The sequence below is a fragment of the Ideonella sp. sgz306126 genome (assembly GCF_056032705.1).
Genome location: NZ_JBVYWP010000001.1, coordinates 1 through 113151 on the forward strand (window position 1 = coordinate 1; position 113151 = coordinate 113151).

Genomic DNA, 113151 nt, shown 5'->3' on the forward strand with positions numbered 1-113151 from the left:
CATCAGGGTCCGTGGCACTCAACACGCCACACCAATGACCGTTTGTAGTTTGGCCAGTCCGCACCTTGTTGTCCTCCCCACCGCCTGATCTGCGCCCGGCTGGTTGGCTTTGAAGAAGGAAGAAAATCAGACCCGCTCCGCGGGTCCCAGGTCAACTATTGCTTGACGAACGGGGAAGCCCTTGTAGCCCAGGTTAACCGGCGCCGGAGCGCGAAGCGCGTAGAGCACCAACACTGGCCATGAAAATGGCGAAGCCATGGCCAGTGTTGGCGTCCGCGTTGAACCGACAGTTAGGCTGGGGTGCGTTGGAAAGGTTTGCCAAGTTCACTCCGGTTGCGTTAGCTTCGAGTTCCTACAAAGTCGAGTAAGCGTCATAGTTGAAATATTAGGTCCTGCTGCTATCGGTGCGGATGTAATATGCCTGATGCGGATTTTCTTAATTTATTTGGGAAAATGTTTTAAAAATATCTGCCGATAAAAACTGAGGAAATTCCTCAATAACTTGTAGCAGCCCAAGCTTCAGTCCTGAGCCGCCGTTTTTGCTTGATACGGCATTTAACTCCGGAATTTTTGTTAGTAGAAGCTTTTCCAAATCATGTCCGCGCATATTCAGAAATGCTTCCGGTAGCGCAATTGACCATCCATTTTGCAGATCGCATTTGATTGGATTTTTTAATTCTATTCCCGCGTTTGACAGTACTGTGTTTGAGATTTCTTGAGCATCATCCGCAGTGATTTTTATGATGTCAACATAAGTCGTTATATTGCTCACGGAGAAATCATTTGGTGTTCTCTTCCCGGTGCGAAAAAGCGCAAGTGCAACATAAAGTGGATCAAGCAAATAGTTTTCAATTGCGTACCTTTTGCCTTGCCCAAGAATATAAACAGGGTATTTCTCTTTTCTCGTGCCATCCCAATCTATGATGCCCCTTACAACATCATTGCCTGCTTCGTATAGTCGCGTGACAATTGATTCAACATCAGAACAATTCGACGTGCCGCTGTGGGGTTCCAGAAAAATTGGCTGATAGGCTATTGGGGTGGTTCTGTGGATGATCTGGAATAGGCGTTGGAAATATAAAACATCATATTTGCTTTCCACGAAAATTTGACGGCGACTATCGATCGAGACTTTAAGGTGAGGTATTCCTCCGGTCAGCACCTCAATGCCCCGATTAATGCTAATCATTTCAGGAAGCTTTGTCTCTCTGTTCATTTCAAACAGTGAATTATCGGGGCACATTGCCGCTGTGGAAGGCGAGTGCGTGGTTAAAATAACCCGAACCCCTGCCTTTTCGACGACCACCTCTCTCAGGGTGTCAATCAATAGTTTTGAGTACTGTGGGTGAAGCGGAGCGTCGGGCTCGTCCAAAATCAGCAAGTCCGGCTTTCCTGATGACTCCTGAGTGTTATAGATCGCTAGCGCTAGCGACATAAGAACTTTTTCTCCGGTGGATAAATCATTGGCGGATATGTCAGATCCATTTGACTTATCAACTAGGCGCAGCTTGTATGTTGAATCTGTGTCGATTGTTTCCGGGCTAACCACTTCGTAAGTGAGTCCCGCTTTAGTAAGTATTTCGTTTACTAAGCACCAAGGTTTTGGGCCATATTTCCCAAAGAACTCTTCGTCACTTAGTGTTGGATTGTTTGTTTTGTTCTTTGCATTTTGAAATATCTTGAACTCATTCTTGGTGTATCTGATGTGATAAGTTTTGAATATTAACGCAAGCTGCGTGGCGAAAAGTGTTCCTTGATTTGCATCCGTTAAATTCAAATTAAAGTAAACATCGTCTTCTCTCAAGTCCTCAAATGCCTTAGAGGACTTGCTCATGATTCCGTTGACTACATTTAATAAGACTGGGTTGTGCCCCCCATCTGGGTAGGAATTGCGTAATCGGATCGGAAATGTTTTCGCCATTAATCCTGGCTTGTTTTAAATTATTCTGGTGCCCTTCAATCTGGTTCCACCAATTTTTTGTATTTTGTGTGAGTTGCTGGGGGTCGCAAGACTCATCGATCTGGGGGTTAAGTCCACCAAAGCCAATTAGTTGAATTTTGCTGATTGGGAGATCAGAGTCTGTGATGGTGGAAATTTGACTGTTCACCATTGCCTCAAGCAGGTGGCTTTTCCCGCTCCCATTTTTCCCTGTAATTACGCAAAAATTTGGAAGATCGAAGGATATCCCTGCTGGAATAGATTTGTGTTTCTTATTGATTATGATTTTCATGTTTGTGTCGAAAACTATATGCTGGAGCTATGGTTTTGGTTCGAGGTTAAGCGAATTTTTCTGGATGCGACAGCCTGTGCAAAAAGCCTAACGCGTTATAGACGACAAGCTGACGCCGCTTTGCGCGACTGATGTCGCCTAAACGGACGATTACGTTCGATCGCAAGTGCTTGTCGCATTTGATTTTCCTTCCCGATTGACCGGACGTTGATCCAGTACTGAATCTGCCGCGCAAAGCGGCGTTAGCGCAAAGTCATTCTGTGCGTTGCCGATGATGGCCGCAAGGGAGGTTGACGTGGGGATCCGCAGACGCTTGGGCACCTTGCTGCTGCGTTCGCGGCCTTGATGCCGCGTTCATGGGCGCCCGCTCCTGCGGAGACCGAGCCGCGCGCGGCCCCGCCAGGCAATGGACTTCGGAGCCATGCCCATATGAGCGACGCTTGCGTCCAGCCGCATGTCGCGGCGGTCGACGCTGTGCGGCCCTGCACCGCTGCGAGGCCGCCTTCCCGGGAACAGTCATCCGCCGTGACGGCAACACCCGGCGGCGGAGTCGGGCGTGCTCAGCCCCGGGCCTTCGGCTTGACGAGATGCAGCACCTCGCCCCGCGCCAGCCTCTCGACCAGCTGCGCGATCCGCCTGGCGCGGGTCGGTGGCCTCGCCGCGGTCTGCACGCGCCAGAGCACCGCGTAGCGGTTGCCGGCGTCGAGGGTCGCAAAGAAGGCCTGCGCCGGCGGGCACTGGGCCAGCGCGGCCTGCAGGTCTTGCGGCACGGTGGCCGTGCGTGCGCCGTCGTAGGCGCGCTCCCAGCGGCCGTCGGCCTGGGCGGCATCGATCTGGGCCTGCCCGGCGGGCTGCATCCGCCCTGCCGCTATCAGCGCCGCGACCTTGGCCACGTTCGTCTTCGACCAGACGCTGCGCGGGCGGCGCGGGGTGAAGCGCTGCAGGAAGTGCTGGTCATCGAAGCCTTTCTTCTGGCCATCGATCCAGCCCCAGCACAGCGCGATCTCCACCGCTTCGAGGTAGGTGACGCTGGGGACACCGGCGCCTTTCTTCGCGATCTTGAGCCACAAGCCCTCGGAGCTCGCGTGATGCGTGCGCAGCCAGGCTTCGAAGGCCCGTGCGGACTCGAATGGCTTCACCTCGGGGAGGGCTTGAAGGGCGTCCATGCCGCACAGTCTGCCGCAACGCCGGCGGGCCACGGCCAGTCGAGCCCGGCGGCCCCACGTGTTTCCCCTCAGCCCCAGACCCCCTGGGTGCATCCCGCCGCTCCTAGAATCCGCCGACTCACCCCCTTTTCTTTCCGCCGACCCGCAGCCCACCCGGCGGCGCGCCGGCCTCCCGGAGCCAGACCATGGACACCCGCATCGCGCCCGCCCGCCTTCGCCTCGAACAACTGCGCGAGGCGATGGCCGCCGGCGGCACGCAGGCCGTGCTGCTGCCGTCCAGCGACCCTCACCTCAGCGAATACCTGCCCGAACGCTGGCAAGGGCGGGAATGGTTCTCCGGCTTCACCGGTTCGATGGGCACGCTGGTGGTCACCCTCGACCGCGCCGCGCTGTTCGCCGACATGCGCTACTGGGAGCAGGCCGCCGCCGAGCTGCAGGGCAGCGGCATCGAGCTGGTGAAGATCCCCACCGCCGCCGCCACCCACCACCTGGCCTGGATCACCGGCCAACTGGCCCCCGGCCAGACGCTGGCGGTGGATGGCCAGGTGCTGGGCCTGGCCGCCGCCCAGCAACTGCGCGCCACCTGCGCCCAGGCCGGCATCGTGCTGAAGACCGATGCCGACCCGCTGGCCGCCGCCTGGCAACCCCGGCCCGCGCTGCCGCAGGCGCCGGTCTACGAGCACCGTGCGCCGCAGGCCGTCCTGGATCGGCCGACCAAGCTGGCGCGCGTGCGCGCCGCGCTGGCCGAGCATGGCGCCAGCCACCACTTCGTCTCGACGCTGGACGACATCGCCTGGATCACCAACCTGCGCGGCGCCGACGTGGCCTACAACCCGATCTTCCTCGCCCACCTGCTGATCGCGCCGGACCGCGCGACGCTGTTCGTCGGCCAGGGCAAGGTCGGCCCCGAGCTGGCCCGCGTGCTGGCGGCCGACGCCGTCGTGCTGGCGGACTACGCCGACGCCGCCCAGGCGCTGGCGGCGCTGCCGGCCGGCGCCACGCTGCTGCTGGACCCCAAGCGCGTCACGCTGGGCCTGCGCGAGGCGGTGCCCGCCGCGGTCAAGGTGGTCGAGGCGATCAACCCCAGCACGCTGGCCAAGAGCTGCAAGAGCGCCGAGGAGGCGGCCTTCATCCGCGAGGCGATGGCCGAGGACGGCGCCGCGATGTGCGAGTTCTACGCCGGCTTCGAGGCCGCGCTGACCCGCGGCGAGCGCCTGACCGAGCTGACGGTGGACGAGCGGCTGAGCGCCGAGCGCGCCCGGCGCGCCGGCTTCGTGGGCCTGAGCTTCCCGACCATCGCCGGCTTCAACGCCAATGGTGCGATGCCGCACTACCGCGCCACGGCCGCATCGCACGCGGTGATCGAGGCGCCGGGCCTGCTGCTGATCGATTCCGGCGCCCAGTACGTGGGCGGCACCACCGACATCACGCGGGTCTGGGCGATCGGCGCGCTGAGCGCCGAGCAGCGCGAGGACTGCACCCGGGTGCTGCAGGGCACGCTGGCGCTGAGCCGGGCGCGCTTCCCCGAGGGCACCTTGAGCACCGCGCTCGATGCGCTGGCCCGCGCGCCGCTGTGGGCCCACAGCCGCGACTACGGCCACGGCACCGGCCACGGCGTGGGCTATTTCCTGAACGTGCACGAGGGGCCGCAGACCATCAGCCGCGCCGCGCCGGAGCCGCAGATGGCGATGCGCGCCGGCATGTTCACCTCGGTCGAGCCGGGCCTGTACCGGCCCGGGCGCTGGGGGGTGCGGATCGAGAACCTGGTGCTCGCGGTGCCGGCGCCGGCCAGCGAGTTCGGCGAGTTCCTCGAGTTCGAGACGCTGACGCTGTGCCCGATCGACGTGCGCTGCCTGGAGGTGGCGCTGCTGCGCGCCGACGAGATCGACTGGCTCAACCGCTACCACGCCCGGGTGCGCGAGGTGCTGGCGCCGCGCGTCGGCCCGGCGGCCCGCGACTGGCTGATCGCGCGCACCGAGCCGATCGCCGCCTGAGCCCGCCCGACGGGTGCGGGTGCGGGTGCGGACGCCCGCCGTCGCGATCCGCGCTCAGTCGAGCGCCATCATCCGCCGGCGCTTCTGGGTCTGGTCGATGTAGCGCTGCAGGCCGCGCTGGGCGTTGAGGTCCAGGCCGCGCAGCTCGCAGCCCAGGCGCACGCCGCGGGCCTGGGGCTGGATCGAGGTCACGTGGTGCACCACCAGGGTGGCGCGAAATTCGGTGTCGCCGTCGAGCTCGACGACCGCGCCGTTGATCGCCACGCCGGGCTGCACCGGCGGCACGTCCTGCGGCATGAACAGCGCGCAGCCGCCGATGCTCAGGTCCAGCACGCGCAGCGCCAGCGGCATGTCGGGCAGCTCGGGATGGCGAAAGCGCACCGTCGGCGCGCTGCGCTCCAGCGTGCGCACCCGGTAGGCATTGCGGCGCTGGAAGCGGTAGACCTCGCGCGGCAGCGCCGCCTGGAGCACGCAGCTCTGGCGGCCGTGCACCAGCAGCCGGTCCTGCACCTCGAACTGGACCTTGATCTGGTCGAGATAGGCCACCGCCATCGCGTCGTCGGCCTCCACCAGCTGGGCCACGGTGTGTGACTGCAGGTCGGCGGTGAAGGCGATCTTGCCCAGCTGGGCATCGACGCTCCACAGGGTGCTGGCGTAGAAGGCGCCGTCCGAGCCGTTCAGGTTGACGATCACCGCCCGGTCCATCAGCGCCTTCAGCAGCGCGCGCACCTCGATCGGGTCGGTGACCTTGAATTCGGCCAGGCGGTCGGGATCGCCGAGGCCGTCGAGCGAAGCGGGCTGGGTGTCCTGGTACATGGTGCGGCGTCCTGCGCGTGGGCGTCGGTTCAGTGCAGGATCTTGGGCCGGCCGCTCAGCATCTGGTCGAGTTCGTCCATCCAGGGTTCGGCCAGGTGGCGGATCTCGGCGTCGTTGAGCAGGATGCGCTGCATGATGCGCGACTTGGCCTTGGCCTCCTCCGCCCTCAGCTGCTCGCTCTGGGCGGCCAGCTTGAGCTGGGAGATCAGCACGGCGCACGCGCCTTCGAGCTTGACCACCTGGTCCCAGTCGCCGTGGCGGGCGGCCTCCAGCATGTCGGCGCTGGCACGCTCGATCGCTTCGTAGTAGTTCAGCAAAGTGTGGTTCATGGCGATGCCTTCGCGCAAGCACGTGGCCGCAAGGGTCTCGGGGGTCACTTCAGTGCGTCTCCACCTGAGGGCCGATGTCCTTCCAGGCCTGGCGCAGCGGCTCGATCAGCCGCGCGCATTCGTCCAGGATCTTCTCGTCGTTGCGCACGTTGGCCAGCACCAGGCGCAGCGCCACGTAGTCGTAGAGGTTGCGCAGGTCGGCGGCCAGCGCGCCGCCGGCTTCCAGGTTCAGGCAGGCCTTGAGGCCCTCGTCGACGATCTTCGCGGCACGGGAGATCGACTTGCCCTTGGCCTCGATCTGGCGCTCGCGCATCGCGCCGCGGGCCTGGTTGACCGCCTCCGCGTAGCCGTCGAAGAGCATCTCGATCAGGCGGTGCGGAGACGCCCCGTCGATGCTGGTCGCCACGCCGATCTGGCGGTAGGCCATCGCCAGGCCGCCGGTGCGCGCGAAGGGGGAAGAAGTGGCTGCGCTGTACATCATGTCAGTCCCGTGGGTTGCCGTTGAATGTTTATCGACCCGGTGGCGGTCGACTTGAGCGCTTGCGATCCGGTGATCTGGCGCGGTTTCCCGGTGCATCCATGAAACAGGGGCGCCGTGGCGCCCCTGCGGTCGATCCGGCGCATGCCGCCGTCAGGCCGAGCTGCTGCTGTTCGTGCTGCTGCTGCTGAACTGCTGGGTGATGTAGCTCGACAAGGCCTGCATCTGGGCCATCGTCGTGTCCAGCGCCTGGTATTGCTTGGTCATGTTGTCCTGCATCTGCTGCAGGCGCAGCTGCATGTCGGACTGCTGCTGCTCGTTCTGCTTGATGCTGGTCTGCAGGCCCTGCTGCCGCGTGGCGATGCTGCCGCTGACGTCCAGCAAGGACGTGGTCAAGGTGTTGAAGCGGGTCATGAAGCCCGAGGCCGCCGGCGTGGCGCCGTTGGCCATGAACAGCTTCTGCAGCTCGGGCAGGTTGTTCAGCGCCGCGGTCATCTTGGTCGAATTGACCGCCAGCGTGCCGTCCTTCTGCATCGAGATGCCGACGTCCGACAGCACCGAGAACGCGCTGGACGCGGTCGAGCTCTGGTTGATCACGCCGCGCAGCGCCCACTGGATGTTCATCATCGTGGTGTCGCCCTGCAGCGGCGCCGCGGTGTTGCTGGTCGGGTCGTAGGCCGTCTCGGTGCTCATGTACTTGGCCAGGCCGTTGAAGGCGTTGACGAAGCCCGTCACGGCCGTGTTGACCGAGGCGGTGTCCGGGCTGACGGTGATCTGGGTCGGGGTGGCGCTGACCTGCGACAGCGTCAGGTTCAGGCCGTTGGCCACGTTGTTGATGGTGTTGCTGGCCGACTCGATCGCGATCCCGTTCACCGTCGCCTTGGCATTGGCCGCCGACTGGTTGAGCTGCATCGGTGTGGCACTGTTCGTCGCGTCGAAGGCCAGCGACGACAAGCCGGTCGAAAGCGTGCCGCTGGGAACCGTCTCGGTGGCGGTGATCTTGAACGCGTTCGCCGCGCCGGTGGCGGTCGAGCTCATCGACAGCCGCGCGCCGTTCGCGTCATTGATCACGGTGGCGGTCACGCCGGCGCCCGCCGCATTGATCTGCTGGGCGATGCTGGCCAGGCTGGTATTGCCCGCCGTGATGTTGATGGTGGTGGGAGAACTGCCGGCCTGCGCCGTGAAGCCGGTGGCCGGCGGACCGCCGGTCCAGGTGCCCAGCTGGATCGTCAAGGTGCCCGTGTCCAGCGTGCTGGAGGAGGACGGCAGCGAGGTCGCGCTGGTGATCGTCTGCGTTCCCGCCAGCGCCTGCACCGCGACCGAGTACGATCCCGGCACCGCGCCGCTGGCGGTGGTCGCCGACACCACGGCGCTGTTGCTCGACGAGGCGGCCGTGCCGCTCCACAGGCCGGGGTTGATCAAGGCCTGCGCGGCGCCCTGCAGCGTCGCGGTCAGGCTCTGCATCTGGCCGAAGGCCGAGAGCTGGGTCTTCAGGCTGCTGTCGGCGCTCTGCAGGTTGGTCAACGGGATCGACTCGACCGCCATCAGCTTCGAGATGATCGTGGTCGCGTCGATGCCGCTGCCCACGCCCAGCGACGAGATCGCGCCGGTGACGGACGAGGTGGTGGCCGAGGTGGTGGTGGAAACGGTCATGATGCAGTCCCGATCTTGGGTGGCTTTACGGCCTATCGGCCGCCAGCGTCACAACTTAAGCGCTGGCGCCGAGATCGGCGTCGCCAGCCCTCAAGCAGGAACGCCGCCCGGCGGTCGCCGTGCTGTTTCCACAGCCCGGGTCCGCGGCGGCGCTCATCCCCTTGCGCCTGAACGGACCCAGGGGCGACCGTGGGGTGCGATCACTGCAGCAGCTTCAACACCTGCTGCGGCAGCTGGTTGGCCTGCGCCACCATCGCGGTGCCGGCCTGTTGCAGGATGTTGGCGCGGCTCATGTTCGCGGTTTCCGCGGCGTAGTCGGCGTCCATGATGCGGCTCTTGGCGGCGGACTGGTTCTCGACCGAGGTCTGCAGGTTCGAGATGATCGAATCGAAGCGGCTCTCGGTCGCACCCAGCGTGGCGCGGGTGTCGTTGATCGTGTTGAGCGCGGTGTCCAGGCTGTTGATCACCGTGTCGATCGAGCCGACGGTGGCGCCGCTGCCGATCGAGGCGGTGGAACCGGTGACCGCGCTGATGTTGGGATCGGTGCTCATGTTCGACAGCCCGATCGAGATCGTGTCGTTGCCGGTGGTGTTGGCGCCGATCTGGAAGGTCATCGACGAGGCGGCGCCGGCCAGGATGTTGATGCCGTTGAAGGTCGTCCCGCTGATCACGCGCGAGATCTCCGACTGCAGCTGCGCGAATTCCTTTTGCAGCGACGCCTGGTCGGACGAGGAATTGGTGCCGTTGGCCGACTGCACCGCCAGCTCGCGCATGCGCTGCAGCGCATTGCCGACCGAGGCCAGCGCGCCTTCCGCCGTCTGCGCCAGCGAAATGCCGTCGTTGGCATTGCGGATCGCGACGTTCATGCCCTTGACCTGCGCGTTCATGCGCTCGGCGATCGCCAGGCCGGCGGCGTCGTCCTTGGCCGAATTGACCCGCAGGCCCGACGACAGGCGCTGCATCGACGTCTGCAAGGAGGACTGCGACGCGTTCAGGTTGCGTTGCGCCTCCAGCGAGGCGATGTTGGTGTTGATGGTTTGCGGCATGTCTGCACCTCTCGAGAATCGACCACTTCCGGCAGCGGGCCGGCCAATCGGTCGGCAGGAGGTCGCTCCCGCCGTCCACCCAGCCCGGCAACCACTTGCCGCCCCCCGAATGCATTGCGTTCGGGACGTCTCGGCTTTGCCTGTCGGACCACGCCTTTCCAGCCGGAGAAGCGTTGGAGTGATTCTGAAGAGGTCGGCGCTGCGGCAAAGCGCCGAAATGAGCGTTCTTCCGCCGCCAGTTCGCCGCCGTCCCAAACGACAGCGCCCTGCACGGCTGGCCGTGCAGGGCGCTGCAAGCGGTGCAGGGCGCGGGCGCTTCGCCCGCGCTGCCGCGCTCCTATTACTGCAGCAGCTTCAGGACCATCTGCGGCTGCTGGTTGGCCTGCGCCACCATCGCGGTGCCGGCCTGTTGCAGGATGTTGGCGCGGCTCATGTTCGCGGTTTCCGCCGCGTAGTCCGCGTCGGTGATGCGGCTCGAAGCGGCGGCCTGGTTCTCGGACGAGGACTGCAGGTTCGAGATCACCGCGTCCAACCGGCTCTGGTCGGCACCCATCGTGGCGCGGGTGTCGTTGACGGTGTTGATCGCGGTGTCCAGGTTGTTGATCACCGTGTCGATCGCACCCAGCGTCGCGCCACTGCCGATCGACGCCGTGCTGCCGGTCACCGCGGTCAGCGTGGCGTCGGTGGTCATGTCGGAGATCGACATCGAGATCGAATCGTTCGACGTGGTGTTCGCGCCGACCTGGAAGGTCATGCTCGAGGCGCCGCCGCCCAGGATGTTGATGCCGTTGAACTTGGTGCCGCCGAGCACCCGCGAGATTTCCGACTGCAGCTGAGCGAATTCCTTTTGCAGCGACGCCTGGTCGGACGTGGAGTTCGTGCCGTTGGCCGACTGCACGGCCAGTTCACGCATGCGCTGCAGCGAGTTGCCGACCGAGGCCAGCGCGCCTTCCGCCGTCTGCGCCAGCGAGATGCCGTCGTTGGCGTTGCGGATCGCGACGTTCATGCCCTTGACCTGGGCCGTCATGCGCTGAGAGATCGCCAGACCGGCGGCATCGTCCTTGGCCGAGTTGATGCGCAGGCCCGAAGACAGGCGTTGCATCGAAGTGGCCAGCGACGATTGGCTGCTCGAGAGGTTGCGCTGGGCGTCCAGCGAGGCGATGTTGGTATTGATGGACATGGTCATGATGACACTCCTAAAAAGTTCCCAAAAGTCTCCGGTTAAAGCACCGGCGCCTTCGCACCCAGCGCCGGGTGCTCCTCCGGTCGGGCGGTGTCTTTCGACCCTGCCTGACCCTTGGCCATCTCACCGGACCGCAGAACCTGCCTGATTGCATGTCCTGTTGGTTGGGGTATCGGACAGGGCTTGCGCGAACTTGAGGCCTGCAGGATCAAAATTCTTCGGAGCCCGGGTCCGGCGTCCTGGGGGGGTCCCCAGGCAATTGCCGCCAGCCACCCCGGCTTATCGGCCGACCGGCGCAGCCGTTAAGCCCTAGAGTCCGGGCCATGTCCCGGCCGCCCGCCCCGCCCCGACTCCAGCGCATCGCGCTGGTGATGATCGCGCGCAACGAGGCGGCAGGCATCGCCCGCGCCCTGGCCAGCGCCCGGCCCTGGGTCGACAGCCTGCTGGTGCTGGACACCGGTTCGACCGACGACACGCCGCGCCTCGCGCGCGAGGCGGGCGCGCGCGTCGAACATTTCGACTGGGTGGACGACTTCGCCGCCGCGCGCAATGCGGCGCTGGAGCTGGCGGCGGCCGACTGGCATCTGGTGCTGGATGCCGACGAATGGATCGCCAGTGGCGGCGAGCACCTCGCCGCGCTGCGGCACACCGCACCGGATTTCGTCGCCCAGGTGCGGGTGGACAGCCCGCACGACGCCAACGGCCAGCGCAGCGTGGCGCCCAGCTGGATCAGCCGGGTGCTGCCCGGCGCGGTGCGCTATGCCGGACGCATCCACGAACAGGCGCTGCATGCGCTGCCGGTCCGGCGCCTGCCGCTGGTGCTGGGCCACGCCGGCTACCTGCCGGACGCGCTGGCCGTCAAGGCCGGGCGCAACGCGGCGCTGCTGACCCGGGCGCTGGCCGACCGCCCCGACGACGCCTACCTCTGGTACCAACTGGGCAAGGACCACGACGTCTACCAGCGCTGGCCCGACGCGCTGGAATGCTTCGAGCGGGCGCGGGCGCGCCTGCCGGCGCCCACGCCGGACTGGCACCACGACCTCAGCGCGCGCAGCCTGCACGCGCTCAAGCGCTGCAAGCGCCACGCCGAGGCGGTCGACCTGGCCCAGGCGGCGCTGGCCCGCTGGCCCGGTTCGCCGGACATCCCGTTCGCGCTGGGCGACCTGCTGCTCGACTGGGCGGCCGACGAGCCGGCGCGTGCGCCCGAACTGCTGCCGATGATCGAGGCCGCCTGGCTGCGCTGCCTGGAACTGGGCGAGCGGCCCGACCTGGAAGGCAGCGTGGCCGGCCGCGGCGGACCGCTCGCCGCCCACAACCTGGCGCTGTTGTACGACCTGCTCGGCCAGGCCCCGCAAGCCGCCCGCTACCGCGCGCTGGCGCAGGGCCGGTCCGGCGAGGCGGGTGCGGGCTAACCCACGGCAAGACCCCGAACAGCGGCGCTTCGGCGCGGTTTATCGGCCGGACCGGCCGGGCCGGCCGGCCTACAGTGGCCGACCATGAAGCCCAACCCGACGCGTGCCGAACATCACCGCCAGCGGGGCCACCAGGCGCTGCAGGCGCGCCAATGGACCCAGGCCATCGAAGCCTTCCAGCAGGCCACCCGCCTGGCGCCCCACGACACGCTGATGTGGCTGAACCTGAGCCGCGCGCTGCTGGCCTCGGGCCACCCCGCCGAGGCGGTCGACGCGGCCCGCCGCGCCCGCGACACCGACCCGCGCCACGCCCTGGCCTGCCGGCTGCTGGCCGACGGGCTGCTGCAGCAGAACCGCGGCCCGGAGGCGGCCCAGGTGTTCGACGCCTACCCGGCCGACGCCCCGCGCGACCTCGACTGGTACAACGAATACGGCAACGCGCTGTTCCAGGCGCAGCGGCTGCAGGATGCCGTCAACGCGTTCTTCCAGGCGCTGGCGCTGCGCCTCGACGTCGCGCTGGTGCACTACCGGCTGGGGCTGGCGCTGATGGGGCTGGACCTGCGCGACCAGGCGATGGAGTGCTTTCGCACCGCCGTCGCGCTGGACGACCGCCAGGTCAAGGGTTTGGCGCTGTCCTTCCTCGTGCATGAAGGGCGCCAGAACTGCGACTGGCAACGCGTGGACGCCGACACCGCGGCGCTGCTGGCGACGCTGGACGAGGCCGACGGCGGCGCCGGGCAACTGCTGTCGCCGTTCGCGCTGCTGGCGCTGGACGCCACGCCAGCGCAGCAGCGCCGCGTCGGCCGCCTGCGCACCCTGGGCCTGACGCGGCACCTCCAGCCGCTGCCGCCGGCCGGCCCCCGGCGGCCGGGCCGCGTGCGCATCGGCTACCTGTCCTGCGACTTCTACCAGCACGCCACCGCGATGCTGATGGCCGAGTTGCTGGAGCGCCGCGACACCGCCCGATTCGAGGTTCGCCTGTACTCGCACAGCCTGGACGACGGCAGCGCCCTCGGTGGCCGCATGCGCGCCGCCTGCGACGCCTTCATCGACGTCAGCCAGATGAGCAACGCCGAGGTCGCCCGCCGCATGCGCGACGACGGCATCGACATCGCGATCGACCTCAAGGGCCACACCCGGTTCAGCCGCTTCGAGCTGCTCGCCCACCGGCCGGCGCCAGTGCAGGTGGCCTACCTGGGCTACCCGGCCACGACCGGCGCCGACTTCATCGACTACCTGATCGGCGACCCGATCGTGACGCCGCTGGCGCATGGGCCGAACTACAGCGAGCAGATCGCCCAGCTGCCGCACAGCTACCAGCCCAACGACCGCCGGCGCGCGCTGCCGCCAGCCACCCCGCGGGCGGCGCTGGGCCTGCCCGACGACGCCGTGGTGCTGTGCTGCTTCAACCAGACCTACAAGCTCTCACCGCACCTGCTGGACCTGTGGGCGCGCCTGCTGGAAGGTGCCCCCCAGGCGCTGCTGTGGCTGCTGGCCTGGAACCCGCAGGGCCAGGCCCGGCTGGAGGCCGAACTGGCGCGGCGCGGCATCGGGCCGGAGCGCATCCGCTGGGCGCCCAAGCTGAACGCGGACGAGCACATCGCCCGGTTGCGCGCCGCCGACCTGTTCCTGGACACCTGGCCCTGCAACGCCCACACCACGGCCAGCGAGGCGCTGTGGGCCGGCGTGCCGGTGCTGACCGTGCCCGGCGCCACCTTCGCCTCGCGCGTCGCCGCCAGTCTGGTGCACGCCTGCGGCCTGCCGGACCTGGCCTGCGGCGACGAGCAGCAGTACGTCGAATTGGGCACCGCGCTGGCCAACGACCGGGGCCTGCTGGCCCACCTGAAGCAGCAGCTGGACCAGCACCGCCTGGCGTTGCCGCTGTTCGACACCGAGCGCTATGCGCGCGATTACGAAGCGCTGCTGCTGCGCATGCACGAACGCCAGCTCGCCGGCCTGCCGCCCGCCCCACTGCCGGCCGCTGCCCCGGCCGCCTGAGCCGCCGTCCCGCCGCACAACGCCGCCTTGCCCACCGTGCCCGCACCCACCCCCCTGCCGGCGGCCGCCGACCGCTGGTCCGACTGGCTGCTGCGCGGCCGCCATGCCGACGACGCGAGCTACCGGGCGCGGGTCGAGGCCCGCATCGACGGCCTGGTCGAGCGCCTGCTGGACGGCGCCCGCATCGAGCCCGGCATGACGCTGGTGGACATCGGCACCGGCGATGGCCGCGTCGCCTGGCATGCGTTCGCGCGCACCGGCGGCCGCCTGCAGGCGGTGCTGACCGACCTCTCAGAGCCTCTGCTGACCGAGGCCCGTGCCCGCGCCGAAGCCGCCGGCCATGCCGCGCAATGCCGCTTCGTCCACGGCAGCGCCGATTCCCTGGCCGGCGTGGCCGACGCCTGCGCCGACGCACTCACCAGCCGGGCCGTACTGGCCTACGTGGCCGACAAACCCGCGGCGCTGGCCGAAGCGCGGCGGGTGCTCAAGCCTGGCGGACGGCTGTCGCTGGCCGAGCCGATCTTTCAGGACGATGCCTTCGCCGCCTGCGCGCTGCAGCAAGCCGCAGCGGCGCTGCCAGCCGGATCGCCGGACCGCATCCTGCCGCTGCTGCACCGCTGGAAGGCGGCCCAGTTTCCCGACACGCTGCAGGCGCTGAGGCAGCACCCGATGACGGCCTGGTCCGAACGCGACCTGCTGCGCCTGGTGCAGGCCGCCGGCTTCACCGAGCCGCACCTGGAATTGCACGTCGACGTGAGGCCCAGCCTGGCGCCGTCGTGGCAGGCCTTCATCGACGAGGCGCCCCACCCCTGGGCGCCGCCGCTGTCGCGCGTGATGGCCGAGCAGTTCAGCGCCGAGGAGCGCGCCCTGTTCGAAGACCACCTGCGGCCCAGCTTCGAGGCGGGCCAGTGCTTCAGCACCGACCGCATCGCCTACCTCACCGCGCGCAAACCCGGCCCGCTGCCGGCCTGAGACACCGGCCCGGCCGGCTGCAGACCGGCGTCCAGCGGTCGAAATGGACCGTCAAAACCGCGGTCTTCGACGCATGGCGCGTGGGGCCGGCCTGCCAAGATCGATCCATCTGCGCAATGCTGCGCGCCGCCAGGATCGCCATGCCCAAGCCCCTCGTCCACCTCGCCATCATGCAGCCCTCGGGCTACGTGCATTCGCTGGGTCTGCTCGACCAGGCGCGCTACTTCCGCCATCAGTTCCGGCGGCTGGGCGCAGAGGTCAGCATCGGCAAGAACCGGCTGCGCGCCGATGCCCTGAACTTCGTATTCGGCGCGCATCTCGGCTTTCCTGCCGAATGGCAGAGCCGTCACGCCTGCGTGTTCGTCAACCTCGAACAACTGGGCAACGGGGGCGCCGCGCTGCCACCGGCCTACCTGGAGTTGCTGCGCCGCTCGGCGGTGGTGGATTACGACGCCGACAACGTCGCCGCCTACGGCCAGGACGGCGCCGAGGTGCCGCTGGTGAGCTTCCTACACGCACCGTACCTCGACGACGGCCTGGCGCCGGCGCTGGAGCAGCGCCCGATCGACCTGCTGTTCTTCGGCAGCATGAACCCGCGCCGCAAGGCCTGGATCGACCGCATCGAAGCCACCGGCGTGCAGGTCGCCGTCTTCGACCACCCGATCTACGGCCCCGAGCGCGACCATTTCATCCGCCAGTCCAAGGCGGTGCTGAACTGCCACTTCTACGAGACCAGCCGCTTCGAGCAGGCCCGCGCCTTTCATTGCCTGTCGCTGGGCACGCCGGTGATCTCCGAGCGCAGCGCCGCCACCCGCGCCCCGGCCGCGTTCGACGACGCGGTCTTCTGGCTGACCGACGACCGCCTGGAAGGCTTCTTCCAGAACAGCTTCGGGCGCGCCGACTTCTTCATCGGCGCCCGCGAGCGCCTGGCCACCTTCCGCCGCCGCGACGCGGTCGACGCCTACGCCCGGGTGCTGAACTTCGCGCGCCGCTACCACGAGGCCCGCAGCCGCGCCGGCCACCCTGCCCCCTGGCGCCCGACGCAGATCAACCTCGGCTCGGGCAAGGACTACAAGCCGGGCTGGCTGAACCTCGACATCCTGGCGCGCGCCGAGCCGGACCTGGTGCTGGACCTCGGCCAGCCGCAGACCTGGCCGCTGGAACAACCCGGCTGCCGGGGCGACCGGATCCGGCTGGACGCCGGCTCGGTCGACCTGGTCTATGCCAACAACGTGCTGGAGCACGTGCCGGACCTGCCGATGCTGATGGGCAACGTGCTGACCCTGCTGAAGGACGGCGGCGAGTTCCAGATCGAGGTGCCGTACGAGAAGGCCCCGACCGCCTGGCAGGACCCGACCCACCTGCGCGCGCTGAACGAGAACTCGTGGCTCTACTACACCGACTGGTTCTGGTACCTGGGCTGGTTCGACCACCGCTTCGAGATCGCCGCGTTCGACTGGCTGGACGCGCAGCTCAAGCCCTGCGAGAAGCCGCAGGCCGCGTTCATGAAGCTGACCCTGCGCAAGATCCCGACCACCTTGCGCGAGCGCGTCGTCGCCCGCACCATGCGGGCCGATTTCGGCGGCCTGCCGGACGACCTGCCCATCCCCGCTCGGCTCGCTGCCGACACCCTTGTCACTGCCTGAGGACGTCCCCATGCCACTCGATGACACCTCCGCCGCCACGGCCACGTCGATGAACACGCTGGCCATCGCGATGGTCAAGAACGAAGCGGACATCGTGGAGGCCTTCGTGCGCCACAACCTGGCGTTCGTCGACCTGATGGTGGTGATCGACAACGACTCCACCGACGGGACCCGCGACATCCTCAGCGCGCTGCAGCGCGAAGGCCTGCCGGTGCTGGTGTTCGACGATCCGATCTTCGGCTACTTCCAGTCCGAGAAGATGACGCACGTCTACCGCAAGGTCGTACCGATCTTCCAGCCCGAGCTGGTCTATCTGCTGGACGCCGACGAATTCCTCCACGCCTCCGGGCGCGCCCCGCTCGAACGCGTGCTGGGCCAGCTGGAGCCCGGCAGCATCGCGCTGCTGCCCTGGTCCACCCACGTGCCGACCGCCGACACCCGCCCGGATCAGCTGCTGAGCGACCCGCTGGGCGCGATGCCGGGCCGCCGCCGCTACGAGCACCCGGTCTACTTCAAGGTCGTGATCCGGCGCCGCCCGGAGGACGACAACACCCTGGTGATCGAGCAGGGCAACCACATGGTTCAGCTCGCCGGGGGGCGCCGCCCCGCCACGCGGGTCGTGAACGGGGCGTCGGTGGTGCACCTGCCGGTCCGCAGCGTGGACCAGCTCACCGGCAAGGCGATCAACGGCTGGCATGCCTATCTGGTCAAGAACCGCCACCGCGACGTGCCGTCCATGGGCTATCACTGGCGCCACCTGTACGAGCAAGTGGTCAGCGGCCAGGGCATCAGCGCCGACACGCTGACCCAGACGGCCCTGGACTACGCCCAGACGAAGCGGCCCGACGGCGTCGCGCCGCGCGACGTGGTGCACGACCCGGTCGCGTCGCGCTACGGCGAGCTGCGCTACCGCCACCTCGCCAACACCTCGGTGCTGGCCAAGATCGCGCGGAACATGGAGTCCTATCTGCGCCTGGACAAGACGAGCGTGCCGTCCGACCGGGCCGGCACGGCGGTCGACCTGGCGCCGCTGTGCGCGCTGGTGCGCGAGGGCGCGCTGGCCACGGTGTCGGCCAGCGCCGATGGCGCGGCGTGGCTGGCCGATCTGCTCGCGCTGCGGCCCGACCTGCGGACCGCCTCGAACGAGCCGGCCGATCTGCTGCTGGCCCCTGTCGCGTCCCGCGCCGAACTGGCCGCCCTGGCAGCGCAGGCCGCTCCGCGGGCCCGCCACCGGGTGGTGACCTGGACGCAGGGCGACCGATCGCCCGAAGGCCTGCGCGCCGCGCTGGCGGCCTGGCGGGCCGCCGGCTGGGAGCCGCACATGCTGCAGACCATGGGCTACCGCGCGCTGGCGAGCTATGCCGCCCAGCGCCACAGCGCCATCGTGCTGCAGCCGGTCGATCCCGCCCGAGCCCGCCGGAGCGCCGCCGTCAGCGACGTGCTGTGCCTGCTGGAAGGATGTCCCACCCCCTGGCACGACCCGAAGGCCGACTGCATTCGCCACCCGATGCAGGATCTGCAGCTGGAGGTCGCGCCGGCATGAACCTCGCCACCGCGCAGCCCGCGGGGCGCGGCGGTGCGGGGGCCCGGCTCAGGCCGGGTCCGGGTCGCCCAGCATCGGCACCAGCCGCATCAGCTCGCCGGCTCGGTAGGGCACCTGGCCAGGAAGCAGCCGTCCGCTGGCACCCCAGGTGGCCCACCAGTGGCTGGCGAACTCGAGCAGGGTCTGGTCCCGGCCGGAGCCGACGTTGCGCACCGCCGGCGCGCCGGCCACCACGCCGCGGAACGCCAGCGCCTGAACGAACTGCTGCGCCACCGACTCCACCGGCACGAAGTCGCGCACCTGCTCGCCCGCGCTCATCGGAAAGTCCTGCCCGGCCAGCGCCGCCCGGCGCAGCGAGGGCCAGAAGCGCCCTTCCGGCTCGCCCGGGCCGAAGACGTGAAAGATCCGCAAGACCTGCAGCTTCAGCGCGTGCTCGCGCGCGAAGCCCATGAAGGCGACCGAGGACGCGGCCTTGGAGCTGGCGTAGGCGTTGTTCGGCGCCAGCGGCGCCAGCGGCGAGATGCCCTTCGGCGACGCCTCGACCTGGCCGTATTCGAAACACGAGCCGGCGACGAGAAAGCGATCCACGCCCGCCTGCCGGGCCTGTTCCGCGAGCGCCAGCGGCAGCACCACGTTCCAGTGCAGGCAGGACGCCAGCGAGTCGTAGGGCGGGTTGGCGGTGTGCGCGGCCAGGTGCAGCCAGACGTCCTGACCGCGCAGGGCCTCCCGCCAGTCCTGATCCATCCCGCCGTCCAGCCAGCGCGGTTGCGCGCGCAGCGTCCGGCGCGGCAGGCTGCCGGGCCGCCGCAGCGCGGTCACTTCGTGGCCGGCCGCCAGCGCCTGCTCGACCACATGCCCGCCGACGAAGCCGGTGCCGCCGGTGACGAAGATCTTCACGACGGGCTTCCCGCGGCGGCGAACGGCGAGACGAAGTCCGCGAGCGACGGGTGCTGCCGGTCACGCGCGGACAGCACCGGCCGGTCGCAGCCCCAGTCGTGCCCGACGCTGTCCCAGCGGATGCCGCCGTCGTGATCGGGCGCGTGTTCGCTGGAGGTCATGTACATCATCACCGAGTCGGGTTCCCGGGACCGGAACCCGTGCGCGATGCCCGACGGCAGGTACAGCAGCAGCGGCTCGTCGCCCGTCAGCTCGATGGCGGCCACGCGGCCATAGTCCGCGCCCGGGCGCAGATCCACCAGCACGTCCTGCACCCTTCCGGCCAGGCAGCAGACCAGCTTGACGTGGTCGTGCGGCGGCCGCTGGAAATGCAGGCCCCGGATCACGTCGCGGTGCGACCGGGTGATGAATTGCTCGCGCAGCACGAAGGGCAGCCCCAGCTCGGCCAGGCGCGACGCGAGCAGCGTCTTGAGAAAATCCCCGCGCTCGTCCACGACGCGTCGCAGCGTCAGGGCCCAGGCGCCGGGCAACAGTTCCTTGAAAGGCGTCACGGAGTCCATTGTGCGCAAGCCCGCGGCCCTCCGGCCAACGATTTGCACCTCAAAGCCCCGCCTTATCCGGCGCCTGCCCTCGGGGCCGCGCACCTATGCTTCTCGCATCATCACCCCAGGCGCGACGCGGGACAGCATATGAAGGCAGTGATTCTTGCGGGAGGCCTGGGCTCCAGGCTGTCGGAGGAAACCTCCGTGAAGCCCAAGCCCATGGTCGAGATCGGCGGCAGGCCCATGTTGTGGCACATCATGAAGCTGTACGCCAGCCATGGCGTCAACGACTTCGTGGTCTGCCTCGGCTACAAGGGCTATGTGATCAAGGAGTACTTCGCGAACTACTTCCTGCACATGTCCGACGTGACCTTCGACCTGGCCAACAACCGCATGGACGTCTGCGAGCGGCATTGCGAGCCCTGGCGCATCACGCTGGTGGACACCGGCGAGCAGACCCAGACCGGCGGCCGGCTGCGGCGCGTCAAGCGCTACCTGCAGGACGAGGCCGAGTTCTGCTTCACCTACGGCGACGGCCTGAGCGACGTGGACATCGGCGCGGTGATCGACAGCCACCGGCGGCACAAGACGCTCGCCACCGTGACCACCGTGTACCCGCCCGGCCGCTTCGGCGCGGTGGAACTCGACGGGCACCAGGTGCGCTCGTTCAAGGAGAAGCCCAAGGGCGACGGCGCGCTGATCAACGGCGGTTTCTTCGTGCTGTCACCGCGGGTGATCGACTTCATCGACGGCGACCCGTCTATCTGGGAGCGCGAGCCGATGGAGCGGCTGGCCCAGCAGGGCGAACTCTCCGCCTATGTGCACGAGGGCTTCTGGCAACCGATGGACACGCTGCGGGACAAGATCCAGCTCGAACAACTGTGGCAGTCCGGCGAGGCGCCCTGGAAGACCTGGTCATGACGCCGACGTTCTGGCAAGGGCGGCGGGTCTTCGTCACCGGCCACACCGGCTTCAAAGGCGCCTGGTTGAGCCTGTGGCTGTCGCGCCTGGGCGCCGAGGTCACCGGGTATGCGCTGCCGCCAGCCACCACGCCCAGCCTGTTCGAGGCGGCCCGCGTGGCCGAGCAGGTTCATTCGGTGACCGGCGACGTGCGCGACCTCGATGCCTTGACCGCCGCGCTGCGCGACGCCCGGCCCGAGGTGGTGCTTCACCTGGCCGCGCAAGCCCTGGTGCGGCCCGGCTACGACGACCCGGTCGGCACCTTTGCCAGCAACGTGATGGGCACCGTGAACCTGTGCCAGGCCGTGCGCCAGAGCCCGGGCGTGCGCGCCGTGGTCTGCGTCACCAGCGACAAGTGCTACGCCAACCAGGAGTGGCCCTGGGCCTACCGGGAAATCGACCCGATGGGCGGCCACGACCCGTACAGCGCCAGCAAGGGCTGCTCCGAACTGGTGGCCGCGTCGTTCCGCGATGCCTTCTTCCCGGTGCGCGAGCATGCACGGCATGGCGTGGCGCTGGCCACCGCCCGCGCCGGCAACGTCATCGGCGGCGGCGACTGGTCGGCCGACCGCCTGGTGCCCGACCTGCTGCGTGCCGCCGTCCAGGACGAGACCGTGGTCATCCGCCGCCCCGACGCGACCCGCCCCTGGCAGCATGTGCTGGACGCGCTGGCGGGCTATCTGCAACTGGCCGAAGGCCTGCACACCGACGGACCGACCTACGCCGGCGCCTGGAATTTCGGGCCCGACGAGTCGGACGTGCGGCCGGTCCGCTGGATCGCCGAACACCTGGCCCGGCAACTGCCGATACAGCTCGACTTCGCCACCGTCCCGGCCGGCCCGCACGAGGCCCAGGCGCTGCGCCTGGACAGCGCCAAGGCCCGCCAGGCGCTGCGCTGGCAGCCGGCCTGGCCCTTGAAGGTGGCGCTCGACCGCGTCATCGAATGGCATCGGGCCTGGGTCGGGCAACAAGACATGCGCCAGGTGTGCTGGGCGCAGATCGACAACCACATGGCCGAGAAAAAGGAATCCCTTCCATGAGCAACCCGAGCCCCGTGCAGTGGCTGCCGACGGCACCGAAGCCGCCGCTGCCGGAACTGCGCCAGCGCATCGCCGAGCTGGTCGACGAATACGCCCGGCAGGCCTTCACCGACGCGCCCTTCGAACCCGGCCAGACCTCGCTGCCGCCGTCGGGCAAGGTGATCGGCGCGGGCGAGTTGCGCAACATGGTCGAGGCCGCGCTGGACGGCTGGCTGACCACGGGTCGCTTCAACGAAGCCTTCGAGAAGCGGCTCGCCGCCTATCTTGGCGTCAGCCAGGTGCTGACGACCAACTCGGGCTCGTCCGCCAACCTGCTGGCCTTCTCGGCGTTGACCTCGCCCCGCCTGGGCGCGCGGGCGATCCGGCCCGGCGACGAGGTCATCTCGGTGGCCGCGGGCTTCCCGACCACGGTGAATCCGATCCTGCAGTTCGGCGCGGTGCCGGTGTTCATCGACGTGGACATTCCCACCTACAACATCGACGCGAGCCTGATCGAAGCCGCCATCACCCCGCGGACCAAGGCCATCATGCTGGCCCACACGCTGGGCAACGCCTACAACCTGGACGTGATCTGCGACATCGCGCGCCGGCACGGGCTGTGGCTGGTCGAGGACTGCTGCGACGCGCTCGGCACGCGCTACCGCGGCCGGCTGGTCGGCACCTTCGGCGACATCGCGACGCTGAGCTTCTATCCCGCGCATCACATCACCATGGGCGAAGGCGGCGCGGTCTTCACCAACCACCCCGAGCTGAAGTCCATCGCCGAGTCGTTCCGCGACTGGGGCCGCGACTGCTATTGCGGCCCCGGCAAGGACAACACCTGCGGCAAGCGCTTCTGCCAGCAGCACGGCAGCCTGCCCTTCGGCTACGACCACAAGTACACCTATTCGCACCTGGGCTACAACCTGAAGATCACCGACATGCAGGCCGCCTGCGCCCTGGCGCAGATGGACCGGCTCGACGATTTCATCGCCCAGCGCAAGCGCAACTTCGCCTACCTGCACGAACGCCTGCGCTCGTGCGAGGAGTTCCTGATCCTGCCGCAGGCGCAGGAGCATGCGGATCCGTCCTGGTTCGGCTTTCCGGTCACGTTGAAGGACGCAGCCAACTCCCGCCGCGTGGACCTGCTGACCTACCTGGACCAGTTCAAGATCGGCACCCGGCTGCTGTTCGCCGGCAACCTCACGCGCCAACCCTACATGGTCGGCCGCAATTTCCGCGTGCACGGCAGCCTCGAACGCACCGACCGGGTCATGAACGACACCTTCTGGCTGGGCGTTCATCCGGGACTCGACCAGCCGAAGCTGGATTTTGTCGCCGACACGCTGGAAACCTACTTCGGCCTCCGGTTCTGACCGCCCCTGAAAGACCCGCCATGCAAGCCCCCCGCCCCGACCACGCCGCCGCCAGCGCGGCCCGCCCGTGCCTGATCATCGTGCGGGCCGGCAAGCACTCGCTGTCCCTGACCTGGAACCTGCCCGAAGACCGTTGCTGGGACCTGGTCACCCTGGCCTATGACGACGCGGTGCTCGACGACGACCAGTGGACCGTGGGTGACCTGCTCGTCGACAGCCGCGACGAACCCACCAAGTACTTCGGCATCCAGCGATTCATCGAAGACCATCCCGAGACGCTGGACCGCGAAGCGGTGATGATGGTGGACGACGACTTGCTGATGGACCCCGGCCAGCTCAATCGCCTGTTCGAGCTGTTCAAGGCGTCCGGCGCCTTGCTGGGCCAGCCCGCGCTGACCTGGAACTCGTATCACTCGCACTTCGTCACGCTGCAGAACCGTGCCTTTCTGTGGCGCTACACCAACTTCACCGAGGTGATGACGCCGATCATGACCGGCGCCTTTCTGCGCCAGGTGCTGCCGTCGTTCCGCGCCACGCGCTCGGCGTGGGGACTGGACTACCTCTGGGCCGCGTTGTGCCGGGAGATCGGCGAATCCATCGCCATCATCGACGGCGTGCCCGTGCAGCACACCCGGCCCCTGGGCGGCGGCGGCCTCTACGAGCGCCTGGGTGTCGATCCTCGGGAAGAGATGCAGCAGTTGCTCGCGACCTTCCAGATCGTCGCACCGCCGGGCATGGTGCTGGGGGGGCGCCTGGATCCGGACTTCGGTGCCCCGCGCTCCAACAGCCTGCTGGAAAGCTTCGTCGCCGGCATGGACCCCCAGTTGTGCCGCCTGCCCGGCTTTCTGCCGGTGCTCCAGGCCTCGCTGCCGCACCTGACGCAGCCGCTGCACTGACGCGCTGCCGAGCGCCCGCCCCGCCTGGGCGCAGGCGGCTGCGCCATGGCCCCGGGCGGGCCCCGTGTAGGAATTTGCCTGACACGCCGGTTGGAAGAATCGGGACTCAAGGGCTGGAAGTGAACCGATGTTTCGGTCTTGTTTCGACGCTTACAGTTCATTCCACGCTGAACCGAATCGTCACAGACACCTCACCGACCCGCCCAGGAGCCCCATCATGGAAACCACCCAGATCCTTGCCGAAATCCGCGAAGCCAATCTGTCGTACCTGATGCTGGCGCAAAGCCTGATCCGCGCCGATCGCGAGCAAGCGCTGTTCCGCCTGGGCATCTCGGAAGAGACCGCCAACCTGCTGACCTCGCTGGCCCCGGCGCAGATGATGAAGATCGCCACCGGCAACACCCTGCTGTGCCGCTTCCGAATGGACGACGACCTGGTCTGGAGCCTGCTCACCAGCCATGGCAAGTCGTCGGCCAACGACAGCGTCCAGCGCCTGCATGCATCCATCCTGATGGCCGGTCGCCATCAGGAAGCCGCCTGAGCACCCACCCCGGTCTTGCGAGGACGCAAGCCCCGAGGGGTTGCCGAGCGCCTTGGGAGCGACCCGGCGACGGCTCGGCAAGCACGGTCGAACAGTCACTGAAAACACGGACGGAGAAACATCATGGCCCGCACCAAGAGCATCCTGACCGAAGCCAAGCAGATCGAGCGTGCCGTCACGCTGATCCACCTCGGGGCGCGCCTGCAGGTGCTGGAGTCGGAGACCGACCTGTCCTACGAGCGCCTGCTGCGCCTGTACAAGGAGGTCTCGGGCCACAGCCCGTCCAAGGGCCAGCTGCCCTTCTCGACCGACTGGTTCATGACCTGGCAGCCGAACATCCATTCGAGCCTGTTCCTCAACATCCACGAGTATCTGAACAAGACCTCGGAGATGGAGGAGATCGACACCATCATCAAGGCCTACCAGCTGTACCTGGAGCAGACCGAGTCCCAGGGCCTGGAGCCGCTGCTGTCGGTGACCCGCGCCTGGCGCCTGGTCAAGTTCGTCGACAACGGCATGCTGACGATGACCCGCTGCACCAAGTGCAGCGGCCACTACGTGACCCACCCGCACGAGATCGCCAAGCACTACGTGTGCGGCCTGTGCAACCCGCCGGCACGGGCCGGCAAGGGCCGCCAGGCCGGCTCGCTGCAGATGCCCCCGGCCGGCGCGCGCCAGACCGCGGTCGACGCGTGCGAAATGAATTGAGCCTCAAGTTCGCCGGCAGCATGCCGAACAACGGAGCGCAGTGATTGATTTCTTGTTCATGTACGTCTCCTCCTAGCACAGCTCCTGTGCTTTCCGGCGGGCCCCAGCAGGTGCCCGCCTTTTTCTTGGCGACGCGGAACTGACCCCCGGGCGGCCGGCTTTTCCACCCGCCGGCCGGATTCAAGCCCGGGCACCATGGTGCCGATAAAGCCTGCAGACACATCGGCTTGGCGGCAGGCATAGCACTCCGGGAACCCCTTCATCATGTTCGTCATCATCGGCTGGGTCCTCGCGCTGGCATGCATCTTCGGCGTGTTCATCGCGCACGAAGGCAACATCCACGTGATCCTGCACGCGCTGCCCTTCGAGATGATCACCATCCTCGGCGCGGCGTTGGGCGCCTTCCTGGCCAACAACCAGATGAAGGTCGTCAAGTCCACCCTCAAGGGCCTGGGCCAGTGCTTCAAGGGCAGCAAGTTCAGCAAGGCCCGCTACATGGAGCTGCTGGCGTTGCTGTACGACATCCTGCAAAAGGCCCGCAAGGAAGGGCTGATGTCGATCGAGAAGGACGTGGAAGACCCGCACAACTCGCCGGTGTTCCAGAAGTACCCGGCGGTGGGCAACGATCACCACGTCACCGAATTCATCACCGACTATCTGCGCATGATGGTCTCGGGCAACCTCAACGCCCACGAGATCGAAAGCCTGATGGACAGCGAGATCGAGACCCACCATCAGGAAGAACACGCCGCGGTGGCCGCCATCGGCCGCCTGGCCGGCGGGCTGCCGGCCTTCGGCATCGTGGCCGCGGTGCTGGGCGTGGTCAACACCATGGGCTCGGTCGGCAAGCCGCCGGCGGTGCTGGGCGGCATGATCGGTTCGGCGCTGGTCGGCACCTTCCTGGGCATCCTGATGGCCTACGGCTTCGTCGAGCCGCTCGGCGGCCTGCTGGAGCAGAAGGTCGAGGACGCGGGCAAGGAGTTGCAGTGCATCAAGATCACGCTGCTGGCCAGCATGCAGGGCTACGCGCCGCAGGTGGCGATCGAATTCGGCCGCAAGGTGCTCTATTCGGGTGACCGGCCCAGCTTCAACGAGCTGGAAGCCCACGTCAAGAAGAAATGAGCCGCCCCGCATGGCGTGACGAACCTCTGAGCGCCGACGCCGCGCTCGCCCCGGGAGCGAACGATGGCCGGTGACGCCAAGAAGCTTCAGCCCATCATCGTCAAGAAGGTCAAGAAGGGCGGCCACGCCGCGCATGGCGGGGCGTGGAAGATCGCCTACGCCGACTTCGTGACGGCGATGATGGCCTTCTTCCTGCTGATGTGGCTGCTGGGTTCGACCACCGACGGCGACAAGAAGGGCATCGCCGACTATTTCAGCGCGCCGCTCAAGGTGGCGATGGGCGGCGGCTCGGGCTCGGGCGACGCTTCCAGCGTGATCAAGGGCGGCGGGCAGGACCTGACCCGCAGCGCCGGCCAGGTCAAGCGCGGCGACGTCGAGGCCCAGCAGCGCACCTATGCGCTGGCCGCCCTCAAGGCGCAGCTGGCGCGCGCCGACGCGGTCCGGCTCGAAGACCTGAAGAAGAACCTGGAAGACAAGCTGGCCTCGAACGAGAAGTTCAAGGACCTGAAATCGCAGATCCGGCTCGACATGACGCGCGACGGCCTGCGCATCCAGATCGTCGACGCGCAGAACCGGCCGATGTTCGCGTCGGGCAGCGCGGTGGTCGAGCCCTACATGCGCGACCTGCTTCGCACCATCGGCGAGGTGCTGGCCGAGGTGCCCAACCTGTTGACGCTGGAAGGCCACACCGACGCCACCCCGTTCTCGGGCGGCGGCCTGGGTTACAGCAACTGGGAGCTGTCGGCCGACCGTGCCAACGCCTCGCGTCGCGAGCTGATGGCCGGCGGGCTGGACGAGGCCCGGGTGCTGCGGGTGCAGGGCCTGGCCTACAGCCAGCCCTTCGACAAGGACAACCCGACCAGTCCGGTGAACCGCCGCATCAGCATCATCGTGATGAACCGCGAGGCCGAGGACCGCGTGTTCCACACCGCGCCCGATGCCCCCGTCGAGGCCGTCGACTCGGCCGCCTCGGTGGCTCAGCTGGCCGCACCCGCGGCGGCGGGCTCAAGTGTCGCCGCGCATTGACCGATATAGGCCTCAAACCCTTTGACGAGGACTGCCATGAGCAACCCCAGCGATCTGAAATTTCTAGTCGTCGACGACTTCTCCACGATGAGGCGCATCGTCCGTGGCCTGCTCAAGGAAATGGGCTGCAACAACGTCGAAGAGGCCGAGGACGGCCAGGTGGCGCTGAACATGCTCAAGAGCGCGAAGTTCGACTTCGTCGTCAGCGACATCAACATGCCCAACATGAACGGCTTCGACCTGCTCAAGGCGGTCAAGGCCGACGACACGCTCAAGCACCTGCCGGTGCTGATGGTGACGGCCGAGGCGCGCAAGGAGGACATCGTGCTGGCCGCCCAGAGCGGCGCCGCAGGCTACATCGTCAAGCCCTTCACCAAGGCGACGCTGGAAGAAAAGGTCCAGAAGATCATGCAGAAGATGGCCGCTCCGGCCTGAGCCCTCGGGGAGAACTCTCATGAAGATGGAAGACCTTGCCGCGCTGGCGCCGACCGACCCGATGCTGGTGTCGCCCGAAGTGTTCCAGCAGCTGGGCAGCATCACCCGGCTGCTGCACGACACCATGCAGCAGCTCGGCGTGATGCCCAAGCTGCAGACCGCCGCCGACGGCCTGCCCGACGCCCGCAGCCGGCTGAACTACATCGCCAACAAGACGGCCGACGCCGCCAACAAGGTGCTGAACTCGGTCGACCAGGCCAAGCTGGAGCATGCCCACATCGCCGCGGCCACGCGCGAACTGGCCCAGGCGCTGGTGGCCGACCCGGTGCGTGCGGTGGCCTCGGGCAAGGTGCTGAACTTCGCCAAGGACGTGGACGACAGCACCCGCCGCATCGACGCCCACCTGACCGACATCATGATGGCGCAGGACTTCCACGACCTGACCGGCCAGGTGGTGGCCAAGGTCGTCTCGCTGGCCAACGATCTCGAGGACAGCCTGGTCAAGCTGCTGGTGCAGGTGGTGCCGCCGGAGCAGCGCGACAAGGTCGACGCCAGCGTGCTGCACGGCCCGGTCGTCTGCCCCGAGGGCCGCACCGATGTGGTCACCAACCAGGGCGAGGTCGACGACCTGCTGGCCAGCCTGGGCTTCTGAACCCGCCTGTCGGACCGGGCGCGCCCCGCGCGCCGTCCGGCATCCGCCTTGTGTCCGATCGAACAGGCCCGACATGCTTGCCGAATCGAAACCTTCCGCCGCCGAGGCGCCGCCCGCCCCCAACCTGTGGATCAAGCCCGAGCTGCGCCACGTGCTGCGCGAGGTGCCCGACGCCTGCGAGCGCCTGGAGTACGTCGGCAAGATGGCCGAGCAGGCGGCCAACCGCGTGCTCGGCCTGGTCGACGAATGCAAGCCGGCCTGCGACACCGTGCGCCAGCGCGGCCTGGAACTGGCCGAGGCGATGAACCGCCTGGCCGACTCGCGCGACTTCGACCTGAACCGGGCCCGCGTGATGATGCGGCTGTGCGCCGACTACGCCGCCTCGGCCGCCGCCTTCGCCGGCGACCAGAACCGCCGCATGACCGAGGTGATGCTGGCGCAGGATTTCCAGGATTTGTCCGGCCAGGTGATCGGCAAGGTGATGAAGATCCTGTGGAAGGTCGAGGACGAGCTCCACCATGTGGTCGACGACGGCGCCCTGCCCGACGCGCCGCCGGCCGCCGCCGCGGACGGCCTGGCCGGGGTGCAGGTGCCGGACCGCGCGATGCAGCAGGACGACGTCGACGACCTGCTCGCCTCGCTGGGTTTCTGAATCCGGGCCCCGGCCGAAGCCCCCGTCTGCACGGTCTTCCCGGCGCTGATCCGGACCCGGCGCGCGCCGGCGCTGCGGACAATCGCGGCCCATGACCCTGGCCTGGCCCCTGCCCGCACTGCTGACCTGGCTGTCGGCCTGGCTGGCCTTCGGGGTGCTGCAGGCCGCGGGCCTGGACCCGGCCGCGGCCTTTGCCGCTGCCCTGGCGCTCTCGGCCGCGGCCGCCTGGCGCGGCCGCACCCGCTGGCGTCGCGGTTTCATGCTGGCCGGCTTTCCGCTGTCGCTGCTGGCCTCGGGCTGGGTGGCGCTGCCGGGCTGGGTCTGGCTGCTGCCGCTGGCGCTGCTGGCACTGCTGTACCCCGTCAACACCTGGCGCGACGCGCCGCTGTTTCCCACGCCGGCGCACGCGCTGGCCGGCTTGGCCCAGGCCGCGCCCTTGCCCGATGGCGCCCGCGTGGTGGACGCCGGCTGCGGCCTGGGTGCCGGCCTGCGGGCATTGCGCCAGGCCTATCCGAACGCCGCGCTGCAGGGGCTGGAATGGAGCTGGCCGCTGGCCCGCCTGTGCGCGCTGCGCTGCCGCTTCGCGCGCGTGCGGCGGGCCGACATCTGGCTTGACGACTGGTCGCGCTACGACCTGGTCTACCTGTTCCAGCGCCCCGAGAGCATGCCCCGCGCGATGGCCAAGGCCGCCGCCGAGCTGAGGCCGGGCGCCTGGCTGGCGAGCCTGGAGTTCGACGCCCCGGGCTGGCCGCCGACCGCCCGGCTGGAAACCGTCGCCGGCAAGCCGGTGTGGCTCTACCAGGCGCCGTTCAAGCGCCCGTGACGGATCGCGCCGGCACGCCGGTGCCGGGAGCCCCGCGCGGCCAGCGCCGGGCCGTCCCACGGCCTCGCAGCGCTCAGCCGGCCCCGCAGGCGGTCAGGCGTCCACCGGACACCTGACCGTCCGGCTTCGCCCCAAGCGTCCGCGAACCCTCTTGGAGGGTGGCGCCGGTACGCCGGTGCCGGGAGCCCCGCGCGGCCAGCGCCGGGCCGCTCCCAAGCGGCCGCGAACCCTCTTGGAGGGTGGCGCCGGTACGCCGGTGCCGGGAGCCCCGTTCACTCGCCCACCAGGCCGTTGCGGATCGCGTAGACCGTCAGTTCGGAATTGTTCGACAGGCCCAGCTTCTCGAGCACCCGGGCGCGGTAGACGCTGACGGTCTTGGGCGACAGGGTCAGCTCGTTGGCGATGTCGGCCAGGCGCTTGCCCGAGGCGATCATCACCAGGGTCTGCAGCTCGCGGTCCGAGAGCTTCTCGTGCGCGTTCGCGACCTCGGGCGCGGTCAGGCTCTCGACCAGCATCTGGGCGATCTCGGGCGTGACGTACTTGCGGCCCTGGGCCACGGTGCGCACCGCCTGCACCAGGATCGCCGGGTCGCCGCCCTTGTTGACGTAGCCGAAGGCGCCGGCCTTGAGCGCGCGGATCGCGTACTGGTCTTCCGGGTACATGCTGACCACCAGCACCCGGATCTGCGCGCCCTCGTCCTTCAGCACATGCAGCACGTCCAGGCCGCTGCGGCCGGGCATGTTGATGTCCAGCACCAGCACCTCGCAGCGGTCCTTGCGCAGCAGCGCGCGCAACTCGCCGTAGTCGGCGGCCTCGCCGATGACCTCGATGTCGGGCGCATCGGACAAGGTGTCGCGGATGCCGCGCCGGATCAGCGCGTGATCGTCACAGATGATGACTCGGGTCATGGTTCTCCCCAGGCCGACGGATCGTGCGCAGAAGAGCCTGCGTCCTCGCCCGGCGCGTGGGCACGGTCCTCCAAGGGGATGGAGAGTATCAGGGTCGTGCCCGACGCCCCGCTGGACAGCTCGACCCAGCCGTCCACGGTCGAGGCCCGCTCGTGCAGGCCGCGGATGCCGAAGCTGCGCGCCTTGGCCAGGTCTTCGCTCGACAAGCCCTTGCCGTTGTCGCTGATCTCCAGCGACAGGATGCCCTGGGCCAGCGACAGGTCGATGCCGACGCGGGTCGCGCGGGCATGCTTGCTGATGTTGGTCAGCGCCTCCTGGGCGGTGCGGTAGGCCACCAGCGGCACGCCGACGGGCAGCTGCAGGTGGTCGTGGCTGGTGCGGAAAGTGCATGCGACGCCGGTGCGGCGCTCGAAGCGACTGGCCATCCACTGCAGCGCCGCCACCAGGCCCTGCTCCAGGATCGCCGGGCGCAGGTTGTGCATGATGCGCTGGCTGGCTTCGAGCGCATGGGTCACGGTCTCGGTCGCCTCGTCGATGCGGGCCCGCAGCTCGGGCGAGGCGGCGTGCTTGGACATCCAGGCCAGGTCGAACTTCAGCGCGCTCAAGGAGCCGCCCACGTCGTCGTGGATCTCGCGCGCGATCGCCGCGCGCTCCTGCTCGATGCTGGTCTGCAGATGCTGGGCCAGCTCGGACAGGCGCTGGCGCGAGGCCGCCAGCTGCCGGTCGGCGGCCTCGCGGGCCTGCGCGGTGCGCTGCGCCGCGATCGCGTGCTCCACCGCCGGCGGCAGCCGGGCCAGGTTGTTCTTCAACAGGTAATCGCTGGCGCCGTTGCGCATCGCCGAGACCGCGACGTCCTCGCCGATCTCGCCCGAAACCAGGATGAACGGCAGCTGCAGGCCCGACTCGCGCACGATCTCCAGCGCCCGCAGGCCCGAAAAACCGGGCAGGTTGTAGTCGGACAGCACGATGTCCCAGGGCTCGACCAGGGCGGCGCGGAAGCGGGCCTCGTCCTCCACGCGCAGGGTCTCGACCTCGAGCCCGCCGCGTTGCAGCTGGGCCATCGCCAGCGCGTGGTCCAGGTCGGAATCTTCAAGATGCAGGACGCGCAAGGCGCCGCGCGGCAGGTCTGCGCTCATGCCCGGAGTATGGCCCAGCGCGGCGGCCCGCCGGCCGCGACGGTGCGGCGAAATAACCCGGGAATGGGGCCATCTTTGGCTCAATGTCGGGCCCGAATGTGCCGAAGAATCGTGACCAATGTCCCGTTCGTCCGCCTTGGCGGGCCAGCGTGGCCCATACCGCGCACCGTGGAGCCTCGATGCAGATTTCGGAAGACACCCGATCAGACCCCGGCGGCGGCCTGCCCTTGCTGGCGGCCGCCGACCTGCAGGATCACCTGATGGTGGCCAACAACGACCTGGAGCGGTTGCAGCGCCTGCTGGACGACGCCAGCGAAACCCTGTCGGGCCACTTCTACGGCGCGACCCAGCACATCAACCACGTGCTGCGCGTGGCCGCCGAGCTGCCGCAGGCCGACGACGGCGCGCTGCACCAGGCGATGCAGGACCTGGCCGGCGCGATCACCGCGCTGCAGTTCCACGACATGGCCTCGCAGCTGATCGCCCACACCCACCGGCGGCTGCGCTCCTGCGCCGACCGCATCGCCCGCGACGCCATGGGCGACGACGACGAGGACGGCACCGCCGTCGTCGACGAAGGCCCGGGCCGCCCGAACCCCGTTACCCAGGACGAGATGGACGCTGGTTCCGTCGAACTGTTCTGAACCGCCATCACGCCCTGCACAGATTTCCGGAGAAACAACATGCACTCGATTCTTGCCGTTGACGATTCACCCTCGATGCGCCAGATGGTGTCCTTCACGCTGAAGAACGCCGGCTTCAACGTGGTGGAGGCCGTGGATGGCCAGGACGCCTGGGAAAAGGCCAACCAGCGCGACTTCAATCTGGTGCTGACCGACCAGAACATGCCGCGCATGGACGGCATCGGCCTGACCAAGAAGCTGCGCGAGAACCCGAAGTTCAAGACCACGCCGATCCTGATCCTGACCACCGAGTCGAGCGACCAGATGAAGCAGGCCGGCCGCGCCGCCGGCGCCACCGGCTGGCTGGTCAAGCCCTTCGACCCCGCCAAGCTGATCGAGGTGATCGGCAAGGTCATCCGCTGACCCGGCGCAGCGCCGACCGGACCCGCGACGACCCCACGCCACCGAGCAGGAACCCCTCATCATGGCCGAAACCACACAACACGATTCCAACCACGCCAGCGACGGCATCGACCTGAGCCAGTTCTACCAGGTCTTCTTCGAGGAGGCGGGCGAGAACCTCGAACAGCTGGAGCAGAAGCTGCTGGAGCTCGACGTCGCGTCCCCCGACGACGAAGAGCTGAACGCGATCTTCCGCTGCGCCCACTCGGTCAAGGGCGGTGCGGCGACCTTCGGCTTTTCCGACGTGGCCGAGCTGACCCACCAGATGGAGACGCTGCTCGACAAGCTGCGCCGCCACGAACTGCAGCCCACCTCGCAGATGGTGGACGTGCTGCTGAGCGCCGGCGACGCGCTCAAGAGCCTGCTGGCACGCCATCAGGGCGCCGCCGGCGACGCGCCGGACACCCGTGAGCTGGTGGCGCACATCCGCGCGCTGGCCGAAGGGGTGGCCGTGCCCGCCGCCGCGGCACCGGCTGGCGCCGAGCCGGCACCGGTCCAGGCCGAGCCGGCCGGATCGAGCCTGCGCAGCGGCGTCCGGGCGCTGGAACTCACCGTCGGACCGCTGGAACAACCCGAGCATGCCGACAACCTGGCCGAGCTGTTCAAGGAAATCAACGACCTGGGCACGATCGAACCGCTGGACGCTGGCCGCTCGGCCGACGGCATGCGGCGCTTCAAGATCGTCACCACCTCCAGCGACAGCGACCTGCTGGACTTGTTCACCTTCCACGTCGCCCGCGAGCAGATGGCGCTGGCGCCGCTGGGCCCGGGCTACGGCTTCCACCCGGGCGCGCCCGGCGCCCCGGCGGACGACCCGGCGATGGCCCGCGACGTCGGCTACGGCTTCTTCGACGACGCCCCCGGCGCCCCGGGCTCCGCCGCGGCCGCGCCGGCCACCCCGGCCGCCGGCGGTGCACCGGCCGCCGCGCCGCCGGCCGCCGCCGCCCCGCGCGCCGCCGCCGCCGCCAAGACCGAGACCCGCACCGTCGCCCAGGCGCTGGATTCCAGCACGCTGCGGGTGTCGGTCGAGAAGGTCGACCAGCTGATCAACCTGGTCGGCGAACTGGTGATCACCCAGGCGATGCTGGCGCAAAACAGCCACAGCGTGGACGCCGCGCTGAACCAGCAGCTGCTGTCCGGCCTGACCGACCTGGAACGCAACACCCGCGACCTGCAGGAAGCGGTGATGTCGATCCGGATGATTCCGATGTCCATGGTCTTCAACCGCTTCCCGCGCATGCTGCGCGACCTGGCGGCCAAGCTGGGCAAGCGGGTCGAGCTGGTCACGCAGGGCGAGGCGACCGAGCTGGACAAGGGCCTGGTCGAGAAGATCACCGATCCGCTGACCCACCTGGTGCGCAACAGCTGCGACCACGGCATCGAGCTGCCGCACGAGCGCGCCGCCAAGGGCAAGCCCGAGCACGGCACCGTCACGCTGGTGGCATCGCACCAGGGCGGCTCGATCGTGATCGAGGTGCGCGACGACGGCAAGGGCCTGAACCGCGCCAAGCTGCTGGCCAAGGCCCGCGAGCGCGGCCTGGACGCGCCCGACACGATGACCGACCAGGAGGTCTACGGCCTGATCTTCGCACCGGGCTTCTCGACCGCCGAGGTGGTCACCGACGTGTCCGGCCGCGGCGTCGGCATGGACGTGGTGAAGAAGAACATCACCGCGCTGGGCGGCACGGTCGAGATCGACTCGGCCGAGGGCTACGGCATGAGCGTCAAGGTGCGCCTGCCGCTGACGCTGGCCATCATGGACGGCATGAGCATCGGCGTCGGCGAGGAGTGCTACATCCTGCCGCTCTCATCCGTGGTCGAGTCCTTCCAGGTCGACGCGAAGATGATCAAGACCATCGGCGGCACGGGCCGGGTGGTCGAGGTGCGCGACGAGTTCATGCCGGTGATCGACCTGGAGAAGGTCTTCGACGTGCCGCGCTTCGACTTCGAGAACGTCTCCAACATCATGGTCGTGGTCGAGGCCGACGGCAGCCGGGTCGCGCTGCTGGTCGACGAATTGCTGGGCCAGCAGCAGGTGGTGGTGAAGAACCTCGAGGCCAACTACCGCAAGGTCAACGACGTCTCCGGCGCCACCATCATGGGCGACGGCCGGGTGGCGCTGATCCTCGACGTCGGCGCGCTGGTGCGCCACTCGCGCCACTGAGCCCGCTGCCCGCAGCCCTTCACGTCACACCCTGACGGAGACCGTCTTGAACTCATTCATGCCCTTGATGCGGCACTTTTCGATCCGACTGCGGATGCAGGGCGCCATCGCCGTGGTGCTGGCGCTGTTCGCCCTGGTGGCCTTGACGGCCTGGCTCGGCGGCCGGCAGGTGGCCGCGCTGAACGCCCGCTCGGCCAGCCAGACGCTGCCCGCGCTGCAGACCCTGAGCGCCGCGCACGAGGCGCTGGCGCTGTTGCGGCTGCAGCAGCGCGAGCAGGATGCGGCTGCCGACGCCACAGCGCTGGCCGAGCACCGCAAGGCCTGGGACACCCAGGCCGAGCACCTCGCGTCCGACCTGCAGGCCTTGCATCCCGATGGCGACGCTGCGCTGGCCGCCGGCGTGCAGTCGGCCCTGGCGCACGTCGCCGGCTATCGCCAGGCCGCCGCCGCGGCGCTGGACCAGCTCCACGGCGCCGCCACCGACGCCACGCCCGAGCTGCGCAAGGCGCTGGCCGACGCGGCCGCCACGCTGGACGGCGTCAGTCAGGACCTGGCCGCGCTGGACGCCGCCACCGAACGCCGCGCGCAGACGGTCGCGGCCGAGGTCGACGCCACGCTGCAGCGCGTGATGTGGACCTTCGCGGCGGCGCTGGGGCTGGTCGTGCTGGTGGTGGTGCCGCTGACGCTGCTCAACTCGGCCTCGATCATCGGCCCGATCGAGCACGCCCGCGACATCGCCCGCGCGATCGCCCAGGGCGACCTGACGCAACGCGTCCACGACAGCGGCCAGGACGAGGCCGCCGTGCTGCTGCGCTCGCTGGCCGAGATGCAGCAGGGCCTGGCCGGCCTGGTCAGCCAGGTGCGCAGCGCCAGCGAGAGCATCCACGTCACCTCCAGCCAGGTCGCCTCGGGCAATGGCGACCTGAGCCAACGCACCGAACAGGCGGCCAGCAGCCTGCAGCAGACCTCCAGCTCGATGGAGCAGCTCACCGGCAGCGTGCGCCACAGCGCCGACAGCGCCGGCCAGGCCAGCGGCATGGCGTCCACCGCCTGCGGCGTGGCCCAGCGCGGCGGCGAGGTGGTGGCCCAGGTGGTCGCGACGATGGACGAGATCAACGCCGCCTCGCGCCGCATCGCCGACATCATCGGCGTGATCGACGGCATCGCCTTCCAGACCAACATCCTGGCGCTCAACGCCGCGGTCGAGGCCGCCCGCGCTGGCGAGCAGGGCCGCGGCTTCGCCGTCGTGGCGGGCGAGGTGCGCAGCCTGGCCGGCCGCTCGGCCGAGGCCGCGCGCGAGATCAAGACGCTGATCGGCGCCTCGGTCGAGAAGGTCGACAACGGCGCCCGTCTGGTGCGCGATGCCGGCGCAACGATGACCGACATCGTCAGCTCGGTGCAGCGGGTGACCGACATCATCCAGGAGATCTCGCACGCCGCCACCGCGCAAAGCCAGGGCATCGTCCAGGTCAATCAGGCCGTGACCGACCTGGACCACATGACGCAGCAGAACGCCGCACTGGTCGAGCAATCGGCCGCCGCCGCCGAGCACCTGAAGGGCCAGGCGACCACGCTGGCCGCGGTGGTCGAGGCTTTCCGCATCACGCCGGCCGGCCCTGCCGCGCCGCGTCACTGACCCGTTTTCCCCACTCTCGTGCACCCCATGAACCACGCCACCCTGCGCCGATTCACGATCCGCCAGCGCCTGCTCGGCAGCCTGGGCATCCTGAGCCTGTTGATGCTGGGACTGGGCGGCTGGTCGGCCTTCGCGCTGCACCAGCTGCAGTCCGATGCCAACCAACTGCTCGACACCGAAGTCCGGGTCGCCGCCGACAGCAGCGCGATCATCGCCAGCCTGGAGCGGGTCCAGCGCCTGGAAGAAGCGGCGCTGCTCAACGGCAACAACGCCGCCGCGTCGGCCGACCTCAAGACCGCGTGGGACAAGGAAGTCGCCGGCGCCCAGGCCCTGATCAAGGCCAAGTCCGCCGACCCCTCCAGCCAGGCCGTGCTGGCGCCGGCCACCGAAGGCCTGGCCGCCTACGCCAGCGCCGTCAGCCCGGTGCTGCAGCAGGTGGTGGACGCCAAGATGGACAGCACCGCCGCCTTCGCCTATTCCGGCCAGGCCGCGCCCGACCTGGACAAGGCCCGCACCGCGGCCAACGCCTGGGTCGCCAAGACCCAGGCCGCGATCAACCAGCGCCGCAGCGCCGAGGCCAGCTCAATGGAGCGCGACTCGGCGATCCGCGTCGGCGCGTCAGTCGTCGCGCTGCTGGTGTTCGGCGCCATCACGGTGCTGGTCGTGCAGTCGATCCTGGCGCCGCTGGCCCACGCGACGCGCAGCGCCGAGCGCATCGCCACCGGCGACCTGTCGGAAGACATCCACGACGCGGGTCGCGACGAGGTCGCCCGCTTCATGCGTGCGCTGATCGGCATGCAGGGCGCGCTCCGGACCCTGGTCGGCCAGGTGCGTTCCAGCGCCGACAGCATCCAGACCGCCAGCGTCGAGGTGGCCTCGGGCAACTTCGACCTGAGCCAGCGCACCGAGCACGCGGCCAGCAACCTGCAGCTGACGGCGGCGTCGATGGCGCACCTGACCGGCACCGTCGGCCAGAGCGCCGAAGCGGCACGCCAGGCCAGCAGCCACGCCGGTTCGGCCACCGACGTCGCACGGCGCGGCGGCGAGGCGGTGTCGCGGGTGGTGCAGACCATGGACCAGATCCAGCAGGCGTCGCGCCAGATCGCCGACATCACCGGCGTGATCGACGGCATCGCCTTCCAGACCAACATCCTGGCGCTGAACGCCGCGGTCGAGGCCGCGCGCGCCGGCGAGCAGGGCCGCGGCTTCGCGGTCGTGGCCAGCGAAGTGCGCAGCCTGGCCCAGCGCTCGGCCGAGGCCGCCAAGGAGATCAAGACGCTGATCGGCCGTTCGGTCGAGCGGGTCGAGAGCGGCACCGGCCAGGTGCGCGACGCCGGGCAGACGATGCAGGAGATCGTCAGCTCGGTGCAGCGCGTGACCGACATCGTCGGCCAGATCAGCGTCTCGGCCGAGGATCAGAACCAGGGCATGGCCCAGGTCAACCGCTCGGTCGACGAGCTCGACCAGATGACCCAGCAGAACGCGGCCCTGGTGGAGCAAAGCGCCGCCGCGGCGGAGAGCCTCAAGCGCCAGGCGCTGACGCTGATCGAGCTGGTCGCCACCTTCCGTCTGCATCCGGCGGCCACGCCCGGACTGGCAGCGTCCACCCCGGCCGCTGCCAAGGCGTCGCCGGCCCCCCGCCCGGCCGCCCTGCCCCCGGCACGCCCCCCCGCGCAGCCGTCCGCGCGCCCGGCCCCCGCCGCACCGCCGCGCCGCATCGAGCCGCCGCTGCTGACGACGCCCGTTTCCACCGAAGCCGACTGGGAAAGCTTCTGACCCCGCCGCGCTTCCCCTCGCCCCAACCCAACGGAGACACCCGATGACCGCCACCCCCATCCGCCTGCTGGCCGCCCTGCTGCTGCCGCTGACCCTGTCCGCCGCGCTCGCCTCCGAAGGCGGGGCCACGGCCGCCGACGCCAAGGCGATGGTGGCCAAGGGCGTGGCCTTCATCAAGGCCAACGGCAAGGACAAGGCCTACGCCGAGATCAGCAACAAGAACGGCCAGTTCGAGAAGGCCGACCTGTACCTGACGGTCTACGGCATGGACGGCATGGTGCTGGCCCACGGCGCGAACGCCAGGATGATTGGCAAGAACCTGATCGACCTGAAGGACATCGACGGCAAGCCCTTCGTCCGCGAACGCCTGGAGATGGCCAAGACCAAGGCCTCGTTCTGGCAGGACTACAAGTTCACCAACCCGGTGAGCAAGAAGATCGAGCCCAAGGCCATGTACTGCGAACGCCTGGACGACACGGTGGTCTGCGGCGGCATCTACAAATGAGCCGCTGAGCCGCCTGCCGCGCGCTTGCCGCCACGCCCGCCCTCGCCCTTGCGATTCATTTGAACGGGTCCGACCATGAAGCTGGCTTCCAAACTCCTGCTGCCGGCCGTCGTCACGGCCGCGGTCGCGCTGGCGGGCGGCTTGCTCGACAGCGCCAAGCTGCGCCATGAGGGCGCCACCCAGGCCCGGACCTACCGCGAGGACATGGACAGCTTGCGCAGCATCACCGGCGCGCAGGCCCGGCTGGGCCAGCTGCACGCCGGTGTCTACCGCACCATCGTGCTGATCGCGTCGCTGGACGACCCGACGGTCAAGGCCTTCCGGGCCGATGCCCGCGCCCAGACCGACGAGGTGCGCAAGGCGATCGACGCGGTCAGCCGGCAGCACGGCGACGACCGCGAACTGGTCGACGGCGCCGCCCGGGTCGGCACCCTGCTGTCGGCGTATGCCGGCCAGGCCGACCAGGCGATCGATCTGGCCTCGGCCGACCCGAACACCGGCGTGGCGGCGATGCAGGGCGCCGACGCCAGCTTCAAGACCGTCACGGCCAGCGTGGACCAGTTGATCCAGCGCATCCAGGCCGACGCGGCGGCGGCCGGCGAAGCCACCGCCCGCCGCTCGCGCGACACCTCGGCAGCCGTCTGGGCAGCGGTGCTGGCGCTGAGCGCGCTGGCGCTGGCGCTGAGCGCCCGCGCGACCCGCCGCATGGTGGGCTCGCTGCGCGAGGCCGCCGCGATGGCCGAGGCGGTGGCCGGCGGCGACCTCTGCGTCGAGATGTCCACCGACCGCGGCGACGAGATCGGCGATCTGCAGCGCAGCCTGTCCCAGATGGTGCAGCGCCTGCGCGGCTCGCTCGAGGAAGTCCGCCTGGCCGCCGCCAACATGGCCACCGCCAGCACCGAGATCGCCACCGGCAACCAGGACCTGTCGCAGCGCACCGAGCAGACCGCCGGGCGCCTGCAGCAGACCGCCTCGTCGATGGAGCAGCTGACCGGCGCCGTCGGCCAGAGCGCCGAGGCCGCGACCCAGGCCAAGCAGCTCGCCGGCACGGCCACCGCGGTGGCCACGCGCGGCGGCGAGGCGATGGCCCAGGTGGTCAGCACGATGGACGAGATCCACAACGCCTCGCGCAAGATCGGCGACATCATCGGCGTGATCGACGGCATCGCCTTCCAGACCAACATCCTGGCGCTGAACGCCGCGGTCGAAGCCGCGCGCGCCGGCGAGCAGGGCCGCGGCTTCGCGGTCGTCGCTGGCGAGGTCCGCTCGCTGGCCCAGCGCTCGGCCGATGCGGCACGCGAGATCAAGGGCCTGATCGCCGCCTCGGTCGACAAGGTCGAGGGCGGCTCGCGCCAGGTCCAGGCGGCGGGCCAGACCATGAACGACATCGTCGCTTCGTCGCGCCGGGTCTCCGACATCATCGTCGAGATCACCGCCAGCACGGTCGAGCAGCGCGACGGCATCGGCCAGATCAACGGCGCGGTCACCGAACTGGACCAGATGACGCAGCAGAACGCCGCGCTGGTCGAGCAGAGCGCTGCCGCCGCCGACAGCCTGCAGCAGCAGGCACGCCGGCTGGCCGACATCGTCGCAGCCTTCCGGCTGGGCCAGGCGCTTGATCCGGCGGTCGCGCCGCAACGTGGCAACCCCGCGGCACCGGCAACCACGCCCGTCGCCCTCTCCCGCCGGCCGCCAACACCCCGCGCGACGCCGGCCGTCCCGTCCACCCCCGCCCCCATGACCGCAGCGGCCACCCCGGCCGGCGGCGACTGGGAAAGCTTCTGACCGATCACCGAGCATCGCCATGAACTTCAAGTCCTTGAACACCCGCATCTGGCTCCCGTCGATCGCCATCACCGTGGTGTTCGTGCTGGTCTCCGCCGTCACGGCCGTCCACACCAGCGAGCTGGCCAAGCAGACCCAAGCCAAGCTGCTGGCGCGGCTGGGCAGCGAGGAGCGCACGATGCAGTGGCTGAACCTGTCGCAGGCCAATGCCACCCGCAATGTCGCGATCATGCTCAGCGCCGACACCGCCCTGGCCGGCATCCTGAAGCCGGAGGTGGACCAGTCGGTCGCCACGATCTCCGAACTGCAAAAGCAGATCGACGCCGCGGCCGAGACGCCCGAGGAGAAGGCCTTGCTCGCGACGGCCAGCGCGCGCCGCAACGAAGTCATGGCGCTGCGCAAGCAACTGGTGGCCGCCAAGGCCGCGGGCCCGCTGGCCACGCCCGACATCGACCACTACCGCCAGCTCGTCGGCGATTACGCCACCGCCCAGCAGGCCTTCGCCAGCTGGCAGCACCACGCCGTGGAGACGACGCTCGCCGCCGACATCGAGGCCCGCCAGCGAACCGTGATCCTGGTGGTCGGCGTCGTGATGTCGCTGTGCGGCGTGCTGCTCGGCACCGCCTACCTCGTCATGCGCTCGGTGCTGCCGCCGATCCGCGAGGCCGTCAAGAGCACCGAGCGCATCGCCGCCGGCGACCTGAGCGTGACGGTGGACACCTCGCGCACCGACGAGATCGGCGACCTGATGCGCGGCCTGGCCCACATGACCCAGTCGCTCAGCGGCCTGATCGCCGAGGTGCGCGGCGGCGCCGGCAACATCCAGGTCGCCAGCCAGGAGATCGCCACCGGCAACGCCGACCTGTCCAACCGCACCGAGCAGGCTGCCAGCAGCCTGCAGCAAACCGCCAGCTCGATGGAACAGCTCACCGGCACGGTGCGCCAGAGCGCCGATGCCGCGGCCCAGGCCAACCAGCTGGCCCAGTCGGCCGCCACCGCCGCCGAACACGGTGGCCAGGTGGTCGGCCAGGTGGTGGCCAACATGGACGAGATCGCCGGGGCCAGCCGGCGCATCGCCGACATCATCGGCGTGATCGACGGCATCGCCTTCCAGACCAACATCCTGGCGCTCAACGCCGCGGTCGAGGCCGCGCGCGCCGGCGAGCAGGGCCGCGGCTTCGCGGTCGTGGCCAGCGAAGTGCGCAGCCTGGCCCAGCGCTCGGCCGACGCCGCCAAGGAGATCAAGACGCTGATCGGCGCTTCGGTGGAGAAGGTCGACAGCGGCAACCGCCTGGTGCGCGACGCCGGCGAGTCGATGACCGGCATCGTCGCGTCGGTGCGGCGGCTGTCGGACATCGTCGGCGAGATCAGCGCCGGCACCGCCGAGCAACGCGACGGCATCGGCCAGGTCAACACCGCCGTCACCCACCTGGACCAGATGACGCAGCAGAACGCGGCCCTGGTCGAGCAAAGCGCCGCCGCGGCCGAGAGCCTGAAGCAGCAGGCCGCGCGACTGAACGAGGTGGTGGCCGCCTTCACGCTGGCACCGGGCACCCGCATCGCCGCGGCGGCGCCGGCGCCCAAGGCGCCGGCCCACGAAGCGGCCGCCCGCAGCGTGATCCGCAACGCCCAGCAAACCGCCCGGACCGCGCCGGCGCCGATGCCGGCGGCCCGGCCGGACGCCCGCTCGGCCGCCAGCGATTGGGAAAGCTTCTGAGCTGCTCAAGTCGCCCGCCGGCCCGCCGATAACCGTGACGAAGCGGTACTTTCCTCCGCCCCGCCTTTCTCCCATTTCCCCGTCTCGCCCACCCATTCGCCCAGAGGACGCCCTGCCATGGACATGATCACCGAAGCCCGCCACGTGGCGCAACACGAAGCCGAGCGCAGCCTGCCCGGCACGCGCCAGAAGGCACCCGCCCCGACCGCGGCCCACGGCGAGTACCTGACCTTCCGCCTCGGCGGCGAGGAATACGGCATCGACATCCTGCGGGTGCAGGAGATCCGCTCCTACGAGCAGCCCACCCGCATCGCCAACTCACCCGAGTTCCTGAAGGGCGTGGTCAACCTGCGCGGCGTGATCGTGCCGATCATCGACCTGCGTGTGAAGCTGAACTGCGACAGCGCCGAGTTCAATGCCTTCACGGTGGTGATCGTGCTCAACATCCAGGGCCGGGTGGTGGGCGCGGTGGTGGACGCGGTGTCCGACGTGCTGGAGCTCGGCGGCGACGCCGTCAAGCCGGCACCGGCCATGAACTCGCAGGTCGACATGTCCTTCATCACCGGCATCGCCAACGTCGGCGACCGCATGCTGATCCTGATGGACATCCAGGCGCTGATGAGCTCGGCCGACATGGGGCTGATCGAAGCGGCCGCCTGAACGCTGCGCCGAGGGCGCTCAGCCCTCGGCCGCGCGCCGCAGCGTGTCCATCACTGGCCGGCGCAGCACCTCGCGCAGGCCCCACCAGCCGGCCGCCAGCGCCAGCCCGGCGCCCGAGGCGCTGCCGGCCAGCGGCACCCACAGCGGCGCCGTCCAGCGGAAATCGAAGGCGTAGCGTGCCAGCGCGGCGCCCACCGCCATCGCCGCCACGCTGGCCAGCAGACCGGCGAGCGCGCCCAGGCCCAGCAGCTCGACGCGCTGGACCTGCGCCAGCAGGCGGCCGCTGGCGCCGCAGGCCCGCATCACCGCGTACTCACGGGCCCGCGCCTCGCGGGTGGCGGTCACCGCGGCGAACAGCACGGCCAGGCCGGTGGCCAGCGTGAATCCGAACAGGTATTCGACCGCCTGGATCACCTGGTCCAGCACCTTCTGCAACTCGGCGATCGACGCCGTCACGTCGATGTTGGTGATGTTCGGGAAGCGCGCCGCCAGCGCGTTGTCGAATCCCGCGTCGGCCGGTGCGCGAAAGGCCTCGATGCGCGAGGCCGGCAGGTCCGGCATCTCGGCGAGCGGGAACATCACGAAGAAGTTGGCCCGCATCGAGCCCCAGTCGACCTTGCGCAGGCTGGTGATGCGGCCCTCGCGGCGCTGGCCGGCGATGTCGAAGGCCAGCCGGTCGCCCAGCTTCAGCCCCAGCGTCTGGGCCAGGCCTTGTTCGACGCTCAGGCCGTCGGCCTCGCCCGGCGTCCAGTGCCCGGCGACCACGGTGTTGTGGACCGGCAGCTGCGCGCTGTGGCTGAGGTTGAACTCGCGGTTGACGAGGTGGCGCGCACGCTCGTCGGCGTCGATCTTCGGCCCGGGCGGCGCGCCGTTGATCGTCAGCAGCCGGCCGCGGATCATCGGATAGCTGTCGTGCGGCCCGACCCCGGCCGCCTTCAGCGCAGCCTCGAAATCCGCCAGCTGGTCGGGCTGCAGGTTGATCACGAAGCGGTTCGGCGCATCGGCCGGCGTGGCCTGGCGCCAGCTGGCGATCAGGTCGGTGCGCAGCAGCACCAGCAGCACCAGGGCCATCAGCCCGACCGCCAGCGACGACACCTGCAGCACCGCGAAAGCCGGGCGCGCGGCGATCTGCCGGGTGGCCAACACCAGCCAGCGCGGCGCGCGGGCCTCCGGCACGGCGCGCGCCAGCAGCGTCACGGCCAGCCAGGCCAGCGCCGCAAACAGCGCGCTGGCCACCGCGAAGCCGCCGACCGCGATCGCCCCCAGCGTCAGGTCGCGCGACACCGCCACCAGCAGCGCCGCGAAGCCCAGCGCCGCGGCCGCCAGCACGCCCAGCGGCGCGGCCTTGAGTCCGCCCAGGTCGCGCCGGATCACCCGCAGCGGCGGCACCCGCGCGAGTTGCAGCACCGGCGGCAGGCCGAAGCCCAGCAGCAGCATCCAGCCCACCGCCAGGCCGAACAGCGCCGGACGGATCGACGGCGGCGGCAGCGAGGCCGGCACCAGCGAGCCCAGCAGGCTCAGGAACACGTAGTGGGACGCGAAGCCCAGCAGCGCGCCACCCAGGCTGGCCAGCAGGCCCAGTCCCACGAAGGCCAGCAGGTAGGCGCCGGCAATGCGCCGCTGCGACAGGCCCAGCACCCGCAGCATCGCGCAATCGTCCAGGTGCCGCTGGGCGAAGTCGCGGGCCGCGATCGCCACCGCCACCGCGGCCAGCAGGGCGGCCAGCAAGGCCACGAGGTTGAGGAACTTGTCGGCCCGGTCCAGCGTCTGGCGCATCTCGGGGCGGCCGGTGTCGAGCGACTCGACGCGGATGCCGCGCAGCGCGCTGTCCTCGATCGCGCCCCGGGCCCAGCGGGCATAGCGCCGCGCAGCCGCGTCACCGCCCACCCCCGCCGCCACCGCCAGCCGGTAGGCGATGCGGCTGGCCGGCTGCACCAGGCCGGTGGCCGGTAGGTCGACCTGGTTCATCATCACCCGGGGTGCGAAGCTCAGGAAGCCGGTGCCGCGGTCGGGTTCGAGCACGATCAGGCGGGCGATCCGCAGGCGCGCATCGCCCAGCAGCAGCGGATCGCCGACCCGCAGGCCCAGCGCCGCGGGCAGCGCCTCGTCGACCCAGACCGTGCCGGCCGCCGGTGCGCCCTGCCCATCCGGCAGGTCTTGCGCCGGGCCCGCCGGGCCGCCCCGCACGCTCAGCCGACCCCGCAACGGGTAGGCCGCATCGACGGCCTTGACCGACACCAGCCGCGCTGCGCCGCCGTTCGCCTCGGGCGCGCGTGCCATGCTGGGGAAGCTGACCGCGGTCGACACCGCCAGCCCGGCCGCCCGCGCCTGGCGGGCGAACTCGGGCGGCGCCGGCTGGTCGCTGTTGATCACCACGTCGCCGCCCAGCAAGGCCGCCGCATCGCGGGCCAGGCCGCCCTGCAGGCGTTCGGCGAAAAAGCCCACCGCGGTCAGCGCCGCGACGGCCAGCATCACCGCCGCCAGCACCAGGCGCAACTCGCCGGCGCGCAGGTCGCGCAGGGTCTGGTTCAGCGCGAGGCGCCAGAGAGACGGGGGACGGCGGAGCATGGCACGGTTCATGGGCCGCCACGGTACACCGTCGGCACGGGCCTTGCCGGGACCGGGTGACCGGGGCCGCATCTTGAACGCTGCATGCAAGCCGGGCGAACGCCCGCAGCGGCGCGCGGTGCTTCAATAGCGGCATGAGCACCTCCGCCCCCCTGCTGCCGCCGCTGTACATCTCCCATGGTTCGCCGATGACGGCGCTGGACGGCGGCGCGGCCGGCGCCTTCTGGAAAGCGCTGGGTCCGGCGATCGAGCGCACCTTCGGCCGCCCGCGTGCCGTCCTGGCCATCTCCGGCCATTCGCTGACTCGCGAGCCGGTGCTGCTGGGCGCGCCGCGGCACAGCGCCGTCTACGATTTCGGCGGCTTTCCGGACGCGCTCTACCAGCTGCGTTACGACGCGCCCGGCGCGCCCGAACTGGCCGGCCGCGTGGTGTCGCTGCTGCAGGCTGCGGGGCTGCCCGCACACCTGGGCGCGCAGAGCGGCATGGACCACGGCATCTGGACGCCCTTGCGTTCGATGTTCCCCGAAGCCGACGTGCCGGTGCTGCCGCTGGCCTGGCCGCCGCATTGGTCGCCGGCCCGGCTGTTCGAGCTGGGCCGCGCGCTGGCTCCGCTGGCGGACGAGGGCGTGCTGGTGATGGGCAGCGGCGCGATGACCCACAACCTGCGCCGCTGGGCCGGCGGGCGGGGCGCGATCGATGCGCCGGAGATCCCCGAAAGCGCCGGCTTCCGGAACTGGTTCCTGGACCACGGCGCCGCGGCCGACTGGCCTGCGATGTTCGAGTACCGCCAGCGCGCGCCGCACGCCGACGACATGCACCCCACCGACGAGCACCTGCTGCCGTTCTTCGTCGCCGCCGGTGCGGCCGCGGACGCCGCCCACCCGGCGCCGGTGGCCCGCCGCATCCACGCCAGCCTGACCTGGGGCCACCTGGCGATGGACTGCTACGCCTTCGGACCCCGGGCGCCGGCCCTGGACGCCGCGCTGGCCGCGGCCGAGCCGCTATGCTGAGCGGGTGGAACTGAACCCTGCCCTGCGCGAACTGCGCACCCCCCGACTGCGGCTGCTGGCGGGCCACGCCGAAATGGCGGCCGCGGTGGCCGACTACCAGCGCCGCAACCGCGCCCACTTCGCGCCCTGGGATCCGCCGACACCCGAGTCCTTCCTGACCCTTCCGGCGCAGTTCGACCGCCTGATGCGCGAACGCAAGGCCTTCTCGGAGGGGAGCGGCATGCGCTGGTGGTTGTTCCGGCCCGAGGCGCCGCAGCGCGTGATCGGTTCGATCCACTTCAGCCAGATCAGCCGCGGTGCCTTCCACAGCGCGGTGCTGGGCTATGCGCTCGACGCCGAGCACCAGGGCCGCGGCCTGATGCACGAGGCACTGCAGGCCGGGCTGGCCGAGATGTTCTCGAGCCGGGTCAACCTGCACCGCGTGCAGGCCGCCTACCGGCCCGAGAACCTGCGCAGCGCCGCCGTGCTGCGGCGCCTGGGCTTCGAACCCGAAGGCCTGGCGCGCGACTACCTGTTCATCGCCGGCGCCTGGCGCGATCACTGCATCGCGGCGCGGCGCAACCCGGCCTTCCGTCCCCCGGGCGACTGGCCCGCCGCCGAGCAACCGGGCGCCGAGTCGCGCGGCTGAGGCGGACCCGCTTTTGGCCTTACGATGCGCGGCGCACGCCAGGCGCTGGCGGCATGACCCGGCGGTCCGCCGCCCCAGGAGAGATGCGATGTCCACCCTGTCCGGCCGCACGCTGCGGCACACCGCCCTGGCCCTGACCGCACTGACGCTGTTGCTGACGTCCGCGCAAGCCAAGACCCTGGTCTATTGCTCGGAGGGCTCGCCCGAGAACTTCACGCCGGCGCTCAACACCACCGGCACCAGCTTCGACGCGGCGCGCCCGGTTTACGACCACCTGATCCAGTTCGTGCGCGGCAGCACCCGGATCGAACCCGGCCTGGCGCAGAGCTGGACGGTGTCGCACGACGGCAGGACCTATGTCTTCAAGCTGCGCCCCGGCGTCAAGTTCCACAGCGTGCCGGGCTTCACGCCGACGCGCGACTTCGACGCCGACGACGTGCTGTTCAGCATCGACCGGCAATGGCTGCCCAACCACCCTTATGCCAATGTCTCGGGCGGCAAGTACGACTATTTCGCCGACATGGGACTGAAGGACGATCTGGCCAGCGTCGACAAGATCGACCCGATGACGGTGCGCATCGTGCTGAAGAAGCCCAACGTGACCTTGCTGCCGGACCTGGCGATGGACTTCATGGCCATCCACTCGGCCGAGTACGCCGCGCTGCTCGCCAGGCAAGGCAAGAAGGAACAATTCGACCAGGTGCCGGTGGGCACCGGTCCGTTCAGCTTCGTCACCTACCAGAAGGACGCGGTGATCCGCTACAAGGCCAACCCCGCCTACTGGGGCGAGAAGGCCCAGGTCGACAGCCTGGTCTTCGCGATCACGCCCGACGCGACCGCGCGCTACGCCAAGCTGAAGGCGGGCGAGTGCCAGATCACCGGCTACCCCAGCCCGGCCGACCTGCCCGAGATGCAGAAGGACCCGGCGCTGAAGGTCATCAGCATGCCGGGCCTGAACATCGCCTACTGGGCCTTCAACACCAGCAAGCCACCACTGGACAGGAAGGAAGTGCGCCAGGCGCTGTCGATGGCGATCGACAAGGCCGCGATCGTCAAGGAGGTCTACCTCGGTGCCGGCGTGGCCGCGAAGAACTTCATCCCGCCGACGATGTGGGGCTACAACGACCAGGTCGCCGACTGGCCGCACGACCCGGCCCGCGCCAAGGCCTTGCTGGCCAAGGCCGGCGTCAAGACGCCGCTGGCCATCGACCTCTGGTACATGCCGGTGCAGCGGCCCTACAACCCCAACGCCAAGCGCATGGCCGAGATGATGCAGGCCGACCTGGCCAGGATCGGCGTCAACGCCAAGCTGGTCACCTACGAGTGGGGCGAGTACCGCAAGCGCATGCAGCAGGGCGAGCACATGACCGGCATGCTGGGCTGGAACGGCGACAACGGCGACCCGGACAATTTCTTCTTCCTGCACGGCTGCGACGCCGCCCGCCCCGGCGGCCAGAACCTCTCGAAATGGTGCAACAAGGCCTTCGACGCGAAGCTGGTGCAGGCCCGCACGCTGACCGACCCCCAGGCCCGCGCCAAGCTCTACGAGCAGATGCAGGTCATCGAGCACGACGAGCAACCCGACTTCAAGATCGCCCACTCGGTGGTCTTCGAGGCGATGCGCAAGGAAGTCACCGGCTACAAGCAAAGCCCGTTCAACTCGCACCAGTTCAATGGCGTGGGGCTGCAGTGATGCGGGCCGAATGGCGGCGGCGCTGCCGCCACGCATCGCAAGGAAGCTGACGCCTTGACCGAGACGCCCCGGTCCGCGCGGAGCCTGGAGACCTCGTGCTGAAGTTCCTCCTGCGCCGCCTGGCGCTCACCGTTCCCACCTTCGTCGCGCTGATGTTCGTCACCTTCGTGGCGATCCGGCTGGTGCCGGGCGATCCGGTCGAGGTGCGGGTCGGCGAGCGCGGCATCTCGCCCGAGCGGCTGGCGATGTTCCGCCATCAGCTGGGGCTGGACCTGCCGGTGTGGAAGCAGTTCCTGATCTACGCCGACCAGGTGCTGCACGGCGACTTCGGCACCTCGCTGGCCACCAACCAGAAGGTGTTGACCGAATTCCTGACGCTGTTCCCCGCCACGCTGGAGCTGAGCCTGTTCGCGCTGCTGTTCGCCGTGCTGGTCGGCCTGCCGGCCGGCACGCTGGCCGCCGCCAAGCGCGGGACGTGGTTCGACCATGTGCTGATGGGCCTGTCGGTCACCGGCTACTCGATGCCGATCTTCTGGTGGGGGCTGCTGCTGATCATGTTCGTCGGCGAGCGCTGGGGGCTGACGCCGGTGTCGGGCCGGATCGACTTGATCAATTTCTACTTCGAGCCGGTCACCGGCTTCATGGTCATCGACGCCTGGCTGTCGGGCCAGGCCGGCGCGGTCAAGGACGCGCTGCGCCACCTGATCCTGCCGGCCATCGTGCTGGGCACGGTGCCGCTGGCGGTGATCGCGCGCATGACGCGCTCGGCGATGCTGGAGGTGCTGGGCGAGGACTACGTGCGCACCGCCCGGGCCAAGGGCTTGCCGGCCTGGCGGGTGGTGGGCGTGCATGCGCTGCGCAATGCGCTGATCCCGGTGATCACCGTGATCGGCCTGCAGGTCGGCGCGCTGATGGCGGGCGCGGTGCTGACCGAAACCATCTTCTCGTGGCCCGGCATCGGCAAGTGGCTGATCGAGTCGATCTCGCGCCGCGACTACCCGGCGCTGCAAGGCGGGGTGACGCTGGTGTCGTCCCTCATCATCGGGGTCAACCTGCTGGTCGACCTGACCTACGGCCTGATCAACCCGAGGATCCGGCATGGATGAATGGAGCCCTCCTCCGCCGAGTACGGCTTCCACCCCCCAGGGGGGCACCGCCGCGCCGCCGTCACCGCTGCGCCAGTTCTGGCACGCGTTCAGCGAGAACCGCGGTGCGCTGGGCGGCCTGGTGGTGGTGGTGATGGTCGTGCTGCTGGCGCTGTTCGCCCACCTGATCGCACCGCATTCGCCGATCACGCAGTTCCGCGACGCGGTGCGGGCCGCGCCGCTGTGGGACGGCGGCAGCTGGGCCTTCCCGCTGGGCACCGACAGCCTGGGCCGCGACCAGCTCTCGCGCCTGATCTACGGCGCGCGGATCTCGCTGATGATCGGGGTCTCGGTGATGGGCGCCTCGCTCGCCGTCGGCGTGCTGCTGGGCCTGGCCTGCGTGTCGCTGGGCCCGCTGGTCGACGTGGCGGTCTCGCGCCTGATGGACCTGATCATGGCGGTGCCCAGCCTGGTGCTGGCGATCCTGGTGGTGGCGGTGCTGGGTCCAAGCCTGGCCAACACCATCGTCGCGGTCAGCCTCGTCACGCTGCCGCGCTACGTGCGGCTGCTGCGGGCCTCGGCGATGGCCGAGCTGCAGAAGGATTACGTCACCGCCGCGCGGGTGGCCGGGGTCGGGCCATGGCGGCTGATGTTCATGACCGTGCTGCCGAACTGCCTGGCGCCGCTGATCGTGCAGGCGGCGCTGGGCGTTTCCGATGCGATCCTGGAAGCCGCCGCGCTGGGCTTCCTGGGCCTGGGCGCGCAGCCGCCCACCGCCGAATGGGGCACGATGCTGGCCGACGCGCGCGAGTTCATCCGCGCCGATCCGTGGATGGTCGCGATGCCCGGCCTGGCGATCCTGGTCACCGTGGTCTCGATCAACCTGGCCGGCGACGGCCTGCGCGATGCGCTGGACCCAAAGATGAGGCGTTCGTGAACTCGGCCTCGTCCTCCCCGCTGCTGGACATCCGCGGTCTGAGCGTCAGCTTCGCCACCCGCGGCGGCGCGTTCAAGGCGGTCGACGGCGTCGACCTGAGCGTCGCGCCCGACGAGGTGCTGGCGATCGTCGGCGAATCGGGCTCGGGCAAATCGGTGGCGATGCTGGCCATCATGGGCCTGCTGCCCTGGACCGCCAGCGTGTCCGCCGAGCGCATGCGGTTCGACGGCCAGGACCTGTTGACGATGCCGCCCAGGCAGCGCCGCGCGCTGGTGGGCCGCGACGTGGCGATGGTGTTCCAGGAGCCGATGAGCTCGCTCAACCCCTGCTTCACGGTCGGCTGGCAGATCGCCGAAGCCCTGGCCGCGCACACGCCGCTGGACCGCCGCGCCCGCAAGGCGCGGGTGATCGAACTGCTGGAGCGGGTGGGCATTCCGGACCCGGCGCGCCGCGCCGGCGCCTTTCCGCACCAGCTCTCGGGCGGCATGTGCCAGCGCGTGATGATCGCGATGGCGCTGGCCTGCAAGCCTCGCCTGCTGATCGCCGACGAGCCCACCACCGCGCTGGACGTGACCATCCAGGCCCAGATCATGGACCTGCTGCGGACGCTGCGGCGCGAGACCGGCCTGGCCCTGGTGCTGATCACGCACGACCTGGGCGTGGTGGCCGAGAGCGCCGACCGCGTGCTGGTGCAGTACGCCGGCCGGCCGGTCGAGCAGCAGCGCGCCGACGCGCTGTTCGCCGACCCGCACCACCCCTACACCGCCGCCTTGCTCGATGCGCTGCCCGAGCGCGCCCGCCTGGGCGAACCGCTGCGGGCGATCGACGGCGTGGTGCCCGGCCAAGCCGACCGCCCCGCCGGCTGCCTGTTCGCCCCGCGCTGCCGCCACGCCGAGGCGCGCTGCCACCGCGAGGCGCCGCGGGCCGCCAGCGCCCTGCTCGGCCATGCGTTGTGCCACACCCCGCTGAAGAACGGCGTGCCGCTGCCGCCGGAGACCGCGCGATGAGCGTCGCCCCGCACGCCGTACCCGCCGTGCTGGAGGCCGAGGGCCTGGCCCGTCACTACCGCGTCGCGCGCGGCTGGTTCGGCGGCGCCGCCACGGTGCGCGCGCTCGACGGCGTGTCGTTCTCGGTCCGGGCTGGCCAGACGCTGGCCGTGGTGGGCGAATCGGGCTGCGGCAAGTCGACGCTGGCGCGGCTGCTGACGATGATCGAGGCGCCCAGCGCCGGTCGGCTGCTGATCGACGGCTTCGACGTGGCCCAGGCCGACGCCGCCGCGCGCCGGCGCTTGCGTCGCCAGATCCAGATCGTGTTCCAGAACCCGTACGGGTCGCTCAATCCGCGCCAGACGGTGGGGGCGGCGCTGATGGAACCGCTGAGCGTCAACCGCATCGGCACCGGCCGGGCCGAGCGCGAGGCGCTGGCCCGCGCGATGCTGGCGCGCGTGGGTCTGCGGCCCGAGCATTTCGGCCGCTGGCCGCACATGTTCTCGGGCGGCCAGCGCCAGCGCATCGCGATCGCCCGCGCGCTGATGCTGCGGCCGCGCGTGCTGGTGCTGGACGAGCCGGTGTCGGCGCTGGATGTCTCGATCCGGGCCCAGGTGCTGAACCTGCTGGCCGAGTTGCAGGCCGAGCTGGGTGTGGCCTACGTCTTCATCTCGCACGACCTGGGCGTGGTGCGCCACGTGGCCGACGAGGTCGTGGTGATGTACCTGGGCCGCGCGGTCGAGCATGGCCCGCGCGACGCGGTGTTCGACGAGCCGCAGCACCCCTACACGCAGGCCTTGCTGTCGGCCACGCCCACGGTGGACCCGGCACGGCGCCGCGCGCGCATCGTGCTGCAGGGCGAGCTGCCGTCCCCGCTGGCCCGACCCGACGGCTGTGCCTTCCGCACCCGTTGCCCGGTGGCGATGGCGCGCTGCGCCGTGGAAGCGCCCACGCTGCAACCCTGTCGCGGCCGGCAGGTCGCCTGCCTGGCCTGTCCGGCGGACCGCTGACCTGTCCGGCCAGCCCGCCGATCGGCTGGTAAACCCTGGCCGCGAGGCGCGGGACTTTGGCATCACAATCGGCCACGCAGCGGCCCGGGGCCGGCTGCGCCGCAGCCGCCAAGCGTCATTGAAGTCACGACGTTGCCATGCCTCCTCCGCCGGTCACCGAACACTCGCCTGCCGAAGCGCTGCGCCCTCGGCTGAGGCAGATGATCGACGTTGCGCTGGGCGTGCTCGCTGCCCTGTTCGGTCAGGCCGTGATGCGCGAGCGGCCCGATTCGGCCGCCGTTCTGATGGCGACGGCCCTGGCGCTGCTGTACGCGCGGCGGCAGGCCCGCAGCGGCCGCCACGCGTCGGCGACCCAGACCCTGTTGTGGACGCTGGCCCTGGGTTCGACCTGGTTCGTCTGGAAGGAGTCGGGGGTGCGCGACATCTCGATCATGACCTACCCGGGCATCCTGGTGTTCGCCAGCCTGTTCGGCAGCCGGCGCCAGTTCCTCGCCCTGCTGGCGTTCGAGCTCGGCGTGATCGGCCTGGTGGTGCTGGGCGATCTGCAGGGCTGGCATGTCAGCCGCCCGTTCCGGCTGGACTTCGGCACCGCGTTCGCGCTGTGGACCATCCTGACCGGCACCGCCGTGGTGGTGCGCATCGCCGCCAGCGACCTGCACCGCGCCCGGTCGCTGCTCGAAGCCGAGAACGAACGCGTGCGGCGCTCGCAGGCCGAGGTCGAATTCCAGGCCCGGCACGATGCGCTGACCGGCCTGCCGAACCGGCTGCAGGCGCGCGAACGCTTCGAGCTGATGGCCGCCCACGCCCGGCGGTCGCGGTCGCGGGTGGCGCTGATGTACCTGGACCTGGACCATTTCAAGACCATCAACGACGCGATGGGTCACCCCGCCGGCGATCGCCTGCTGTGCGAATTCGCGCAGCGCCTGAGCGGCCCGCTGCGCCACGCCGACACGGTCTGCCGGCTCGGCGGCGACGAGTTCCTGCTGCTGCTGGGCGACCTGCACGCGGCCGACGACATGGCGGCGCTGGCCGAGAAGCTGCTGCAGCAAGCGGCGACGCCGTTCGACGTGCTGGGCCACGAGGTCCTGAGCAGCGCGTCGATGGGCGTGGCGATCTTTCCCGACGACGGGACCGGCTTCGACGAGTTGCTCAAGTGCGCCGATACCGCGATGTACTGCGCCAAGGACGTGGGCCGCAACGCCTTCCGCTTCTACGAGGCGCGCATGAACGCCAGCGCGGACGACTACCTGCGCCTGGTGTCGGCGATCCGCGCCAGCCTCGACAGCGACCGCTTCGAGGTCCACTACCAGCCGCTGCTGGAACTCGGCAGCGGCCGCCTGATCGGGGCCGAGGCGCTGCTGCGCTGCCGGCACCCGGAGCTGGACGGCGTGTCGCCGGCGCGCTTCATTCCGGTGGCCGAGAAGTCGGGCCTGATCCACCCGCTCGGGCGCTGGGTGCTGCAGACCGCCTGCCGCCAGGCGGCGCAATGGCGCGCCGACGGACTCAGCGATTTCTCCATCGCCGTCAACGTGTCGCCACTGCAGTTCCACCGCGGCGAGGTCGAGGACGCGGTGACCGAGGCCTTGCGCGACAGCGGCCTGCCGGCATCGGCGCTGAAGCTGGAACTGACCGAATCGCTGCTGGTGGCCGAGTCCGCCCCCCTGCACGCCGTGCTGCAGCGCCTGCGGCTGCGCGGCGTCGGCCTGGCGATCGACGATTTCGGCACCGGCTATTCGAACCTCGCCTACCTCAAGCGCTTCGACATCGAGACGCTGAAGATCGACCGTTCCTTCGTCCGCGGCCTGTGCGGCAACGCGCAGGACGAGGCGATCGTCACCGGCATCGTGCAGATGGCCCACGGCCTGGGCCTGCGCGTCGTGGCCGAAGGCGTGGAGGACGACGCGACGCTGCAGCGCCTGCAGGCCCTGCGCTGCGATCAGGGTCAGGGCTACCTGTGGTCAGCGGCGCTGCCGGCCGCCGAGTTCCGGTCCCGCGCGTTCCCGGTTCAGCCCTGGGCGCCCGCGGCCAGCGCGGCCAGGGCCAGCGCGACCGCCGCCGGCAGCGCCTGAACCCACAGGATGCGCCGGCTCGACGTGGCCGCGCCGAACAGCCCGGCCACCAGCACGCAGAGCAGGAAGAACACCCGCACCGGCGCGCCGGCGCCGCCCAGGGCCAGGCCCCAGATCAGTCCGGCGGCGAGAAAGCCGTTGTACAGGCCCTGGTTGGCCGCCAGCACCTTGGTCGCGGCGGCGAATTCCGGCGTCAGGCCGAACGCGCGGCGCCCCGCCGGCTTGTCCCACAGAAACATCTCGAGCACCAGGATGTACAGATGCAGCAGCGCGATCAGTGCCGCCGCGGCCATGGCCAACAGGTTCATGGGACCCCTCCGGGTGAAGCAGCCCGCACTGTAGCGCGGCGGCCGCGTCAGCCGCCGCTGCGGCGCACCGTGTAGCCGCGCGCCGCGAGCCAGGCCAGCACCCGGTCGCGGTGCTCGCCCTGGATCTCGATCACGCCGTCCTTGGCGGTGCCGCCGCTGCCGCAGGCCGCCTTCAGCTGCTTGGCCAGCGCGGCCAGAGCGGCGGCGTCCAGGGCCAGGCCGCGCACCACCGTCACGGCCTTGCCGCCGCGGCCCGCCACCTCGCGCGCGACCCGCACGATGCCGTCGCCCGCCGGCACCCGGGCCGCGCGGGCGCGCTCGGCGCATTCGCAGCGGGCGCTGGGTTGCCCGCACCCGGTGCAGACCCGGCCGCCGGCGTCGCTGGCGTAGACCAGCACGCTGTCGCGCGCCGATCCGCCGGTCGCGCCGGGGGGACCAGGTCGCCCCGCGCCTTTGCCCGAAGCCGCGCCTGCCATCGCGTCAGCCCTGCGCCGCCGCAGCGGCGAAGACGCGGTCGAGCCGCTCCACCCAGGCGGCCTGCTGCGCCGCGGGCACGAAGCTCGCCTCCAGGCTGTTGCGCGCCAGGGCGTAGGCCTCGCGTGCGCCGAGCTGCGGCAGCGCCGCGAAGGTGTCGATGAAGTTCTGGTTGAGATAGCCGCCGAAGTAGGCCGGGTCGTCGGAGTTGACGGTCGCCTTCAGGCCTGCCGCCAGCAGGGCCGGCAGCGGGTGGTCGGCCAGCGTCGGCACGACGCAGAGCTTCAGGTTCGACAGCGGGCACACGGTCAGCGGCACCTGCTCGGCGGCCAGGCGCTGCATCAGCGCGGCGTCCTCGACGCAGCGCACGCCGTGGTCGATGCGCTCGACCTGCAGCAGGTCGAGCGCGGTGCGGATGTAGGCCGGCGGCCCCTCCTCGCCGGCGTGGGCCACGAGATGCAGGCCCAGCGCCCGGCAGCGGGCGAAGACGCGGGCGAACTTCTCGGGCGGATGGCCGCGCTCGGAGCTGTCCAGTCCGACGCCGATGAACCGGTCCCGGTACGGCAGCGCCTGTTCCAGCGTGGCCAGCGCCGCGTCTTCGCTCAGGTGGCGCAGGAAGCACAGGATCAGCGACGCGCTGAGCCCCAGCTCGGCCTGCGCGCGCTGGCAGGCCCGGTGCAGGCCGTGGATCACCGTCTCGAACGGAACGCCACGGTCGGTGTGCGTCTGCGGGTCGAAGAACAGCTCGGCATGCACCACGTTCTCGGCCGCGGCCTTCTCGAAATAGGCCCAGGCCAGGTCGAAGAAGTCCTGCTCGGTCAGCAGCACGCTGGCGCCGGCGTAGTAGATGTCGAGAAAGCTCTGCAGATCGGTAAAGGCGTAGGCCGCGCGCAGCGCCTCCACGCTCGCATACGGCAGCGTCACGCCGTTGCACTCGGCCAGGCGAAAGATCAGCTCGGGCTCGAGCGAGCCCTCGATGTGGATGTGCAGCTCAGCCTTGGGCATGCGGCGCAGCAGCGCGGGCAGGCCGGCCGGCGCGATGCGGTCGAACGCGATGGCAGGGTTCATCGACAGACTCCAGCGGACAGGGAGAGGACGGATCGCCGACACGGGCCGCGCAGCGCGCGACCGGTCGGGCATGGCCTGCATTTTGCGTGATGACCGCGCACTCGCGGCCCGCGCCGCTGGCTACCATCGCCTCACCCGACCCCGAAAGGCCTGCCCATGCTCGATCTGCTGATCCACAACGCCACGCTGGCCGACGGCCGCCGGGGCATGGGCGTCGCCGTGCAAGGCGAGCGCATCGTCGAGGTCGGAGAGCAGCTGCGGCCCGGGGCTGCGCCGGCGCACCGCGTGGTGGATGCCGATGGTCTGTTGCTCAGCGCCCCTTTCGTCGATGCCCACTTCCACCTCGACGCGGCGCTGAGCCACGGCCAGCCGCGCGTCAACCAGAGCGGCACGCTGCTCGAAGGCATCGCGCTGTGGGGCGAGCTCAAGCCCTTGCTGACGCCCGAGGCGCTGATCGAGCGGGCGCTGCGCTACTGCGACTGGGCGGTGGCGCGCGGCCTGCTGGCGATCCGCAGCCACGTCGATGTCTGCGATCCGCGGCTGCTGGCGGTGGACGCGCTGCTGGAGGTCAAACGCCGCGTCGCGCCCTACCTCGATCTGCAGCTGGTGGCCTTTCCGCAGGACGGGCTGTGGCGTTCGCGCGGCGCGGACGAGCTGCTGCGCCGCGCGCTGGCGAAAGGGGTCGACGTGGTCGGCGGCATTCCGCATTTCGAACGCAGCCAGGGCGAGGGCGCGTCCAGCGTGCGCTGGCTGTGCGAACTGGCCGCCGACCAGGGCCGGCGGGTGGACCTGCATTGCGACGAGACCGACGATCCGGCCTCGCGCCACGTCGAGACGCTGGCGCTCGAAACCGTGCGCCTGGGCCTGCAGGGCCGGGTTACCGGCTCGCACCTGACCTCGATGCACGGCATGGACAACGCCTACGTGGGCAAGCTGCTGCCGCTGATGGCCGAGGCGCAGCTGAACGTGGTGGCGAACCCGCTGATCAACATCACGCTGCAAGGCCGCTACGACAGCTACCCCAAGCGTCGCGGCATGACCCGCGTGCCCGAGCTGATGGCGGCGGGACTGACCGTCGCCTTCGGCCAGGACTGCGTGCTGGACCCCTGGTACGGCGGCGGCTCGGCCGACCTGCTCGAGGTGGCCCACATGGGCTTGCACGTGGCGCAGATGACCAGCCAGGCGGCGATGCGCCACTGCTTCGAGGCGGTGACGAGCGCGCCCGCGCGCATCCTGGGCCTGCCGCAATTCGGCATCGCGCCGGGCTGCGAGGCCAGTTTCGTGCTGCTGCAGGCGCGCGATCCGGCCGAGGCGATCCGCCTGCGCGCCGCGCGGCTGCAGGTCTGGCGGCGCGGCCTGCGGGTGGCCCACAGCCCGCCCGCGCAGGCCACGCTGGAACTGGCCGGGCGGCCGGCCGGGGTGGATTTTCTGCTGGGCCGGGGCTGAGGTCCCCGGCCGCGCTGCCGGGCGGGCCGGCGACGCCGCTCAGGCCAGCTCGATCAGATGGCGCAGGTCCCAGTCGCGACGCGGATCGGCGGTTGCCTGGCGCTGGGCGTGCTCATGCCGCTTGATCGCGCCATAGGCCTGCAACAAGGGCTCGCCCAGCAACTCGCGCAGCACCGCGCTGGTCTCGAGGGCCGCCAGCGCGTCGAGCAGGCTGCGCGGCAACCTCAGGGATTCCGGCGCGCCGTGCTGCGGCGCCTGGCCGGCGCGCAGGCCCGAGGCACCCAGTCCCAGGGTGGCCAGCAAGGTCAGGTAGGGATTGGCGTCGCCCCCGGGCAGGCGGTTCTCCACCCGCCGCGCCGCCGCGCCGGACGCCGGGATGCGCAAGGCCAGCGAGCGCTGCTCGTGGCCCCAGCTGGCGTGGGACGGCGAGGCGTCGCTGAGGCGGATGCGCTCGTAGGACAGGTCGTAGGGCGCGAACAAGGCCATCGCGCCAGCCGCGTCGCGCTGCAAGCCGGCGATGAAGTGGCCCAGCTCGGCGCTGTCGCGGCCATCGGCGCGGGCGAACAGGTGCGGCCACAGGCGGCCACGCCGCTGCAGGCTGACATGCCAGTGCATGCCGGTGCCGGGTTGATCGAGAAAGGGCTTGGCGGCGAAGCTGGCCAGGAAGCCATGGCGCGCCGCCACCTCGCGCGCCAGGCGCTTGAAGCGGAACACCGCATCGGCCTGGGCCAGCGGCGCCCCCGGCCGGAAATTGACCTCGTACTGCGACAGCGCCGACTCGTGGGCATGGCCGTTGACCGGGATGCCCAGCACCTCGCAGGCCGCGAACAGCTCGTCGAAATAGCCGTCGAAATGCGCCGCCCGCTCCAGCGAGAACGCCTCGCAGGCGCGTTCGCGGGCCGGTGCCCCGGCCCGGGCGCGGGCAGCCTGCCAGGCCAGCGGATCGGTGTCGCCGGGCTGCAGCAGGAACAGTTCCAGCTCCGGCGCCACCCGGGCCTGCAGGCCCTCGGCTTCGAGCCGCGCCAACACCGCCCGCAAGGCCGCCCGCGGCGACAGCGCGGTGGCGTCGAGCACCCGGCCGTCGTCATGCGCGAGCGTGCCGCAGGGCTCGCAGATCACGCTCAGCTCGCCGGGACGACCCGGCATCGGCGCGAGGGTCGCCAGGTCGGGCACCAGGTGCAGGTCGGCATAGCTCTTGGGCAGCAAGGGACCGAACACCGCCGTCGGCTCCCCGCCGGTCAGTGTCAGGCCCAGCGCCACCGAGGGCAGCTTGCAGCCGCGCGCGGCCTCGAAATCCGCCACCGCCACGCGCTTGCCCCGCGCCACCGAGCTGAGGTCGCCCAGGCTGCATTCGATGCGCGTGGCGCGGTGAGGTGCCAGCGCGGCAGCCAGGTCGGACGGCGTGGGCCAGGCCAGCGGAGAAAATGCGGTCATCGGCGGCGAGGGGATCGGCGGATCGCCCGGAACAAACGGGGGACCGATCATAGGCCCCGCCCCCGCCCCCGCCCGAGCCCGCCGGCCGCGCACAGCCGTGCGCCCGCCGCCCCTCACCGAGCCGTGTTTTTTTCGGTCCGGGCGTCGAGCAGGTGACCCAGCTTGTTGAGCAACTCCAGGAATTCGGACGCCTGTCGCCGGTCGAACGGCGACAGCAAGGCTTCGTTCGAACGCGAATTGCGCTGCTCGGCCTTCGCCAGCATCAGCCGCCCCTCGGTCGTCAGGTCCAGGAACACCTTGCGTCGATCGCTGGCGTCCGAGGCCCCCACCACCAGGCCGCGGTCCCTCAAGCTGCGGATCACCACGGACATGGTGGAGCGGTCCAGCGCGATCACCCGGCCCAGCTCGTTCTGGCCGATCGGGGCGCGCTCTCGCAGCGCGAAGAGCGCCGAATACTGGGACGGCGTGAGATCCAGGTCGGCACAGGTGTCCGTGAAAATGGCGGTCGCGACTTGGTGGGCTCGCCGGATGAGGAATTCCGGACTGGCGTAAAGCTCATCCAGGCGGCCATCCAACGGGGGCTCGGGATGCTTGCTGCTAACCATCGTGCCCCATCATGTTCCTGCGCCCCTTGTTCATTGTTGTCGAGTCCGGAGCCATCCGGCAATCGGTTGTAATTCTGCCGATATTTCCGCCTGTTTCGGGCAATTGTGTGACACGGAATAGTCAACCATAATCGTCGGATGGTTTTGAAAGCTGTTGTCGTCGATGACGACGCGTCGTCGGCGGCCGCAGTCGGTCGCTTGCTGGAGCAGGCGGGCTGCAGGGTCGTGGCCACCTGCACCGATCCGGACCAGGCCTTGGCAGCCGCCCTGGACACCGGGGTCGACCTGGTCAGCCTCGACATCAAAATGCCGCGCCTGAGCGGCTTCGACGTGCTCTCGCTGATCCGCTCGCACGAGCATTCGCGGCGCGCCGCGAGTGTTCCGGTGATCGCCGTCACGGGCGATGTCAGCGACGAGGCCAGGGCCGACTGCCTGGCGATCGGCTTTGCCGCCCACGTCGCCAAGCCGGTGCGGCTCGACGACTTGAGGCGGGTCGTGGAGCGCGCCGCCGCGTTGCGCCAGGATCGCTATCGCGCCCGGTATTCGGTCGACCAGGACCTGATTCTCGAACGACTCGACCACCTGAGCGCCGGCGGCAGCGCCGAGGCCTCGGCCTCGGTGGCAGGCCTGGCCCTGGTGCTGGAGCAACAGGGCGCCGCCCAGCTGCGCCAGACGCTGCTGTGCGCCTACCAGGGCCAGGCCGGCGCGGCCGCCGAACGTGCCTCGCGGCTGGTCGAAGTCGGCGACGCCATCGGTGCGCGCCATCTCGCATCGCTGTGTCGCGAGCTCGAACAATCGACGGGCTCGGCCGACGCGGCGCTCGAGCAGGCGGCCGTGCTGGCGCGGACCGAACTGGACCGCGTCGTCCATACGCTGCGCGAGCGGGTGCTGGCCAGCGACAGCGCGGAAAAGCCGCTGCCCAGCGCGTGACCTGCCGGCGCGGTGGGCCGCCTGGGGGCCTGCGCCGCCGGCGGTTCACAAATTGCGACAAGGTCGCGGAACTTTTTGGTGCTCCGCTAGATCGGTCCAACGCGATCTTCCCTGTCGCATCTTCTGGACCCAACCCAATGAAAAACACTCCCCTGCTTGCCTTCCTGACCTGTTCGGCTGCCCTGCTGGGCGCCTGCAGCAGCACCCCGGTGGCACCGGCCAAGGCGCCGGCCCCGGTCGCCAACGCCGCCGCCCCGGCCCCCGCACCGGCGCCGGCCCAGACGGCCTCGACCACCACCGCCGCGGCCGTGCCCGCCTACCTGGACCCGAACAATCCGGTCTCCAGCCAGCGCAGCGTGTACTTCGGGTTTGACGATTTCACGATCAAGGCCGACCAGCAGCACGTGGTCGATCTGCAGGGCAAGTTCCTGGCGGCACACCCCGAGGTGGCCGTCAAGGTCGAAGGCAACGCCGACGAGCGGGGCAGCGCCGAGTACAACCTGGCCCTGGGCCAGAAGCGCGCCGATGCCGTGGTGGCCGGGCTCAAGGTGTTCGGCGTGAAGCCGGCCCAGATGGAAGCGATCAGCTGGGGCAAGGAAAAGCCCCGCGCCGCTGGGCATGACGAAGCCGCCTGGTCGCAGAACCGCCGCGTGGACGTCGTCTACCCGAGCAAGTAAGCAGGTCGGGCTGCCGCGAGGCAGCCCCGCGGCGCGGCCGTCGCGCCGCTCACACCGCGGCCTCCACCACCATTTGCACGCGCTGCTGGCCCTGGAATTCGTCCAGGCTCAGCCGGTAGGCCAGCTGCACCGTGTCGGCCACGGGCTCGGCATGGCCGAACCAGATCGCGTCGCGCACCTGGCCGCCGTGGCGCAGCCGCAGCTTCAGGTGCTTCTCCCCGACCAGGCGCTGCTGCACCACCTGCACGGTGTCGCAGAACACCGGCGCCTCGAAGCCCTGGCCCCAGACCTGCGCGTCCAGCGTCTTCACCGTCTCGGCACTGAAGTACTCGGCCGGCAAGGGCCCGTCGGTGGCCAGGCGGCGGTGCAGCGTCTCGGGCGTCAGCCACTCGGCCGCCACACGCTGCAGCGCCGCGTCGAAGGTCGGCAGCTGATCCTCGGCCACCGTGCACCCTGCGGCCATCGCATGGCCGCCGAATTTCTTCAGCACGCCGGGGTGGCGCTTGCTGACCAGGTCCAGCGCGTCGCGCAGATGGAAGCCGGCGATTGAGCGGCCCGACCCCTTCAGCAGCCCGTCGGCTCCTCGGGCGAAGACGAAGCTGGGGCGGTGCAGGCGATCTTTCAGGCGACCGGCCACGATGCCCACCACCCCCTCGTGGAAGGCCGGATCGAACAGCACCAGCGCCGGTGGCGCGGTGGCGTCGTCGTCGCGCGCCCGCAGCAGCGCCTCGAGCTGCCCCTCGGCCTGCTCGCGCATGCCGGCCTCCACCTCGCGGCGCTCGCGGTTGATCGCATCGAGCTGGCCGGCCAGTTCGGCCGCGCGGACCGGGTCGTCGGTGACCAGGCACTCGATGCCCAGCGTCATGTCCGCCAGGCGGCCGGCGGCGTTGATGCGCGGGCCCAGCGCAAAGCCGAAATCGAAGGCGGCGGCGCGGGCCGGCTGGCGCGAGGCCGCGGTGAACAACGCAGCGATGCCGGGCTGCATGCGGCCGCTGCGGATGCGGCGCAGGCCCTGGGCCACCAGGCGGCGGTTGTTCAGGTCGAGCTTGACGACGTCGGCCACCGTGCCCAGCGCGACCAGGTCGAGCAAGGCATCGAGCCGCGGCTGCGGCGCCGTGTCGAAATGGCCGCGGCGACGCAATTCGGCGCGCAAGGCCAGCAGCACGTAGAACATCACGCCGACGCCGGCCAAGGCCTTGCTGCCGAAGCCGCAGCCGGGCTGGTTCGGGTTGACGATCACCTCGGCCTCGGGCAGCACCACCTCGCCATCGACCACCGCCGGCAGGTGGTGGTCGGTCACCAGCACCTTCAGTCCGCGGGCTCGGGCGTGGGCCACGCCGTCCAGGCTGGCGATGCCGTTGTCCACCGTCACCAGCCACTGCGGCGCGTGCTGCTGCAACGCCAGATCGACGATCGCCGGCGTCAGCCCGTAGCCATGGACCGTGCGGTCCGGCACCACGTAATGCAAGGTCTGCGGCGCCGCGCCCAGCAAGGCCAGGCCGCGCAGCGCGACGGCGCAGGCGGTGGCGCCATCGCAGTCGTAATCGGCCACGATGCACAGGTGGTCACCGGCCGCCAGCGCGTCGGCCAGCGCGACCGCGGCGGCCTCGGCGCCGCGCAGCTCGGCCGGCGGCAGCAGGCGCGCCAGGGCATCGTCCAGCTCGTCGACGCTGCGCACGCCACGGGCGGCCAGCAAGCGCGCCAGCAAGGGGTGCACGCCCCCTTGTTCGAGCGCGAAGGCGGTGCGCGGCGGCACGTCGCGGGCAATCAGGGCAGGTGCGTTCATCGGCTCTCGACGGTTCAGAGGGTGGCCAGCAGCGCGGCCGGTGGCGTCGCCCGCGGTGCCAGCGGGCCACGCCGGTACCAAGGCCGGGGTCGCGGTGCCAGGCTCAGCGCATGGCGCTCGCCGCACAGGGTCAGACAGGTCGGACGGCCGGCCTCGGCCTCGGCCAGCAGCTGCTGGATCGGCCCGGCGTCAAGCGCGGACCAGGCCTGGGCCCAGGCCGGGCCGTCGTCGGCCAGCGCCGGCGCGCGCAGGCGATCGTCGAGCCGCCATGCGGGCGACGCGGCCTCGCCCCGTCCGGCCGGGGTGGCGCCGGTGCCGCTGAGCCAGAACGAGTTCACCGGCAGCAGGCCGGCCGCCTCGCGGGCGTCGTTGGCGGGATGGGTGTAGAGCAGCATCTGCACCTCGGCCTGCAGGCGGCGGATGCGGCGGGCCTCGGGGTGCGGCGTCAGCCACAGGTCGACATTGCGGCCGACCACGCGGTCCAGCGAGGCGCTGGGCAGGCGCGTCAGGCTGTCGTGCTGGACGTACCAGCGGGTCGCAGCGCCCCAGACCAGGCGCCAGCCGTCGTCCTCGAACAAGGGCTGCACCGCGGCGAAGAGGGCGCGCGAGCCGGCGTCGTCGAGGGCGAGCTGGGCCGGATCGGTCAGCGAGACCTGTTCGGTGCCCAGGTGCCAGTGGGTCGGGCTGAGCAGGCCCCAGCCGCTGCCGGGCGCGGGCGCGGGCGCCAGGCCATCGCGCTGCGCCGACCAGGCGGCCAGCGGCAGCAGGCCATCGGCCAGCGGCCAGCCTTGCAGGCGAGCCAGCGCGCGCTCGTGCGGCGGACTGAGGTCGTGCTCGTCGCCGTCGTCGCGCGCGCAGACCTCCCAGCGTGCCAGCAGACGCGCCAGTCCAGGCAATGGGGGAACGCGAGCCGCGGCGGACGGCGACGCCGTGCCGGCATAGGGAAGCACCAGGTGCATGGTGCGGATTATCGCGGCCCGGGACGCGGCCGCCCGGCAGCCGCCGGTTAGCATGCCCGCATGAGTCTTCGTTTTTCCATGCCCTACGAGTGGCAGGTCGGCTGGCGCTACACGCGGGCCGGCCGGGCAGGCCGGCGCAACGGCTTCATCTCCTTCATCTCCTTCGTCTCCGTGATCGGCATCGCGCTGGGCGTGGCGGCACTGATCATCGTGCTCTCGGTGATGAACGGTTTTCAGAACGAGGTGCGCGACCGCATGCTGTCGGCGGTGGCCCATGTCGAGCTGACCGACGCCAACGGCAACGCCTTGCCGGACTGGCACGCGCTGGCCGCGCAGGCGAGCCAGGACCCGGAGGTGCGCGCCGCCGCGCCCTTCATCGCGATCCAGTCGCTGCTGGCCCGCGGCGACGCGATGCGCGGCGCGGTGGTGCGCGGCGTCGAGCCCGACGCCGAGCGCCACCTGACCGACCTGGCCGCCACGCTGCAGTCCGAGGGGACGCTGCAGAAGCTGCAGCCGGGCAGCTGGAACATCGTGCTGGGCGTGGAGCTGGCGCGGGCGCTGGACGTGAAGGTGGGCGACGCGGTGACGCTGATCGCCCCCGGCGGCCAGGTGACACCGGCCGGCGTGGTGCCGCGGCTCAAGCAGTTCACGGTGGCGGGCGTGTTCAGCGTCGGCCACTACGAATACGACAGCGGGCTGGCATTGGTCAACCTCGACGACGCCGCCCGCCTGTACCGCACCGGCGGCCCGACCGGCGTGCAGCTCAAGCTGGCCGACGTGCAGCGGGCCCGCGAGGTCGGTGCCCGCCTGGCCGACCGCCTCGGCCCCGGCGTGGCGGTGCGCGACTGGACCCGCAACAACGCCGCCTGGTACGACGCGGTGCAGGTCGAGAAGCGCATGATGTTCATCATCCTGACGCTGATCGTCGCGGTGGCCGCGTTCAACCTCGTCTCGACCCTGGTGATGACGGTGACCGACAAGCGCGCCGACATCGCCATCCTGCGCACGCTGGGCGCCAGCCCGGGCTCGATCATGGGCATCTTCGTCGTGCAGGGCGCGGCCTCGGGCATCATCGGCACGCTGTCGGGCGTCGGCCTGGGACTGCTGGTGGCGCTGAACATCGACGTCATCGTGCCGGCGATCGAGCACCTGCTGCACACCACCTTCCTGCCGGCCAGCGTCTACCTGATCACCCGCATGCCCAGCGACCCGCAGCGCAGCGACATCGTGCCGATCGCGCTGATCTCGCTGGTGCTGTCCTTCCTGGCCACGCTCTACCCCAGCTGGCGTGCCAGCCGGGTCAACCCGGCGGAGGCCCTGCGCTATGAATGAATCGACTCCCCCGTCGACGGCTTCGGCGGTCGGCCCGGCCGTGCTGCGCGCCACCGGCCTGCGCAAGCGCTTCCATGAAGGCCCGCTGGACGTGACCGTGCTGCACGGCGTCGACCTGACGGTGGACGCCGGCCAGACGCTGGCCATCGTCGGCGCGTCCGGCTCGGGCAAGAGCACGCTGCTGCACCTGCTGGGCGGGCTGGACGCGCCCACCCAGGGCACGGTCGAGCTCCGGGGCCGCCGCTTCGATGCGATGGACGCCGCCGCGCAAGGCCGCTGGCGCAACCAGCACCTGGGCTTCGTCTACCAGTTCCACCACCTGCTGCCCGAGTTCAGCGCGCTGGACAACGTCGCGATGCCGCTGCGCATCCGCCGCGAGCCGGTGGCGCAGGCGCAGCAGGCGGCGCGCGAGGCGCTGGCCGAGGTCGGCCTGGCCGGCCGCGCGCTGCACCGGCCGGCCGAACTGTCGGGCGGCGAGCGCCAGCGGGTCGCGCTGGCCCGTGCGCTGGTCAACCAGCCCAGCTGCGTGCTGGCCGACGAGCCCACCGGCAACCTGGACCGCGAGACCGCCGACCGGGTCTTCGAGCTGATGCTGGGCCGGGCCCGCGAACGCGGCATCGCCTTCGTGCTGGTCACCCACGACGCGGCGCTGGCCGCGCGCTGCGACCGCCAGGTGCGGCTGGACCAGGGCCGGCTGGTGGCCTGAGCGACCCCGCGGGCCTGCCGATGTGGATCGACACCCACTGCCACCTGGACGCGGCCGAATTCGACGCCGACCGCGACGCCGTGGCCGGCCGCGCCCGGGCCGCCGGAGTGACGATGCAGGTGCTGCCGGCGGTGGAGGTGGCGAACTTCGACGCGGTGCGCAGCCTGGCCCATCGCCTGGGCCTGGCCTATGCGCTGGGCATCCACCCGCTCTACACCGACCGGGCCGCCGACGCCGACCTGGATGCGCTGGCCGACGCGCTGGTGCGCTGGCGCGACGACCCGCACCTGGTGGCGGTGGGCGAGATCGGCCTGGATCATTTCGTGCCGGGGCTGGACCGCGCCCGGCAGGAGCGCTTCTACCGGGCCCAGCTCGCGCTGGCCCGCGACGCCGGCCTGCCGGTGATCCTGCACGTGCGGCGCTCGGCCGACGCGCTGCTGGCCGGGCTGCGCCGCGTGGCGGTGGCCGGCGGCATCGCCCACGCGTTCAACGGCAGCCGGCAGCAGGCCGACGCCTTCGTCGACCGCGGCTTCGCGCTGGGTTTCGGCGGCGCCTTGACCTTCGAGCGCGCACTCCAGCTGCGGGCGCTGGCCACGGCGCTGCCGGCCCGCGCGCTGGTGCTCGAAACCGACGCGCCCGACATCCCGCCGCAATGGCTTTACCGCACCGCGGCCCAGCGCGCCGCCGGCGAACGCAGCCGCAACGAGCCGGCCGAGTTGCCGCGCATCGCGGCCACGCTGGCCGGGCTGCGCGGCTGGACGCTGGCGCAGACGGCGGCGCAGACCTGGGCCAACGCCTGCGCGGCGCTGCCGCGGCTGCCCGCCCTGGCGGTGCCGGCATGACCCGGCGCGGCGCGGCCGGCGCGCCGTCCGACGCGGCACCGGCCCGGCTGCAAGGCCTGGCGCCGGCCGTCTCGCCGGCCACCCGGCTGCTGCTGCTGGGCAGCTTTCCCGGCGTGGCCTCGCTGCGGGCCCAGCAGTACTACGCCCATCCGCGCAACCAGTTCTGGCCCTTGCTCGCGGCGCTGCTGGGCCTCGACCTGCCCCGCCTGCCGTACCCGCAGCGGCTGGCGGCGATCACCGAGCGCGGCCTGGGCCTGTGGGACATCTATGCCGCCTGCCAGCGCGAAGGCAGCCTGGACAGCGCGATCCAGGCGGCCGAGTTCAACGACCTCGCCGGCCTGGCCGCCCGCCTGCCGGGCCTGCGAGGCATCGCCCACAATGGCGGCGAATCGGCCCGCGGCCTGCGCTTCACGGCCTCGCTGGGCGTGCCGGTGTTCCGGCTGCCCTCCACCAGCCCGGCCAACGCGAGCTGGTCGTTCGAGCGCAAACTCGCGGCCTGGCGCGAAGCCTTCCTGGCCTGCCAACTGATCACTCCATGAAGAACCAAGATCCCCGCGACGTCGTCGGCGCGACGATGTCCGAATACGACGGCGTGCGCTACCTGCACCTGGACTCGATCTGGGTCCAGGGCGCGATGCGCATCGCCAAGCCGCAGCACCTGGAGCTGGAATACATCCAGCGCATGATGGCCTGGCTGCTGTGGCGCCCGCAGGACGAGATGACCGAGGGCGCCACCGTGCAGCTGGGCCTGGGCGCGGCCGCGCTGACCCGCTTCAGCCACAAGGTGCTGCGCATGCGCACGACCGCGGTCGAGATCAATCCGACGGTGATCAGCGCCTGCCGGCTGTGGTTCCGGCTGGGCGACGACGACGCGCTGCTCAAGGTCGTCCAGGCCGACGCCGGGCGCTGGGTGCGCGAGCCGGCCCAGCGCCACAGCGCCCAGGTGCTCAACATCGATCTCTACGACCAGGATGCCGCCGCACCAGTGCTCGACGACGAGGCCTTCTACGCCGCCTGCCGCGACCTGCTGGACGATGGCGGGCTGATGACCGTCAACCTGTTCGGCAGCGCGTCCAGCTTCGGCCGCAGCGCCGGCCGGATCGCCCGCGTGTTCGGGCTGGACCAGGTCTGGAGCCTGCGCCCCACCAAGGAGGGCAACACCGTCATCGTCGCCGCGCGTCGGGTGACCGTGCCCGGACGCGAGGAGCTGAGCGCGCGCGCCGCCCACATCGAGGCCCGCTGGGGCCTGCCGGCCCGCAAATGGCTGCGCATGGTGCGACCGCTGGACCCGGCCGACCTGAGCCTGGACGAACCCGACGCATGAGCCCGCCCCGGACGCACCGCGCCCCCACCGGCAAGCTGGATCTGCGCCAGCTGCTGGCGTGGCTGCGCGACGACGGCCTGCTGCCGGCCGACCAAGCCGATCGCCTGGCGCACCGCTTCGGCCAGGCCGGCTCGAAGCTGCACCCGCTGATGCGCCTGGGCGGCGCCGGCCTGACCAGCGCTCGCGACGGCAAGCCGCTCGACACCGAGACGCTGACCCGCTGGCTGGCAGCGCGCTTCGGCCTGACCTACCTGCGCATCGATCCGCTGCGCGTCGATGCCAGCCGGGTCGCCGATGTGATGTCGCTGGCCTATGCCGAGAGCCGCATGGCGCTGCCGCTGACCTTCGGCCCGACCGAGGTCACGATCGCGACCTGCGAACCCTTCGACGCCGCCTGGGTGCCCGAGATCGAGGCCCACACCCGCCGCAAGATTCGCCTGGTGCTGACCCTGCCCGACGACCTGGTGCGCTTCACCGGCGAGTTCTACAAGCTCGCCCAAAGCGTGCACGTGGCCCGCCGGCAGGGCGAGGCCACCGGCAGTTCGGCGGCGCACAGCTTCGAGCAACTGGTCGACCTGAAGGCGCGCGACAGCCTCGATGCCAACGACCAGGGCGTGATCCAGATCGTCGACTGGCTGTGGCAATACGCCTTCGAGCAGCGCGCCAGCGACATCCACCTCGAACCGCGTCGCGACACCGGTGCGGTGCGATTTCGCATCGACGGCGTGCTGCACCTGGTGCACCAGGTGCCGGCGGCGGTGATGGCGGCGATGACCGCGCGCATCAAGCTGCTGGGCCGCATGGACGTGATCGAGCGGCGCCGCCCGCAGGACGGCCGCATCAAGACCCGCCGGCCCGACGGCGTGCCCGGCGGCGGCAGCGAAGTGGAGATGCGGCTGTCGACGCTGCCCACGGCCTTTGGCGAGAAGGTGGTGATGCGCATCTTCGACCCCGGCACGGTGGACAAGCCGTTCGACGCGCTGGGCTTCTCGGCCGACGAAGCGCGGCGCTGGCGCGAGCTGATCGAGCGCCCGCACGGCATCGTGCTGGTCACCGGCCCGACCGGCTCCGGCAAGACCACCACGCTGTACTCGACGCTGAAGAAACTGGCCTCCGAGGAGGTCAACGTCTGCACCATCGAAGACCCGATCGAGATGATCGAGCCGGCGTTCAACCAGACCCAGGTCCAGCCGGCCGTCGAGCTCGGCTTCGCCGAAGGCCTGCGGGCGCTGATGCGCCAGGACCCGGACATCCTCATGGTCGGCGAGATCCGCGACCTGGAGACCGCCGAGATGGCGATCCAGGCCGCGCTCACCGGCCACCTGGTGTTCAGCACCCTGCACACCAACGACGCGCCGTCGGCCATCACCCGCCTGGTCGACCTGGGCGTGCCGCCCTACCTGATCGCCGCCACCGTCGTCGGCGTGCTGGCCCAGCGCCTGGCCCGCACGCTGTGCCCGGCCTGCCGCCAGCCCGACAACGCGCTGGGCCGCGAGACGCTGGATGCCTTGGCCAGCCCCTGGCACCTGGCGCCGGCGCCGACGCCGTACAAGGCGGTGGGCTGCCCGGCCTGCCGTCAGACCGGCTACCGGGGCCGCGCCGCGCTCTACGAACTGATGACGGTGGGCGAAGCGATGCGCGCCGCCATGCACCCGCAGCTCGACGAAGCCCGCCTGCGACGCGACGCCGCGCAGGCGGGTCTGCGCCCCTTGCGCGTGGCCGGCCTGGCCAAGGTGGCCGAAGGCCTGACCACCCTCGAAGAAGTGTTGCGCTGCACGCCGCGGTGGGAGGCGGCGGCCTGAGGGAAGCCCGCGCGGCCGGCGAACCGCAGGCCGCGCGGGACCGGCGAACCGCAGGCCGGGCGGGACCGGTCGGCAGGCCGGCTCAGGCGTACTGCGCGGCCGCCTCGCGCAGCGACTGCGCGACGCGCCGGGCCAGCGCCGGCGGCGCCAGCACCTTGACCTGCGGGCCGTGGCGCAGCAGGTCCATCGCCAGCTCGGTGGCGTCGGCGTAGGGCAAGGCCATCTCCAGCGATCCGTCGGGTTGCGGCGTGAGCCGCTGGTCGGGGTGCCACTGCTCGTGCGCCACCCACTGCGCCGCCTCGGGGCTGAAATGCAGGCGGGCCTGCTGCAAGGCCTTGCCGCTGAAGATGCCGTAGCCGCCGTCGAGCTCGGCCTGCACGGTCTTCATCGCGACGTCGCGGGCACGCAGGTCGACGACGCGCGCACTTCGGATCGCATCCAGCGCGAAGCGGCGCAGGCCCTCGCTGCTGTGGCACCAGGCGTCCAGGTACCAGGTGTTGCGGTAGTGGATCAGGCGCTGCGGCGACACCACCCGCTGCGATTCGGCCTGCCGTCCGCGCGTGAAATAGCGCATGTCGATGCGCTGGCGGCGCAGCAGCGCACTGCCGACCAGCTCGAACCAGCGGCTGGGCACCGGACGCCGCGCCGGGCTGACGATCCTGACCCGCTTCATCAGCTCGCGCGATTCGCCCTGCGTCGCGCCCAGCATGCCGTGCAGCTTGTCGAGCAGCGGCTGCAGGTGGCGACCGAGCATGCCGCCGCCGTCCAGCCCCTCGATCAACTGGTGCATCGTCAGCAAGGCGTGGATCTCGGCCTGACTGAACCAGACTCCGGGCAACTCGTGCTGGGGCGCGGCGGACTGCGGCCCTGCGGCCGCGCCGAAGCGGTAGGCGTTGTCGGCCCGGTCATAGACGATCGGCGCATCCATGCGATCGCGCAGGTACTGCAGATCGCGTTTCAACGTGGCGCGCGACACCTCCAGCTCGGCCTGCAGCGCTTCGAAGCTGACGCCACCGCGCGACTTGATCAGCAGCTCGATGCGGTAGAAACGTTCGGTCCGGTTCATGGAAATTCTCTCCCCAGGGGCTCATAGGATGAGCCTGAAGCATAGCCGAGACCATTTTTTTGCATCTTCTACAGGCTCATCCTGTGAGCCTGTGAGACGCGACACTGGACTCCAGGCAGCAGGCGGTCAGCCCGCTGCCGCTGGCGGGGCAGCCCGTCGATCGACGCCACCCGACTTGGAGTTCACCATGGCCCAGACCCGTTTCGCTTTCGAAGACATCACGGCGCCCGTCTCGACCCAGGCCGCCCGCGCCCACCTCGCTGGCGCCGAGCCCCACGCGGCCTCGCCTGGCCGGGTCGAGGACACCGGCTTCGCACTGGGCCTGGACCACGCCCGCTACGGCCGGCTGCCGCCGCCCGAGCACCTGCTGCCCAGCAATCCGCTGCGCCAGGGCTGGGAGGCCGGTCGCCGCCGGTTCGCCGGCCGCATGCGGGCGCCGACCCAGGGCGTGGACGCCTGGCTGGCGCTGCGGCTGCAGGCCTGGATGCACGGCCGCGCGTTCGAGGACATCCAGGTGACGCCGCACTACCTGGCCCAGCTCGACAGCGGACGCTGCCCCATCACCCGGGAGTCGCTGACCCACGGTGCCGGCAAGGACACCGACGCGACGCTGGAGCGGGTCTTCCACGACGCCGGCTACGCTGCCGGCAACCTGGCGGTGCTGGGTCGCCGGGCCCGCGCGGCCCAGGGCAGCCTGCGCTGGGACGAGGCCCGTGACCGCGGCCTGGCGGCGGGTGGCCGTTCCCCGTGCGCCAACGGGTTGAGCAGCGCCGAATGGGCCCGCCTGGCAAGCTTGCTGAGCTTCGTCACGCCGCTGCCGCACGCCGTGGCGGCGGCGCTGCCGCTGCGCCTGCTGCCGCCCAACCGCCTGCGCCTGCTGAACCCGATCCAGGGGCTGCAGGCGCTGATCACGCTGCAACTGACCGAGGCCGGCTTCGCGGAACGCTGCCGCCGCTTGTGCGAGCTGCTGGCCGACCTGCCGGCCGGGCGCGCGCTGCAACGCGACTTCCACCTGCTGGTCCACAGCCTGCTGCCGCGCGCCTGGGACGGCGGCCGCCCGCTCGGCCCGGTGCAGTGGCGTGAGCGGCTGGAAGATGCCTGGGCGGACGAGGCGGTGCTGCGCCGCTGGCAGCGGTTTGCCGGCGGACTGGACGGCCCGCGCGCCGAGGCCCTGGTGCGCCGGGCCGCGGCTGCCGGCCTGGGCGGCCGCGCGACCCGCGTGCAGGTCCACGCGCCCGAGCAGGCCACCGAGGGCTGGGCGCTGGACAGCGCCGGGCTGCTGCCGACCGCCGGCGTCAGGCGAACGTCACCCAGTCGGCCCGCTCGGGCAGCGGCAAATGGGGCAGCGTGTTGAAGCTCAGCAGCGCGTGGCGCTTGGGCGTCGCCTGCAGTTCGGTGACCGCGCTGTTGCGGATGCGCAGGTTCAGCGCCACCACGGCCTCGGGCGCCAACCCCAGCACCAGGCCCATCGCGGTGGCGATCGGACCGCCACTGGACACCATCAGCACCGCGCCGTCGGCGTGGGCGCGGGCCCGGCTCAGCGCGTCCGAGACGCCGGCCACGAACTCGGCGTGCGACGGCATCCCCGCGGGCGCGGCACGCCCGTCCATCCAGCGCAGCAGGCCTTCGCGCAGCAGCAGGAAATGCTGCCGCACGGCCTCCGGCGTGCTGGGCGCGGGCAGCTCGCCCGGGTGGATCGCCCGCAGCACCGCCTCGCTGTCGTATTCGTTCAGGCCGGGCAGTTCCTGGGGCGCCGGCAGATCCGGCAGGCTCTCGGCGATCGCCCCCAGCGATTGCCGCTGACGTTGCAGCGTGCCGCAGAACACCGCGTCGAAGCGCAGGCCGGCGTTGCGGAAGTGCCGGCCCAGGCTGAGGCACTGCTGGTGGCCCAGCGCGCTGAGCTGGTCGTAGTTGGCGGCGCCGAACGAGGCCTGGCCGTGGCGCACGAGGTAAAGCGTTCCCATGGCGGCGATTGTCGCGGCCGGCGCGCAGGCATCCTGTCGCCGCGGTGACGATGGCGGCCGGGAACAGACCGGTTCGGGTCTGGCTTATCTCGCGCCCAGGGTCTGCACGGCCGCCGCACAATCGGCGTGGCGGGACCAGCCTGAGCGCCTTCGGGCCGGTGCGCCGACATCGATCGCATGAAACGACAGGCCCCCCTCGCCCTTGCCCTGGCCGCCCTGAGTTTGGCTGCCGGTGCCGGCTTGACGGTCTTTCTGGTCGATCGCCAGACGCAGATCGCCCGCCACGAGGCCCGCCAGCGCTTCGAGCGCGAGGCCGATCGCCTCGCCGTCCAGCTGAGCGAGCGTTTCGAAGCCCCCCGCCTGGGCTTGCAGGGACTGCAAGGCCTGTACGCCGCGAGCGAGCAGGTGACGCACCGCGAATTGCTGGCCTTCTTCAGCGCTTCGCATCTGGCGCGCGACGCGGCCGGGGTGCGTGGCTTCGGCTATGTCGCGCGGGTGCCGGCGGGCCAGATCGACGCGACCGTCCACCCGCAGCGAGCGGACGGCCGGACGGACGGCGCGGCCCGTCTTCCCGATCCGGCGCGTGACGCATGCCGGCTTCAATTCCTGTCGCCCCAGGGCGCCGATCGCTCCGCGGCGGACTGGCCGCTGGGCGACGACCTGTGTTCGTCCCGCACCAACCGCGACGCGGCCTGGCGCGCCGCCACCCGCGCCGAGGCGACGCTCAGCGAGCCGCTGACCCTCCGCCAGGGCACCCGCCAGGACACCGGCTGGCTGTATTGGCTGCCGGTCTATCGCCGGGGCACGGTGCCGGCCAGCCCGGCCGAACGACTCGCGGCCCTGCAAGGCTGGGCGATCGCGCCGATCGTGGCGCGCGAACTGCTCGCCCCCCCACCGGGCCAGGCCGCGGCCTTGGCCCGCTATTCGCTCACCGACATCGGCGCCCCCGGTGGGGCCGCCGTGGCGATCGTCCAAGGTCCCGACGCGGCCGATGCCGCCGCGGCCCCCAGCTTGCGGACGCGGCGCGAACTGGACGTCGGAGGCCGCCGATTCCTGCTGCAGGTCGGGTCGACGCCCGCGTTCGACGCCGGCATCGACCGCCAGTCGCCCCGCCTGATTGCCTGGGCGGGCGGCGCGCTGACGCTGGCCCTGGCCTGGATCCTGGCGTTGGCGGTGACCGTGCGTGGCCGCGTGCGCCTGCAGGCCGAGCGCATGACGCGCGACCTGAATCGGTTGGCCACCGTGGTCGAGCGCACCTCCAACGCGGTGATGATCACCGACCGCGAGCTGCGCATCACCTGGGTCAACCAGGGCTTCAGCCGCCTGTACGGCTACGCGCCGGACGAGGCGATCGGCCGAACGCCCGACGAACTGCTGTGCACGCCCCACACCGCCGCGGCGTCCCTGGACACCTTGCGGCGCGCCGCCCGGCTGCGCCAGACCTGCCGCGTCGAGGTGCGCAACCGCACCAAGGACGGCCGGTTGCTGTGGATCGACACCGAAGTGCAACCGGCCTTCGACGCGCAAGGCCGCTTCGACGGCTTCATCGAGATCGCGCTCGACATCACCGCCAGCAAGCACGCCGAGCAGGCCTTGCGCGCGAGCCAGACCTTCCTCGACCGGGTCGGCCGGCTGGTCGGCGTCGGCGGCTGGACCTGCGAGCTGCGGCCCGCCAGGCTGAGCCTGTCCGACGAGGTTCATCGCTTGTTGGCCTGTCCGAGCGGCGCGCAACCGACGGTGCGCTCGCTGCTGCGGCACCTGGGCCCGGCCGGCCGCACGCCGTTGCTGGAAGCCCTGCGCAGTGCCTTGCATCGCGGCTCCGGCTGGGACCTGGAGCTGGCGGTGCCGTCCGACCCGCCCGGCCAGACGCGCTGGATGCGCATCGTCGGCGCCATCGAAGCGGATCCGGACGGCCGCCCGATCCGGCTGTTTGGCGCGGCGCAGGACGTGACCCGCCGCCGCGAGCTCGAAGCCGGTCTGCGCCGAACCAACGAGCGGCTGATCGGCGTCGTCGAGAACCTGCCCTGCGGCCTGGCGGTGTTCGACGCCGACCTGCACCTGGTGTTGCGCAACGAAGCCTTCGGCCAGCTGGTGGGCGTTCCGGCCGAACGGCTCGCGCGCGGCACGATGAGCCTGGAAGACGTGGTTCGCTACGGCGCCGAGGCGATGCACCTGGACGCGCCGCAGACCGAGGAGCGCGTGCGCAGCGCGCTGGCGTCCGCCACCAGTCGGGAGACGACCCGCGCCGAGACCCCGATGCCCAACGGCGCCGTGGTGGAGGTGCACAGCGCCCCGATGCCCGACGGCGGCGTGGTGCGGACCTACGTCGACATCTCCGAGCGCCTGTCGCGCGAGGCCGAGGTGCGGCGCGCCGACGCGCTGATGCGCGGCGCGATCGACACGCTGGACGAGGCCTTCGTGCTGTACGACCCGGACGATCGTCTGGTGCTGTGCAACGAGCGCTACCGCGACCTGTTCGCCACCTCGGCCGACGTGATCGTGCCCGGCAACACCTTCGAGCACATCATCCGCGTCGGCGCGCAGCGCGGGCAGTACCCGGCCGCCGTGGGCCACGAGGAAGCCTGGGTCCGCGAGCGCCTGACGCTGCACCGCGCCCGGCAGGGCCAGACGGTGATCAAGCTCGACAGCGGCCAGTGGCTTCGCGTGATCGAGCGCCGCATGCCCGACGGGCACACGGTGGGCTTTCGGATCGACATCACCGACTTGATGAATGCCTCCGAGGCCGCACGCTCGGCGTCGCGGGCCAAGAGCCAGTTCGTCGCCAACATGAGCCACGAGATCCGCACGCCGCTCAACGCCATCCTGGGCATGCTCAGGCTGCTGCAGCGCACGCCGCTGTCGCCCCGCCAGAGCGACTACGCCGGCAAGACCGAGGGGGCGGCCCGCGCCTTGCTGGCCCTGGTCAACGGCATCCTGGATTTCTCGAAGATCGAGGCCGGCAAGATGGAACTGGAAACCCGGCCGTTCCGCCTCGACCGCCTGCTGGCCGACCTGAAAACCCTGCTCTCGGCCCAGCTCGCCGAGGGCAGCGAGCTGCAGCTGCAGTTCGACCTGCCGCCCGAGCTGCCCTCCGTGCTGCAAGGCGATGCGCTGCGCCTGCTGCAGGTGCTGACCAACCTGGGCGGCAACGCGATCAAGTTCACGCCCAAGGGCAGCGTCACCGTGCGGGTGCGCGCCCTGCCCCGCCCCGACCGCCGGGTGCAGCTGGATTTCGAGGTCTTCGACACCGGCATCGGCATCGCCCCCGAACACCTGCCGCGCCTGTTCACCGGCTTCAGCCAGGCCGAGACCTCGATCACGCGGCGCTTTGGCGGCACCGGCCTGGGCCTGGCGATCTCGCAACGCTTCGTCGAGATGATGGGGGGCACGCTGGCGGTCGAGAGCGTGGCCGGCCAGGGCAGCCGCTTCCACTTCAGCCTGGCGATGCCGTTGGGCGACGACGACGAACTCGATGCCGCCGACTCCGGGCTCGTGCCGCTCGATGCCGGGGCGTCCGGCCTGCCGGATCAGCCCGCCCTGCGCGCCGGCCTGCCCCGCCGCCTCGCCGGCATGCGGGTGCTGCTGGTGGAAGACAACGCCAACAACCGACAGGTGGCCCGCGAGTTGCTGGAGGACGAGGGCGCGATCGTCCGCAACGCCGAGCACGGGCAGGACGGGGTTGCGCTCCTGCTGCAGCAGCCGGAAGGCTTCGACGCCGTGCTGATGGACATCCAGATGCCGGTGATGGACGGCCTGGCCGCCACCCGGGCCCTCCGCGCCGACCGCCGCTTCGACGCCCTGCCGATCATCGCCATGTCGGCCAACGTCACCCTGGCCGACCGCGACGCCGCATTGGCCGCCGGCATGAACGACCACGTCGGCAAGCCCTTCGACCTCAACCATCTGGTGCGCACGCTGCAGCGCTGGACCGGCTGGCAGACGAGGGACGACGCGGCTCCGCCGCTGCCGACGCTGGTCCTGCCGGTGGCCTTGCGCGACGAGGCGGCCGCCTGCGGGATCGACCTCCAGGCGGCGATGGACCGCGTGCTGGGACGCAGCGCGGTCTACCAGCGCATGCTGACTCACTTCGCCGACGCGGCAGCCCCCCAGGAACAGGCCTTGAGCGACGCGCTGGCCGATGGACGCACCGCCGAGCTGCGCCGCGAGCTGCACACGCTCAAGGGCCTGGCCTCGATGCTGGGCGCGCAGCGTCTGGCGCGGCTGGCCGCCGACGGCGAGGCCGAGCCGGCCCGCGTCGACGCGGCGTGGCTGGACCGGCTGGCGCGCCTGCGCCGGCGCACGCTGGCCGACATGCAGCGGCTGGTCGACGCCCTGCCGCGCGAGCCGGCGCCCGCCGCCGCCGCGGCTCAGCCCGACCGCGACGGCTCGCTGGCCAGGCTGCTGGACACCTTCGTGCAGCAGCTGGCCGATGCCGACATGGCCGCCACCGACACCTTCGCTGCGGTGCGCGAGCAGGTCGCCGATCTGCCGACCGCGCAGCGGGACGCGCTGGAAGCCGCCATGGGCCGCCTCGATTTCGACGCCGCGCTGGCGCTGACCCGGACGCTGCTTGCCGAGGTGGCCGCGTGAGACCCCCTGCATCGCCGGACACGGGCGCTGGCGCGCCATTCCTGGCGGCCGAGCTGACCGGCGGACGCAAGCTGCGGCTGCTGATCATCGACGACCAGCCGATGGTCATCCAGGCGCTCTACCAGATCTTCTCGAACGACTGCCAGGTGTTCATGGCCACCCACGGCGAACAAGGGCTGGCGCTGTGCGAGGACCGTCAGCCCGACGTGGTGCTGCTGGACGTGGTGATGCCCGGCATGGACGGCTACGAAGTCTGCCGGCGCCTGAAAGCCAGGCAGGCGACGCGCGACATCCCGGTGATCTTCGTCACCGCCCAGGACGACGAGACGGCCGAGACGCGCGGCCTGGAGATCGGCGCGGTGGACTTCATCTCCAAGCCGATCAACCCCAGCATCGTGCGGGCGCGCGTGCGCACCCACGCCACGCTGAAGCTGCAATCCGATCTGCTGCGGCGCATGGTGTTCGTCGACGGCCTGACCGGCGTGTTCAACCGGCGCCATTTCGACGAACGCCTGGAGGCCGAGTGGGGCCGCGCGACGCGCCACCACAGCGCGCTGAGCCTGATGATGATCGATGTCGACCACTTCAAGGCCTTCAACGACCGGCACGGCCACCAGGCCGGCGATGCCTGCCTGCGCGAGGTGGCCGAGGTGCTGCGCCGCTGCGTCAGGCGTTCGGGCGACGTGATCGCGCGCTACGGCGGTGAGGAGTTCGCCTGCATCCTGCCCGACACCGACCTCGAGGCAGCGACCCGGCTGGCGCAGACCATCGAGCAAGAGGTCCGACGGACGGTGGCGGCGCCATCGGCAGCGGCCGGCCGCGGCGCCGCCGTGACGGTCAGCCTCGGCGTGGCCAGCAAACCCGCCACGCTGGACAGCCGCCACCAGCCCGCGGCCGCCTTGCTGGGCCTGGCCGATCAGCAGCTCTACGCCGCCAAGGCCGCCGGCCGCGCCTGCGTGATGGGCGCCAGGCTGGCAGCCGACTCAGGCCCCGCCGCCCAAGGCTGAGCGCACGCGTCGGCGCCGCAGCGCCTGATCCGGCGCGAGCGCCTGCGGCTCCAGCGTCAGGCCGGCCCGCTCACGCGACACGCCACTGACCAGATCGAGCTCGCGCACCACCTGCCCGTGCTCGATCACGCAGGCCGCATCGGCCAGCGCGACCACGTCGTCCACGTCGTGCGTGATCATCAGCATCGGGATCGCCCAGCGCCGGCGCACCTCGGCCAGCTCTTCGCGCAGGCTCTGGCGCAGCATCGGATTGAGCGCCGAGAACGGCTCGTCGAGCAGCAGCACGGCGGGTTCGCAGGCCAGGGCGCGCGCCAGCGCCACCCGCTGGCGCTGCCCGCCCGACAAGGCCGCCGGCCGCGCGTCGGCCTGGCCGGCGAGCCCGAAACTCTCCAGCAAGCCGTCGACCCGCGCGGCGTCGGCCGCGCTCGGTCGCCGGCGCCAGCTGCCCAGGCCGAAGCCCACGTTCTGCCGCACGCTCAGGTGGGGGAACAAGGCGTAGTCCTGGAACAGGTAGCCGACCTGACGCTGCGCGGCCGGCAGGTTCACGCCGGCCCGCGCGTCGAACAGCGTGCGCCCGGCGATGCGCACGTGGCCGGCCGCGGGCTGCAGCAGCCCGGCGATGGCCTGCAGCGTCAGCGACTTGCCGGCCCCGGACGGCCCGTACAGCGCCATCACCGGCGCCGCGGTGGCGAAGCGCACGGCCAGCTCGAACCGGCGCGTGGCGTCGCTCAAGGTCAGGCGCAGGTCGACGTCGATCAGCGCGCCGGACGCCGCGCCGCTGGAACCGGCATCGGGCGGCTGCGTCATGGCCGGGCAAGCCAGCGGCCCGAGAGCCACAGCACCGCGACCGACAAGGCCGAGGTCGCCATCACCAGCACCGCGGCGGTGTCGTCCTGCCCGGCCTGGACGGCGTCGTAGATGGCCATCGACAAAGTCTGGGTGCGGCCGGGGATCGAGCCCGCCACCATCAGGCTGGCGCCGAACTCGCCCATCGCCCGCGCAAACGCCAGCAGCGTGCCGGCGACGATGCCCGGGGCCGCCAGCGGCAGCGTGATCCGCACGAAGACCGACCACGGCGACTGGCGCAGGGTGCGCGCAGCCGCCTCCAGCGTGCGGTCGACCGTCGCGAAGGCGGCGCTGGCGGACTTGAGCACCAGCGGCAAGGCCACCACGGCCGATGCGACCACCGCGCCATGCCAGCTGAAGACGATCGAGTAGTCGAGGTGCGCGTGCAGCCATCCCCCCAGCGCGCTGCGGCGGCCCGCCAGCAACAGGATGGCATAACCGATCACCGTGGGCGGCAGCACCAGCGGCAGCATGCAGACGGCCTCCAGCAGCGCGCGACCGGGCAATTCCGTGCGCGCGAACAGCCAGCCCAGCGCCACGCCCGCCACGCCGGCGAGCGCCGTGGCCACGCTGGCCACCTTGAGCGAGAGCCACAGCGGCGACCAGTCGACGGAAGAAAGGATTTCGAACATTCGTTATGTATTCAACTACACAGCGATTATCCGGCAAAACCACCCTCGGCGACAGGCCTCGGAGCGGCCCGGCGGAGGGCCGCCTCGCCGGCCACCGGAGACGCGATCGCCTTCCTTCGGGTTGACGCGCGCTTCGTTCATTCTTTTATTCGTTAGAATGATTGAATGAATACTCGAGAACTGAAGGACCATCTCTACGAGCAGGTCGCGCGCATCGGTGGCGCGGTCTCCAGTCCCAAGCGCCTGGAGCTGCTGGAGTTGCTCGCCCAGGGCGAGAAGACGGTCGAGACGCTGGCGCGCGAGGCGGCGATCGACGTCAAGCTGGCCAGCGCCCACCTGCGGGTGCTCAAGGCGGCCCACCTGGTGGCGGTGCGGCCGGCCGGCAAGCGCCGCGTCTACCGTCAGAGCAGCAACGACGTGTCGGCGCTCTGGGTATCGCTGCGCGCCTTGGCCGAATCGCATCTGGCCGAGCTGCAGACGACGATGAGCCGCCTGTTCTCGGGGCCGGAGCGCCTGTCGATGGAAAGCGCCGGCTCGCTGTTGCAGAAGGTCCGGGCCGGCGAGGTGCTGCTGATCGACGTGCGGCCCGAGTCGGAGTACCGCGTCGCTCACCTGCCTTCGGCGCGATCGATGCCGCTCGACGAACTGGAAACGCGGCTGCGCGAATTGCCGCGCGACAAGGAGATCGTCGCGTACTGCCGCGGCCCGTTCTGCGTGATGTCGGACGCCGCGGTCAAGCTGCTGCTGCAACGCGGCCACCTGGCCCGCAAGATCGCCGAGGGCGTGCCCGAATGGCGTGCGGCCGGCCTGCCGGTCGAGGCCCTGTCGTCATGACGGCCCGACGCTGAAGATCGACAACGACGGAGGAACCCGATGTTCTTCAAACAACTGGCCACCCAGGCGTCCAGCCTGTCCTACTTCTTCGGCTGCGGAGGCCTGGGCAAGGCAGTGGCGGTGGACGTCGTCGCCGGCGACGAAGCCTGGTTCGTCGAGCAGGCGGCGCTGGCCGGCGTGGCCATCACCCACGTCATCGACACCCATGTGCATGCCGACCACCTGTCCGGCGGGCGCGCGCTGGCCAGCCGGGTGGGGGCACCGTACTGCCTGCACGAAGCGGCGGCCGATCTGGTGCAGTTCGGCTTCGAGCCGCTGGTCGACGGACAGGTGATCCCGCTCGGCAACGTGACGGTGCAGGTGCTCCACACCCCCGGGCACACGATGGACAGCGTCTGCCTGCTGGTCACCGACCGGCGGCGCGGCGAGGCGCCCTGGTTCGTCGTCACCGGCGACACCTTGTTCGTCGGCGCCGTGGGCCGGCCCGACCTGGCGGGACGCGAACGCGAGATGGCCGCGCTGCTGCACGACAGCCTGCAGCGCCAGCTGCTGAGCCTGCCCGACGAGATCGAGATCTATCCCGGCCACCAGGCGGGCAGCGCCTGCGGCGTGGGGCTGTCCGGCAAACCCTCGTCGACGCTGGCCTTCGAGAAGCGCTGGAACCCGGCACTGAGCCTGCCGCGCGACGCGTTCGTGTCCCAGCTGACCGAGCAGATTCCGCCGCGTCCGGCCGACATGGACCGCATCGTCGCGGCCAACACCGCCGCCTGAACCATGACCCCGTCCCCCCCCGCGGTGCCCGGGACCGTCGCGCCGACGCCGCCGCACGAGCGCTACCCGCAGGGCATCCGGACCAACCTGCACCAGTTCGTCTGGCAGGCGGTCCAGGTGTCCTTCGTCGGCCTGGTCATCGGCATGGAGCGGACCGTGCTGCCGATCGTGGCCAGCCGGGATTTCGGCGTCCCGCGCAGTTCCTTCCTGTACCTGCTGTCCTTCATCATCTCGTTCGGCCTGGTCAAGGGCGCGCTGAATTTCGTCGCCGGCCGGCTGTCGGAGCGCGTTGGGCGCAAGACCGTGCTGATCTGGGGCTGGCTGGCCGCCATCCCGATTCCGCTGCTCATCTTCTTCGCTCAGTCGTGGTGGTGGATCGTGGCGGCCAACCTGTTCCTCGGCATCAACCAGGGTTTCGCCTGGAGCATGACGGTGACCAGCAAGGTGGACATCACGCGGGCCGAGCAGCGCGGACTGGCCACCGGCATCAACGAGTTCGCCGGCTACGCCTCGGTCGGGCTGGCGGGCATCGCCACCGGCTACCTCGGCAGCGTCTTCGGGCCGCGCCTGGCCTTGCTCGGCTTCGCCACCGTCGTGATCACGCTGGGCCTGGGCACGGCCTGGCTGTTCCTGCAGGAGACCTTGCCCTGGGCCCAGGCCGAGCGGCACCGCCATGCCACCGGCACCCACCGCGGCCCCGCGCCTCGCTTTGCCACCGGCCTGCCCGAACACCCGAGCTCGACCGAGGTCTTCCTGTTCGTGTCGTTCCGGCACCCCACCTTCGCCGCGCTGTGCCAGGCCGGCGTGGCCAACAAGGTCGCCGACACCCTGCTGTGGGTGCTGTTCCCGCTGTACCTGCATGACCGGGGCCTGACGCTGGTGCAGACCGGCTGGGTCACCGGGGTGTACGGCCTCGTCTGGGGCGTCTCGCAGCTGTGGACCGGCCCGCTGTCGGACCGCATCGGCCGGCGCGCGCCGATCGTGGCCGGCCTGTGGCTGCTGGCCGCGGGCATCGCGGCCACGATGCAGATGCACGGCGTGGCGGCGTGGGTCGCCACGGGAGCGGCGATGGGGGTCGGGATGGCCTTGCTGTACCCCAACTTGATCGCCGCCGTCGCCGACCTGTCCCACCCCAGCTGGCGCAGCTCGTCGCTGGGCACCTATCGCTACTGGCGCGACACCGGCTACGCGATGGGTGCGCTGGTGCTGGGGCTGATCGCTCAGGTGCGCGGGGACATCGAACCCGCCTTCTGGTTCACCGCCGGCTTGCTGGCCTTGTCCGGCGCCTGGGTCCTGCTGCGCGTCGAAGAAACCCATCCGGGGCACCCGGCCAAGCCACCCCAAGAGAACCGTCCATGACCGCGATCGATCAACTGCTGCTCGGCGGCTTCCTGTCCGCGCTGGTGCTGGGCGCAGCCGCCCAGGCCTCGCGCTTCTGCCCGCAAGGCGGGCTTCGCGAGGCCCTGCGTGAGCGCCGCCCGCAGCGCCTCGCCGCCTACTTCGCGGCGGCCGGCGTGGCCTTGCTGGCGGTCGCCGCGCTGCAACTCGTGCTGCCACAGCCGCTCGTGCCGTCGCGCCCGCCCTACCTGTCCGCCAACCTGCCCTGGGGCCGCTACCTGCTGGGTGGCCTGCTGTTCGGTGCCGGCATGGTGCTGGCCCGCGGCTGCCCGCTGCGGACGGCCGTGCGCAGCGCCCAGGGCAGCGGGTCGGCGGCCGTGCTGCTGATCGCCATGGGCATCGCCGCCTTCGCGATGTCCCGCACCGCCTTGTTCGACCGGGGGATCGCCCCGTGGCTGGTCCCGCTCTCGTTCGATCTGCATCGCTGGGGCTGGCCCAGCCAGGGCCTGGATGCCCTGCTGGGCTTCGGCAGCCCCTCCGGCCGGGTCATCACCGGCGCGATCCTCGGCGTGGCGGTGCTGGGGCTGGCGGCGCGCCGACTGGCGTGGCAAGGCCACCGCACGCTGTGGATCGGTGCGGCGCTGAGCGGCTTGATGGTGGCTGCCGGCTATGCGCTGACCGCGGGTCCGATCGGAACGGCGGCGGCCGACGAGGCGTCGTTCATGGGCGAGCCGCCCGACGGCCTGGGCGTGCAGTCGTTCAGCTATGCCGGCCCCTTGGGCGATGCCGCCAACTTTCTGCGCCACCCGGTGCGCCAGACCTGGACGCTGGGCGTGGCGATGTTGCTAGGCACCTGGCTGGGCTCGCTGCTGTCGGCGCTGGCGAGGGGCGAGTTCCGCCTCCAATGGCCGGCGGCGCCCCGCGCGATGGCCGTGCCGCTGGCGGGCGCGCTGATGACCGGCGCGGGCGCGGTCATCGGCCTGGGGTGCACGGTGGGTCACGGCTTGAGCGGCGTCGCCGTGTTGTCGCTCGGCTCGGCGATGGCGCTGGCGTCGATCTTCGCCGGCGCGTCGCTGGTGCTCTGGCTCGAAGTGCGGGTGTCGCGCCGGTCTGGCGCCGTGGCGAGGGGCTGAGCGGCGGCAGGCGATCGGCGGTCATGCCGTCACGGGCCTGTCAACGACGAAGGGGTTGCCTCTCGGCAACCCCTTGCGTTTTTGGTGCGGCTGGCAGGATTCGAACCCACGACCCCTTGGTTCGTAGCCAAGTACTCTATCCAACTGAGCTACAGCCGCGTGCTGTTCTCGTGAAGCTAGCAGTATAGCACAGGCCTTTTCATCTGCAAGCGCCAGATGGGGTCTGCGGCGTTCAGTCGATGGCCGCCGCGCGGCGTTCGAACACGGCCGCACCGGTGTCGTCACCGGTGTCGCGGGCCAGGGCGGCCAAACGGCGCAGCGCGTTGCGGCGCATGCCTGCGGGCAGATCGATCGCGGAGGCGGTCTGGTCGAGCAGGCGCCGCGCCTTGCCCCAGAGCTGGCGCTCGGCAAAGATCACGCCGGCCACCGCCACCAGCGAGGCCTCGTGGCCATGGCGCGACAGCGCCGTCTCGACCTTCGGCAGCCACTCGCTGCCGGCGCCCTCGGCGCACTCGGCCAGCGACAGCGCGATCTGGCGCCGCGCATCCGGCTCGGCCCGGCCGATCTGGTCCCACAGCGGCAGCAGCCACTGCCGGCCCAGCGCGGGACGTCCCATCGCCTGGGCTCGCCGCGCGGCCCGCGCGGCCACCCAGGCATCGGCGCGGTCGGCCGCTTCCAGTTGCTGCCAGACGCCTTGCAGTTGCGACTCGTCGTGGCACTGGTCCAGCGCCTCGATGGCCAGCGAGCGCAACAGCGATTGCGCGGCCAGCGCCGAGAAGCCCTGGTGCTTGGCCAGCAGTCGCGCGGTCTGCAGCGCCTCCAACGGCTTTCGTTGCAGGCGCGTGGCCTGCAGTTTGAGTCGCAAGGCCAGCGTGCGGCGGGCGACCCCGGGTGCCAACTCGCCCAGCAGTTCCAGGCTGCGAGCTGCGTCGCGGTCGTCCAGAGCCCATTCCGCCGCGAGCAACTGCACGCCATCGGCCGCAGTGCCCGAGCCGAGTCCGCCGTGGACCAGCTCCAGCGCCGCCTGCACGCGCTGGTCGCGCCCCGGGCGGTCCTGCAGGCGGTGCAGGCCGGACGCCGCGGCGACCTGGGCGAGCACCGAGAACTGCACGTCGCCGGACAGCGACGGCACCTCGGCCTGCAGGTCCAGCGCGCGCTGCGCCAACCGCTGGGCGCGGGCGTAGCGGGCCGCCAGCAGTTCGGCCCAGGCATCGCGCAGGGCCGCGCTGGCAGCGCGTTCACGCTTGAGCGCGCGCCATTCGCGCGCTCGCGTCGGCAGGCTGAGCAGGCCGTTGACCGCCTGCAGGCTGGCGAACAGCAGCATCACCAGGCCCAGCAAGGACAACAGGAACAGGTTCAGCGACAGGTCCAGCCGCCAATGGCCATAGAAGATCGAAACTAGGGCGTCGTTGCGCCCCAGCAAGGTCGCGGCCACCACGGCGGCGACGAACAGCAGGATCAGCCAGATGATCGAGCGCATGGCGATTCAGGCTGCCGCGATGCCGCCGCGGCTCACCGGCCGGCGCCGGCGGCGGCCAGCGCTGCCAGCGTCTCGTCGGGCCGGGGCAGCACCACCTGGCGCGCCTGCTGCGTCAGCTGGCGCAACTGCTCCCGGGCCAGGGCCACGCGGGGCGACGACGAGTCGAAGAAACGATCCAGCATCGCCTGCGCCTGGTTCAGGTCGCCTTGCGCCAGATCGAACTGGCGCGACAGCAGCGACAGCCGTGCGTTGAGCAGCCGCAGCTTCAGGTTCTCCCGCAGGAAGTAGGCCTGATCCGGTGCCATCAGACCGGCCTCGGGATGATCGATGCGGGTCACCCGCAGCAGCGAGCGAATCGCTGCCCAGGCGTCGCCGGCCAGCTGGCTCAAAGGCTGCCAGACGGGAAGTCCGGCAGAGGCCGCCGACGCCGCAGGCACCGCCTGAGCCGGCTTGCCTAGCGCGCGCGGCGCGGCGGCCCGATGGCGTTCGGGCGCCATCAGCAGCGGCAGATCGTCGACGCGGCGCACGATCTCGTCCAGCCGCATCGACAGGCCAGGCACGTCCACCGTCTGGGTCGCGCGAACGCGGTCCAGATCGCGCGCCATCGCTCGCCGCACGCGCTCCAGCCGGGGCTGGTTGTAGCGCGCCAGGCGCTCGTCGCCCTGCTTGAGCACCGTCACCAGCGGCTCGGCGCTGCCGGTGATCGCCGACTGCTGCAAGGCGACGCGGATCGACGCCTCGACGTCGGCCACCACGTTCTCGTCGCGCGAACGCGACATCGACTGCATCAACTCTTCGACCTGCGTGCGCTGCAGCGACGACTCGGCCACCCGCGCCTCGACCAGGCCCAGGCGGGCCGCCGCATCGGCCGCGATGTCGTGCGCCTGGCTGGCCAGCACCCTGGCCTCGGTGGCCTGGTCCTGGCTGCCTTGCTGGCGCCGCACCAATTCCTGCTCCAGCACCTTGACCCGCTGCTGGGTGCTCCAGACCAGCGCCAGGCTGGCGACGCAGAGCGCCGTCAAGACCACCGCGCCCAGGATCCACAGGCTGTTGTTGTGGCGCGGCAGCGCCACCGCGGCGGGCAAGGGTGCTGACGGGGCGGGCGCCGCGGCATCGCCGGAGGACGGCGGAGGGGCTGCGTCGGGGGACGGTGTCGATGGGTTCACGGTTGGGGACCGATTGTATCGACGCCCTCCGCGGCGACCGCCGCCGCCACGCCGTCCACGCCGGGCGCGATCAGGCGCACCGAGCCCACGCCCAGCTGCTGCGCGCGCTCGGCGATGCGGGGGTGCGATACCCAGGCCGTGGCGCGGGACCAGTCGTGCCCCGGTGCCAGGGCATCGAGGTGACCGATGGCCTCCGAGCTGCTGAACAGCCAGCGCACGTCCGCCGGCGACCCCAGCGCCTGCGCCAGCAGCGCCTGGCCGGCGGCGTCCAGCACCGGTGCGCCGCGCCGGTAGCCTTGCACGGCGTGCGTGCGCGCGCCGGCCGCCTTGAGCTGGTCCGCCAGCCAGTCGCGGCCGCCCTCGCCGCGCACCACCCAGACCTCCCGGCCGCGCCAGTCCTGCTCGCACAGCAGCGCCCACAGCGCTTCCGAATCGAATTGCTGCCGGTCGGCCGCCGGTGCGACGATCAACGCCTGCGGCACGCCTGCGACCCGCAGCGCCGCCACGGTCCCCGGTCCGACGGCCGCCGCCCGCACGCCCTCGGGCCAGCGGCCGAGCGGCCCGCCCGGCGACCCGGCCAGCGCCGCGAAGGCGTGCTCGACCGCGTTCGGGCTGACGAACACCACCAGCGCGCCCGGCCGCAGCGCCGCTGCCATCTGGACAAGCTCGTCCACCTGGGGCGCCGGCGCGATCGACAGCAGCGGCAGGGCCTGCGCCCTCAGGCCGCAGGCCTGCAGCCTGCCGACCCAGTCATTGGCCTGCGCGGCGGGCCGGGTGACCAGCAACAAAGGTCCCACCGCCGGCAGATCCTGTCCGCCCTGGCCGGGCTTCATCATGGCCGCCGATCAGGCCGCCACTGCGGCGAGATAGGCATCGCCCCCGGCGGCCTGGAGCCGCCCGGCCACCTCGCGCCCCAGCGCCTCGGCCTCGGCGGTGCCTGCCAGCGCGCTGTGGCCGCCGGCCCGCAACAAGGGGCGCGTCGGGTCGGCGGCGTGGCCCAGCGCGGCCTCCAGATGCAGCTGCCCGTCGCGCACCACCGCATGCGCCGCCAGCGGCACGCTGCAACTGCCGCCCAGCGCCCGCGACACGGCCCGCTCGGCATGGGTGGCGAGCCAGCTCGGCGCGTGGCTCAGGCGCTGCAGCGCGTCACGCAGCGCCTGGTCGTCGGCGCGCACTTCCAGGCCCAGCGCACCCTGGCCGGCCGCCGGGATCATCCGGGTCTCGTCGAACACCGAGCGGATGCGCTGCGCCAGGCCCAGCCGCTTCAGGCCCGCCGCAGCCAGCACGATCGCGTCATAACCGCCGTCGTCGAGCTTGCGCAGCCGGGTGTCGAGATTGCCGCGCAGCGGCTCGATGCGCAGATCCGGCCGCAGCGCCATCAGCTGCACCACGCGGCGCAGGCTGGAGGTGCCCACGCACGCGCCCTGCGGCAGTGCCGCCAGGTCGGCGAAGCGGTTGGAGACGAAGGCGTCGCGCGGGTCCTCGCGCTCCAGCACCGCCGCCAGCACGAAGCCCGCGGGCAGTTCCATCGGCACGTCCTTGAGCGAATGCACCGCCAGGCGGGCCTGACCGCTTTCCAGCGCGGTTTCGAGTTCCTTGACGAACAGGCCCTTGCCGCCGACCTTGGACAGGCTGCGGTCGAGGATCTGGTCGCCCCGGGTGGTCATGCCCAGCAATTCGGCCGGCAGGCCGAGCTCGCGGCCCAGCCGATCTCGCACGTGCTCGGCCTGCCACAGGGCAAGGCGGCTTTCGCGCGTGGCGATGACGACGGGGGGCGTGGCGTGGGGAGTGGCTTGGCTCATGATGGAGCGAATTATCGCGCCGCGGCCGAGGCCTGATACGATAAGAGATTGGTAATCTGGTTACATCGAACGGAGCCTTTCATGCCACGCACTTCCGCCTCCGCTGCAGCGACGAAAAGAACCTCCTCCAAGTCTGTCGCCAGCACTTCCGTCGAGAAAAAAAGGCGTGCCGAGAGCGACGCCGCCGAGAAGAACAAGCCGTTGATGGAGGACATCCGGTTACTTGGCAGGATCTTGGGCGATGTGATCCGCGAGCAGGAAGGGCGTGCGGCTTTCGACCTGATCGAGCGCGTGCGGCAGCTGTCGGTGGCCTACCGGTTGAAGAAGGACGCCTCGGCCGGCAGGGTGCTGGACCGCCTGCTGAAGAACCTCTCGGCCGACCAGACGGTGAGCGTGATCCGGGCCTTCAGCTACTTCTCGCACCTGGCCAACATCGCCGAAGACCGCCATCACGTGCGGCGGCGCGAGGTGCACGAGGTGGCAGGCACCCGCCACGAAGGATCGCTCGCGTACTGCTTCGACAAGCTGGCCCGCGCCGACCTGCGTGCCGACGACATCGCCGGCGCGCTGCAGCACGCCTACATCTCGCCGGTGCTCACTGCCCACCCGACCGAGGTGCAGCGCACCAGCATCCTCGACGCCGAGCGGGCGATCGCCGAGCTGATCAGCCAGCGCGACGCATTGCGCGCCGGCGTCGACCGCCAGGAGAACGAGGACCTGATCCGGGCCCGCGTCACCCAGCTCTGGCAGACCCGCATGCTGCGCTATGCCAAGCTGACGGTGGCCGACGAGATCGAGAACGCGCTCAGCTACTACCACGCCACCTTCTTGCGCCAGATCCCGCGCATGTACCGCGACATCGAGCAGGCGCTGCCCGGCCATGCGGTGCCGGCCTTCTTCCGCATGGGCCACTGGATCGGCGGCGACCGCGACGGCAACCCCAACGTCAGTGCCGCCACGCTGCGCCTGGCCTTGTCGCGCCAGGCCGAGACGGTGCTGCGCCATTACCTGACCGAAGTCCATTCGCTGGGGGCCGAGCTGTCGATCTCGCTGCTGCTGGCGCCGATCACGCCCGAGATGCAGGCGCTGGCCGAGCGCTCGCCCGACCGCAACCCGCACCGCGAAGACGAGCCCTACCGCCGCGCGCTGATCGGCCTCTACGCCCGGCTGGCCGCCACGCTGCACGCGCTGACCGGTACTGAGGCGCTGCGCCATGCCGTGGCGCCGCAAGATCCGTATCTCGCGCCGGAGGAGTTCCTGGCCGATCTGCAGGTGATCGAGGCCTCGCTGCATTCGCACCACGCCCAGGCGCTGGTGGCGCCGCGCCTGGCGCCGCTGATGCGTGCGGTGCAGGTGTTCGGCTTCCACCTCGCCACGGTCGACCTGCGACAAAGCTCGGACCAGCACGAGGCGGTGGTGGCCGAACTGCTGCGCGTGGCGCAGGTCGAAGCCGATTACGGCGCGCTGAGCGAGCCGCGACGCCGCGAGGTGCTGCTGGCCCAGCTGAACGACGCGCGCTCGCTGCGGGTGCGCGGCGCCGCCTACTCGCCGCTGGCGCAGAGCGAGCTGGCGATCTTCGAAGAGGCGGCATCCGGCCGCGCGCGCTTCGGCCGCGAGGCGATCCGCCACTACATCATCTCGCATACCGAGGAGGTCTCGGACCTGCTCGAAGTGCTGCTGCTGCAGAAGGAGTGCGGGCTGCTGCGCGGCACGCTGAACGCGGGTGCCGAGGCCGACCTGATCGTCTCGCCGCTGTTCGAGACGATTGCCGACCTGCGCAACGCCGGGCCGATCATGCAGCAGTTCTACGCGCTGCCGGGCATCGCCGAGTTGGTGAGGCGCGGCGGCGCCGAGCAGGACGTGATGCTGGGCTACTCCGACAGCAACAAGGACGGCGGCTTCTTCACCAGCAACTGGGAGCTCTACCGCGCCGAGATCGCGCTGGTGGAGATGTTCGCATCGCTCAAGGCGCAGTACGGCATCCGCCTGCGCCTGTTCCATGGCCGCGGCGGCACCGTGGGCCGGGGCGGCGGCCCGAGCTACCAGGCCATCCTGGCCCAGCCCCCGGGCACGGTGAACGGCCAGATCCGCCTGACCGAGCAGGGCGAGGTGATCGCGTCCAAGTACGCCCACCCCGAGATCGGCCGGCGCAATCTGGAGACGCTGGTGGCCGCGACGCTGGAGGCCACGCTGCTGCACCCGACCAAGGCCGCACCCAAGGCCTTCCTGGACGCCGCCGAGGCCTTGAGCCACGCCAGCATGTCGGCCTACCGCGCGCTGGTCTACGAGACGCCGGGCTTCACCGATTACTTCTTCTCGGCGACGCCGATCCGCGAGATCGCCGAACTGAACATCGGCTCGCGCCCGGCCTCGCGCAAGGCCACCCGCGCGATCGAGGACCTGCGCGCGATCCCCTGGGGCTTCTCGTGGGGCCAGTGCCGCGTGGCGCTGCCGGGCTGGTGCGGCTTTGGCTCCGCGGTCGAGAGTTTCCTGGGCGAGGACAAGAAGCTCCGCGCCCAGCGCCTGGACCTGCTGCAGCGCATGTTCAGGCAATGGCCCTTCTTCCGCACCCTGCTCTCCAACCTGGACATGGTGCTGGCCAAGAGCGACCTGCGCATCGCCGCACGCTATGTGGAGCTGGTGGAAGACAAGCGCCTGGGCAAGAGGATCTTCGCCGCGATCCGTGCCGAATGGGATCGCACGAATGCGGCGCTGACCCTGATCACCGGCGAAGCCGAGCGCCTGCAGAGCAACCCCGCGCTGGCGCGCTCGATCGAGCACCGCTTCCCCTACCTCGACCCGCTCAACCACCTGCAGGTCGAACTGATGCGCCGCTACCGCAAGCGCCGCGAGGGCGACCCGGGCAACGAGCGCATGCAGCGCGGCATCCACATCTCGATCAACGGCGTCGCGGCGGGCCTGCGCAACACCGGCTGACGGACGCGGCCGACGCCGCTGGCGATCTGCCGGCCGAGCCGGCCGTTCAAAGGCCGTGCGCCTCCAGCGCCTCGCGCACCGCCGCCACCTGGCGGCGCGACACGGCCAGCCACTCGCCGCCCGGGGCCACCTGCACCGCCCAGGACTCGCCCGCCTCGTCGGCGTCGCTGCCGGGCAAGTGGCGGCGCTCCAGCGCGCGCACCGCCGCGCGGGCCACCAGTGCATTGCGATGGATGCGCAGCACGGCCTCGCCCAGGCGCTGCTCCAGATCGGACAGCGCGTCGTCCAGCACGTAGGCGTGGCTGAGGGTGCGCAGCGTCACGTACTTCATCTCGGCCTTCAGGTAGACCACCTCGGCCACCGGCAGGCGCAGCACCCGGCCGCGGTCGCTGACCACCAGCGTCGCGGGCTCGGCCGCCACCGCGGCCGGCACCGGCACGGCGGCCAGACCGCGGTGCTGCGCGGCACGGCTCAGCGCTTCTTGCAGGCGCTCACGTCGCACCGGCTTGGTCAGGTAGTCGATGGCCGCCAGATCGAAGGCCTGCAGCGCGTGTTCGGCATGCGCGGTGACGAAGACCACCGCCGGCGCAGCGTCCAGCGACTTCAGCCGCCGCGCCAGCTCCAACCCGTCCAGGCCGGGCATGTGGATGTCCAGCAGCACCAGATCGACCGGGGTGCGCGCCAGCGCGTGCAAGGCTTCGGCGCCGCTGCCGGCTTCGGCCACCACCGCCAGCGGTGGCGCCACCACGTCCGCCAGCAGGCTGCGCAGCCGCAGGCGGGCGAGCGGCTCGTCGTCGGCGATCAGCACGCGCAGTGCAGCGGGCGATGGGCTCATGGTCTTGACGCCTCCCAGGTCAGTCGGCCGGCACCGACAGGCTGACGCGCCAGCGGCCGTCCTCGATCAGGCCGCTGCGCAGGTCGGCGTCCAGGTCGTGCAGCAGGCGCAGGCGCTCGCGCACGCTGGCCAGGCCGATGCCGTGGCCGGGCCGCAGCGGGGCGCCGGTGGCCACCGTGTTGGTGACAGCGACCAGCACCCGGTCGCGCCGGCGCCGGGTGCGGATCTCGATCGTGCCGCCGCGGTCGCTGGGCTCGATGCCGTGGCGCACCGCGTTCTCGATCAGCGGCTGCAGCGCCAGCGGCGGCAGGCGCGCGCCGCTGGCGTGGGGGTCCAGGCTCCACTCGACCTCCAGCCGCGCGCCAAAGCGCAGGGCTTCGATCGACAGGTAGCGCCGCGCCAGCTCGACCTCCTGCGCCAGCGTCGTGGTCTGCTCCAGCGCGCCCAGCGCCGCACGGAACAGCTCGGCCAGATCTTCCAGCACCTGCTCGGCACGGCGCGGGTCCAGTTGCACCAGCGCGATCGCGGTGTTGAGCGTGTTGAACAGGAAATGGGGACGAATGCGGGTCTGCAGATCGGCCAGGCGTGCCGCCGCGGCGGCCGGCAGCCTGGCCCGCTCGCGCCACCGCACCGACAGCCACAGCGGCGCCGCCAGCGCCGCGCCGGCCAGCGCCGGCGCGAGGACGCCGCTGGCGCTGTGCGGCGCCAGGCCGATGCGGTCGAGCAGGAACCAACTGCCCCCGCCGGTCAGCGCGCCCAGGCCTGCCAGCGTGACCAGCTGCGCCGGCGCCGAGGCACGCCGCAGCCAGCGTCCGCTGCCGCAGGCCAGCAGCACCCAGGCCAGCGTCGCCGGCACCGTCACCATCGTGGCATCGGTCAGCGCGGCGACCCAGCCCGCCAGCCGGCCGCTCGAAAAACTCAGCGCCACGCCGACGGCGGCGTGCACCCACAGCAGCGCGCGCAGGATCACGCCGGTGCCGCACAGCGGCCACGGGCCGGGCCGGCCGCCCGCCACGCCGCCGGGCACGACCGCATCGCGCAGGTCGTCGAACAATGTGCTGGCGGGGGCCTCGGTGGGAGTGCTCACGGGCCGCATTCTCACCCCTGCCGGCGCGGCGACGGGTGCCGCCTAAAATGCCGGCTTCCTCCTGCCTGCCGCGCGTCGCCGCGGCGGCGCCCCCTGCCCTTGCCCGCGAATCCCTGCCCATGAGCGCCAACCAACTCGACAAGAAGTCCCAGGCCTGGTCGGCCCTGTTTTCCGAGCCGATGAGCGAGCTGGTCAAGCGCTACACCTCCAGCGTGTTCTTCGACCAGCGCATGTGGCAGGCCGACATCGAAGGCAGCCTGGCGCATGCCGGCATGCTGGCCGCCCAAGGCATCATCGGCGCGCAGGACCTGGCCGACATCCAGCGCGGCATGGCGCAGATCCGCGCCGAGATCGAGTCCGGCGCCTTCGAGTGGAAGCTCGAACTCGAGGACGTGCACCTGAACATCGAGGCCCGCCTCACGCAACTGGTGGGCGACGCCGGCAAGCGACTGCACACCGGCCGCAGCCGCAACGACCAGGTCGCCACCGACGTGCGCCTGTGGCTGCGCGGCGAGATCGACCAGATCGCGCCGCTGCTGGCCGAGATGCAGCGCGCGCTGGTGCACATCGCGGCGCAGCACACCGAGACCGTGATGCCCGGCTTCACCCACATGCAGGTGGCTCAGCCGGTGAGCTTCGCGCACCATCTGCTGGCCTACGTGGAGATGTTCGCCCGCGACGCCGAACGCCTGGTCGATGTGAGGAAGCGCGTCAACCGCCTGCCGCTGGGCGCCGCCGCGCTGGCCGGCACCAGCTACCCGCTGGACCGCGAGGCCGTGGCCCGCGCGCTGGGTTTCGACGGCGTGTGCCAGAACAGCCTGGACGCGGTGAGCGACCGCGACTTCGCGATCGAGTTCACCGGCTTCGCGACGCTGGTGATGGTGCACGTCTCGCGCCTGGCCGAGGAGATCGTGTTGTGGATGAGCCAGAACTTCGGCTTCATCGACCTGTCGGACCGCTACTGCACCGGCTCGTCGATCATGCCGCAGAAGCGCAATCCCGACGTGGCCGAGCTGGCGCGCGGCAAGAGCGGCCGCGTGGTCGGCCACCTGATGGGCCTGATCACGCTGATGAAGGGCCAGCCCCTCACCTACAACAAGGACAACCAGGAAGACAAGGAGCCGCTGTTCGACACCGTGGACACGGTCAAGGACACGCTGCGCATCATGGCCGAGATGGTCGGCGGCGAACTCGCCGCGGACGGCAGCCCGAATCCCCAAAGAACGGGCGGCCTGAAGGTCAAGGCCGACGCGATGGAGCGCGCCGCGCTGCGCGGCTACGCCACCGCCACCGACCTGGCCGACTACCTGGTCAAGAAGGGCCTGCCCTTCCGCGACGCGCACGAGGTCGTCGCGCATGCGGTGAAGGAAGGCCTGAAGCAGGGCCTGGACCTGGCCGAGCTGCCGCTGGCCACGCTGCAGGGCTTTCACGCCAGCATCGGCCCGGACGTGTTCGAGGTGCTGACGCTGCGCGGCTCGCTGAACGCGCGCAACGTGCTGGGCGGCACCGCGCCGGCCCAGGCCCGCGCCCAGATCGAACGCCACCGGCAGCGGCTCGCCTGAGCGCCGGGCGCGGTTCCGGCGCGGCGGGTCCGCGGCACACCTCAAGACTGTGCTTTTATCCAGTCCTGCGCTACCATGCAGGCTGTGTCCCACCCGCCGCGCCGGCTGATCGCCCACCTCGACATGGACGCGTTCTACGCGTCCTGCGAATTGCTGCGCTACCCCGACCTGCGTGGCCAGGCGGTGGTCATCGGCGGCGGCCGGCGCCACCAGCCCGAGACCCAGGCCGATGGCAGCCGCCGCTACGCCCGCCTGGGAGACTACGCCGGGCGCGGCGTGATCACCACCGCCACCTACGAAGCGCGGGCGCTCGGCGTGCACTCGGCCATGGGCCTGATGAAGGCCGCTGCCAAGGCCCCCGAGGCCGTGCTGCTGCCGGTCGATTTCGACCTCTACCGCACCTGCTCGCGCCGCTTCAAGGCCGCCGTCGCCGAACTGGCGCCGGTGATCGAGGACCGTGGCATCGACGAGATCTACATCGACCTCACCGACGTGCCGGGCGCGCAGGACACCATCGGCCACGACCCGCTGGGCGGCGTGCGCGCGCTGGCGCGCGAGATCAAGAACAACGTGCAGCGCAGCACCGGCCTGAGCTGCTCGATCGGCGTGACGCCGAACAAGCTGCTCGCCAAGCTCGCCTCCGAGCTGGACAAGCCCGACGGCCTGACCGTTCTGACGCTGGACGACCTGCCCACCCGCATCTGGCCGCTGCCGGTGCGACGCATCAACGGCATCGGCCCCAAGGCGGGCGCCAAGCTGGCCGCGCTGGGGATCGACACGATCGGCGAGCTGGCCCGCTGCGACCGCGGCTGGCTGGTCGAGCGCTTCGGGCGCAGCTACGGCGCCTGGCTGTTCGACGCGGCCCGCGGCCACGACGACCGCGCGCTGGTCACCGACAGCGAGCCGGTCTCGATGAGCCGTGAGACCACCTTCGAGCGCGACCTGCATGCGGTGCGCGACAAGGCCCGGCTCGGCGCCCTGTTCACCGAGCTGTGCCAGCGCGTGGCCGAGGACCTGCAGCGCAAGGGCTATGTCGGCCGCACGGTGGGCATCAAGCTGCGCTTCGACGATTTCAAGACCCAGACCCGCGACCTCACGCTGGACTGCCCCACGGCCGACGCCGCGGCGATCCGCCACGCCGCCGGACAGTGCCTGAAGCGCGCCGACCTGGGCCGCCGCCTGCGCCTGCTCGGCGTGCGGGTGGCGGCGCTGAGCCGCAGCGATGCACCGCCGGCCGCACGCCTGCCGCCCGGCCGCGCAGGGGCCAGGCCCGCGCGGCCCCCCGGCGGCACGGGCCGCACGCCGGCGGCGGCAGAACCGGGTTTGTTTGACCCAGGCCAAGCCTGAACGCCCTCGCCGCGCCGACGCCTCGCGGCAAAATGCGGGGCTTGCCGTGGCTGGCGCGATGCCGGCCTGTCGTTCCCTCATCCCCTGCCGCCCATGCCCACGCTCGAATGGTCTGACGCCCTGGCCCTGGCCCACCCCGCGATGGACCAGACCCATGTGGAATTCGTCCAGCTGCTCGCCGAGGCCGAAGCGGCCTTCGCCAGCAGCCCCGCCGAAGGCCTGGCCTGCTACGAGGCCTTGGTGGAGCACACCGTGGGCCACTTCGGGCAGGAAGACCGCTGGATGACCGCCACCGGCTTCGCCCCCGAGAACTGCCACAGCTCGCAACACACCCAGGTGCTCGCGCTGATGCGCGAGGTGAGCCGGCTGGCGCGCGACCACGCCGACTTCGGCCCGCTGGAGCGCATGCTGCCGGCGCTGGGTCCGTGGTTCGTCCAGCACGCGCAGACCATGGATGCCGGCCTGGCCTCGCATCTGGACCAGATGGGGTTCGACCCGGCCACCGGCCGTTGCACCCAGGCGCTGGCCGAGCAAGCGCACAGCGGTTGCGGCGGCGCGTCCTGCTCGCCGACGACGGCCGGCGCCTGAGCCGGCCACCGGCCGCGGCGAGCATCCGCGGGCTGCGTCGGCGGTACCCGGCCCCCGGCAGGCGGCGGCCAGCGGCTACCATGGGTGCATGGCGTCGTCCCCAGTCTCCGTGCCCGTTTCCACGTCCACGCCGGCTTGGCCGGCCGATTTGCGCCTGCCCTCGCTGGACGCCTTGCGCGCTTTCGAAGCGGCGGCGCGCCTGGGCACCTTCGAGCGCGCCGCCGACGAGCTGAACGTCACCGCCAGCGCGATCGGCAAGCGTATCGGGGCACTCGAAGACCTTCTGGGCGTGGCGCTGTGCCAGCGCGGCGCCAAGACCCTGGTGCTCAGCGCCGCGGGCAAGGAATACCTGGGTTCGGTGCGAACCGCACTGGCGGCGCTGGCCGCCGTGCCCCTGCACCGCCGCAGCGCCCAGCAACGCCGGCGCCTGCGCGTTTGCGCGCCGCCCACTTTCGCGCGGCAGATCCTGGTGCCGGCGCTGCCGGGCTACACCGAGACCCACCCCGACATCGAGCTGGAGGTGGTGCTGTCGGTGCCCTACGTCGACGGCCCGAGCCAGGACCCGGATGTGGAGGTGCGCCACGGCCCGCTGCCGGGCGATGGCGCGGTGGCGCTGATGCACGACCTGCTGCTGCCGCTGGCCAGTCCGGCGCTGCTCGCCGAGTGGCCCGCGCTGCGCGCGCTGGACGACCTGGCCCGCCTGCCGTTGCTGAGAACCCCGGTCGAGCCCTGGACCCCCTGGTTCCGCACCCAGGCGCTGGACTGGCCCGAGCCCGACGCCGGCCCCCGCCTGGTGGACCTGGGCCTGACCCTGGAGGCGGCCGCCTGCGGCCAGGGCGTGGCATTGGCCCGGCCGTCGCTGGCGCGCCCTCTGCTGCGCGACGGCCGCCTGGTGCCGGTCTTCGGCCGCGGCCAGACGCCCACCGCCCAGGCCACCACCGCGTACTACCTGCGCCCGCAGGGTGCCGGTGCGGCGGCCGATTTTGCGGCCTGGCTGGCCGTCGCCTCCGAGCAGGCCGCGGCCGACGGTCAGGCGCTGATTTCCGCGCTGGCCTGAATTTCTTTCCGCCTCCACGAGGCGCTGCGCCGTTAGCATCCGGCGCTGAGGAGACCATCGACCATGACCGTCATCACCACCATCGAAGACCTGCGCGTTCTGGCCAAGAAGCGCGTGCCGCGGATGTTCTACGACTACGCCGACTCCGGCTCGTGGACCGAAACCACCTACCGCGCCAACCAGAGCGACTTTCAGAAGATCAAGCTGCGCCAGCGCGTCGCGGTGAACATGGAGCACCGCAGCACCGCCGCACCGATGGCAGGCTTTCCCACCACCATGCCGGTGGCGATCGCCCCCACCGGGCTGACCGGCATGCAGCACGCCGACGGCGAGATCCTGGCGGCCCGGGCGGCCGAGAAGTTCGGCGTGCCGTTCACGCTGTCGACGATGAGCATCTGCTCGATCGAGGACGTCGCCGCCCACACCCAGGCGCCGTTCTGGTTCCAGCTCTACGTGATGAAGGACCGCGACTTCATCGAGCGCCTGATCGACCGGGCCAAGGCCGCCCACTGCAGCGCGCTGATGCTGACGCTCGATCTGCAGATCCTCGGCCAGCGCCACAAGGACCTGAAGAACGGCCTGTCGGCACCGCCCAAGCCCACACTGGCCAATCTCCTCAACCTGATGACCAAGCCGCGCTGGGGCCTGGGCATGCTGGGCACGCCGCGGCGCAGCTTCGGCAACATCGTCGGCCATGCCAAGGGTGTGGGCGACATGTCGTCGCTGGCATCGTGGACCGCCGAGCAGTTCGACCCGGCCTTGAGCTGGAACGACGTCGAGTGGATCAAGAAGCGCTGGGGCGGCAAGCTGATCATCAAGGGCGTGATGGACGTCGAGGACGCGCGGCTGGCCGCGCAGTCGGGCGCCGACGCGATGATCGTCAGCAACCACGGCGGGCGCCAGCTCGACGGCGCGCCGTCGGCGATCGAGGCCTTGCCGGCGATCGCCGACGCGGTCGGCCGCGACATCGAGGTCTGGATGGACAGCGGCATCCGCTCGGGCCAGGACGTGCTCAAGGCCTGGGCGCTGGGCGCACGCGGCACGATGATCGGCCGGGCCTTCCTCTACGGACTGGGTGCGATGGGCGAGGCCGGCGTGACCAAGGCGCTGGAGATCATCCACCGCGAACTCGACCTGACCATGGCCTTCTGCGGCCACACCCAGCTGCGCAACGTCGGCCGCGACATCCTGCTGCCGGGCAGCTACCCGACCTGAGTCCGCCGCCGCGTCAGCGCGTCGCGCGCCGGCGCACCGCGTCCAGGTAGGCCAGCCCGTCGGGCGGCTGGCCGCTGCGCTGCGAGGCCCAGATCATCTCGCCCAGGCAGTCCATCACCTCGTGCTGGGCCTCGTGCAGCGAGTGGCGCCTGGCCGCCAGCAGCTCGACCGCCTGACGGATGCCGCGCGGCTGGTCGATCGAGACCTGCTCGCTGATCGTCAGGTGCATCGCCAGGTGCAGGAACGGATTGGTGCGGCCATCGTCCACCGTGTAGACGGCCGCCAGCGCGGCTTCCAGGTCGGCCAGGTCGGCGTCGTATTCCGGGTGTTCGTCGATCCAGCCCGCGGCCAGCACCTCGATCGGCGCCAGCGGCAGGCCCTGGCGCTGCTTGGCGCGGGTTTCGCAGAAGAATTGCCGGACGTCGTTCTGTGAGGGCTGAAACATCCGAGAATTGTCGCCTTTTGCGCGCCGGCCAGCGCGTCACGCGATCCGTGCCTCTGGACGGCACCCGTCGCATCGACACGTCGTCCCACGGCCCGCACCCCCGCGACCATGATCACCGACTGGCATTTCTACCTCGCCGCGATTCCGGCGGTGGTCCTGATGGGCATCTCCAAGAGCGGCTTCGGCGCCGGCTTCGGCGCGCTCGCGGTGCCCATCATGGCGCTGGCCATGCCGGTGCCGCAGGCCGCCGCCATCATGCTGCCCTTGCTGGCCATCATGGACGCGATGGGCCTGGCTGCGCTGGTGCGCGAGAGCGACAAGTCGCTGCTCAAGCTGCTGGTGCCGGCCGGCCTGCTGGGCACGCTGATCGGCACGCTCTTGTTCGGCCTGCTGTCGGCCACCACGGTGGCCGGCGTGGTGGGCGGCATCACGCTGGTGTTCCTGGCGATCCGCGTGCTGTTCCCGCCGCATGCCGATGCGCCGCCACCGCCGCGCTGGCTGGGCGCCGTGCTCGGCACCACCGCCGGTTTCACCAGCTTCGTCTGCCACGCCGGAGGCCCGCCGGCGAGCTTCTACATGCTGCCGCTCAAGCTCTCGCCGATCCGCTTCACGGCGACCGCGGCCGTGCTGTTCGCAGTGCTCAACACCTCGAAATGGATCCCGTACGCCTGGCTGGGCCTGATCGACACCCGCAACCTGCTGGCCTCGGCGGCGCTGGCCCCGTTCGCTCCGCTGGGCGTGTGGATCGGCTTGAAGGTGGTGCGCCGGATCAACACGCTGTGGTTCTACCGCCTGTTCAACCTGGGCATGCTGCTGACCGGCGTGAAGCTGGTGTGGGACGCGGTGGCCTGAGGCGCTCGCGATGCGGCCGGAAGCCGTCGGACCGCCACCGTCATGCGGAGGCGCCGCGCCCCTCCTGCACACCGACCTGGTTGGCCGCCAGCCAGGTCAGCAAGGCCGGCAGCGGCAAGGGTCGGCAGAAGAGGTAGCCCTGTGCATGGACGCAGCCCATCTTCAGCAAGTGATCGCGCTGAACGGCGTTCTCGACGCCCTCGGCGACGAGCGCCAGATCGAGGCTGCGGCCCAGGCCGACAATCGTCTGACAGAGCCTGAGGCTGCGCTCATCGTCACCGATGTGGTCGACGAAGGTCTTGTCGATCTTCAATGCCGTGACGGGCAGTTCCCTCAGGTAGCTCAACGATGAATAGCCGGTCCCGAAATCGTCCACCTCGACGCCGATGCCCGCCTGGCGCACCTGCTCGAGCTGGGCGAGCAGGTCCACGTAGGCACCGGCGAAGACCGTCTCGGTCACCTCCAGCCGGAGTTGCGAGCTTGGCATCGCGTGACGCGCCAGGATCTTGAGCACGCCTGAGGCAAAGTCGGGACGCTGCAGCTGCCGCACCGAGACGTTGACCGCGATCTGCAGTGGCGCGCCAGCGGCTCGAGTCAGTGCCTCGTGCTGCGCACAGGCGGTGTCGAGAACCCAGCCGCCGACGCCGACGATGAGTCCGCTGGATTCGAGCAGCGCGATCACGCGCGGCAGAGAAACGTGCGCAAACCGCTCGTTGTGCCAGCGCAGAAGCACCTCCACGCCGTCGCATCGCCCGGTATCCATCCTCACCTGCGGCTGGTAGACCAATTCGAATTCATGGCGCTCGAGCGCCTTGGCGAGCGCGACTTCGACATCGGCCCGCTCGGTGATCGATGGCGCCTGCCGAAGATCGAACAAGGAGGCGCCGTCGCCGCCCACCTCCTTGGCGGCATACATCGCGGCGTCCGCGTACTGCAGCAAGCCGCTCCGGTCGCTTGCGTGGTACGGACACAGCGCCACGCCGATCGATGCCGAGAGCCGGACGTCGACGCCCTCGACCTGCCGAATGGCGCGAATCCCTTCGCAAAGGCGTGCGGACAAGGTCATCGCCGAGTCCGCCTGCGCGTCCGGCAACAGCACCACGAACTCGTCGCCGCCAAGCCGGGCGACACTCGCCTGCGCCGGCAACAGCGACTGCAACACGCAGGCGCAATGGCGCAACACGAGGTCGCCGAAATGATGCCCGTGCGAATCGTTGAGCGTCTTGAACTGGTCCAGGTCGAGGAACAGGATGGCGATGGCCGTGTGCTCGCGCTGGCCGTGCATGACCGCCTCCTCGATCAACCGGTTGCATTCGCGGCGATTGGGCAAGCCCGTCAACCCGTCGGCCGTCGCCAGAACACGGAGTTCCTCCTCGATCGACTTGATGTGATCGATCAGGTGAATGGCGCCGACCAGGCGTCGCTCGCCCTGCCCGCCCCGGCCGGGAATGGCCTGGCCGACATCCTGGACCCAGACCCAATGGCCCTGCCGATGGCGCAGGCGGTACTCGGCGCGCAGGCTCTTGTCGGTTCCCTGCAGAACGCGCTCACGAGCCGATCGGTAGGCGTGCAAATCCTCGGGATGCACGCCGTCGTCGAACTCGGACCAGGGGCCCGAGAAGTCTTCTGCCGCGTAACCCAGCCACGGCGCGTCGGTACGCAGGACGGTGTCCGGCGTGTCGTCGTACAGTGCGCTCGACGACGCACCCAGCGCCAGCTTGAGCCGCCTGTCGGACGCGGCCAGTCGCCGCAGCTGGGATCGCTTGTCGCGGGCCCAGACCGTCACGATGGCCAACAGCAACAACGCTGCCACCGCGATCACGCCAGGTCGCCGAAACCACGGGCCGTTCACCACGATGCGGGCGATCGTCGTCGTGCGCGGCACCTCGCCATTGCTGAACCCGAATTGCCATTGATAACGCCCCGCCGCCAGCGTCGTGTAAATGACGGGGTCACTCGCCACCGAGCTGCGCCACATCGGATCGACCCCGACGAGACGGTAGTGCAGCAGCGCGCCCGCCGGCAGCAGCCGCCCCGTCGCGGCCACGTCGAGACGGATCAGCGCATCCTGTTCCTTCATTTCAATCGGCTGACCGGCGGCCGGCAGCGCCACCGGCTTCTGTCCGATCGTCACGGCGCGCAATACCGCGCTGGGCATGGTCTCGCCGGCTTGCTGACGCGGCGAGGCCACTCGCACCCAGCCATCGGGACTGCCGAACCAGCGCGAGGTGCCCGACCCGCAGGCTTCATCGTTGAAGTCGCCCCACATCACGCCGGCGTCAGGACCGAGCGCCGTCACCGTCCGATCCGGCACGTCGATCGACATCAGACCCTGCGAGGTCGCGACGACGACGTGCGACGAATCCTGTCGCGCGGCACAGTAGGCTCGGCGGCTGCCGAAGGCGGCCTGCGTGTGCCAGGCGCCGGCCCGAAGCAGACGGCCGGCAGGGGTCAGCTCCCACAGGAAAATACCGCCATCCACGCCGACGACCAGCAGCCGAGTGGCCGACAGCCAGACCGTATCGACAACATCGATGGACCGGGTTCCCTGCAGACGCCCGGCGTCAAGGTCGAGACGTTGGGAAGTGCCGTTCCCGAGATCGAACAGCCAGACTTCGGCACCCTTCGTCACGGCGATCTGCGGACGGTGCGCGCCGTCGCCTCCGGGGTCAGGGCGCAGCCGGGCATGCCCTCGCGGCGTCGAAAGCCGCAGCGCCAGCGGCCTGCGCGCGCCGGTGGCGACGTCCCAGCTCTCCGCTGCGTTCTGGGTCACGAGTGCCACCGTCGTCTTGCCCAGCGGCACGATCTGCTTGCCCATCGATCCCTCGAAGGGGCCGGGCAGCGGGTGCGTACTCGCCAGCAAGCTGCCGTGGTCCGGCGCGGTCAGCCTCACCAAGAACTGCCGACGGCGGCCGAGCTCCCCCGTGATGAACCACGCCGATCCGTCGTCGCCACAGACCAGCGGCTGACGCCAGCCATGCCAGGGCAGCATCCGCAGCCTGTCGTCCTCTCCGGTCCCCATCCAGCCGAGCCGGCCGCTGGCAAAGCGCAGGATCGTGCCTCGGCCGGGCAACTCGCACAAGGCATGCACGTCGGGCACCGCGTCGTCCCCCGCATTGGGCGCGAAGGTGTACGAAGTCCCCGCCAGTGCAGAGGTGGCGGAGAGCACTTGTACCCATTCCCCCCTCAACAGCCATGTCGAATGCCCGCCATGGTCGTCGAGCGTGACGACCCGGTTGAGCACCTTGCGCGTGAAGACGGTCGGAGAGGTCAGCCAGTTCGCGTCCAGGCTCTGCTCGACCTTGCCATTGCGCACGCGCAAGAAGCGGGTTCCCGCCCCCCGAACCGCGTAGTAGCCGTTGTCGTTCGCGAACACCCGCCACGGTCGAAGATGCCGCGAAGCGACCGGCGACGGTCCGGCCGGCGGGTCCAGCCTCGTCAGCCACTGCCTGCGACGTGCCACCTCCACATTCAGCACCCCGAGGCGGGTGCCGACCCACGCATGGTCGTCATCCTGAATCGCCAGCGTGCCGGCATCCCGGGGCAATGCGACGGTCGTGCGCGTGCCACTCGCCACGTCGAGGCGCACGAGCCACACGGACGCGGCGTCGTGCTCCAGCCAGAAGGCCATCGTGGCAGAGCATGTCAGGCTGTCGAGCAACACCGGATCCCGCGCACCGGACTGCACCCGTCGCGAACGCCCGGTTTCGAGATCGAAGGCCGTGATCCGGCCTCCCACCTGCGCCAGACGCAACACGCGGCCGGAACCTTGCGCACACCACTGGGTTTCCCAGCTGTGCGCCGCCCGCATCGAAGGTGAGGTGATCGCAGGGACCCAACCGCTGCCATCTTCCGCCGCGACCCGAAAGACCTTGCCGTCCGGCCGCCACGACAGCAAACGAGAGCCCACGTTGAAGGCAAGCCTGCTGGCGCCGGGCACGACCAGGCGCACCGCTCGTGCGTGCTCGCCAGTTTCGGTCGGATCGGCAGGCCCACCGCCGACCGGCAGGCGCAGCAACGGATCGAGGCGGATGCCGTCGTAGTGTTGCAGTCCTTCCTCGCCACCGAACCAAACCGTGCCATCGGGCGCCTGCACTACCGCATTGATCGCACCGACCTCCGGTGCCACCCATCGGGCAACGCCGGGCCGGACCAGATTCACCCCAGGCAATCCGGACAAGGGCAAACGCTGCTCGTTGGCATCGCCACCCGTCGCCGCCAACGCGCTGGCGCCCAGGACACCCTGGACGCCCAGGAGGCCCACAACCAGGCTTCGCCGAGCGAACCCGGCATCCGCGTGCCATTGGCCACGCGATGCCCAAGCACCGCTCCGGCTCGCCGGTGCGGACCCAAAGGCCCTGACCAGGGCCACGATGATTGGCATCAGCAAGAGGAGATGTCCAGGTTCGGAGGCCCCGGCGGGAGGTTTCACACGGGCTCACGCCCACGCTTTATATAAAGCTTTCCGGGTCCCGCGACGATCCTGGCTCTCGCCGTTTTGGATTCGTGAACAAGCGCTCAAATTGCGGCGACATTGACGCATCGAGCAAACAGTGGGCAGGCGCCGTCCGGGCCGATGATCGACCTGACCGATGGAAAAACCCCTCTGGCCTCGAACGCGACAACGGCCTGACTACACTCGACGCCCTTGGCCCACCGCACCAAAGGATCGAAGGTGAAGATTGCCCTGCTGTCATTGACCCTGGCGCTGCTGCTGGGCGCCGCGGCTCCCTCCGAAGCCCAGACCTTGCGCTGGGCCAGCGCGGGCGACGCGCTGACGATGGACCCGGATGCGCAGAACGAGATCCTGACCAACATGATGAACGGCCAGGTCTACGAACGGCTGGTGATGCGCGACCAGCAGCTGGGGATCGTGCCGCAACTGGCGCTCAGCTGGCAGCAACTCGGCCCCACCCACTGGCGCTTCAAGCTGCGCCCGGGCGTCCGCTTCCAGGACGGCACGCCGTTCACCGCTGACGACGTGGTGTTCTCGGTCGAGCGGGCGCGCCAGCCCAGCTCGCAGATCGCCAACTACGCCAGCGCCTTGGGCACGGTCAAGAAGATCGACGCACTGACGGTGGATTTCGTCCAACCGGCGCCGAACCCGATCTTCCTCCAGCACCTGGACGCGGTGTTCATCATGAGCAAGGCCTGGTGCGAGGCACACCAGGCCGTCGCGCCGCAGAACTTCAAGGACAACCAGGAGAGCTTCACCGCCCTGCATGCCAACGGCACCGGGCCTTACCTGCTGGTGAGCCGCGAGCCCGGCGTGAAGACGATCTTCAAGCGCAACCCACGCTGGTGGGGCCACTTCGACGGCAACGTGCAGCAGGCGGTCTACACCCCGATCGCCAACGACGCGACACGACTGGCGGCGCTGCTCTCGGGCGAGATCGATTTCATGCTCGACCCGGCGCCGCGTGACATCGCCAGGCTGCGCCGCACGCCTGGCGTGAAGGTGATCGACGGGCCCGAGAACCGCATCATCTACATCGGCATGGACCAGGCGCGCGACCATCTGCTCTATGGCCATGCGCCCGACGGCCGCAACCCGTTCAAGGACTTGCGGGTGCGCCGCGCGATGTACCAGGCGATCGACATCGAGGCGATCCGCAGCAAGCTGATGGACGGGCTGGCAGCCCCCACCGGCGCGGTGGTGCCGTCGCCGCTGGCCGATTTCAACGACCCCGAGATCGAGAAGCGCCTGCCCTACGACCCGGCGGCGGCGCGCGCGCTGATGGCCCAGGCCGGCTACGCCACGGGCTTCGACGTGACGCTGGACTGCCCGAACAACCGCTACCTCAACGACGAGAAGATCTGCGTCGCGCTGGCCGCGATGTGGGGCCGCATCGGCATCCGGGTCAGCGTCAACGCGATGCCCAAGGCCACCTACTTTCCGAAGCTGGAACGGCTGGACACCAGCCTGTACCTGTTCGGCTGGGGCGGTGCGATCACCGATGCCGAGACCACTTTCACGCCGCTGTACCGCAACCGCGGCGCCAATGGCGTGGGCGAGTACAACCGGGGCAACTTCAGGGACGACAAGCTCGACGCCTTGATCGCCGCCAGCTCGGTGGAGGGCGACCCGGTCAAGCGGCGCGCCCTGATCAAGGCGGCGTTCGCGCAAAGCGAATCGCAGATCCACTACCTGCCGCTGCACCGCCAGTTCATCCCCTGGGCAGCGCGGCAGAACGTGTCGGCCGTGCACCGGGCCGACAACTGGCTGGAGCTGGCCTGGGTCTCGATGAAGTAGGGCCGCGGCCGCTCAGCGCCGGGGCGCCGCGTCGCCGGCCCAGAGATCGTTGAGATGCTTGAAGCCCCAGGTGTCGGGGTTCTCGCGCGCGACGATGCGGTCGCTCGATCGCGACAGCTCCAGCCATTGCGGCGCCATCGGCATCTGCGACTTGGTCGAGAAGAACACCTTGACGGTCGGTGCGACCAGGTCCTGGGGGTTCTGCTCCACCACCACGGCCAGCCGTCCGGATTGCAGCCGTACCAGCGACCCGGTAGGGTAGATGCCCAGGCTCTTGACGAAGGCGTGGAACACCGTCGGATCGAAGTGGCCCTTCCATGACGCCATGCGCGCGATCGACTCGGCCGGATCCCAGCCGGCCTTGTAGGGACGGTTCGACGTGATCGCGTCGTAGACATCGCAGACCGCGCCCATCCGGGCCATCGGCGTGATGTCCTCGCCGGCCAGGCGGTGCGGGTAGCCGGTGCCGTCGATCCGCTCATGGTGATGAAGGCAGACGTCACGGGCGCTGGCGGGCACGCAGCGGCCTTCGGCCAGCATCTCGTGGCCTCGCTCGGGGTGGGTTTTCATGATGCCGAATTCGGCGTCGGTCAGCTTGCCGGGTTTGTTCAGCACCGCCAGCGGCATCGCCGCCTTGCCCAGGTCGTGCAGCAGGCCGGCCATGCCGGCTTCGCGGCATTGTTCTTCCGGCTGCCCCATCTCGCGGCCCAGCGCCACCATCAGCGCGCACACCGCGACCGAGTGCATATAGGTGTAGTCGTCCTGGGTCTTGAGCCGCGCCAGGCTGACGAAGGCGCCGGGATTGCGCAAGACCGACTGGGTGATGTCGTCCACCAGCGGCATGCATTGTTCGGCGTCCACGGCCTTGCCCATGCGCGCCTCGTTGAACATCGAGCTGACCTGGGCCCGCCCCAACTCCAGCAGCGCCGAAGCCTGGCTGAGTTCGTCCTGCAGACTGCGCGACGGCGGTGGCAGCCTGACCGCCGGCGCCGCGGCGGGCGGGCTCGCCGGACTCGCGGCCGGGCGCGGAGCGGGCAACGGCGCCGCGGCCACGTCCAGTCCCTTGGACACATCGATCCAGACCCCGGCCAGGCCGCTGGACTGCAGCTTGCGCAGGTCCTCCTGATCGCGGATGACGAACTTCGACTTCCAGAACGGGTGGTCGATCCACGCCCCGTCGAGCGCGTGCAGGTGCATGCCGAGGCGGACCTGTGCGACCGGAATTTTCTTCAGCATGGACTGTGGCAAGGCAGCGGGCCGGCTGGAGTGCAGTTCGGCTGGTGCGACTGTGCCCGAACGGCCCAGCCTGAAAAAGCAGAAAACCGCCGGCAAAGCGGCGGTTTCCGGGTGATGGGTGCCCGCGAGGACACCCACGGCGTCGGCTTCAGCGGAAGCGCGATTCCGGCACCGTCTTGACCTCGCCCGGCAGCGAGGCGAGGTAGTTGGCGACCTGGCCGACTTCAGCGTCGGTGAGCGTCTTGGCCATGCCCACCATCGTCGGGTTCGAGCGGCCGAACACCGGGCTGTCGCTGGTGCGGTAGGCCGTCAGTGCCGCCACCAGGTAATCGGCGTACTGGCCTGCCAGGCGCGGATTGCCCGGGTCGGTGGTGTTGTTGAAGTTCGGTCCGTGGCAGGCCACGCACAGCGTCAGCTTGCCCTTCAGGTCGGCCGGCAACTCGGCCTGGGCCGGCACGGCCGGACCCTGGCCAGCACCTTCCGACGAGTAATACGCCGCCAGATCGGCGATGTCCTGGTCGCTGAGCGAACCGGCGATGCCACGCATCGACGGGTGCTTGCGGTCGCCCTTGCGATACTCGTCGAGCACCGCCGCGATGTACTTGCCGTTCTGGCCCGAGATCATCGGCACGTGATAGACCTCGGGGAAGTTCGTGTGATAGCCCGGAATGCCATGACAGCCGATGCACATCGCATTCTTCTTCGCACCCGCCTGGGCGTCGCCCTTGAGGGTTTGGGCCTGGGCCGTGCCCAGCAAAGAGAGGGTACCGGCCAGGGCCAGAAGCAGGGAAATCGCCTTGTTCATCGCTGTGGGTTTCGTCAGCTGGGGGGTGGATGGAAGGGGGTGAAGTTGGCAGGGCGCACCCCGCTAACTCACGGAAATTTGCGATTTGTCAATGATTATAAAGGTCGAGCTTATACTGGTTTGAGCCCCTCGCGCATCAAGATTGCCCCTATGAAATTCCAAGGAACCGACAACTACGTGGCCACCGCCGACCTGATGCTGGCGGTCAATGCGGCCATCACGCTGCAGCGCCCGCTGCTGGTCAAGGGCGAGCCCGGCACCGGCAAGACCATGCTCGCCGAGGAGGCCGCCAGCGCGCTGGGCCTGCCGCTGCTGGAGTGGCACATCAAGAGCACCACCAAGGCACACCAGGGCCTGTACGAATACGACGCGGTGAGCCGCCTGCGCGACAGCCAGCTCAGCGACGCCGAGAGCTCGGACAAGGTGCGCGACATCCGCAACTACATCGTCAAGGGCGTGCTGTGGCAGGCCTTCGAGGCGGACGAGCCGGTGGCGCTGCTGATCGACGAGATCGACAAGGCCGACATCGAATTCCCGAACGACTTGCTGCGCGAGATCGACCGGATGGAGTTCCACTGCTACGAGACGCGCCAGACCATCCGCGCCAAGCATCGGCCGCTGGTGTTCATCACCTCGAACAACGAGAAGGAGCTGCCCGACGCCTTTCTGCGCCGCTGCTTCTTCCATTACATCAAGTTCCCCGAGGCCGAGACGATGCAGCGCATCGTCGACGTGCATTTCCCCGGCTTGAAAAAGGAGTTGCTGGCCGCCGCGCTGAAGAGCTTCTACGACGTGCGCGGCCTGCCCGGGTTGAAGAAGAAACCGTCGACCTCCGAGCTGATCGATTGGCTCAAGCTGCTGGTGGCCGAGGACATCCCGGCCGAGGTGCTGCAGAACAAGGACGAAAAGGTCACGCTGCCGCCGCTGGTGGGCGCGCTGCTGAAGAACGAGCAGGACGTGACGCTGTTCGAGAAGCTGGTCTTCATGCAGTCGAGGAACCGGTGATCGAGGTCCGCCCCGTCACCCTGGAGCGTGACCCGGTGCGCCTGGTGCCGCTGGGCCTCGAACACGAAGCCGGCTTGAAGGCGGCCGCCGCCGACGGCGCGTTGTGGACCCTGCGCGTGACCTCGGTCCCCGAACCGGCGCAGACCCGCAGCTACATCGAGACGGCGCTGGCGGGCCGCCAGGCTGGCCACCGCTTGGCGTTCGCGGTGCTGGACGCCGCCAGCGGCGAGGTGATCGGCTGCACCAGCTACCACGACATCGTGCCCGCCATCGATCGGCTGGAGATCGGCTGGACCTGGTACGCGAAGCGGGTCCAGCGCAGCGCCGTCAACACCACGGCCAAGCTGCTGCTGATGACCCATGCCTTCGAGACCCTGGGTGCGCAGCTGGTGGGCTGGCGCACCGACATCGACAACCTCGCGTCGCAGCGCGCGATCGAACGCCTGGGCGCGAAGAAGGACGGCGTGCTGCGCCACCACGCGCTGCGCCGCGACGGCACGGTGCGCGACACCGTGATGTACAGCCTGACCGTCGGCGAATGGCCGGACGTCAAGGCCCACCTGAACTGGCAGCTGACGCGTCCGCGCTGAGCCCGCACGGCCCGCCCTGCCCCGCCAACGGAGACACCATGGCCGCCAAGAAGCCCTTCACGATCGACGCGCTCTGGAAATTGCAACGGGTCGGGCCGCCCAGCCTGTCGCCCGACGGTGCGCAGGCCGTGTGCGCCGTGACCACGCCGTCCATGAAGGACAACCGGTCCCGCAGCGCGCTGTGGCTGCTGTCCACATGGGGCGGCCGGCCGCGCGAGCTGACCCATTGCGGCGACAAGGACGGCCAGGCCCGCTTCTCGCCGCGCGGCGACCTGATCGGCTTCGTCGCCAAGCGCGAGCAGCAGGGCCACAAGGACGACGAGCCCCAGTTCTACGTGATCCCGCCCGACGGCGGCGAGGCCCGCCGCATCGGCTCGGTCGCCACCGGCGTCGAAGCCTTCAAGTGGTTTCCCGACGGCAAGCGCATCGCCTTCATTTCGTGGGTCTGGCCCGAACTCAAGGGCAGCGCGGCCCAGGCCAAGGCGCACAAGGCGTTCAAGGAACGCAAGGAAACCGGTTACGTCACCAGCGAGGCCAGCTACCGCTACTGGGACCACCACGTTCCCATGGGTCGCCAGGCCCACCTGCACGTGATGGACCTGGGCAGCGGCCGGGTCACCGACCTGTTCGAAGGCAGCGGCTTCGAACTCAGCCGCTTCGACCCCGATGAACACAGTTTTGACATCGCGCCCGATGGGCGCCGCATCGTGTTCTCGTTCGACCCCGACCCGGCCCAGCGCATGGACGGCGAGCATGCGCTGGCGCGGATCGACCTGAAGAGCCGCCGCATCGTCCCGTTGGTCCGAGAAAACGGCTGGGACCTGGTGGCACCGCGCTTCGACCCGGAAGGCCGGCGCGTGGCCTTCCTGGCCAGCCACCAGGGCCGCAAGCACACCTTGCCGCACCACCTGGCGGTGTGCGACGCCGCCAGCGGCGATTGGGACGTGGTCAGCGGCGATTGGGACCACGACGTCCACGCCCCGCTGCTGTGGGAGGACGACGGCCTGGCGCTGCTGTTCAGCGCCGAGCAGCAGGGGCGCCAGCACCTGTGGCGATTCGACCTGGCCGACCGCCGCGCCGAGGTCACCGTGGCGGGCGGCTGGGTCAGCGCCTTCGACAAGGCCGCCGGCACGCTGGTCAGCCTGGCCGACACCGCCGAACACCCTCCCCGGCTGCACGCCCACCTGCCGGGCGAGGCGCCGCGCCGCATCGAACGCTTCAACGACCAGGCGCTGGCCGCCTTCGATCTGGGGCACCACCAGGAAGCCTGGATCACCGGCGCGCAGGGCGACGCGGTGCAACTGTGGCTGCATTACCCGCCCGGCTTCAACCCGAAGAAAACCTGGCCGGTGATGCACGTGATCCACGGCGGGCCCCACACCGCGCCGGGCGACAACTGGCACTGGCGCTGGAACAACAAGCTCTTCGCCGCCCAGGGCTACGTGGTGGCGAGCGTGAACTATCACGGCTCCTCGGGCTTCGGCCATGCCTTTCTGGACTCGATCACGCACCGCTGGGGCGAGTTGGAACTGCAGGACGTG

97 protein-coding genes and 1 tRNA gene (1 of these 98 only partly in view) are annotated in these 113151 nt (G+C 70.4%); 62 read left to right on the plus strand and 36 right to left on the minus strand.

Features of this window, described 5'->3' with window-relative positions:
* Nucleotides 1-436: 436 nt before the first annotated feature.
* The 3 genes from AC0N04_RS00005 to AC0N04_RS00015 form a co-directional block, all read right to left on the minus strand.
* Entirely contained in the window at nt 437-1834 is a 1398-nt protein-coding gene (locus tag AC0N04_RS00005; RefSeq protein ID WP_474277265.1) for an AAA family ATPase, read from the minus strand.
* Nucleotides 1818-2231, minus strand: a complete 414-nt coding sequence (locus AC0N04_RS00010; protein WP_474277268.1) for a hypothetical protein — start codon at nt 2229-2231, stop codon at nt 1818-1820. Before AC0N04_RS00010 ends, AC0N04_RS00005 begins: the two co-directional genes overlap by 17 nt.
* A gap of 560 nt (nt 2232-2791) precedes the next feature.
* A complete protein-coding gene (locus AC0N04_RS00015; protein ID WP_474277271.1) occupies nt 2792-3397 on the minus strand; it encodes a YdeI/OmpD-associated family protein in 606 nt (201 codons plus the stop codon).
* 185 nt (nt 3398-3582) lie between these two features.
* Here AC0N04_RS00015 and AC0N04_RS00020 point away from each other — a divergent pair, with 185 nt between their 5' ends.
* Nucleotides 3583-5391: an aminopeptidase P family protein gene (locus AC0N04_RS00020; RefSeq protein WP_474277274.1), complete on the plus strand. Its 1809-nt coding sequence runs from the start codon at nt 3583-3585 to the stop codon at nt 5389-5391.
* Nucleotides 5392-5445: 54 nt separating this feature from the next.
* Here AC0N04_RS00020 and AC0N04_RS00025 read toward each other — a convergent pair whose 3' ends face one another.
* The 6 genes from AC0N04_RS00025 to AC0N04_RS00050 form a co-directional block, all read right to left on the minus strand.
* A complete protein-coding gene (locus tag AC0N04_RS00025) occupies nt 5446-6207 on the minus strand; it encodes a flagellar brake protein (RefSeq protein WP_474277277.1) in 762 nt (253 codons plus the stop codon).
* Nucleotides 6208-6236: 29 nt separating this feature from the next.
* Nucleotides 6237-6536 (minus strand): flagellar protein FliT, encoded by a 300-nt coding sequence (locus tag AC0N04_RS00030; protein ID WP_474277280.1) that lies wholly within the window; start codon nt 6534-6536, stop codon nt 6237-6239.
* Nucleotides 6537-6585: 49 nt separating this feature from the next.
* On the minus strand, nt 6586-7017 hold the full coding sequence (gene fliS, locus AC0N04_RS00035) for a flagellar export chaperone FliS (protein ID WP_474277283.1): 432 nt from the start codon (nt 7015-7017) through the stop codon (nt 6586-6588).
* 150 nt (nt 7018-7167) lie between these two features.
* Nucleotides 7168-8667, minus strand: coding sequence for a flagellar filament capping protein FliD (fliD, locus tag AC0N04_RS00040; protein ID WP_474277286.1), 1500 nt, complete (start codon nt 8665-8667; stop codon nt 7168-7170).
* A gap of 200 nt (nt 8668-8867) precedes the next feature.
* Entirely contained in the window at nt 8868-9713 is an 846-nt protein-coding gene (locus AC0N04_RS00045) for a flagellin domain-containing protein (protein WP_474277289.1), read from the minus strand.
* Nucleotides 9714-10053: 340 nt separating this feature from the next.
* Nucleotides 10054-10899 (minus strand): flagellin N-terminal helical domain-containing protein, encoded by an 846-nt coding sequence (locus AC0N04_RS00050; RefSeq protein ID WP_474277292.1) that lies wholly within the window; start codon nt 10897-10899, stop codon nt 10054-10056.
* Nucleotides 10900-11219: 320 nt separating this feature from the next.
* On the opposite strand from AC0N04_RS00050, the gene AC0N04_RS00055 reads away from it, so the two are divergent.
* From AC0N04_RS00055 to AC0N04_RS00075, 5 genes are all read left to right on the plus strand, one after another.
* Nucleotides 11220-12308, plus strand: a complete 1089-nt coding sequence (locus AC0N04_RS00055; protein ID WP_474277295.1) for a glycosyltransferase family 2 protein — start codon at nt 11220-11222, stop codon at nt 12306-12308.
* Nucleotides 12309-12392: 84 nt separating this feature from the next.
* A complete protein-coding gene (locus AC0N04_RS00060) occupies nt 12393-14306 on the plus strand; it encodes an O-linked N-acetylglucosamine transferase, SPINDLY family protein (protein WP_474277298.1) in 1914 nt (637 codons plus the stop codon).
* Nucleotides 14307-14342: 36 nt separating this feature from the next.
* Nucleotides 14343-15278, plus strand: a complete 936-nt coding sequence (locus AC0N04_RS00065; protein WP_474277301.1) for a methyltransferase domain-containing protein — start codon at nt 14343-14345, stop codon at nt 15276-15278.
* 140 nt (nt 15279-15418) lie between these two features.
* Nucleotides 15419-16924, plus strand: a complete 1506-nt coding sequence (locus AC0N04_RS00070; RefSeq protein ID WP_474277304.1) for a methyltransferase domain-containing protein — start codon at nt 15419-15421, stop codon at nt 16922-16924.
* Between the two features lie 10 nt (nt 16925-16934).
* Nucleotides 16935-18467: a glycosyltransferase family 2 protein gene (locus AC0N04_RS00075; protein ID WP_474277307.1), complete on the plus strand. Its 1533-nt coding sequence runs from the start codon at nt 16935-16937 to the stop codon at nt 18465-18467.
* Between the two features lie 48 nt (nt 18468-18515).
* Here the strand turns inward: AC0N04_RS00075 and AC0N04_RS00080 are convergent, their stop codons facing one another.
* Nucleotides 18516-19364, minus strand: a complete 849-nt coding sequence (locus AC0N04_RS00080) for an NAD-dependent epimerase/dehydratase family protein (protein ID WP_474277310.1) — start codon at nt 19362-19364, stop codon at nt 18516-18518.
* Complete coding sequence (locus tag AC0N04_RS00085; RefSeq protein ID WP_474277313.1) at nt 19361-19915, minus strand: dTDP-4-dehydrorhamnose 3,5-epimerase family protein; 555 nt, start codon at nt 19913-19915, stop codon at nt 19361-19363. Before AC0N04_RS00085 ends, AC0N04_RS00080 begins: the two co-directional genes overlap by 4 nt.
* Before the next feature lie 138 nt (nt 19916-20053).
* Between AC0N04_RS00085 and rfbF the strand changes: the two genes are divergently transcribed.
* From rfbF to AC0N04_RS00145, 12 genes are all read left to right on the plus strand, one after another.
* Nucleotides 20054-20827, plus strand: a complete 774-nt coding sequence (gene rfbF / locus AC0N04_RS00090; RefSeq protein ID WP_474277315.1) for a glucose-1-phosphate cytidylyltransferase — start codon at nt 20054-20056, stop codon at nt 20825-20827.
* A complete protein-coding gene (gene rfbG, locus AC0N04_RS00095) occupies nt 20824-21906 on the plus strand; it encodes a CDP-glucose 4,6-dehydratase (protein ID WP_474277318.1) in 1083 nt (360 codons plus the stop codon). The genes rfbF and rfbG overlap by 4 nt, the downstream gene beginning before the upstream one ends.
* Nucleotides 21903-23261 carry a lipopolysaccharide biosynthesis protein RfbH gene (gene rfbH / locus AC0N04_RS00100; protein WP_474277321.1) on the plus strand — a complete coding sequence of 453 codons (1359 nt, stop codon included), beginning with the start codon at nt 21903-21905 and terminating at the stop codon, nt 23259-23261. The genes rfbG and rfbH overlap by 4 nt, the downstream gene beginning before the upstream one ends.
* Nucleotides 23262-23281: 20 nt before the next feature.
* Complete coding sequence (locus AC0N04_RS00105) at nt 23282-24157, plus strand: hypothetical protein (protein WP_474277324.1); 876 nt, start codon at nt 23282-23284, stop codon at nt 24155-24157.
* A 217-nt stretch (nt 24158-24374) separates the two neighbouring features.
* Nucleotides 24375-24698, plus strand: a complete 324-nt coding sequence (gene flhD, locus AC0N04_RS00110) for a flagellar transcriptional regulator FlhD (RefSeq protein WP_474277327.1) — start codon at nt 24375-24377, stop codon at nt 24696-24698.
* A gap of 123 nt (nt 24699-24821) precedes the next feature.
* Nucleotides 24822-25406: a flagellar transcriptional regulator FlhC gene (gene flhC / locus AC0N04_RS00115; RefSeq protein WP_474277330.1), complete on the plus strand. Its 585-nt coding sequence runs from the start codon at nt 24822-24824 to the stop codon at nt 25404-25406.
* A 264-nt stretch (nt 25407-25670) separates the two neighbouring features.
* Entirely contained in the window at nt 25671-26528 is an 858-nt protein-coding gene (gene motA / locus AC0N04_RS00120; protein WP_474277333.1) for a flagellar motor stator protein MotA, read from the plus strand.
* Nucleotides 26529-26591: 63 nt separating this feature from the next.
* The gene (gene motB / locus AC0N04_RS00125) at nt 26592-27554 is read left to right on the plus strand and encodes a flagellar motor protein MotB (protein ID WP_474277336.1); all 963 of its coding nucleotides are present in this window, start codon (nt 26592-26594) and stop codon (nt 27552-27554) included.
* A 36-nt stretch (nt 27555-27590) separates the two neighbouring features.
* A complete protein-coding gene (gene cheY / locus AC0N04_RS00130) occupies nt 27591-27989 on the plus strand; it encodes a chemotaxis response regulator CheY (protein WP_474277339.1) in 399 nt (132 codons plus the stop codon).
* Nucleotides 27990-28008: 19 nt separating this feature from the next.
* A complete protein-coding gene (locus AC0N04_RS00135) occupies nt 28009-28641 on the plus strand; it encodes a protein phosphatase CheZ (protein WP_474277342.1) in 633 nt (210 codons plus the stop codon).
* Nucleotides 28642-28714: 73 nt separating this feature from the next.
* A complete protein-coding gene (locus tag AC0N04_RS00140) occupies nt 28715-29293 on the plus strand; it encodes a protein phosphatase CheZ (RefSeq protein WP_474277345.1) in 579 nt (192 codons plus the stop codon).
* A gap of 91 nt (nt 29294-29384) precedes the next feature.
* Entirely contained in the window at nt 29385-30116 is a 732-nt protein-coding gene (locus AC0N04_RS00145) for a class I SAM-dependent methyltransferase (RefSeq protein ID WP_474277348.1), read from the plus strand.
* A gap of 272 nt (nt 30117-30388) precedes the next feature.
* Here AC0N04_RS00145 and AC0N04_RS00150 read toward each other — a convergent pair whose 3' ends face one another.
* Complete coding sequence (locus tag AC0N04_RS00150) at nt 30389-31024, minus strand: response regulator (protein WP_474277351.1); 636 nt, start codon at nt 31022-31024, stop codon at nt 30389-30391.
* Complete coding sequence (locus tag AC0N04_RS00155; protein WP_474277353.1) at nt 31021-32160, minus strand: hybrid sensor histidine kinase/response regulator; 1140 nt, start codon at nt 32158-32160, stop codon at nt 31021-31023. The genes AC0N04_RS00150 and AC0N04_RS00155 overlap by 4 nt, the downstream gene beginning before the upstream one ends.
* A gap of 179 nt (nt 32161-32339) precedes the next feature.
* Here AC0N04_RS00155 and AC0N04_RS00160 point away from each other — a divergent pair, with 179 nt between their 5' ends.
* From AC0N04_RS00160 to AC0N04_RS00200, 9 genes are all read left to right on the plus strand, one after another.
* Nucleotides 32340-32804 carry a hypothetical protein gene (locus AC0N04_RS00160; RefSeq protein WP_474277356.1) on the plus strand — a complete coding sequence of 155 codons (465 nt, stop codon included), beginning with the start codon at nt 32340-32342 and terminating at the stop codon, nt 32802-32804.
* A 39-nt stretch (nt 32805-32843) separates the two neighbouring features.
* Complete coding sequence (locus AC0N04_RS00165; RefSeq protein WP_474277358.1) at nt 32844-33206, plus strand: response regulator; 363 nt, start codon at nt 32844-32846, stop codon at nt 33204-33206.
* A 61-nt stretch (nt 33207-33267) separates the two neighbouring features.
* Nucleotides 33268-35409 (plus strand): chemotaxis protein CheA, encoded by a 2142-nt coding sequence (locus tag AC0N04_RS00170; RefSeq protein WP_474277361.1) that lies wholly within the window; start codon nt 33268-33270, stop codon nt 35407-35409.
* A gap of 46 nt (nt 35410-35455) precedes the next feature.
* Nucleotides 35456-37045: a methyl-accepting chemotaxis protein gene (locus AC0N04_RS00175; RefSeq protein ID WP_474277364.1), complete on the plus strand. Its 1590-nt coding sequence runs from the start codon at nt 35456-35458 to the stop codon at nt 37043-37045.
* Nucleotides 37046-37072: 27 nt separating this feature from the next.
* On the plus strand, nt 37073-38821 hold the full coding sequence (locus AC0N04_RS00180; RefSeq protein WP_474277367.1) for a methyl-accepting chemotaxis protein: 1749 nt from the start codon (nt 37073-37075) through the stop codon (nt 38819-38821).
* A gap of 43 nt (nt 38822-38864) precedes the next feature.
* The gene (locus AC0N04_RS00185) at nt 38865-39326 is read left to right on the plus strand and encodes a cache domain-containing protein (RefSeq protein ID WP_474277370.1); all 462 of its coding nucleotides are present in this window, start codon (nt 38865-38867) and stop codon (nt 39324-39326) included.
* Between the two features lie 75 nt (nt 39327-39401).
* The gene (locus tag AC0N04_RS00190) at nt 39402-41111 is read left to right on the plus strand and encodes a methyl-accepting chemotaxis protein (protein ID WP_474277373.1); all 1710 of its coding nucleotides are present in this window, start codon (nt 39402-39404) and stop codon (nt 41109-41111) included.
* Between the two features lie 19 nt (nt 41112-41130).
* Nucleotides 41131-42828 carry a methyl-accepting chemotaxis protein gene (locus tag AC0N04_RS00195; protein ID WP_474277376.1) on the plus strand — a complete coding sequence of 566 codons (1698 nt, stop codon included), beginning with the start codon at nt 41131-41133 and terminating at the stop codon, nt 42826-42828.
* Between the two features lie 117 nt (nt 42829-42945).
* Nucleotides 42946-43488: a chemotaxis protein CheW gene (locus AC0N04_RS00200; protein ID WP_474277379.1), complete on the plus strand. Its 543-nt coding sequence runs from the start codon at nt 42946-42948 to the stop codon at nt 43486-43488.
* 18 nt (nt 43489-43506) lie between these two features.
* Here the strand turns inward: AC0N04_RS00200 and AC0N04_RS00205 are convergent, their stop codons facing one another.
* Nucleotides 43507-46056, minus strand: coding sequence for an ABC transporter permease (locus tag AC0N04_RS00205; RefSeq protein ID WP_474277381.1), 2550 nt, complete (start codon nt 46054-46056; stop codon nt 43507-43509).
* A gap of 134 nt (nt 46057-46190) precedes the next feature.
* Here AC0N04_RS00205 and AC0N04_RS00210 point away from each other — a divergent pair, with 134 nt between their 5' ends.
* The 8 genes from AC0N04_RS00210 to AC0N04_RS00245 all read left to right on the plus strand — a co-directional run bounded on the left by AC0N04_RS00210 (nt 46191) and on the right by AC0N04_RS00245 (nt 55474).
* Nucleotides 46191-47066 (plus strand): dioxygenase family protein, encoded by an 876-nt coding sequence (locus tag AC0N04_RS00210; protein ID WP_474277385.1) that lies wholly within the window; start codon nt 46191-46193, stop codon nt 47064-47066.
* A gap of 4 nt (nt 47067-47070) precedes the next feature.
* Entirely contained in the window at nt 47071-47694 is a 624-nt protein-coding gene (locus tag AC0N04_RS00215) for a GNAT family N-acetyltransferase (RefSeq protein WP_474277388.1), read from the plus strand.
* Nucleotides 47695-47782: 88 nt separating this feature from the next.
* A complete protein-coding gene (locus AC0N04_RS00220) occupies nt 47783-49387 on the plus strand; it encodes an ABC transporter substrate-binding protein (protein WP_474277391.1) in 1605 nt (534 codons plus the stop codon).
* A 95-nt stretch (nt 49388-49482) separates the two neighbouring features.
* Entirely contained in the window at nt 49483-50493 is a 1011-nt protein-coding gene (locus AC0N04_RS00225) for an ABC transporter permease subunit (RefSeq protein ID WP_474277394.1), read from the plus strand.
* Entirely contained in the window at nt 50486-51409 is a 924-nt protein-coding gene (locus tag AC0N04_RS00230; protein ID WP_474277397.1) for an ABC transporter permease subunit, read from the plus strand. The genes AC0N04_RS00225 and AC0N04_RS00230 overlap by 8 nt, the downstream gene beginning before the upstream one ends.
* The gene (locus AC0N04_RS00235) at nt 51406-52416 is read left to right on the plus strand and encodes an ABC transporter ATP-binding protein (protein WP_474277400.1); all 1011 of its coding nucleotides are present in this window, start codon (nt 51406-51408) and stop codon (nt 52414-52416) included. The genes AC0N04_RS00230 and AC0N04_RS00235 overlap by 4 nt, the downstream gene beginning before the upstream one ends.
* Nucleotides 52413-53405, plus strand: coding sequence for a dipeptide ABC transporter ATP-binding protein (locus AC0N04_RS00240; protein WP_474277403.1), 993 nt, complete (start codon nt 52413-52415; stop codon nt 53403-53405). Before AC0N04_RS00235 ends, AC0N04_RS00240 begins: the two co-directional genes overlap by 4 nt.
* Nucleotides 53406-53542: 137 nt before the next feature.
* Nucleotides 53543-55474, plus strand: coding sequence for a putative bifunctional diguanylate cyclase/phosphodiesterase (locus AC0N04_RS00245; RefSeq protein ID WP_474277406.1), 1932 nt, complete (start codon nt 53543-53545; stop codon nt 55472-55474).
* Here the strand turns inward: AC0N04_RS00245 and AC0N04_RS00250 are convergent.
* Genes AC0N04_RS00250 through AC0N04_RS00260 form a run of 3 tightly spaced genes read right to left on the minus strand, consistent with a single transcriptional unit; the run spans nt 55411 to nt 57324 of the window.
* Nucleotides 55411-55782: a DUF1304 domain-containing protein gene (locus tag AC0N04_RS00250; protein WP_474277409.1), complete on the minus strand. Its 372-nt coding sequence runs from the start codon at nt 55780-55782 to the stop codon at nt 55411-55413. The genes AC0N04_RS00245 and AC0N04_RS00250 overlap by 64 nt on opposite strands.
* 47 nt (nt 55783-55829) lie before the next feature.
* On the minus strand, nt 55830-56258 hold the full coding sequence (locus tag AC0N04_RS00255) for a translation initiation factor Sui1 (RefSeq protein WP_474277412.1): 429 nt from the start codon (nt 56256-56258) through the stop codon (nt 55830-55832).
* A gap of 4 nt (nt 56259-56262) precedes the next feature.
* A complete protein-coding gene (locus tag AC0N04_RS00260) occupies nt 56263-57324 on the minus strand; it encodes an adenosine deaminase (RefSeq protein ID WP_474277415.1) in 1062 nt (353 codons plus the stop codon).
* A 156-nt stretch (nt 57325-57480) separates the two neighbouring features.
* Between AC0N04_RS00260 and AC0N04_RS00265 the strand changes: the two genes are divergently transcribed.
* Nucleotides 57481-58770 carry an amidohydrolase family protein gene (locus AC0N04_RS00265; protein ID WP_474277418.1) on the plus strand — a complete coding sequence of 430 codons (1290 nt, stop codon included), beginning with the start codon at nt 57481-57483 and terminating at the stop codon, nt 58768-58770.
* A gap of 39 nt (nt 58771-58809) precedes the next feature.
* Here the strand turns inward: AC0N04_RS00265 and AC0N04_RS00270 are convergent, their stop codons facing one another.
* Both AC0N04_RS00270 and AC0N04_RS00275 read right to left on the minus strand, forming a co-directional pair.
* Nucleotides 58810-60204 (minus strand): glutamine synthetase family protein, encoded by a 1395-nt coding sequence (locus AC0N04_RS00270; RefSeq protein WP_474277420.1) that lies wholly within the window; start codon nt 60202-60204, stop codon nt 58810-58812.
* Nucleotides 60205-60317: 113 nt separating this feature from the next.
* The gene (locus AC0N04_RS00275) at nt 60318-60809 is read right to left on the minus strand and encodes a MarR family winged helix-turn-helix transcriptional regulator (RefSeq protein WP_474277422.1); all 492 of its coding nucleotides are present in this window, start codon (nt 60807-60809) and stop codon (nt 60318-60320) included.
* 138 nt (nt 60810-60947) lie between these two features.
* Here AC0N04_RS00275 and AC0N04_RS00280 point away from each other — a divergent pair, with 138 nt between their 5' ends.
* Both AC0N04_RS00280 and pal read left to right on the plus strand, forming a co-directional pair.
* Nucleotides 60948-61739, plus strand: coding sequence for a response regulator (locus tag AC0N04_RS00280; protein ID WP_474277425.1), 792 nt, complete (start codon nt 60948-60950; stop codon nt 61737-61739).
* 137 nt (nt 61740-61876) lie between these two features.
* Complete coding sequence (gene pal, locus AC0N04_RS00285) at nt 61877-62416, plus strand: peptidoglycan-associated lipoprotein Pal (protein WP_474277429.1); 540 nt, start codon at nt 61877-61879, stop codon at nt 62414-62416.
* 49 nt (nt 62417-62465) lie between these two features.
* Here pal and recJ read toward each other — a convergent pair whose 3' ends face one another.
* Both recJ and AC0N04_RS00295 read right to left on the minus strand, forming a co-directional pair.
* Nucleotides 62466-64202: a single-stranded-DNA-specific exonuclease RecJ gene (gene recJ, locus AC0N04_RS00290; protein WP_474277432.1), complete on the minus strand. Its 1737-nt coding sequence runs from the start codon at nt 64200-64202 to the stop codon at nt 62466-62468.
* A gap of 14 nt (nt 64203-64216) precedes the next feature.
* Entirely contained in the window at nt 64217-65161 is a 945-nt protein-coding gene (locus tag AC0N04_RS00295) for a hypothetical protein (protein WP_474277435.1), read from the minus strand.
* A 60-nt stretch (nt 65162-65221) separates the two neighbouring features.
* On the opposite strand from AC0N04_RS00295, the gene AC0N04_RS00300 reads away from it, so the two are divergent.
* Genes AC0N04_RS00300 through AC0N04_RS00325 form a run of 6 tightly spaced genes read left to right on the plus strand, consistent with a single transcriptional unit; the run spans nt 65222 to nt 71167 of the window.
* Entirely contained in the window at nt 65222-66493 is a 1272-nt protein-coding gene (locus tag AC0N04_RS00300; protein WP_474277438.1) for a lipoprotein-releasing ABC transporter permease subunit, read from the plus strand.
* Entirely contained in the window at nt 66486-67199 is a 714-nt protein-coding gene (locus tag AC0N04_RS00305) for an ABC transporter ATP-binding protein (protein ID WP_474277440.1), read from the plus strand. The genes AC0N04_RS00300 and AC0N04_RS00305 overlap by 8 nt, the downstream gene beginning before the upstream one ends.
* A 20-nt stretch (nt 67200-67219) precedes the next feature.
* A complete protein-coding gene (locus AC0N04_RS00310; RefSeq protein WP_474277443.1) occupies nt 67220-68041 on the plus strand; it encodes a TatD family hydrolase in 822 nt (273 codons plus the stop codon).
* Nucleotides 68038-68580, plus strand: a complete 543-nt coding sequence (locus AC0N04_RS00315) for a DNA-deoxyinosine glycosylase (protein WP_474277446.1) — start codon at nt 68038-68040, stop codon at nt 68578-68580. Before AC0N04_RS00310 ends, AC0N04_RS00315 begins: the two co-directional genes overlap by 4 nt.
* Complete coding sequence (locus tag AC0N04_RS00320; RefSeq protein ID WP_474277449.1) at nt 68577-69365, plus strand: class I SAM-dependent methyltransferase; 789 nt, start codon at nt 68577-68579, stop codon at nt 69363-69365. Before AC0N04_RS00315 ends, AC0N04_RS00320 begins: the two co-directional genes overlap by 4 nt.
* Nucleotides 69362-71167, plus strand: a complete 1806-nt coding sequence (locus AC0N04_RS00325; RefSeq protein WP_474277452.1) for a GspE/PulE family protein — start codon at nt 69362-69364, stop codon at nt 71165-71167. Before AC0N04_RS00320 ends, AC0N04_RS00325 begins: the two co-directional genes overlap by 4 nt.
* A gap of 82 nt (nt 71168-71249) precedes the next feature.
* On the opposite strand, the gene AC0N04_RS00330 is transcribed toward AC0N04_RS00325, so the two are convergent.
* The gene (locus AC0N04_RS00330; RefSeq protein ID WP_474277454.1) at nt 71250-72233 is read right to left on the minus strand and encodes a helix-turn-helix transcriptional regulator; all 984 of its coding nucleotides are present in this window, start codon (nt 72231-72233) and stop codon (nt 71250-71252) included.
* Nucleotides 72234-72420: 187 nt separating this feature from the next.
* Here AC0N04_RS00330 and AC0N04_RS00335 point away from each other — a divergent pair, with 187 nt between their 5' ends.
* A complete protein-coding gene (locus tag AC0N04_RS00335; protein WP_474277457.1) occupies nt 72421-73587 on the plus strand; it encodes a hypothetical protein in 1167 nt (388 codons plus the stop codon).
* On the opposite strand, the gene AC0N04_RS00340 is transcribed toward AC0N04_RS00335, so the two are convergent.
* Complete coding sequence (locus tag AC0N04_RS00340) at nt 73529-74197, minus strand: histidine phosphatase family protein (RefSeq protein ID WP_474277460.1); 669 nt, start codon at nt 74195-74197, stop codon at nt 73529-73531. The genes AC0N04_RS00335 and AC0N04_RS00340 overlap by 59 nt on opposite strands.
* 177 nt (nt 74198-74374) lie before the next feature.
* Here AC0N04_RS00340 and AC0N04_RS00345 point away from each other — a divergent pair, with 177 nt between their 5' ends.
* Together AC0N04_RS00345 and AC0N04_RS00350 are read left to right on the plus strand one after the other, a co-directional pair.
* A complete protein-coding gene (locus AC0N04_RS00345; protein WP_474277462.1) occupies nt 74375-78787 on the plus strand; it encodes a PAS-domain containing protein in 4413 nt (1470 codons plus the stop codon).
* Entirely contained in the window at nt 78784-79794 is a 1011-nt protein-coding gene (locus tag AC0N04_RS00350; RefSeq protein ID WP_474277465.1) for a diguanylate cyclase domain-containing protein, read from the plus strand. Before AC0N04_RS00345 ends, AC0N04_RS00350 begins: the two co-directional genes overlap by 4 nt.
* Here AC0N04_RS00350 and AC0N04_RS00355 read toward each other — a convergent pair.
* Entirely contained in the window at nt 79771-80553 is a 783-nt protein-coding gene (locus AC0N04_RS00355; RefSeq protein WP_474279013.1) for an ABC transporter ATP-binding protein, read from the minus strand. The genes AC0N04_RS00350 and AC0N04_RS00355 overlap by 24 nt on opposite strands.
* Nucleotides 80554-80597: 44 nt before the next feature.
* Entirely contained in the window at nt 80598-81272 is a 675-nt protein-coding gene (gene modB / locus AC0N04_RS00360) for a molybdate ABC transporter permease subunit (protein WP_474277467.1), read from the minus strand.
* 165 nt (nt 81273-81437) lie between these two features.
* Between modB and AC0N04_RS00365 the strand changes: the two genes are divergently transcribed.
* From AC0N04_RS00365 to AC0N04_RS00380, 4 genes are read left to right on the plus strand one after another with little or no spacing between them, the layout of a single operon-like run.
* Nucleotides 81438-82106, plus strand: coding sequence for an ArsR/SmtB family transcription factor (locus tag AC0N04_RS00365; RefSeq protein WP_474277469.1), 669 nt, complete (start codon nt 81438-81440; stop codon nt 82104-82106).
* Nucleotides 82107-82145: 39 nt separating this feature from the next.
* The gene (locus AC0N04_RS00370) at nt 82146-82877 is read left to right on the plus strand and encodes an MBL fold metallo-hydrolase (protein ID WP_474277472.1); all 732 of its coding nucleotides are present in this window, start codon (nt 82146-82148) and stop codon (nt 82875-82877) included.
* 3 nt (nt 82878-82880) lie between these two features.
* Complete coding sequence (locus tag AC0N04_RS00375; RefSeq protein WP_474277474.1) at nt 82881-84236, plus strand: MFS transporter; 1356 nt, start codon at nt 82881-82883, stop codon at nt 84234-84236.
* Nucleotides 84233-85348, plus strand: a complete 1116-nt coding sequence (locus tag AC0N04_RS00380; protein ID WP_474277477.1) for a YeeE/YedE thiosulfate transporter family protein — start codon at nt 84233-84235, stop codon at nt 85346-85348. The genes AC0N04_RS00375 and AC0N04_RS00380 overlap by 4 nt, the downstream gene beginning before the upstream one ends.
* Nucleotides 85349-85430: 82 nt before the next feature.
* On the opposite strand, the gene AC0N04_RS00385 is transcribed toward AC0N04_RS00380, so the two are convergent.
* The 5 genes from AC0N04_RS00385 to hemC all read right to left on the minus strand — a co-directional run bounded on the left by AC0N04_RS00385 (nt 85431) and on the right by hemC (nt 89796).
* Nucleotides 85431-85507: transfer RNA gene (locus tag AC0N04_RS00385), tRNA-Arg, on the minus strand.
* A 73-nt stretch (nt 85508-85580) separates the two neighbouring features.
* Entirely contained in the window at nt 85581-86828 is a 1248-nt protein-coding gene (locus tag AC0N04_RS00390) for a heme biosynthesis HemY N-terminal domain-containing protein (protein WP_474277479.1), read from the minus strand.
* Between the two features lie 32 nt (nt 86829-86860).
* Nucleotides 86861-87913 (minus strand): uroporphyrinogen-III C-methyltransferase, encoded by a 1053-nt coding sequence (locus AC0N04_RS00395; RefSeq protein ID WP_474277482.1) that lies wholly within the window; start codon nt 87911-87913, stop codon nt 86861-86863.
* A gap of 77 nt (nt 87914-87990) precedes the next feature.
* Complete coding sequence (locus AC0N04_RS00400; protein WP_474277484.1) at nt 87991-88830, minus strand: uroporphyrinogen-III synthase; 840 nt, start codon at nt 88828-88830, stop codon at nt 87991-87993.
* A 9-nt stretch (nt 88831-88839) separates the two neighbouring features.
* Nucleotides 88840-89796, minus strand: coding sequence for a hydroxymethylbilane synthase (gene hemC, locus AC0N04_RS00405; protein ID WP_474277487.1), 957 nt, complete (start codon nt 89794-89796; stop codon nt 88840-88842).
* Nucleotides 89797-89877: 81 nt separating this feature from the next.
* On the opposite strand from hemC, the gene ppc reads away from it, so the two are divergent.
* Nucleotides 89878-92733, plus strand: a complete 2856-nt coding sequence (gene ppc, locus AC0N04_RS00410) for a phosphoenolpyruvate carboxylase (protein WP_474277490.1) — start codon at nt 89878-89880, stop codon at nt 92731-92733.
* 46 nt (nt 92734-92779) lie between these two features.
* Here ppc and AC0N04_RS00415 read toward each other — a convergent pair whose 3' ends face one another.
* Nucleotides 92780-93568, minus strand: a complete 789-nt coding sequence (locus AC0N04_RS00415; protein WP_474277492.1) for a LytR/AlgR family response regulator transcription factor — start codon at nt 93566-93568, stop codon at nt 92780-92782.
* A 19-nt stretch (nt 93569-93587) separates the two neighbouring features.
* Nucleotides 93588-94664, minus strand: coding sequence for a sensor histidine kinase (locus AC0N04_RS00420; protein ID WP_474277495.1), 1077 nt, complete (start codon nt 94662-94664; stop codon nt 93588-93590).
* Between the two features lie 110 nt (nt 94665-94774).
* Here AC0N04_RS00420 and argH point away from each other — a divergent pair, with 110 nt between their 5' ends.
* From argH to AC0N04_RS00445, 5 genes are all read left to right on the plus strand, one after another.
* Entirely contained in the window at nt 94775-96217 is a 1443-nt protein-coding gene (gene argH / locus AC0N04_RS00425; RefSeq protein ID WP_474277497.1) for an argininosuccinate lyase, read from the plus strand.
* 75 nt (nt 96218-96292) lie between these two features.
* Complete coding sequence (dinB, locus tag AC0N04_RS00430) at nt 96293-97564, plus strand: DNA polymerase IV (RefSeq protein WP_474277500.1); 1272 nt, start codon at nt 96293-96295, stop codon at nt 97562-97564.
* Nucleotides 97565-97657: 93 nt separating this feature from the next.
* Nucleotides 97658-98152 (plus strand): hemerythrin domain-containing protein, encoded by a 495-nt coding sequence (locus AC0N04_RS00435; RefSeq protein ID WP_474277501.1) that lies wholly within the window; start codon nt 97658-97660, stop codon nt 98150-98152.
* An 88-nt stretch (nt 98153-98240) separates the two neighbouring features.
* A complete protein-coding gene (locus AC0N04_RS00440; RefSeq protein ID WP_474277504.1) occupies nt 98241-99209 on the plus strand; it encodes a LysR substrate-binding domain-containing protein in 969 nt (322 codons plus the stop codon).
* A 63-nt stretch (nt 99210-99272) separates the two neighbouring features.
* Nucleotides 99273-100424 carry an alpha-hydroxy acid oxidase gene (locus AC0N04_RS00445; RefSeq protein WP_474277507.1) on the plus strand — a complete coding sequence of 384 codons (1152 nt, stop codon included), beginning with the start codon at nt 99273-99275 and terminating at the stop codon, nt 100422-100424.
* A 13-nt stretch (nt 100425-100437) separates the two neighbouring features.
* Here AC0N04_RS00445 and AC0N04_RS00450 read toward each other — a convergent pair whose 3' ends face one another.
* Complete coding sequence (locus AC0N04_RS00450) at nt 100438-100869, minus strand: DUF1841 family protein (RefSeq protein ID WP_474277508.1); 432 nt, start codon at nt 100867-100869, stop codon at nt 100438-100440.
* 108 nt (nt 100870-100977) lie between these two features.
* Between AC0N04_RS00450 and AC0N04_RS00455 the strand changes: the two genes are divergently transcribed.
* Nucleotides 100978-101721: a sulfite exporter TauE/SafE family protein gene (locus AC0N04_RS00455; RefSeq protein ID WP_474277511.1), complete on the plus strand. Its 744-nt coding sequence runs from the start codon at nt 100978-100980 to the stop codon at nt 101719-101721.
* A gap of 40 nt (nt 101722-101761) precedes the next feature.
* Here the strand turns inward: AC0N04_RS00455 and AC0N04_RS00460 are convergent, their stop codons facing one another.
* A complete protein-coding gene (locus tag AC0N04_RS00460) occupies nt 101762-106105 on the minus strand; it encodes a putative bifunctional diguanylate cyclase/phosphodiesterase (protein ID WP_474279015.1) in 4344 nt (1447 codons plus the stop codon).
* Between the two features lie 291 nt (nt 106106-106396).
* On the opposite strand from AC0N04_RS00460, the gene AC0N04_RS00465 reads away from it, so the two are divergent.
* Nucleotides 106397-107974, plus strand: a complete 1578-nt coding sequence (locus AC0N04_RS00465) for an ABC transporter substrate-binding protein (protein WP_474277512.1) — start codon at nt 106397-106399, stop codon at nt 107972-107974.
* Between the two features lie 12 nt (nt 107975-107986).
* Here AC0N04_RS00465 and AC0N04_RS00470 read toward each other — a convergent pair whose 3' ends face one another.
* Both AC0N04_RS00470 and AC0N04_RS00475 read right to left on the minus strand, forming a co-directional pair.
* Nucleotides 107987-109210, minus strand: a complete 1224-nt coding sequence (locus AC0N04_RS00470; protein ID WP_474277515.1) for an HD-GYP domain-containing protein — start codon at nt 109208-109210, stop codon at nt 107987-107989.
* 148 nt (nt 109211-109358) lie between these two features.
* The gene (locus AC0N04_RS00475; protein ID WP_474277517.1) at nt 109359-110015 is read right to left on the minus strand and encodes a c-type cytochrome; all 657 of its coding nucleotides are present in this window, start codon (nt 110013-110015) and stop codon (nt 109359-109361) included.
* Between the two features lie 150 nt (nt 110016-110165).
* Between AC0N04_RS00475 and AC0N04_RS00480 the strand changes: the two genes are divergently transcribed.
* The 3 genes in view from AC0N04_RS00480 to AC0N04_RS00490 are tightly spaced (at most 38 nt apart) and all read left to right on the plus strand, a layout consistent with a single transcriptional unit that may run on beyond the window.
* Nucleotides 110166-111020, plus strand: coding sequence for an AAA family ATPase (locus AC0N04_RS00480; RefSeq protein WP_474277519.1), 855 nt, complete (start codon nt 110166-110168; stop codon nt 111018-111020).
* Nucleotides 111017-111610 carry a GNAT family N-acetyltransferase gene (locus AC0N04_RS00485; protein WP_474277522.1) on the plus strand — a complete coding sequence of 198 codons (594 nt, stop codon included), beginning with the start codon at nt 111017-111019 and terminating at the stop codon, nt 111608-111610. Before AC0N04_RS00480 ends, AC0N04_RS00485 begins: the two co-directional genes overlap by 4 nt.
* A gap of 38 nt (nt 111611-111648) precedes the next feature.
* Nucleotides 111649-113151, plus strand: partial view of a dipeptidyl-peptidase 5 gene (locus AC0N04_RS00490; protein ID WP_474277525.1) — the 5' portion only. It continues 513 nt past the right edge of the window; the window shows 1503 of its 2016 coding nt (coding positions 1-1503); its start codon is at nt 111649-111651; its stop codon lies off the right edge, out of view.

What these genes read in the sequence shown, in the direction of transcription:
- AC0N04_RS00005 (WP_474277265.1), bottom strand. Translation starts at nt 1,834, where the DNA reads ATGAGCAAGTCCTCTAAGGCATTTGAGGACTTGAGAGAAGACGATGTT.
- AC0N04_RS00010 (WP_474277268.1), bottom strand. Translation starts at nt 2,231, where the DNA reads ATGAAAATCATAATCAATAAGAAACACAAATCTATTCCAGCAGGGATA.
- AC0N04_RS00015 (WP_474277271.1), bottom strand. Translation starts at nt 3,397, where the DNA reads ATGGACGCCCTTCAAGCCCTCCCCGAGGTGAAGCCATTCGAGTCCGCA.
- AC0N04_RS00020 (WP_474277274.1), top strand. Translation starts at nt 3,583, where the DNA reads ATGGACACCCGCATCGCGCCCGCCCGCCTTCGCCTCGAACAACTGCGC.
- AC0N04_RS00025 (WP_474277277.1), bottom strand. Translation starts at nt 6,207, where the DNA reads ATGTACCAGGACACCCAGCCCGCTTCGCTCGACGGCCTCGGCGATCCC.
- AC0N04_RS00030 (WP_474277280.1), bottom strand. Translation starts at nt 6,536, where the DNA reads ATGAACCACACTTTGCTGAACTACTACGAAGCGATCGAGCGTGCCAGC.
- fliS (WP_474277283.1), bottom strand. Translation starts at nt 7,017, where the DNA reads ATGATGTACAGCGCAGCCACTTCTTCCCCCTTCGCGCGCACCGGCGGC.
- fliD (WP_474277286.1), bottom strand. Translation starts at nt 8,667, where the DNA reads ATGACCGTTTCCACCACCACCTCGGCCACCACCTCGTCCGTCACCGGC.
- AC0N04_RS00045 (WP_474277289.1), bottom strand. Translation starts at nt 9,713, where the DNA reads ATGCCGCAAACCATCAACACCAACATCGCCTCGCTGGAGGCGCAACGC.
- AC0N04_RS00050 (WP_474277292.1), bottom strand. Translation starts at nt 10,899, where the DNA reads ATGACCATGTCCATCAATACCAACATCGCCTCGCTGGACGCCCAGCGC.
- AC0N04_RS00055 (WP_474277295.1), top strand. Translation starts at nt 11,220, where the DNA reads ATGTCCCGGCCGCCCGCCCCGCCCCGACTCCAGCGCATCGCGCTGGTG.
- AC0N04_RS00060 (WP_474277298.1), top strand. Translation starts at nt 12,393, where the DNA reads ATGAAGCCCAACCCGACGCGTGCCGAACATCACCGCCAGCGGGGCCAC.
- AC0N04_RS00070 (WP_474277304.1), top strand. Translation starts at nt 15,419, where the DNA reads ATGCCCAAGCCCCTCGTCCACCTCGCCATCATGCAGCCCTCGGGCTAC.
- AC0N04_RS00075 (WP_474277307.1), top strand. Translation starts at nt 16,935, where the DNA reads ATGCCACTCGATGACACCTCCGCCGCCACGGCCACGTCGATGAACACG.
- rfbF (WP_474277315.1), top strand. Translation starts at nt 20,054, where the DNA reads ATGAAGGCAGTGATTCTTGCGGGAGGCCTGGGCTCCAGGCTGTCGGAG.
- rfbG (WP_474277318.1), top strand. Translation starts at nt 20,824, where the DNA reads ATGACGCCGACGTTCTGGCAAGGGCGGCGGGTCTTCGTCACCGGCCAC.
- rfbH (WP_474277321.1), top strand. Translation starts at nt 21,903, where the DNA reads ATGAGCAACCCGAGCCCCGTGCAGTGGCTGCCGACGGCACCGAAGCCG.
- AC0N04_RS00105 (WP_474277324.1), top strand. Translation starts at nt 23,282, where the DNA reads ATGCAAGCCCCCCGCCCCGACCACGCCGCCGCCAGCGCGGCCCGCCCG.
- flhD (WP_474277327.1), top strand. Translation starts at nt 24,375, where the DNA reads ATGGAAACCACCCAGATCCTTGCCGAAATCCGCGAAGCCAATCTGTCG.
- flhC (WP_474277330.1), top strand. Translation starts at nt 24,822, where the DNA reads ATGGCCCGCACCAAGAGCATCCTGACCGAAGCCAAGCAGATCGAGCGT.
- motA (WP_474277333.1), top strand. Translation starts at nt 25,671, where the DNA reads ATGTTCGTCATCATCGGCTGGGTCCTCGCGCTGGCATGCATCTTCGGC.
- motB (WP_474277336.1), top strand. Translation starts at nt 26,592, where the DNA reads ATGGCCGGTGACGCCAAGAAGCTTCAGCCCATCATCGTCAAGAAGGTC.
- cheY (WP_474277339.1), top strand. Translation starts at nt 27,591, where the DNA reads ATGAGCAACCCCAGCGATCTGAAATTTCTAGTCGTCGACGACTTCTCC.
- AC0N04_RS00135 (WP_474277342.1), top strand. Translation starts at nt 28,009, where the DNA reads ATGAAGATGGAAGACCTTGCCGCGCTGGCGCCGACCGACCCGATGCTG.
- AC0N04_RS00140 (WP_474277345.1), top strand. Translation starts at nt 28,715, where the DNA reads ATGCTTGCCGAATCGAAACCTTCCGCCGCCGAGGCGCCGCCCGCCCCC.
- AC0N04_RS00145 (WP_474277348.1), top strand. Translation starts at nt 29,385, where the DNA reads ATGACCCTGGCCTGGCCCCTGCCCGCACTGCTGACCTGGCTGTCGGCC.
- AC0N04_RS00150 (WP_474277351.1), bottom strand. Translation starts at nt 31,024, where the DNA reads ATGACCCGAGTCATCATCTGTGACGATCACGCGCTGATCCGGCGCGGC.
- AC0N04_RS00155 (WP_474277353.1), bottom strand. Translation starts at nt 32,160, where the DNA reads ATGAGCGCAGACCTGCCGCGCGGCGCCTTGCGCGTCCTGCATCTTGAA.
- AC0N04_RS00160 (WP_474277356.1), top strand. Translation starts at nt 32,340, where the DNA reads ATGCAGATTTCGGAAGACACCCGATCAGACCCCGGCGGCGGCCTGCCC.
- AC0N04_RS00165 (WP_474277358.1), top strand. Translation starts at nt 32,844, where the DNA reads ATGCACTCGATTCTTGCCGTTGACGATTCACCCTCGATGCGCCAGATG.
- AC0N04_RS00170 (WP_474277361.1), top strand. Translation starts at nt 33,268, where the DNA reads ATGGCCGAAACCACACAACACGATTCCAACCACGCCAGCGACGGCATC.
- AC0N04_RS00180 (WP_474277367.1), top strand. Translation starts at nt 37,073, where the DNA reads ATGAACCACGCCACCCTGCGCCGATTCACGATCCGCCAGCGCCTGCTC.
- AC0N04_RS00185 (WP_474277370.1), top strand. Translation starts at nt 38,865, where the DNA reads ATGACCGCCACCCCCATCCGCCTGCTGGCCGCCCTGCTGCTGCCGCTG.
- AC0N04_RS00190 (WP_474277373.1), top strand. Translation starts at nt 39,402, where the DNA reads ATGAAGCTGGCTTCCAAACTCCTGCTGCCGGCCGTCGTCACGGCCGCG.
- AC0N04_RS00195 (WP_474277376.1), top strand. Translation starts at nt 41,131, where the DNA reads ATGAACTTCAAGTCCTTGAACACCCGCATCTGGCTCCCGTCGATCGCC.
- AC0N04_RS00200 (WP_474277379.1), top strand. Translation starts at nt 42,946, where the DNA reads ATGGACATGATCACCGAAGCCCGCCACGTGGCGCAACACGAAGCCGAG.
- AC0N04_RS00205 (WP_474277381.1), bottom strand. Translation starts at nt 46,056, where the DNA reads ATGCTCCGCCGTCCCCCGTCTCTCTGGCGCCTCGCGCTGAACCAGACC.
- AC0N04_RS00210 (WP_474277385.1), top strand. Translation starts at nt 46,191, where the DNA reads ATGAGCACCTCCGCCCCCCTGCTGCCGCCGCTGTACATCTCCCATGGT.
- AC0N04_RS00220 (WP_474277391.1), top strand. Translation starts at nt 47,783, where the DNA reads ATGTCCACCCTGTCCGGCCGCACGCTGCGGCACACCGCCCTGGCCCTG.
- AC0N04_RS00230 (WP_474277397.1), top strand. Translation starts at nt 50,486, where the DNA reads ATGGATGAATGGAGCCCTCCTCCGCCGAGTACGGCTTCCACCCCCCAG.
- AC0N04_RS00240 (WP_474277403.1), top strand. Translation starts at nt 52,413, where the DNA reads ATGAGCGTCGCCCCGCACGCCGTACCCGCCGTGCTGGAGGCCGAGGGC.
- AC0N04_RS00245 (WP_474277406.1), top strand. Translation starts at nt 53,543, where the DNA reads ATGCCTCCTCCGCCGGTCACCGAACACTCGCCTGCCGAAGCGCTGCGC.
- AC0N04_RS00250 (WP_474277409.1), bottom strand. Translation starts at nt 55,782, where the DNA reads ATGAACCTGTTGGCCATGGCCGCGGCGGCACTGATCGCGCTGCTGCAT.
- AC0N04_RS00255 (WP_474277412.1), bottom strand. Translation starts at nt 56,258, where the DNA reads ATGGCAGGCGCGGCTTCGGGCAAAGGCGCGGGGCGACCTGGTCCCCCC.
- AC0N04_RS00260 (WP_474277415.1), bottom strand. Translation starts at nt 57,324, where the DNA reads ATGAACCCTGCCATCGCGTTCGACCGCATCGCGCCGGCCGGCCTGCCC.
- AC0N04_RS00265 (WP_474277418.1), top strand. Translation starts at nt 57,481, where the DNA reads ATGCTCGATCTGCTGATCCACAACGCCACGCTGGCCGACGGCCGCCGG.
- AC0N04_RS00270 (WP_474277420.1), bottom strand. Translation starts at nt 60,204, where the DNA reads ATGACCGCATTTTCTCCGCTGGCCTGGCCCACGCCGTCCGACCTGGCT.
- AC0N04_RS00275 (WP_474277422.1), bottom strand. Translation starts at nt 60,809, where the DNA reads ATGGTTAGCAGCAAGCATCCCGAGCCCCCGTTGGATGGCCGCCTGGAT.
- AC0N04_RS00280 (WP_474277425.1), top strand. Translation starts at nt 60,948, where the DNA reads ATGGTTTTGAAAGCTGTTGTCGTCGATGACGACGCGTCGTCGGCGGCC.
- pal (WP_474277429.1), top strand. Translation starts at nt 61,877, where the DNA reads ATGAAAAACACTCCCCTGCTTGCCTTCCTGACCTGTTCGGCTGCCCTG.
- recJ (WP_474277432.1), bottom strand. Translation starts at nt 64,202, where the DNA reads ATGAACGCACCTGCCCTGATTGCCCGCGACGTGCCGCCGCGCACCGCC.
- AC0N04_RS00295 (WP_474277435.1), bottom strand. Translation starts at nt 65,161, where the DNA reads ATGCACCTGGTGCTTCCCTATGCCGGCACGGCGTCGCCGTCCGCCGCG.
- AC0N04_RS00300 (WP_474277438.1), top strand. Translation starts at nt 65,222, where the DNA reads ATGAGTCTTCGTTTTTCCATGCCCTACGAGTGGCAGGTCGGCTGGCGC.
- AC0N04_RS00305 (WP_474277440.1), top strand. Translation starts at nt 66,486, where the DNA reads ATGAATGAATCGACTCCCCCGTCGACGGCTTCGGCGGTCGGCCCGGCC.
- AC0N04_RS00310 (WP_474277443.1), top strand. Translation starts at nt 67,220, where the DNA reads ATGTGGATCGACACCCACTGCCACCTGGACGCGGCCGAATTCGACGCC.
- AC0N04_RS00315 (WP_474277446.1), top strand. Translation starts at nt 68,038, where the DNA reads ATGACCCGGCGCGGCGCGGCCGGCGCGCCGTCCGACGCGGCACCGGCC.
- AC0N04_RS00320 (WP_474277449.1), top strand. Translation starts at nt 68,577, where the DNA reads ATGAAGAACCAAGATCCCCGCGACGTCGTCGGCGCGACGATGTCCGAA.
- AC0N04_RS00325 (WP_474277452.1), top strand. Translation starts at nt 69,362, where the DNA reads ATGAGCCCGCCCCGGACGCACCGCGCCCCCACCGGCAAGCTGGATCTG.
- AC0N04_RS00330 (WP_474277454.1), bottom strand. Translation starts at nt 72,233, where the DNA reads ATGAACCGGACCGAACGTTTCTACCGCATCGAGCTGCTGATCAAGTCG.
- AC0N04_RS00335 (WP_474277457.1), top strand. Translation starts at nt 72,421, where the DNA reads ATGGCCCAGACCCGTTTCGCTTTCGAAGACATCACGGCGCCCGTCTCG.
- AC0N04_RS00340 (WP_474277460.1), bottom strand. Translation starts at nt 74,197, where the DNA reads ATGGGAACGCTTTACCTCGTGCGCCACGGCCAGGCCTCGTTCGGCGCC.
- AC0N04_RS00345 (WP_474277462.1), top strand. Translation starts at nt 74,375, where the DNA reads ATGAAACGACAGGCCCCCCTCGCCCTTGCCCTGGCCGCCCTGAGTTTG.
- modB (WP_474277467.1), bottom strand. Translation starts at nt 81,272, where the DNA reads ATGTTCGAAATCCTTTCTTCCGTCGACTGGTCGCCGCTGTGGCTCTCG.
- AC0N04_RS00365 (WP_474277469.1), top strand. Translation starts at nt 81,438, where the DNA reads ATGAATACTCGAGAACTGAAGGACCATCTCTACGAGCAGGTCGCGCGC.
- AC0N04_RS00370 (WP_474277472.1), top strand. Translation starts at nt 82,146, where the DNA reads ATGTTCTTCAAACAACTGGCCACCCAGGCGTCCAGCCTGTCCTACTTC.
- AC0N04_RS00375 (WP_474277474.1), top strand. Translation starts at nt 82,881, where the DNA reads ATGACCCCGTCCCCCCCCGCGGTGCCCGGGACCGTCGCGCCGACGCCG.
- AC0N04_RS00380 (WP_474277477.1), top strand. Translation starts at nt 84,233, where the DNA reads ATGACCGCGATCGATCAACTGCTGCTCGGCGGCTTCCTGTCCGCGCTG.
- AC0N04_RS00390 (WP_474277479.1), bottom strand. Translation starts at nt 86,828, where the DNA reads ATGCGCTCGATCATCTGGCTGATCCTGCTGTTCGTCGCCGCCGTGGTG.
- AC0N04_RS00400 (WP_474277484.1), bottom strand. Translation starts at nt 88,830, where the DNA reads ATGATGAAGCCCGGCCAGGGCGGACAGGATCTGCCGGCGGTGGGACCT.
- hemC (WP_474277487.1), bottom strand. Translation starts at nt 89,796, where the DNA reads ATGAGCCAAGCCACTCCCCACGCCACGCCCCCCGTCGTCATCGCCACG.
- ppc (WP_474277490.1), top strand. Translation starts at nt 89,878, where the DNA reads ATGCCACGCACTTCCGCCTCCGCTGCAGCGACGAAAAGAACCTCCTCC.
- AC0N04_RS00415 (WP_474277492.1), bottom strand. Translation starts at nt 93,568, where the DNA reads ATGAGCCCATCGCCCGCTGCACTGCGCGTGCTGATCGCCGACGACGAG.
- AC0N04_RS00420 (WP_474277495.1), bottom strand. Translation starts at nt 94,664, where the DNA reads ATGCGGCCCGTGAGCACTCCCACCGAGGCCCCCGCCAGCACATTGTTC.
- argH (WP_474277497.1), top strand. Translation starts at nt 94,775, where the DNA reads ATGAGCGCCAACCAACTCGACAAGAAGTCCCAGGCCTGGTCGGCCCTG.
- dinB (WP_474277500.1), top strand. Translation starts at nt 96,293, where the DNA reads ATGCAGGCTGTGTCCCACCCGCCGCGCCGGCTGATCGCCCACCTCGAC.
- AC0N04_RS00435 (WP_474277501.1), top strand. Translation starts at nt 97,658, where the DNA reads ATGCCCACGCTCGAATGGTCTGACGCCCTGGCCCTGGCCCACCCCGCG.
- AC0N04_RS00440 (WP_474277504.1), top strand. Translation starts at nt 98,241, where the DNA reads ATGGCGTCGTCCCCAGTCTCCGTGCCCGTTTCCACGTCCACGCCGGCT.
- AC0N04_RS00445 (WP_474277507.1), top strand. Translation starts at nt 99,273, where the DNA reads ATGACCGTCATCACCACCATCGAAGACCTGCGCGTTCTGGCCAAGAAG.
- AC0N04_RS00450 (WP_474277508.1), bottom strand. Translation starts at nt 100,869, where the DNA reads ATGTTTCAGCCCTCACAGAACGACGTCCGGCAATTCTTCTGCGAAACC.
- AC0N04_RS00455 (WP_474277511.1), top strand. Translation starts at nt 100,978, where the DNA reads ATGATCACCGACTGGCATTTCTACCTCGCCGCGATTCCGGCGGTGGTC.
- AC0N04_RS00460 (WP_474279015.1), bottom strand. Translation starts at nt 106,105, where the DNA reads ATGCCAATCATCGTGGCCCTGGTCAGGGCCTTTGGGTCCGCACCGGCG.
- AC0N04_RS00470 (WP_474277515.1), bottom strand. Translation starts at nt 109,210, where the DNA reads ATGCTGAAGAAAATTCCGGTCGCACAGGTCCGCCTCGGCATGCACCTG.
- AC0N04_RS00475 (WP_474277517.1), bottom strand. Translation starts at nt 110,015, where the DNA reads ATGAACAAGGCGATTTCCCTGCTTCTGGCCCTGGCCGGTACCCTCTCT.
- AC0N04_RS00480 (WP_474277519.1), top strand. Translation starts at nt 110,166, where the DNA reads ATGAAATTCCAAGGAACCGACAACTACGTGGCCACCGCCGACCTGATG.